Genomic DNA, 115,343 nt, shown 5'->3' with positions numbered 1-115,343 from the left:
AATTTGAAAGTCTAGAAATAATTTCGACCAAGATAAGAGAATATGGATATACTCCCGGTATATGGCTTGCACCGTTCAGTGTTGCGGAAACTTCAAAGCTTTACAACCAACACCCAGATTGGGTTGTTAAAGATTGCGATGGCAATCCTGTCGTTGCTTACGAAAATTGGAACAAGAAAATATACGCTCTTGATACAACAAATCCAGACGTTGCAGAGTGGTTAAGTAAGCTGTTTTACAAGCTAAAAAAGCTAGGATTTGACTATTTCAAAATTGACTTTCTCTTCGCTGGTGCAATTCAGGGTAAGAGGTACAAAGACGTAACTCCAGTCGAGGCTTACAGAATGGGAATGTCTATTATAAGACATGCCGTTGGTGAATCGTTTGTACTTGGATGTGGTGCTCCGTTGTTGCCAAGTGTGGGTTACGTTGATGGTATGCGTATAAGTGCAGACACAGCACCCCATTGGGATCCAAACGGACCAGATATAGGTTATCCAAATGCTTATTATGCACTTAGAAATGTACTCACAAGAGCTTTTATGAACAATGTTCTTTGGTGGAATGATCCAGATTGTTTGATGTTAAGAAAAGAAAATACACAACTTAACGATTGTCATAGAGAGCTGTATGCGTATGTATCTTTACTGCTTGATAATATGATAATTCAGAGCGATAACTTATCATTAGAAATAGACAAAAAGCTTTGGGATTTTATTTTGGAATATAGAAAGTTTGGAAAAAGGTTTTTTAAAGTGGAAGGTATATTGGATGGTGAATACAGAATAACAAGTTGTGCAATTAATGGATGTGACAAGTTAATAATTAAAGACTTGAAACAAGCAAAGTTCGATGTTTTTCTTGATAAAAAGGGAGTAGGTCTTGTTAAAAATGTTGAGAAAAGAGAAGATGGTAGAACGTTCAATTACTACACCGAAAGCAAAATAAAGTTGGAAGGTGAGGAAAAATGATGGAAAGAAGATGGAATATACTCACTAATGAATGGGTACTTGTTTCTGCGTATACACAGTCAAGACCAACGAATCCAGTAAATACTTGTCCTTTATGTCCTGGTGGTGATGAATTTTCGGATATTTATGACCTTGCATCTTTTGACAACAAATTTCCTTCTATGAAACTATCTGCCCCAGATGTGAAATCTTTAAGCGAGATCTTCAAAAAAGAAAAGTCAAATGGACAATGCGAAGTGGTAGTTTACACAATTGAGCACGACAGTGCGATGAGCCTTATGCCAGTTCATCAAATAGAAAAACTAATCAATATGTGGATCGACAGATATGTAGATTTGTCGCAGTATCCATCTATAAAGTACGTATATATCTTTGAAAATCGTGGTAGGGAAGTTGGTGCCACTTTACCACATCCACATGGTCAACTGTATGCCTTCCCGTTTTTACCAAAGAGAATAGATGTGAAAATTAATGCGCTTTCTGAGTATTTTGATAATAACGGTCGATGTGGGATTTGTGATGTAGTTGAGCAAGAGCTAAGATTAAAAGAGCGAATCATATATGAGAATGAAAGTTTTATCGCCTTAGTACCGTTTTACGCAAGGTGGCCTTACGAAGTGCATGTGTACCCAAAAAGACACGTAAGTACAATTGTCGAGTTTGAAAACGAGGAAAGACACCTCTTGGCAAAAACCCTAAAAGTTGTTACAATGAAATATGATCTGCTTTTTCAACAAGCGTTTCCGTACATGATGATGCTTTTCCAAGCACCAGTCAACGATGTAAGGTACAATCATGCATTCCATTTTCATATAGAGTTTAACCCAGTTAAGAGGGACAAAGACAAGATAAAATGGATGGCAAGTGTAGAAACAGGAACCTGGGCTTTCATAAATCCTAAGGTACCTGAAGAAGCGGCAAAGGAATTAAGAAATGTGGAGGTTGTTGTATGAACGAGAAGGTTATAGTTTATTCTCCAGGAAGAGCAAATTTAATAGGAGAGCACACTGATTACAACGATGGATTCATATTACCATTTGCAATAAAAAGGTACATCAGAATCGAAATTGAATCATCGAAAAAATTCAAGTTGTTTTCGGAACAAACTAAAAGAGGTATTGAGTTTCTACAACCGGAAAAAACAAACTCTTGGGCTGATTATGTTATAGGTATGATTGTGAAATTGAGAGAACACGGATACGAAGTAGAACCTTTCAGTTTAAAGATTGATTCTGATTTACCAATGGGAGCTGGTTTGTCAAGTTCAGCCGCTCTCGAAGTTGGAACAGGTTATGCAATTTCTCAGATCATGGGTTATGAAATACCAAGAGAAGAACTTGCAATGATTGCCCATGAATGTGAAGTTGAATTTGTAGGCGTACGATGCGGCATAATGGACCAGTATGCTGTTGCTTTGTCTAAAGAAAATCACGCATTATTCATAGACACAATGACCAGAGAATACAAATACATTCCATTTCACCTTGATAGTACGAAGTTGTATTTAATCGATTCTGGTATAAAACATGAGTTAGGTGTATCCGAGTATAATAAACGAAGGAGAGAATGCGAACTTGCACTTGAATCACTCGGAAGGAAAAGCTTTAGAGAGGTTACTCGTGAGGATATCGACAAGATATTAGATCCTGTTTTAAGAAAACGTGCATTACATGTTGTAACTGAAAATGAAAGAGTATTAAAAACTTTATCTGCTTTGGAAACTGATAATCTACCTTTGGTTGGTAAGTATCTGTACGAGTCGCATTACAGTCTAAAAGAAAATTACGAAGTTTCCTGCGAAGAAATTGACTTCATAATAAACCAGCTCGAAAATTATCCAAATGTACTTGGTGCCAGAATAGTTGGTGCAGGCTTCGGTGGTAGTGTAATAGTTCTTGCAAAGGATGATTTTAAAAGTACATTTGAAAAAGTTGCTGAAAAATACAAAATAAAATATGGTATAGTACCTAAGTTGATGGATGTTGAAACAAGTGATGGAGTGTTTAGAAAATAACAAAATCTATTTTTTGGCGTTTTAAAAGATTAAGTTAGATACAAACAGGAGGATATGAGATGTTTGAATTTTCTTATAAGCTCGCAGGAGAAATTGTCAAATATGCTAAGTTGATTACTGATGCTGGTTTTACAAAAGGTACTTGGGGAAATATAAGCTTGAGATACGATGAACTCATTTATATCACACCTTCTGGTTATCCTTACGATATTTTAAAACCCGAAGAAATAGTCGTGGTGGATTTAAATGGCGAAAAGTTTTACGGAAATTTGAACCCGTCTTCTGAATTAGCATTACATATACAAATATACAAAAGCCGTGAAGATGTACGAGCAATTATCCATACTCACCCGGTTTATTCAACGATAGTTTCTTTGATTACTAATGAAATACCTCCTTTAGTTGAAGATGGTGTAATGATACTTGGCGAGTGTTTGAAAGTCTCAGATTATGCACTACCAGGTACGTGGGAGTTAGCAAAAAATGCTACAAAAGCACTAGGGAAAAATAATTGTGTGTTTTTGCAAAATCATGGACTTGTGTGTGTAGGAGAAAACCTTCAGGAAGCATTTGTAGCCACACAAGTTGCTGAAAAAACTGCTCAAATCTACGTGGAATCGTTAAAGGCGGGAAACCCGAAAATAATACCCCAAGAACATGCCAAGCTACTTAGAGAAAAATATTTAACTTCTTACAGGCAAAAATAGTCGCAAAAAGGTTATCAAGAAACTGCCAAAAACGGTCAGCTTCAAAAGCTGACCATGTTTATTTATAATACCACTTCAAGCTAAAGAGAAAACAACTTTTCGGCATTTCTCTTCAACCACATTTTACTTTCTTTCCAATCTGGTTTGTAAAACTCAACGATTCTCCAAAAATTTTCACTGTGATTCATTTGAATAGTATGAGCTAATTCGTGAACTATTACATAATCTATTACATTAGTAGGTGCCATTATAAGTCTCCAATTTAGCGAAATAATTCCCCTGCGAGAGCAGCTTCCCCATCTACTTTTAGTATTTTTTACCACGACCTTTTTGTACAACAAACCCGTTTGTTTCGAAAGTTCTGCTGTACGTCTTGAAAGGTATTCCTCTGCCCTTTTTCTTAGGCAATATGTAATTATTTTCTTTGCATTGTTTAAATAACGCTTGTGTAATAGTATACTTTTCTCTGTGAAAACAAATGGACAACTTATCTGTTCAGAGATTCGTACGTTGATTTCTTCACCAAGATAGGAAACTTTCAAACTATTATTCAATAACCTGTCAAAAAAGATCTTTTCTTGACTCTGTAACTTTTCAAAAGATTGTTTTATCCAGTTACTACATATACGCAACACATTTATGATGTCACCTGACTTTGCATTTGGTGGTACAATCAACAACAACATTTTTTCATTGCTAACTTTAATCTTATAAGAGTTCCTCTTTTGCTTTATGACTTTCACTTTTATTTTTACATCCTCTAAACTAATCTCAAGTATTCCTTTGCTAAATTTACTCATAGATCAATTCAGTAAACTCATTGTGAGTATAATTTATTTTCTTACCAAGGATATTTTCCAAGCGTTCCTTGAGCAAAGAATGATCAGGGAGGTGTATAACGTTGAAACCAAAGAATTTAGCTGTTTTTATGTTTTCCTCTTTATCATCTATAAATAAAGACTCAAATGGATTTAGGTTGAAATTAAATATCAATGTCTGATAAATCTCTACCTCAGGTTTAATCTGTTTAACAAATCCAGATATTATCATACCGTCGAATATTTTGAAAAACTCGAATTTTTTGTACACATAATTAAAGTTTCCTCTGCTAAAGTTAGAGAGTACGTATAATTGATAACCCATTCTCTTAAGTGGCATAAGTAGTTCTACATTTTCAGAAATTGGCGTTAAAAGTTCTGGTACCTTCAAGCTCATTTTCTCTATGTATTCTTTGTACTCTGGAAACTTTTCTTTGAACATATTCCAAAGTTGTTCTTCTGTAATTTCACCTTTGTCCATAAGATTCCACTCAACCGTATCAAAAACATTTTTCCACAAAAAAATAGCTACTTCGCTACCGAATTCTTTTACCATATATTCGTATGGTCTCCAATCAATTAATACTCTACCAAGGTCGAATATTATATTCCTTATCACCATCAATATCTTCCTCCCAGTAAACTCCACAAATACTTCACCAACAATTATACCCTGTAATTAAATATATTCAACATGCATAATAAAAGATATTGTGGTATAATTAATTTACAAACGATGCAAAAGGTATGTATTTTTGGGGAGGTGTTTTGAAGGTTTGGATGAAAAGAACATAGAATTTGAGACTGGAAAAAGCTACTGCTTGGTTGTGCACAACAAAAGTTATGGTAAGCATATTTTAAAGAAGTTCATTTGTGGAGATTTGGAAAACAACTTGATTATCGAGCCTGATAGCAACATAGGCATAGACGACATCAGAGAAGTTATAGATTTTCTTGATTTCAGGTCAGCAAACGATAAAAAAACAGTTGTAATACTCGAGGCAGACAAAATGACACAAGAAGCAGCAAACGCATTTCTCAAAACTCTTGAAGAACCTCCTGAATATGGAATTATTATTCTTGTGACTTCTCGCTATGCTTCTTTACTACCAACGATAAAGAGCAGGGTTCAAAAGATAAATGTTAAATTTCCAGCTTTGTCGAATGATTTAAGTGATTTTGAGAAACATATTGTCTTTTGGAATTTTGACTACCTTGAAAGAATTAAGAACGGCGACTATGTTGTTTTAAGCGAGGATGATTTACAGAACGACGAAATAGATGAACTTAGTGCGTCGTTAACATTGAAATCGTTAGTTGATAAGTATCAAGCACTTCCTTTCGATGAGTTCTTGAAATTCACAGGGAAATTATCTAAGATAAACAATTTTAAATTTCTCAAGATATTCAGTAAAGTTATTAGCTGGTACATTTTTCAAAAGAATGACTTATCTAAAGGAGAGAAATTAAAATACTTAAAGATTTGCGATGAAATTCAAAAAAGTAAACTCGCCAATTTTAATTATCAATTAACTTACCACGTACTTCTTCTTGGACTAAGAGGTGATAACCTATGAGTTTTCAAGCAACGGTGTATGGTGTAGAATTAATGCCAATGGGTAAGATAGTCTACTATGGTGACAATGGAGAAGAATTTAAGTACGGAGATTACGCTATTGTTTTAAGCGAATTTGGAGTGGATTACGGTAAAATATTGCTTGGGCCGAAAGATATAAGTATAGACGATGTAGATTATGAGATAAAACAAATAATGCGTAGGGCAACAGAGGAAGATCTTAGGATAATTGAAGAAAATCAACAAATCGCAAAAAGTGCAAGGGAAATAACAATAGATTTGGTAAAAAAACATGGACTTCCAATGAAAATACTGCAATCTAAATATATTTTTGATAGAAGCAAGCTTGTCATTTACTTTAGTTCCAAGACACGTGTTGATTTCAGGGAACTTGTAAAAGATATAGCTAAGGAATTTAGAACGCGGATTGAACTTAGACAAGTAGGTGTAAGAGATGAGATGAAATTCATAAGAGGACTGGGACTGTGTGGATTGAAAAGTTGTTGTTCGTATTTCTTAAGAGAATTTGACAGTATAACATTGAAACATGCCAAAAGACAACAAATGATGATCAACACATCTAAGATAACAGGACCGTGTGGTAGGCTGCTGTGTTGTCTTATGTACGAACACGACTTTTACATAGAAATGTTAGAGAACATTCCAGACGAAGGGTCAACGATTTATTATGATGGCAAGATTGCTAAGGTGATAACTGTAAATGTGTTTCTTTCAAGAGTCACTCTCCAAACAGACGATGGGGAAATGGTTGCATTACCATTTTCCTATTTTAAGGGGGGAGAAAATGCAGGAAATTGGAAAGTTATTGATCATGGTCGGAGCGATGATTATTATAATGGGATTGACGATGTTTCTGATATCGAAGATGAGTGATTTAAAATGGTTGCCAGGTGATATTGTGATAAGAAAGAAGAATTTTGTACTCATTATACCTATAACATCTATGATTTTGTTAAGTGTGATCTTAACGGTGGTGCTAAACATTATCTCTAAGTTATTTAAATAAACCGGGGTGATAAGAGTGTATATAGGACTAGACCAAGGGACAACAAGTACGAGGGCTATTCTTTTTAACGAAAATTTCAGTATTATACACGAAGCCAGACGAGAATTCAGACAGATATATCCGAAGGAAGGTTGGGTGGAACATAATCCAGAAGAAATTTGGCAAACAGTGACGGAAGTAATTGAAGAGTGTAAGAGAGTTGCACAGGCGAAAGGTGGCCAGATTCGTGTCATCGGTATCACAAACCAAAGAGAAACAGTTGTAGCCTGGGATGAGAAGGAAAAAAGAATTCTTTACAACGCCATCGTATGGCAATGTAGAAGAACATCGGAAAGATCAAGTGAACTAAGGAAGGAATTTGGGAGAGCTATAAGGGAAAAAACGGGACTTGTAGTTGATCCATATTTTTCCGCAACAAAAATAGAATGGTTATTGAATAATGTTGACGATGTAAAAAAATCAGCACAAAACGGCACGTTGCGATTTGGTACAATAGATTCTTTCCTCGCATGGAAATTGACAGGTAAACATGTTACAGATGTTTCAAACGCATCAAGAACTATGCTTTTTAACATACACACACTTGATTGGGACGACGAACTTTTACAACTCTTTGGTGTTGAACGAGATTTCTTACCAGAAGTGGTTGATACTGCACAATACATTGGTGAAACACAAGACGGTATACCTGTTGCGGCTCTTGTAGGTGACCAGCAATCAGCACTTTTTGGTCAGACTGCGTTTGAGACAGGCGACGTTAAGTGTACACTCGGGACTGGTAGTTTTATCCTTATGAACACTGGGGAAAAGATTATTGAATCGCAACATAATTTACTTAGCACTGTAGGTTGGAAGATAGGTGCTGAAATTATCTATGCAATCGAAGGCAGCGTTTTTACAACTGGAACCCTGGTTAACTACCTTATAAAGAATTTAGGTTTTGCGAAGGATAGTTCAGAACTAACGGAATTGGCACTCCAAGTTGGAAACAACGGAGGAATATATTTTGTACCCGCTTTAACTGGACTTGGAGCACCTTATTGGGATCCATTTGCTCGTGGTCTCATCGTTGGTTTAACTCCAGGGACTGATAAAAGACATGTAATCTATGCTGCTTTTGAGGGAATTGCATTCTCCGTTGGACAGCTTGTTACATTGATGGAAAAAGAAAGTAAGATAAGTATTAGAACCCTGAAAGTGGATGGAGGAGTATCAAAAAATAACCTTATTATGCAAATATTATCTGATACCGTTCAAAATGTGGTTGAGAGACCAGTAAACAGGGAAACAACAGCTCTTGGGGCAGCCAGTTTGGCAGCCATTGCAATGGGATGGGTTAATAAAAGTAAGCTGAAAGAGATAAGGCAAATAGATAGAATATTTACTCCAAAGGAAAATCGCAAGGAGGAATTTGAAAGGTGGAAACAAGCAGTAAACCGTTCATTGAATTGGGGCTCTTGACCGAAGATGAAGTAGTAGGTTTAGGTGAAAAGTTGGCAAATTGCTTAAATGAAGGTGATATACTTTTGTTATCTGGAGAGATTGGTTCTGGTAAGACTACTTTCGTTAGAGGATTTGTTAAGGGACTGGGTTGCTGTTCTTCAATTGTGACAAGCCCGACATTTACTTTAATGAATGTTTATAATTGCACGAAGAAAATTTTTCACATAGATGCTTACAGATTGAATGGAATTGAAGAGGCTTTCTTTGTACTCGGAGGCGAACTTGAAAGCCGAGATGGAATATTTATAATCGAATGGGGAGAATTAATAGTGGAATTTTTTAATGATGATACGATCAATATACGATTTGAACACGTTGATGAAAAACGTCGAAGATTAACATTGATAACCTCTGAAGACCGAATAAATATCATCAGGAGGTGTATATAGTTGGCAAATAATGAAAATGTGCCTAAGAAAAAATTCTCACGGTTAGAAAAAGAGGCTAGAAAAAGTAGGGAAGAGAAGATCTCTATCCCGAATGAATTGCCTGCTATAGCAATGAGAAGTAATATGGTTATATTTCCAAATACAGTTGTACCATTTTACGTTGGTCGCGAAATATCACTTATGGCTCTTGAAGAAGCTATGGAAAAAACAAATCAACTTTTATTTGTCGTTAATCAAAAAGATCCAGCTATAGAAAATCCGACGGAAAAGGATCTTTACAAAATAGGTACAATTGTGAGAATCATACAAATTGGGAAATTGCCGGATGAAACTTTTAAGGTTCTCGTCGAAGGAATAACACGCGCAAAATGGATTAAGAATGTTGGAGAAAAGTTTTTCAAGTTTGAAATCGAGATTTTAAGAGCACGATATGGAAAGTCTAAAAGATTGATCGCCTTAATGAGAATGGTCAAAGAAGAATTACACAAATACGTTCAATACTCGCGTAAGATTCCTCCAGAAACATTAATGTTGCTTGAAGACGTAGACAATCCAGATGTGTTTGCTGATATAGCTGCTTCTTTGTGTCCTGGTTCAATTGAAGAAAAGCAAGAACTACTTGAGGTAGTGCATCCAGCTTCAAGACTTGAAAAGATTCTTGACATACTTGCTCGTGAAACTGAATTACTTGAAATTGAACAACAACTTGATCAAAAAGTTAAAGAACGAATAGAGAAAACACAAAGAGAATATTATTTAAGGGAAAAATTAAGGGTTATACGTGACGAGCTTGGTGGAGAAGAGGATGTTGAAATAAAAGAGATAAAAGAAAAAATCAGCAAAGGGAATTATCCAGACTTTGTTAGAGAGAAAGCACACGCTGAGTTAAACCGTCTTGAAAAAATGTCACCATATGCACCAGAGGCAACGGTTGTAAGAACGTACTTAGATTGGATATTGAACCTACCTTGGTATGAAAAGACAGAGGATACAGAAGATATACAATTCGCAGAGAAAGTTCTTGAAGAAGATCACTATGGTTTGGAAGAGCCAAAAAGGAGGATTCTCGAGTATCTTGCAACAAGAAAATTGTCTGATAAAGCCAAAGCACCGATAGTGTGTTTTGTAGGCCCACCAGGAGTTGGTAAAACATCGCTTGCAAGGTCTATAGCAAGAGCGATGAATAGGAAATTCGGCAGGATGTCACTCGGTGGCTTAAGAGATGAAGCAGAAATAAGGGGTCACAGGCGTACGTACGTTGGTGCATTACCGGGTAGAATAATTCAACTTGTAAGAAAATTAGGCGTTAAGAATCCTGTCATTTTGCTTGATGAAATAGATAAAATGGGGATAAGTTTTCAAGGTGATCCTGCTTCTGCTTTACTTGAGGTCTTGGATCCAGAACAAAACAAAGAATTTGTGGACCATTACATAGAATTACCTTTCGATCTGTCAGAAGTATTGTTTATTACAACTGCAAATGTTTTGTACACAATTCCACCAGCATTACGTGATAGAATGGAAGTAATTGATATATCAAGTTATACGGATGTTGAAAAGTTCCACATAGCCAAGAACTACATTATACCTAAAATAGCTTCCGAGTTTGTCGATCAAAAAGAAAAGATATTTACATTTAAAGACAACGCTATAAAAAAGATTATAAATGAGTATACTATGGAACCTGGTGTACGTGAGCTTGAGAGAGAATTGAGAAGTGTTGTAAGAAAAGCAACCTTAGAGTTTGTAAAATCTGGAAAGACTGTAGTCATTACAGCGGAAAAAGTTAGAGAATATCTTGGTGCAGGTAAGATAAAGGAAGAAGACAAAATAGAAAAACCAATGGTTGGCGTGGCTACGGGTTTGGCCTGGACACCAAATGGTGGAACAACGCTTTACATAGAGTCTTCACTAATACCAGGAAATGGTAGTTTAATAATCACCGGTCAACTCGGTGATGTTATGAAAGAATCAGTAAGAATAGCACTCAGCCTCGTAAGAAAACTGGTTGGTGATAGTTATGCTGAAAAATTTTCGAAAAATGACATACACGTACATGTGCCAGAAGGAGCTGTTCCAAAAGATGGTCCCAGTGCAGGTATAACCATAACCACTGCTTTGATATCAGTTGTAAAAGACATACCTGTAAGAAATGACGTAGCGATGACCGGTGAAATAACACTAAGAGGTAGAGTATTACCGGTTGGTGGAATAAAGGAAAAAGTCATTGCTGCATACAGGAAAGGCATATACAATGTCATATTACCAAAGAAAAATGACGCTGATCTTGAGAAGGTTCCAAAGGAAGTAAAAGAAAAAATGAATTTCATTTTTGTAGAATCCATAGAAGACGTCTTGGAGGTGGCTTTAGATGCGAAGTCCGATAAAGATAGAAAACGTCGTGCTCGAAAAAGTGATAGCCAAGACCGATGATAAGTTTCCACCTCCTTTAAAAGGGGAATTTGCGTTTGTTGGTCGTTCAAACGTTGGTAAGTCAAGTCTTCTAAATGCACTTGTTGGGAAAAAAGTTGCCTTTGTTAGTAAGAACCCCGGAAAAACAAGGACTCTAAATTATTTTTTGATAAACAACAGCTTCTATTTTGTCGATTTGCCTGGATATGGTTATGCGCGAACCTCTAAAGCAGACAGAGAAGCTTGGCGAAAGATAATCGAAAGATATTTTAACGAGCGTTCATGGAATATGAAAAGTCTTTTTACCCTCATAGATTCAAGGCATGAGCTTATGGAATTAGATGAACAATTGCTCGAATGGGTACAGATTGTTGGTTTAAAACCTGTTGTAGTACTGACAAAAGTTGATAAATTGGCATCTTCAGAAAAAACAAAACAAATAGAATATTTCAAAAAAATCCTTTCACAGTATGGTGTTGACGTTATTATTCCATGTTCTTCTAACACTAAGGAAGGATTAGACAAGATATGGAATGTTATTGTTGAAAAACTCAATAATGAAATATAAACAACGTATGGAGGTCTTGTTGGCATGATTAGAAGAGAAATAGAGAGCCTTTTAAGAAGCTTTTTGATGGAAACAGGATATGAATATGATTTTGTTGTTGAAATTCCCGAGGAGCAATTTGGTGATTTCTCAACAAACGTTGCGCTTGTTGGTTCAAGGTACTTTAAGAAGTCTCCAAGAGATGTTGCAAAGTTTTTCTCAGAAAGACTTACAGGGCATCCAATGTTTGAAGAAATTACAGTAGCAGGCCCTGGGTTCATAAATTTTAGGGTATCCAAAACTTTTTATCGAGACTTTCTTGATGCATTTTTAAGAAACCCAAAGGAGATTTGGAAGTTCAAAAATAAAGGTAAGGTGTTACTTGAATATGGTAGCGCTAATCCAACAGGTCCGTTGACAGTAGGACATGGAAGGCAAATAGTTATCGGAGACGTGCTTGGAAACATACTAAGTTATATCGGATATGATACGACTAAGGAAATGTATTTAAACGATGCTGGTAGACAAATAAAATTGTTAGCTAAATCTGTCTGGGTGCGTTATCAGCAATTGCTAGGTCACGAAGAACAAATTCCAGAAGATGGGTACCGTGGTGAGTACGTAATAGACATAGCAAAGACCGTTCTGAAAGAACATGGTGAGGAATTTGAGGGTGTTTGGAACGAAGAAGTAGAAGAGATTTTTAGAAAATACGCGCTTGAAAATATTACAAAGATGTTTGAAACAACCTTAGAAAAAATAGGTGCAAAATTCGATAATGTCTACAGTGAAAAGAGCTTAATAGACGATGGAAGTGTTAAGGAAGTTCTCGACATACTTGATAGTAAGGGATTGATCTACGAGCAAGACGGAGCTATTTGGTTCAGAGTTTCCGATTTTGTCAACGAAAGTGATAAAGTACTTGTAAAAAGTGATGGAAGCTATACGTACTTTTTGACTGACATAGCATACCATTACAAAAAATACAAACGGGGATATGATGTTGCAATTGACATATTTGGAAGTGATCATCATGGACATTTACCACGCATGGAAGCAGCAATAAAGGCATTGGAAATACCTGATGATTTTGTAATATTTGTATTACATCAGTTTGTAACATTGAAACGTGGAAACGAAGTTGTTAAAATGAGTACACGTGCTGGAGAATTTGTAACGGTGGATGAATTATTAGATGAAGTGGGCAAAGATGCAACACGCTATTTTTTTGCAATGGTAGATGTTAATACACATCTTAATTTTGATCTTGAGCTTGCCAAATCACAAACTAACGAAAATCCTGTTTATTATGTACAATACGCACACGCAAGAATATCAAGTTTATTTGAAAATGCCAGAAATAAAGGAATAAAATTCACATTATTAGACAATATCGAACTTCTGGAAAATCCGAGTGAAATGAGAATTATAAAACTCATTTCATCCTTTGATGATGTGCTTGAACGAGTTAGAGATAAGTTATCTCCACATTATCTTACAGATTACCTTGAGCAGTTATCCTCTGCCTTTCATAAGTTTTATGCAGAGTACAAGGTTGTCGATCCTGAAAACCCTGAGTTAACCAATGCAAGGCTCAATCTTGCACTCGGAGTGAAAATAGTACTTTCCGAAGGATTAAAATTACTTGGTATCAGCGCACCTGAAAAAATGTAAGAGCAAAAGGGATTAAAAAGGAAGTGTTAAAATGGAAATTCAACAACTTCTTTCAAAGTACATGCTTGAGATATCAAAGGTCACGAATGAAGAAACGCTTTACTCAGCATTCTCAGGTATATTACGAAAAGTTATAGAAATAAATGTGCTGAATGTGTTACGTTCAGAAGAAGTAATTTATTGTGAACCTTCAGGTGAGTACATTGAAAACGAACTTTTTTCTGACTATATCCATTGGGTAGAGGAGCGATTGTATCCAACTTTCTTGCCACTTGAAAATGGATACATTGGTCTAATTCCCATCTTTAAAGCACGAAAGTCACTTGCCACAATTGTTATCAAAACAAACAACGAGCCAACTGCTGAAATTATAGATTACGTTCAACTTCTTGCGTACTTATCAGGAATAACCTTAGAAAACCTTAGGTTGCTGGATTTTGTTGATAGAGCAAGGGAATATTTTGAAAGCATCATAAACCTTTCAAACGATGGAATATTGATTTTGAACAACGTAAATGAATTGGAGTTTATTAACAACAAGGCAAGGGAAACAATAGAGAAATTGCCTAAGGTTCTTGATATGATTTTAAATCATATCAATATGCAGGAGAGTTTCTTTGAAATCGAGGAAAGCAATCTTTTCTTCAGTATATCCACAAAAGAAGTGGAGCTACTTGGTGAACGAAAGATACTGGTGAATGTAAGAAACGTCACATCTGAAAAGGAAGTCCAGAAATTAAAAGAAGTTGATAAAATAAAGACAAACTTTATTGCAAATATATCTCACGAATTAAGAACACCCCTTGCAGCCATTAAAGCTTACGTTGAAACTATACTGAACATGCCAATGTCACAGGAAGAAATACAAGATTTCTTAAATATTGTTTACGGTCAATCATTGCGTCTTGAAGAGTTGCTAAACGATCTTCTTGATTTTTCACAACTTGAATCACATACGATGAAGATATTTAAAGAACCATTTAAAATATGCGAAATTATTGTTGATGCTATGACAACGGTTTCTAAGATGGCAGAAGACAAAGGCGTAGAGATAAAATATGATTGTCAAGACACCACAATTAATTGTGACAAAAGGCGTGTAGAACAAATATTTGTAAATTTGCTAACCAATGCGATAAAATTCTCAGATCCATCAAAAACGGAAAAATACGTCAACATACAGGTAAGTGATGAACTTAACAATGTGAGAATAATAGTCGAAGACAATGGTATAGGCATTCCTCCAGATAAACTTGATAAGATCTTTGAAAAATTTTACAGGGTGGATAATGAGTTAACGTATTCTGTGCCAGGAACAGGCTTGGGTCTTTCTATTGTAAAAGAAATTGTTGAATTGCATGGTGGAAAAATAGAAGTATACTCTGAACTTGGCAAATATACTAAATTTATTGTAATTCTTCCAAAAGAATAAATAAAGAGGCTGTGAAATTTATGATTAGAGAACTAATCTCTTCCATTACAGAGATTCCCACACCAGATATTGTTGTTCAACAAATTATATCTACTGCATCTAACCCGAACACGAGTGCAAAGGAACTTGAAAAGGTAATCTCAATGGACGTTGGACTCTCGACGAAAATACTAAAACTGGTTAACTCAGCATATTATGGCCTGCCAAGAAAGATAACGAAATTAAGTGAAGCAGTTGTGATAGTTGGTTTTAAAACTGTTAGAAATCTGGCGTTAAGTGTTTTTACTTATTCCGCTCTCCATTCGAAAACAACTTTTATTGATCACGACAGACTCTGGTCACATTTTATGGCAACGGCTATATTTTCAGAACAAATTGCAAAAGATGTAGGATTCATGAATCGTGAAGAAGTCTTTTTAGCTGGGATGATGCATGATGTTGGTAAACTTGCTTTGGATCTTATCCTTCCCGCTTATATATTTGAACTTGCAAACGTTAGCAAGAAAATGGAAAGACCGATGTTTATAATAGAATACGAAAATAATTTTGAAAACCATATGGAGATTGGTGAGGAATTACTACGACATTGGAAATTTCCCGAAGAATATGTTACCGTTGCAGGACTGCACGAAAAGCCGTCGCTTAATCCTAATTCACCTTATATTGAAATGATTTGTATTGTGCATTTAGCAAACGTATTTTCAAACATATTGTTACCCGAAACTTCTTTATCTTACGGTGAACCATATCTTGATCCTTTGATTTTCAACGTGCTTGGAATAAAACCGTCAAGACTTGAAACCATGTATAAAGAAATGAAACAAATTTTGTCTAAATCGAAAGATATAGTATTTGGAGGTGTTGAAGATGAAACAAGAGTACAAACTTAAGATGTTGGAGTCAGAATTGAGAAAAGTACTAGCGGAAGCTTTAATGGAAATGAAAGATCCATACATAGAACCAATAAGGTCTTTGATCACAATTTCAAGAGTAGAAGTTTCCAAGGATAAAAGATACGCCGATATTTACGTGAGTGTTTTTGGCGATGATAAGAAAAGAACAGAAATTGTTGCTTACCTTGAGGGAAAAAAAGGATATTTTAGAACATACGTGGCAAAAAATATACGAATGTACATAGCACCCGAATTGCGTTTCAAAGAAGACAAAGGTATTGAAGCAACTGTAAAAATCGGAAAATTATTAGATTCTATTAAAGAAATGGGAAAAGACACCGATAATAAATAAGGGATATTATACTCTCAAACTTGGAGGGAGTAGTATGGACAGTGTAAAAGGGATTAAAGCTGTTGGTAATGAACTTATAGTAACATCGCCGGGGAAAAAGGAAGCTGAAAGTCTCGAAAAGACAAATCAAGAAACATTCCAAAATTCCAATGTTATTCAGAATTTTAGGAAGACGGAGAAAAAAGTTGAAGAAGAAATTGACATATTTAAGGAAAACTTTGAAAAGCTGAAGAAATTATTTAGAGGAGAGGCGGAATTCAAAATAGATAGAGAAACGAACATGGTAGTTATAAAAATTAAAGACCCTGAAACAGGGGAGGTTATCAGACAGATTCCCCCGGAATTGGCCGTAAAGCTGGCTAAAAACATACAGGAACTGTTGGGGGTTCTGATGGACGAGAGGGTGTGAAAAATGGACCTTTCAGGAATTGCTAACAACATTAATTATCGTTATCAGTCACCTTCGAGAATGCAAATAGGTGGTGCAGTTAGTGGACTTGACACACAATCTATAATAGAAAAACTCATCGAAGTCGAGGCAATACCTCTAAAACGTTTGAATGATAAGTATCTTCAATACAATAACCTACAAAAGGCTTATCAAAAAGTCTCAGATAAGATTCGTGATTTTTATAATTATCTTAGTAATTTCTCCCTCCAAGCAAACCTTATACCGAAAAACGCTGTGTCTTCTTCTAATATATTAACTGCAAAGGCAAGTGCCGTTGCACAGGAAGGAACATACAATGTAGAAGTTCTCTCCCTTGCAACAAACAGCACCTTCACAGGAGAAAAGTTAGCTAAGAACTTCAACTTGTCAAGCACCATAGCGGAAATAGATACAAGGTACCCACCTGTAAATTCTACTGTGAAGATAAAAGTAGGTACAAATGAAACTACTATAAATGTTAATACAAACGATACAATAAATGATGTTGTGAATAACTTGCAAAGTGCATTTTCTTCGCTTGGTGCAAGTGTAACAGTAACGTTTGATGCAACTACAGGAAAATTGAACATAAATTCAAATAAAGCTTTTCAAATCTCCAATGTTAGTGGAAACTTTACATTCCTTTTTAGGTTAAACGATTCCTCGTTAAAACAAATAGGAGCTAATTATGTATTAGAAAGTTCAGGAAACATCGGTGCTTATTCACAATTCAAAACACTTGCAAATTTTGGAATAACAGATGATAAATCGCTGAATATAAATGGAAAAAATATAACACTTAAATCAACAGATACGTTAGCCAATGTAATTTCGAAGATAAATAATACAGTAACTGACTTAAGAGCATTTTACGAAGATAAATCAGGTAGGCTTGTGATAACGAGTAAAACGACTGGTGATAATTTGATAAATATTTCTGGAGATAGCGATTTGTTGACTGCAATCGGACTTTCGAATGGAACTTTTACAATAGGACAAACTGCTAAGGTTAACATCACAATTAACGGTTATACTGAGCTTATCGAATCAAAATCAAATACAATAAGCTACAGTGGTTTGTCACTTGAACTTTCTTCCACAGGAAGCAGTATTGTAACTGTTTCTGTTGATAAGGAAAAAATTGTTGACAAAGTTCAGGAATTTGTTGATAAGTGGAATGAACTTACGGATTTTTTGTACAAGAAGCTAACTGAAAACAAAGTTACAGGTAAAAAAGAAGATCAAATGAGTGAAGAAGAGAAGCTTCAAGGGCTTTTAAAAGGCGATTCTTTCCTGAGAAGGATATTTGATAAATTCAGAGGTTTTTTAACACAAAGCATAGATGGTAAGCTGCTTGCACAACTTGGAATAGAATCTGGAGATGCTGGAAGAGGATTCATGAATACAATGAAAGGAAAAATAACTTTAGATAAAGACAAACTAAGAAAGTTCATCGAGGATAACGGTTCAGATGCTGTTTGGAATTTCTTTGGAAAAGTAGACGGTGAAAAAGGATTAGCGCTACAATTAAAGGATTACAGCTATCAACTTACAAAATTCAATGGAGAAATCGATATTGTTGCTGGTGTATCAGGTCGGCTCGAACGTGAAAAAAGGATCTTATCAAAGCGAATGGTCACAATGATGGATTATTTGGAAAAAAAGGAACAGATGCTCTGGCAAAAATATTCGAATCTTGAAAGCGCACTTTCAAAGCTATCAGCTCAAGGAAGTTTCATGGCACAAGCTTTTTCTTCAAAGAAGTAATATTATTGCTCAGTTTGGATGATTTAAAGTATCGACAACAATCAGTTAAGAAACATTTTTCACACTTTGGAGAAACAGGTTTGCATACTTTTTTCCCAAATTCAACCATTGAACCGTTGATAGGTCCCCACAAAGATGGGGCCAAAATTTTTTTTAATTCGTCTTCGGTTTGCTCAGGTGTTTTTGTCTCTACCCAGCCAATTCTGTTGGAAATTCTGTGTACATGTGTATCAACAGCTAAAGCTTCTTTGTCAAAACTAACATAAAGGACTATATTAGCTGTCTTTCTACCTACACCTGGTAGCTTAATAAGCTCTTCAAAACTATCCGGAACCTTTCCTTTGTATTTTTGCAGCAGTATGTTTGCGACAAGTACAATCCTTTGTGCTTTTTCCTTGTATAAACCTGCTGGCTTTATTAGATCATACAAATCTTCTGGATTGGCTTTGGCTATTTCGGACATATCTTTGTATTTTTCAAAAAGTTGCTTCGCAGCAACTTCTGTGTTTTCATCCTTGCTTCTTTGACTCAAAATAGTAGCTATAAGTACTTTGAATGGATCTTTTTGTGAGTGGATTCGTGGAAATGATTTAATTATCATGATAGCTTGCTTGTTAACATCGCTACAATCAGTCTCTTTCATATCGATCTATAACCTCCATAGCATTTTTGACATCTTCATTCATTTGGTTGATTAACTCACTAATACTCGAAAATTCAATTTCTGGTCTTAAGAATTCCAAAAATTCTACCCGTATTTCCTTACCGTAAAGGTCTTTATTGAAATCGAGTATATATACTTCGTATTTTATCTTTTTTGTCTTCTCTATAGTTGGTCTATACCCGACATTCATCAATCCGAAAAACTGTTCTGGGACATAAACTTTTACAACATAAACACCAGGTTTTGGGTCCAAAAGAAAATGATTGGATCTTTTCACATTTGCAGTTGGGAACCCAAGTTTTCTACCTATTTGCTTATCTTTATAAACAGTACCATGTACTGAGTAATTTCTCCCTAAGAATTGCTTGGCCTTGCTTACATTTCCATCTTTCAGAAGTTTTCGTATATAACTACTACTAACCCTTATCCCATCGATTACAGCAGGTTCAACGATTTCAATATAGACACCTTGTTCATCACATAGTTTTTTTAAGAGTTCTGTATCACCGCTTCCATGCTTTCCAAAGCGAAAATCGTGACCAACAATTATTCCATCTATCTTGTTAGAAGTTTTAACTATGCTTTCAAAAAATTCCTGCGGTGATAAATCCTTTATCTTTGGTAACTCAAGGATTTCCGTTTCACCGTAGATAGAGAGTAATTCTATCCTGTCTTCAACAGAGGTTATTAATCCATCAAACTGACCAGCATAATATTCCATAGGGTAAAGTATCGTGTATATTTTAACTTTCTTTCCGGTTAATTCTGCCAACTGACTTAATCTTGATAAAATTTTAGCATGACCTTTGTGAACTCCATCAAATACACCGATTGTTAAGTACAATTCTTTCACTCCCTTACCATTAGTTGATTTAAGAAGAGAAACTGGAGAACCTAATATCTTCTTGTTATGATAACTTGAGCGATTTCTATGAATCTCATACTCTTATGTTTTTCTCCGATGTCAAGCTTAGTAAAATAGTAGAGTGTAAAAATTCTCAAGAAAAATGCTATTAAAAATAACACGTTGTAACCGGAGAGGACTGAAAATTGAAAATTTTTTATCAAGCTTAGCGTTTTTCCACCCGTGTAAGAGGCTATTAAAGATGCCAATCCTGCTATCGTTGCATGCATCGATATGTATATTTCACTGGGTTCGTCTATTATTTTTAAAAGTAAAGTGAAGTAAGATAAATTTATTGCACTCCAAGCTAAAGCTGCAATCATTACATCTAATAGGAGTAGAAATCTGTAGTTTCTCGGCGTCATTAAAGAATACAGCAAAGGTATAGCAAGAGCGATGGTTATACCATATCTGATCATGTTTTTATCACCAATTTTTGACGATAATTTGCCATAGAATGTGTACATAAGCATTGACAATAGGGAATTAATTATGTTCAAAATACCAAGATACGAGTAAGGAACTTTAAGATAAGATACTTCGAAATAGCTAAAAAATGGACCAGCGAACTGAATTGCGAAATTCCAAATGAATACAAAGATAAGGAAATTCAAAAACTTTCGATTTTTCAGAGATTGAAAAACCGTTGTTATACTGTAGTCAATGACTCTTGTATCTGGAATATCATGCAGATATAGAAAATAAGCGGTAAGAATAAATACAAATGAAGAAACTGAGTAGATCACTATTAAACCAATCTTTCTATCCATGTTTTGCAAAATTAATGAATACAAAATCCAAGCACTTAAACCTGCGAAGGTGGCAACCGTGTTTCGAAAGCCAAAGTAAGTGTTTCTTCTTTCTTCCGGTACAATATTTTTCATTGCAGATGTCCATAAATTTCCAACAACATTGTTCAATATGTTGAAAACTATAAATGGTATTACAACAATTATGTGAGATTTGATGTTCATAATCAACGCCAAAGGTATGATCACAAACACAGATCTTGCAATTAAAGAGGTCCAGAATATTGCGTACTTTTTGGATGGTACTAATCGATAAACCATTGGTGTAAAAAGCTGAATCATTTGTGAAGTTGATGGAAGCACAGCAACAATAGAAAGCACCACAGGATCAAAATCATAATAAAGAGCTAACGTTGAATATACGAATCCTTGTGTAGCATTAAACGCTATTGTGTAAAGTGCACCTTCTATTACAGAGAGCTTGAGAGTACGTTCCCTGGTGTTACTTTTTTCTATGATAATCACCTCCACAAGCTTGTTGGAATATTTTGTGCAATTTTATATTAACACTTTCTAGTTATTTAGTGAAGCAGTGAAAGAAAAAACAGTGCCCAAATATGGGCACATGATAAAGATCGTATGTTATTATCTTTAAAAGTTGCACTATTTAAGTCCTGTTCTTGCAATTCCTCTAACAAAATACTTTTGTGTAAAGAGGAAAATGATCACAACAGGTAATATACTGAAGGTTGCTGCTGCCATTAACATATTGTAAAGTGTTCCAACTTCTGAACTAAACGTCGATAGTCCAACAGTTAGAGTCCGGTATTTTGGGCTGTTGGTGACTATCAACACCCAAAGGAACGAATTCCAGCTACCAACGAACTTTAAAAGGGCACTTGTTATTACGACAGGCTTACTCAACGGTACAACAATTTGCCACAAGTACCTCCAATGAGAGCAGCCATCGATTTTTGCTGCGTCAAACAACTCGCTTGGCAAACTCATAAAATGTTGTCTCATCAAGAAAATTGAAAATACACTTACGACCCATGGAATTATCAGAGCATAATACGTATCTATCCATCCGAATTTTGTGATGGTAATAAAGTTAGGAACGAGCAAAACTTCACCAGGTACCATCATTGTAGCAAGAAAAACACTGAACAAAATACTTTTTCCTGGAAAATTCATCCAAGAAAAGGCATATGCCGCCATTGCTGAGATTATTACCTCAAGAATTGTCGTCACCACGGATATAAAGACCGTATTGAAATAATATCTACCAAATGGTGCAGAATTCCAAGCAAGGGCATAGTTTTGAAACACATTTTTTAAAATGTCCATCGTAGAAAAACTGACCTGAACTTTATTTATGCCATCGTCCATAAAGTATACAGGACTAACATCTTCCATCACAATTTCAATATTTTTTCCTTCTTTAACAAGTACTGCACTTACAAACTTTGGAGCATCAATTAGCTTCCATGCATATTTTGTATTCTCGTAAATCATTCTAAGGGATTGAAGTTCGAGTATATTTAGAGCGATAGTTTTAAACAATTCGTCTGAACTTTTGTATTCTTGAGAAAACGCATCCAATTTAGATTTTGCTGAAGTGTATGTAAGGTTGAATCCAACAACTGATTCCAATTTTTCCATGAATTTTTTAAAAGATACTTTTAGTTCATCCTCTACATTTAAATTATTCTCAAACCCCACGTTTACTATTGCATTGATGAGCGATTTTAAGGTTGTTAAGTCATTACTACTAATACCATGCATCTTTTGAACATTCTCATCAATTACCTTTGCAAATTCATCGAGAAGGTTATCCATACCATTTTTCGATATAATCTTTTTGATTAATTCGTGGTCTTTAAGATCTTTTGTTCTCTCAATCAATAAGTTTATCCTCTCTCGATCACTCATGGGCTTTGCCACAATATCTCTGTCAACAAAAAATTTCTGGACACTGACAAAGTAACTATAAATTTTCAAAAAGAAGTCAATTTCCTCAAAATTCTTATAAATGCTATTAGCAATCGCACTGTTGTAATTATCAGAAACTTCGTTGGAACCGCTGTAAAGCAAATTGTAATTTGTCAACAATTTGTGTATTTCTTCCAGTTCACGTATACTCAATATTAAACTTTCACCCGACTTAAATTTTTGAATTTTTGTTTTTAATTCTTGTAACTCAACAACTTTGTTATCCAAAAAGGCGATAAATTGACTTTTTTCATTTTCGTTTTGAATTCTTTCTATGCCAAAAGTTTGAATTGTATCTATTCCGTCGAGTAAAGTTTCTATAGAACTTGTAAGGCTATCTATGAAAATATCTCTCTTAAAAACTGGTGTAGAACCACTAACGTAATTTAGCAATACTTTTTCAAAGTAAAGTTCTGGATTATTTTTCTCATCATCAGTTACGAGAAACTGTGTAGGCTGTTTTATTGAGTTGATAAAATTATAGAAGTTAGTTGGATCTATCTTCGCATAGGTTTTGCCTTTCAGTCGTATGGTCAATTTGCCACGGTAAAATGGATCATCGTTTACCAAAAGGACAAGTCCATGTGTTTTCTTTGAAACAAAGGTCAAAGCTTCTCTTAAGCTCAAACCTTTAACTGAAGATGTTGTTCCTGTTGATGGTATAACTTTAACTTCTCTTTGACTTAAGAACGACTTTGTTGTCCACTTGGGAGGCCATGAATTTACTTCAGATGGAAGTTTAAAAGAAGTTACAAGCATCCAAGCAAACGGGGCAATCATAACGATTGTACCTATTAATAATAGTGTATATATAATTAATTTTCTCAACCTTTTCATTGTTTGCCCCCCTTTAGCTCACGTATTCCACAACTCTGTCGCCAACGCGATATTGTATAAACGTGAATACAAGAATAACTATAAATAACAAATAGGCAGCGGCACTTGCTATACCCATCCTTTGTTGCCTGTAAAATAGGTCAAAAACATAATAAACCATTGTCATACCACTGTTTCCGTAAGGTCCAGGTAATCCATCGTATAAGATAAAAACTTCTTGAAAGACCTTAAAAGCCCCAATAACAGAAACAATTATTAGAAAGAAAGTGGTTGGAGAAAGTAAGGGCCAAGTAATTTTTAAGAACTTTTGTAAGCTGTTTGCACCGTCTACTTCTGCTGCTTCATAATAGAATGTATCGATATTTTGTAAACCTGCTAAGAAAATCATTGCGTTGTATCCTACATTCTTCCAAATTGACACTATACTTACAGTTGGTATTGTCCACTTTGCATCTTTTAGCCACTTTACAGGTTGTAATCCTACAGTTGAGAATATATAATTGAGTAATCCCACGTCATCGTTGTATATCCATTTCCAAATTAAACCTACAGCTACGGAAGATGTTACAAATGGGATGAAGAATGCTGTTCTGAATACCGCTTTGAATTTTATTTCGTTGTTTAACAAAAGAGCTATCAAGAGTGCTAAAGTTAGACCAATGGGAACAGTAAGTATAACATAATAGGTTGTGTTTACAAGAGCTTTGAAAAACAAGTTTTTTTCAGATGCGTCCATGAAATAACTAATTATACCATACTGGATATTGTTGTAACCTGCTGGAAATTTGAACTCGAAAATTATATACGAAATAATGCCTATTGCCGCAGCAATCCACAAATGTTCATTTACAATTTTTGTATCGATTAATCTAAACTTCAGTACCAGAATTATTGAAATATAAATGATAATGTTTAAAGCGATTGCAAAATAAAGATTAATAGCCGTTCTTAAAGAAAAATACAGCATTAGTACAACAGTTGTAAAAAGAAATCCTTTTTCAAATTTCTTTTTCCTAATTATGTTTAACAAGCTAAAAATCAGTAATACAGATATCACTGCAAGCGCAATATAAACAAGACTATAAATTAGCCCAATGTGAAACGGAAATTTTACTGGATAATCGAATTTTAGAATTTCCTTATAATTCCCGAGTCCGTAGAAATATGGATTACGCATGTTTCTAAAATCCCATTTAAAAAAGCTCAATACAAACGAAAACCCTATGGGCCAGAATGTAAAAATTGACAGCACAACAAGGGCTGGGAGTAAGAACAAGTAAGCTAAGATACTCTCTTTTATCTTGTTAGCCTTTATACCTTTCATAAAAATCACCCCTGCCACTTTGAAAAGTAAAGATCATAAGATGTAGGCTGAGAGATTCTCATCTTGGATTATACTTCCAAGTTTTTGTACTACAAAATCTTTATCGATTTCTATTTTCTTCTCTTCCACTTCAGGAGCCTTGAACATAATATCTTCAAGCAATTTTTCAACCACTGTGTATAATCTTCTAGCCCCTATATTTTCCATTTTTTCATTTAATCTGTAGGCAATTTTCGCAATTTCTCGAATAGCTTCTTGCGTGAATTCAAGCTCAACCCCTTCAGTATAAAGTAATGCTTTGTATTGCTTTAGTAAGGCATTCTCTGGTTCAGTTAAAATTCTTACAAAATCATCTTCTTTAAGCGGTTCAAGCTCTACGCGAATTGGAAACCTGCCTTGTAGTTCTGGAATTAAGTCCGTTGGTTTCGACATGTGAAACGCTCCAGCACCGATGAATAGTATATAATCGGTTCTAACAGGTCCGTACCTTGTCGTTATAGTCGTGCCCTCTACTATGGGGAGTAAATCTCTTTGAACGCCTTGTCTTGACACATCAGGTCCATGACTTTGTCCACTGCTTGCAACTTTATCAAGCTCATCTATGAATATGATTCCCCTCTCTTGTGCTAAACTCAGAGCTTTTTGAATTACTTCATCCATATCTATTACCTTCTCAGATTCAATGGGTGTTAATATTCTTCTTGCCTCGGAAATTTTCATACGCCTTTTCTTCTTTTGCTTTGGTAATATGTTGCCAAGTATTTGTGAAAAATCTATGCCCATATCTTCCATGTCTGGAATTCCAACAAATCCTATTCCAGGCTGACTGATTTCAATATCGAGCTCTATTTCCATATCTTCAAGCTCGCCATCTTCCAATTTCTTGCGCAGTTCTGCCCTTTTTCTTTTTATTTCGTACTCGTCAGGTTGTTCTTGGGCTGGTTGAAAGCCAAATATGTTTGCAAAAGGCACATTTGGCTTTCTACTTGGTACAAGTGCCTCAAGAATACGTTCTTCAACAAGCTTTTTAACTTTTGGTTCAACTTCCTTTAGTTTCTCTTGTTTAACCATGTTTACAGCTATTTCTACCAAATCTCTGATCATAGAATCTACGTTCTTACCAACATAGCCAACTTCCGTGAACTTTGTTGCTTCAACCTTGAGAAATGGGGAACCTGAAATTTGTGCTAACCTTCTTGCAATTTCTGTTTTTCCAACACCGGTAGGTCCTATCAAGAGAATATTTTTAGGTACCACCTCTCTTTTCCATTCTTCAGGTAACCTTTGTCTTCTTATTCTATTTCTTATTGCAATTGCGACTGCTTTTTTCGCCTCGGTTTGCCCTATTATGTACTTGTCAAGTTCTTCGACAATCTGTCTTGGTGTTAACTCATCAAAATTGGTTAACAAGTGCAACACCTCCATTTTAGTATAGTATAAAATTTATTTTACATTTAAATCTTCATAACTTATGTTCAGTTCCTTTGCTGGTGTTACATAGGTTAATGACCATTGTCCTGTTATAACTTTTTCAAACGCTTCTTGAACGTCTTCCTCTCTCACTTGTTGAATTTTAGAGATTATTTCTTCAATACTTTTCGGTTGTACTTCGTTCGCTATGTACTGGATACAAAGTGAAGTAAGTGCCGATGTGCTCTCGGTCATTAGTTCAATAGAGCCTAGGAGCCTTTTCTTACCATAATCAAACAGCTTCTTGGTGAGTTTGAAATTTTTCAAAAGGTTAAAGAGTTCTTTTACAAGGTTTTCTGCATTTTCAGGCGAAGTCGCAGCATATATTGAAAATACACCCCAATTTCTTGATTGGATGTTTGCTGTAGAAATATCGTAAACAAGGCCCTTTTTTTCTCTAATGTGCTCAAACAAAAGCGAGCTCATACCACTTCCAAGTAGAGTATTTAATACCATAAAAGGATAGAGCATATTTTCATCAGAATACGAAACTCCTTCGTGAGAAAATAAAAAATGAATTTGCTGAGTTTCACTGAATTTGTCACAAACTATTCCATCTTTCAGCATTGATTCATGTTTTGTTGTTTTAAATCCATCGGTTAAATTCAACGATTCTAATACACTTAAGTTCTTTGGCTCAACGTAACCAGCAATTATCAGTTTAACATTGAACGGTGTGTACATTTCCGAATGAAACCGCACTATGTCATCTAAGGTTATGCTTTTCAATGTTTCCTCTTTTCCGATAATAGGTTTTGAATGAGGTCCATCTATTAAATTTTCAAAAAATTTATTGAACAGCCGTTGTTCAGGTATTTCTTGTTCTGAATAGTATTCTTGAAGGATGATCTTTCTTTCAATTTCAATGTTTCTGCTTGTGAACAGTGGTTCGAAGACCAATTCTCTTAATATATTAAACGCTGTTTTGAAAAAAGTTGATGGAACTTTGGCGTAATATACCGTATTTTCCTTATCAGTCCACGCATTCAGTATTCCACCAACTTGTTCAATCGGCAATTTGATCTGTCTTAAGTTTCTTTTTTTTGTTTTTCTGAAAACTACGTGTTCGATAAAGTGAGAAATGCCAGATAGATTTTCCGGTTCATAAACAGGACCGGTGCCTACGATAAAAGCAATTGTCACCGACCGTACACCTTGGATTTCGTAGTAATACACGTTATCAGTAATTTGTTTGATCATTGATTAATTTTCCACCTTCCTAAATTGTAGTCTCCCTGTCTCATCAATGTTTATAACTTCGACTTTTAACACATCTCCAACTTTAAATGAATTGGGCTTTGAATTTCCAAGTTTACTTGCATGAGCAAGTCCAATTTTCCCTGGCATAATCTCAACAAATACGCCGTAATTTTCAACCCTGGTAATCCGTCCTTCGAACACATCACCAATTGCAACATCCCTGAACATATTCTTTATATACTCCACTGCCCGTTGTACTTTTTCTGCGTCAACGCCGCTCACAGTTACTTTACCAGTTTCGTCATCCAAGGAAATCTCAACATCAAACATTTTAATTATGGACTTAATTACCTTACCCCCCGGGCCTATCAGTTCACCAGATCTTGTTGGATCTATGTAAAACCAATTAATCCTCGGCGCGTACGGTGAGAGGTTTTTCCTTGGTTCAGAAATAGTTTCATACAATTTTTCCAAAATAAACATCCTCGCTTCCTTTGCTTGGTAAAGTGCCTGTCTAAGTAGCTCTTCACTCACACCTGAAACCTTGCAATCCATTTGAAACGCTGTGATTCCATCCCTTGTTCCAGCAACTTTGAAGTCCATATCACCCCAATGATCTTCAAGCCCGATTATATCAGTCAGTATAACACCTTTGCCTTCTTCTAAAATAAGTCCCATTGCAACACCAGCCACATGTTTCTTAATTGGTACACCGGCATCCATCAACGCAAGTGAACCTGAGCAGACTGTTGCCATTGATGAAGAACCGTTGGATTCAAGTATTTCAGAAACTACGCGTATGACGTATGGAAATTCATCTTCAGAAGGTATAACCGCTTTAAGTGCACGTTCTGCAAGATGACCATGTCCAATTTCTCTTCTACTTGGTCCACGTAAGGGTTTAACTTCTCCTGTAGAAAATGGCGGGAAGTTATAATGAAGCATGAATCTCTTTGTTCCCTCTTCTATTAAGGTGTCAATTATCTGTTCTTCAGCAGGCGAACCTAAGGTTACGATACCCAAACTTTGCGTTTCACCTCGTGTGAAAAGCGAAGAACCGTGTGTCCTTGGCAAGAGTCCCACTTCACAACTGATAGGTCTTATCTGCTTTGGTGTTCTACCATCTGCCCTTATACCTCTTTCAATGATTATTTTTCTCATCAGTTTTTTGGATACCTCATCATACTTTTCTTTGAGAGCAATTTCGTATTCTTCCTGCTCTTCTTCCGTTATATTGTTTTCCTCAAAGAACTTTTGAGCAATACTTTCATAATACTCATCTGCCATTTCTGCTCTTTCCTGTTTACCTCTCATGAATATTCGTTTTTCAAGTTCGGTCATATCTATGTATTCAACAAATTTCTCTACAAGCTGCACATTGAAATTTGGTTGTGGTAAGGGCATTTTTGTTACATTGAATTCCTGGATTATCTCTTCCTGGAATGAAACAAGTTGTTTTATAGCATCATGTGCTACCATGAGAGCTTGCAACATCTCTTCTTCGGTAACCTCTTTTGCCTCACCTTCAACCATTGTTATGGCATCTTTTGTTCCTGCAACAACGATATCTATTTTACTTCTTTCAAGCTGTTGTGAAGTAGGAAAAACTATGAATTCCCCATCCACGTAACCAATTTGGACACCTGCGGCTACTCCATCAAATGGTATTTTGGAAATATTAAGAGCCAATGAAGCAGCTGAGATTCCAAGCACGTCAGTTGGACTGTCTGGGTCCACAGAAAGAACAGTAACAATGACTTGAACTTCGTTTCTCAAATTCTTAGGAAAGAGTGGTCTTATCGGTCTATCAATTAACCTGGAAGAAAGAATACCACTTTCAGATGGTTTGCTTTCTCTTTTTACAAAACCACCGGGTATTTTGCCAGCAGCATAAAACTTTTCCATGAATTCTACAGTAAGTGGTACAAAATCGATACCTTCAACAGTCTTATCTGAAACGTTAACAGTTGCTAATACAACACTATCACCAAACCTTGCCCATATAGAACCTGCTGATTGCTTTGCAACTTTTCCGTATTGAAATACCAGTTCCCTTCCAAATAATTTTTTTCTCCATTCTTTCATAAATACACCTCCAGATATTCAATTTCTATATTTTTGCCTATCAGAATATTGTATCACATAAAGGATAACATTTGAACATCAATTTAAAGAAGAAAAGCCAGGGTGGATATCCCCGGCGGTAATGTTTTTGTATTTTTCTATTTTATCATTCCCTGAAATCCCATGAAAGCCAAGGAAAGTAAAGAAGCGGTTATCATAGAAATCGGAAGATTTTGAAACGGTTTTGGAACATCATAAAGTTCCATACGTTCTCTTATCGTAGCAAATATTATCAAGGCAATCATAAAACCAATTCCGGCACCAAGTGAGTTGAATATTGCCTCAAGTAGATTGTATTTAGACAAGCTGTTAACTATAGCTATACCGAGTATTATACAGTTTGTGGTTATCAGTGGCAAATAAATCCCAAGTGCTTCGTAAAGATTTGGATTGTTTTTCTTAAGAAACATTTCAACAAACTGGACAAACGTTGCTATTACAAGTATGAAAACAATAGTTCTTAGAAACTCAAGTTTCAAAGCTATTAACAATAAATCAAGTAACCAGGAGATAGCTGAAGACATAACAAGCACAAAAATAACTGCAAACCCCATACCAAGAGCTGTTGATACCTTCTTTGAGACACCAAGGAACGGACATATCCCAAGAAACCTAATAAATACGTAGTTGTTAATTAACATTGCCGACAACAATATCAAAAATAACTTCATTTAGTATCACCTGGCCTTTGAATCTGCGATGATTGTTTTTTGGCTTTTTCTTCTCTTTTTATTGAGATAGCAGCAAACAATGCAGCAAGTAACCCAAGTGTAAGATAAGCACCGGGAGGTAAGATCATAACAAACATATTAAATGACTTACCCCAAATACTTATATCAAATATTGTTCCATTACCAAGAAGTTCTCTAATACTGCCAAGTACTGTCAAACTCAAAGTAAAACCGGCCCCCATTCCAAGTCCGTCGAGTAGAGAATCAACTATGCCATGTTTGGAAGCGTAAGCCTCTGCACGTCCCATTATGATACAGTTAACGACGATAAGTGGTATGAAAAGTCCGAGTGTTTTCCACAAATCATAAGTGAATGCATGCATTAGAAGGTCAACGATAGTAACAAAGGTTGCTATTACAGTTATAAAAATTGGGATTCTTATCTTTTCTGGGACAGTCTTTCTAATGGCTGAGATTACAACATTTGACATAACAAGAACAGCCGTAGCTGCAATACCCATTCCAAATCCATTCTTTGCACTTGTTGTTGTTGCAAGGGTAGGGCACATGCCAAGTACCTGAACATACGTCGGATTATCTTTTATTAGTCCTTTCGTAAATTCTGAAAGTCTTGATGACATTATTTTCCACCCCCTTGTAAGTACTTCTCGGTCAGATATTTGTACATGCTATTTATAGAATTTACAACAGCCCTCGGTGTAATAGTTGCACCGGTCATCACGTCAGAGACTTTTACTATTCCTTCTTTTTTGGAAGTATCAGGCTCAATGTTTTGCTTACCTGCATCTTTATCAACTCTTAATCCATTCTTTAAACCAGTCTCTGGTATTGGAAAGAACCTTTCTTGTACATTCTTTTCCGCTATCTTTGCACCGAGTCCAGGGGTTTCTTGTGAATATTCTATGACTTTTATCTTGTGAAGTACAATTCCGCTACTATCATGTCTAAATGCAGCTATTGTAAGCACGTTTCCACCATAGCCAACGGAACTTGCTGTAAGTATATAATACTTTATTCCACCATTGTTAAACTGGTAAACTGGTGAGATAACTCTACCAATTCCATCATTGTAAAGTTCATTACCCATTTCTGCACGTTTTGAAATTACTGAAGCTTTTATTTCCTTAGGATCAATGATTTGATTACCATTCTCATCTGTCAACAAAAACTCCATCGATTTTATCACATTTTCAAGTTCGGCTTCTGCTATTCTACTTTCTGTAAACTGGTAAACAAGTGCGAGTGCAATTCCTGCGATAAGTGTGTAAATCATCAGAGTGAGGCTTACCTTAAGGGTTTCTTTTTTCATCCATTTCGCCTCCCAAATATTACAGGTTGCGTGTATCTATCTATAAGAGGAGTAAGTGCATTCATAAGAAGTATCGACAGCGATACCCCTTCAGGATAACCACCAAAGTATCTTATTATCATTGTTATTAAACCGCAACCGACACCAAATATCGCTTGTCCTTTAAGCGTCATAGGACTCGTCACCATATCAGTCGCCATGTAAAGCGCTCCGAGCATTAAGCCACCTGCAAGTATATGGAATAATGGTGAACCGTACTTTTCTGGGTTGATTGAATTAAAAATGGAAGATATCATTAATACTGTGCCTATGTAAGTTGAAGGGATAAGAATTTTGATACGCTTTCTGAGAACAAGGTATACAAATCCAATCAAAAGCAAAATAGCACTTGTTTCGCCTATACAACCTCCAATGTTTCCATAGAAAAGGTCAGTGTAAGTTGTAGATTCCAAAACTTTACTGAAACCTTCAAGTTTCAGTATTGCAAGAGGTGTAGCACTTGTTTGGGTATCGGCAGGATACCAACCACCAAAGGAAGCCATTGGCTTGTACCATGTTGTCATAGCTGTCGGAAAAGAAACAAGTAAAAACACTCTTGCAGCAAGAGCTGGATTGAAAATATTTTGACCGAGCCCACCAAACGCATGTTTGACAATTGCTATGGCAAACACAACTCCTATGATCAAAACCCACCAAGGAGTTGCCACACTTAGATTTAGAGCCAGCAAAAGGCCAGTAACCGCAGCACTTCCGTTGGGAATAAAATTTTTGTCTTTTTTAAGTACGCGCATAATAAACAATTCCACAGCTTCTGCACTTAACATTCCGATTATAGATAATACCAACGCATACAATCCAAAGAAATACATTGCGCCAACAACTGCTGGAGCAAGCGCAATTAAGACATCAAGCATTATCTTACGTGTAGAATCATTTGTTCTAACATGTGGAGCACTTGTTGTTATCAACTTCATTTCTTACCACCTCTTAGTGTTCGGTATACTTTTTTGGCAAGTTTGATTGACTTAACATGTTCAATATTTGCTGGACATATATATGTACATGAACCACATTCAATACAATCAAGTAAACCAATCTCTGCTGCTTCATCATATTTTTTCTTTCTTGAAAGCATATCGAGTAGATACGGTTGTAGATCCATTGGACAGACATGGACACAGTAAGTGCATCTAATACAGTTCGTTGACTCCCGTTTTTGTTCTCTAATGACTGTTATGCCGTTGTTTCCCTTCAATATTGGTGTATCCAATGAAGAAACAGGAATTCCCATCATTGGACCACCCATGAGTACCTTGACTTCGTCAAAACCTTCAGAAAATCCTCCACCAAGTTCACTTATAACCCAAGAGATAGGAGCACCTATCCTCACCCACCAATTCCCGGGCCTTTTTACGCCTTCACCTGTTAATGTTAACCCTCGTTCAATCAACGGTTTTCTGTCTATAACAGCCTGCTTAATAGCCACCATGGTACTTACATTTTGAACTACCACTCCGATATCAGAAGGCAGACCTCCACTCGGAACTTCTTTGCCAATAATAGCTTTAATCAGCTGTTTTTCAGCTCCTTGTGGATATTTTGTCTTCAATCCAACAACCTTGACTTTACCACTCCATTTTTTTTCAAGAAGTTCAATACAATCCTTTTTATTACTTTCGATACCTATGTAGACATCTTTTACACCCAGTATCTTTTGAGTAATCTGTATACCTAAGAGTATTTCTTCGTTCATTTCAATCATAACTCTGTGATCTATTGTAAGGTAAGGTTCACACTCCGCACCATTTATTATTAAAGTATTAACTGGTTTTGGAGGATTTAACTTTATATGTGTTGGAAACATAGCACCGCCGAGTCCAACAACCCCAGCTTTTCTTATAATTTCAATTAATTCCTCTTTCGATGCCGAAAGATAATCTATTTTTGGTAATAATTCCCAATCGTCAGAAGCTGTCTTTTCGATTGTCACAGCTTCCACTGCCATACCATGAACGCTGCTGTTAACCTTTGAAATATTTGTCACCTTTCCAGTTACTGGTGAATGCACGTAAGCTGATATAGCGCCCTGGGGTTCGCCAATAACTTGACCGGTTTTCACCTGCTGTCCTACTTCCACAATAGGTTTAGCTGGTGAACCAGCATGTTGAAGCATAAAAACGATAACTTTTTCTGGTAATGGTGCTTCTTTTATTTCGTCACTTTGTGTAAGTTTCCTTTCAGGTGGATGAACTCCACCTTTAAAGGTAAATAACCTCATTTCCCACACCTCCCATACGGTCATACGGTATAGATAAAACCATCGATGCTAATGTATTTAGATAAAGTATATCTAAATTTTATATTGTAATAAAAATCTCACAACCGTTTTGTTGTTAAACATTTGTTAATTTTTACTTGTAATACGAATTGACATTCTCAATTCTATGATAGCAACAAGCAGACCAAAAACGAAGCCTTGTATGCTCTGATTAAAGACTGTTTAGAACAATTATGTGGGATAATATAAAAATTTATCCTCGTACCTAAAGACGAGTAAATTTCTTAAGCCCATCTTTTTATGTGATAAGTAATTTTCTAACTTATCTTTGTCAAATTGGATGAGCAGTCTTTTCGAAGGCGCTATTCTTATCAGCTTTGAAAGTTCTATGGGGATATCTTTGTAATAAGCGAAGAACTTGAGCATAGATATGTTGTACTTAGTTTTAAAAAAATTCAGTGCATTGAGGATCTTGTCTCTTTCAACGTAGTCATGTGGAACGTAATAAGCATATAAAATATCAATAGGTAAATTAGATCTTACTGCCCTTTTTTTCGATATCAACTCAAAGTTTCTTATTTTAGTGGAATTAATAAACATTTGCTCAGAAAAGAAATTTATTGATTTAGACAATTCTAAAGAGTGCTTAGAAAATAATTTGAAGCATACATTTTGAAAATTAAAGTATTGTTCTTGAGGTATAATGGAAGTTTCTACAGTGATTTTCTCAACTTTCAAAAGTTCACTAAAATTCGCTTTCCTTATGCTCAAATTAATCGATTCGAATTTCTCAAATGTTGCTATCTTGCATAACGCAGAGGTTTCAAAACTTTCATCGACAGAATGAATGTTTATAGATGATACAGAAAAAGTGCTCCCAGACACTACCAAACTTCCAAAAGAAAATCCAGCGATTCTAGTTTCTGTTATCAGATTAACCTTTCTTTGCTGAGTTTGAAGGTCCAAATGTCCACCTTTGTACTTTAGAAGACCCAACTCCATTTTTAAAGTTTCGATTATTTCTCTTGCGATTCGCATATATACTCAAGTGCCTTTTCAATTCTATCGAATGGTTCAACTATATCTATCTTATTGGCATATTCCACTATCTTATTTATTATACTTTCATCCAACTTTGCATTTTCAAAAAATGTGATCCTCAAGCTTGCATTAGTTATGTTAACAATTGCTTCGTTGTTTTCTCGTTTTTCTTGCACTACTTGAGGAAGAAAAGTTACCATTACTATGTTTTTGTCAAACATTAAAACAGGATCCTGAACTAAAAAAACATCAGGCTTATTTTCAATCTTTTGAACAAGTCCCTTTGCAATTATCTCCACGTGTAAATAGTACTCCAAGGAACTTCCGTAGATTATCTCTTGTAGCTTAGTTGGCACAACAGGTTCTGAGTACTTGAATTCAACAGGAATTCCATAGTCGTTTATAACAAGCGCGCCGCCAAGATGTTTGTTTTCTAACTTTTTGACAGTCAAATAACCTATCATACCATCACATCCAATATATGAGAGCTTTCTGCTTTAGCCTTAACCTCTTCCCTTTTTTTACTACCCTGCTGTGCTAAGTATTGTCCTTGGCTTTTTCCTTCTGTGGAGCTTTGCGCTCTTTTTCCTTCTGTTTGATTAACATTTTTTGGGGCGTTCATTTCTCTTTCAGTTCTTTTCATAACACTTTGTGCACTGTTAGCAATAGCAGCTTGTGCTGAATATTGCTGAATGCTGATCATATGTGAGTTTTCATGACTTACCCTTAAAATAATCGTTTGGTTTTGTACTCCACTTATGGGTTCAGCCACTTTCATCACCCCTTAAAAAACCTCTCAATTTTCCGAGTACCACGCTAAGTAGCTGAGAAATTCTCGACTCGGTGACTCCAAAAACTTGTGCTATTTCTTTAAGAGACAGCTCGTACTCAAACCTCATGCTAAGCAAAAGCTTCTCTTTTTCACTCAATTTATTTATCGCCTCAACTAATTGTTCATAAAGTAATGATTTCCAGGCTTTTTCTTTTACATCCTCATCACTTTTGATTTCCAATAATCCGTAAGAGTTTTCACCAGAATTAAAAAGATATTGATCCAAGTTCAAATACTGTTTTAAAGAGAGTTCATTGTAAATTTCTTTTACATGTTCTATATCAGTATCCATTATTTTCGCAAGTTCTTCAAAGGTCGGTAGCCTTTGGTTAGTCTCGTAAAAATTCACGAGTTCTTTGTCAAGCTTTTTTATATCTTGTCTTACATTCTTTGGTAAGTAATCCAGTTTTCTCAAGTAATCAAGCATCGCGCCCTTTATTCTTGCGTAAACGAACGTTTTAAAAGTTGCACCATATCGTGGATCGTATTTATCAACAGCCTGCAAAAGTGCTATCACACCCTCTTGAATTAAATCGTCTAACTCCACATTATCAGGTAAATTTATTTTTAACTCTCGAGCCATCTTAGCAATCATAGGAAGGTACTGTTTAACAATACTGTCTTTATCAACCATCAAATTTCTGTTACCTCCACTGCGTCTCCAGTCTTTACTCTTCTAATAAGTAACTTTCCACTTTCTAAATCATATTCTATGCTTCTTGCTTTATTACCTCCCGTATCCTCAGCCACCAATTTTACTCCATTTCTTTGTAAAGCTCTTTTTACCGCTTCCGTGTTTCTAACTCCTATATCCATAGCAGATTGAAACATAGAAGCACCACCAGCAATCTTTGCTTCCAATCTATTTCTCTGTGCTCCTAGTTTTAACAATTCATCAACTATAATGTCTACTCCTGTATCAGCGAATTTACCAGGAGTGTTGCTTGGTTTTCCACCACTGTCTGGTAACATCACATGAACCATTGCACCAACTTTTGCAACCGGATCTCTTACACACACACCAACACAAGAACCTAAACCAAGTGTTACAAGTATTGCTGGATTACGTTCGACTGCCCATTCACCGATGCCAATGATTACTTTTTTCTTCATTCGTCTCACATCCCTAAGGCTTTAAGTAATTTTTCAAGTGACTCGACGGAAGGAACAAGTAAAAGATACCCAATTAACTCTTCCTCAATTCCCTCTATTTTTACGAGAGTTTCGATTAACATAATATTTTCCTCACCGGCAAGTGCAAGTGGTATTGATATCTCGGATATGATAGCACTTATCATATCAACTACTAAATCGGGGGGTTCAGGATTTATGAATAGGTTTGTAAAACCAGATAACGCGGTAACATATGAGCCGCACATGATATTACCTATTTCCTTTAACATTGAACTTGTGAACTCATCTAGTTCTGTTATATCTGAGATCTCCATCCCGGTAAGAGCTTTGGATATTATCATCACCGTCTTGGGTTCGAATATCAATATTATTTCCCCTGTCATTTCTTCTTTGAGCTGCATCTTAACTGCACAAACAATCTCCTCAGGTTTTTCAAAAAGGAAAGGTATCTTAGATATTGGAATTACTTTAACCTGAGGAACTGATATATCCACTTTCTTATCAAGCATCATAGAAAGAGCAGTAGCTGCATTTCCAGTTCCTATATTTCCTACTTCTTTTATTGCATCAAGTTGTGTTTCTCCAAGTTTTTCCAACATGTTTTGCTCCTCCTTTCATTCTTTTAAACGGTTATTTAACATTTTTCATCTTCAACTCCTTTTGGAAAATAAATCGAACCAACTTGGTTTCAATACTTACTGGTAGGTCTATGAACTGAACACCATACAAGAAATTATCATCAGTAGGTTCATCTCTCCTAACAATTTTACACTTCTGCTTTTGAAGTACAAGATCTTGATCTAATTTCAAATCCACATAAATTATGTCTCCTTCATTTAAATACTTTTTTGTAACGATAAGTAATCCCCCAGCACTTATATTCTTGGTACTGAAGGTAAAAGACTCGCTATCAGGTTCTAATGATATATACAGCCTGCCCTCCAAGAACAACGGTATACGAACAAACTTCCTCCTTTCTGTTTTCCTAACAACTTCTGGATAAGGAGCCGGAATCACATATATGTTATCCATTTTAACAACGCCAAGCGACACCGTTTCAAACTCATAGATTGATGATCTATCGAACAAACTTACAGTCATGCGAACACCTTTTGGAATAGGAACAAACCTTCCCTTTAGAGAAGGAATTGAGAAAAAGACTATCCTCTTACCTGTATCTATATCAACCACATTGCTTTTATAAGTACCTTCAAGTTCTTTAACAAAAATAATAGATATACTCGCAGGTAGTCCGACTTTTATTGCTTTAGTAGCATCCAACAGTTCAACATAAGGCATTACAACTTCTCTCCTATTTGAACGTATTTTGAGCAGATCTTATTCCAGACTTGCTTAGGATCAGGTATATAAACACCATATCTGAAACTTTCCTCTTCCTCAACGTACCACATTACAATACCTTTTTCCAATCCTTCTTCTAATTTTAACTCTATTTCTTCTCTGAGCTTTGGTTTGTATTCAGATATTACTTGGCAACCGTTTTCAGATACGTCAATTATGATTGTTTTAAACTTAAAAATTTCACACGCTTCGAACGAAGCATACCTTGGTTTTGATCTTCTTTGAAGTATCCCGACCTTTTCAAATGCTGCGTAAGTGTAAACTTCCCCTTCCACGTGGGAAAGTTTACCGACAAAGGTTAAAACAATACCCTCAACTGGTATATCGATTCTCAATATATCAGGTATCGTGGTAAAGGACAAAAAAGAAACTTTGATGTTTCTTTTTTCAATACCTTTTAACTTTAAAGTTAATTCTCCCTCCTTAGTAAAGCCTCTTAGTATTGCGTTGTACAGATTTGTATTCACGTATTCTTCCAAAGTCATATTCAAACACCTCTAAGAAAATTCATAAACTTTTGCAATAAGGTTTCTCTTTCTCTTGGCGGGATCTGTTCCCTTAACAAACTCGAAGCCACACGCATAATAGAAAACGAAGGTTGTATGTTGCGATATTTTTTTACAAAGAGAGTCCGTTCGTAAATACTACGCAAGACCAAGGGATGTTCTCTCATGATAGTCACAGATGAAACTTTATTGTTAATGAATTTTTCAACAACCGCTATAAACCGCTCCATAAGTTTCGTAGCTTCTTTAACGTCTTGAACCATGTTTGCTACAATGTGTATATTATCACCTGTTACACCTTTTACACTAAGTAATTTTACCATAGTATATGTATTAACAACGGCTGTTGGTTCAATCGTAGTGAGTATAACAAAATCTTGTGCCAAGGCTAAAAATGGCATATAATCATCAGAAAAACCAGGTGGCATGTCCATAACAACCACATCGTAGTCGTCTAAAAAACTCAAAAAGTGAGTTACAAACTCTTTTAAAACAAACTCATTTGTAGTCAATATGTCACTTACATCCCCTCCAAGTGAAACTAAATCTATGTTATGTGGTGTCTTAATCAATAAATCTTCCATCGAGCATTTATGGTTTACGAAGTCTTTTATTGTGTACCTTGGAAACGCTCCGAGCAGTATATCCGCGTTTGTGAACCCAACATCAGCATCAAGTAAGAGTGTTCTTTTTCCACTCTCAACAAGAACTGCAGAAAGATTAGTTGCAACCAATGTTTTTCCGACTCCTCCTTTACCACTGACAACCGCTATTATTTGTCCAGATCTAAGATTACTGGCTTGATCTTGCATGCTTTAACACCTCGCGTGATAATAAAGTAGCTAATTCCCTACTGTTTGCTTCAAATATATCATCCGGTACACGTTGACCGTTTGTAACAAAGGCTATTGGAGCTCTTAAAACTGCTGGTACGTTAACAAAATGTCCAAAAGCAGATGTTTCGTCCATCTTAGAGAGAATAATATGAGTTGGTGAAAGTATTGAGAATTTCGATAAAATCTCTCTTACGTCTTCAGTTCTGTATTGCATGCCGAGTATTAAAAAAGTAAAATCTGGTGATATAACCTCGGTCATAGCTTTTATCTCTGCCATGTGAAGTTCGTTCTTTTGACTTCTTCCAGCTGTATCTATTAATATGACATCATAATCACTTAAAGCCTCAACTTCCAACTTTGCCTCTTTTGGTGTATAGGCCACACGTATAGGCACGTCAAGCAACATTGCATAAGTTTTTAATTGATCAACTGCTGCTATTCTGTAAGTGTCAAGTGTAATTATTCCAACTCTTTTATGTTCATTTAACTTTAGTTTTGCAGCTAGCTTAGCAAGGGTGGTGGTCTTACCAACTCCAGTTGGACCTGCAAATAACACCTTGCCTTCAAGTTCTGGAACTGACGTGTTGATGAAAGGAAGAAGCATTTCCGAAAGAATTAACCTTGTGTTCTCGTTTGAGAAATCCAACTGCTGATATTTAACCTTCGTGTACTCAATAAGCTTTTCCGAAATTTCATCATCTATGTCTTGTTTTTTAAAAGCTTTTCTTAGATCTTGCACCCACTGTGGTTCATCGCTTCTTTGAGCTGATATCATCGATTTCAACTCCACCATCATTTTTTTCAATTCAATTAATTCTTCACTACCTTGCACATTTGACTGCCTATTTTTCGAGAGAAGTTCCTGTAATTTGTAGATTTGTCCTTTATCTTCACTTTGTTGTTCTTTCTTATCAGAAACGGCCGCAGTTACCTCTATGTAAGTTTTTGCGCCTATTCCTAGAAAGCCACCCTTTTTTATCTTCTTTGTACTAAGTATGACTGCATCTTTGCCTAATTCAATACGTATCTTTTCAAACGCTTCCTTTATATCACTTACGATGTACTTTTTAACGATCATATTCTCACCACACCTTCAACTGAAAGGTTGACATCTTCTGGTATCTCTTCAAAGGCTATAACAGCTACACCAGGAATAAACCTACTTATCATCTTGGATATGTACGGACGAATTGTACCAGAGACAACAATTATTGGTAAATATCCCTTACGCATTAAATTCTCCAGTTCTGCAGATATTCTTTCAACTATCTCGCGCATTATTTGAGGATTTATACTTATGTATCTCCCTTCTTCGCTTTCTTTAATAGATTCAGTAAGATTTCTTTCAAGTTCAGTATCGAGTGCCACAGCGTGAATTTGTCCATCTTGTGCAATTAATCTTGATGCCAGCTGTCTTTTCAATCCTCTGCGAACGAACTCAGTCAAAGACTCTATATCGCGCGCTTTATCTGCGTTGTCTAATATTAACTCAAATATAAATGGTAAGTTTCGTATTGAAATACTCTCTTTAAGTAATTCTTGAAGAACCTTTTTAACTGAAGATGGTTTAACAACGCTAAAAACATCATCCACAAGCTTATCAAACTTATTCCTAAGCCCATCCACCAGGAGTTGAAATTCCCTATTTCCAAGCAATTCTGGCGCATATCTTCGAAGAATTTCAGTGATGTGAGTAGCGAAAACAGTTGGCGGATCAACAACGGTATATCCTTTTTGAATTGCTTCTTCCTTTTTCATTTCGTCTATCCAAAAAGCCTGTAAACCAAACGCAGGTTCTTTAACTTCAATTCCTGCAATTCTCTCAGTTACAAAGCCAGGATTTATAGCAAGGAGTCGATTAGGTATGAGTTCATATTTGGCTATTTGCGCACCTCTTATGAAAACAGCATACTCATTTGGCTTAAGTACAACACTGTCTCTTACTCTTATTGGTGAAAGTACAAGACCAAGTTCTTGAGCTAATTGACGTCTAATCATTGTCAGACGTTCAAGCATATCCCCGCCCTGAGATATATCAGCTAAAGGTAACAGTCCATAACCGATGTTAATCTCAACGGTATCAGATTGAATTACCTCAGAAACCTCTTCTGGAGTCGAAAGTACAGGACCAGAAGGAGTTGGTGGAACGCCAGCTGGAGCTCCTGCAGAAACAACTTGTGGTTCTTTCTCTTTACCTTTGATAAGCAAACCTACCGCAAGAAAAAGCCCACCTATCAACAAACTCGTAAAAGTTGGTAGTGGAGTTACTAAACCAAGAAAGATAACAATAATTCCAGTAAGTACAATCACACGCTTTTCACTGGAAAGTTCTCTTATGAGTTCTGCACCCAAGTTATCTTCCGCAGCGCTCCTTGAAACTAAGATTCCGGTGGCCGTTGAGACCATTAACGCCGGCAGCTGACTAACAAGCCCATCCCCTACTGTGTAAAGTAAAAAAGTTTTGGCCGCATCGACAAATCCCATCTGGTGCATCAATACACCAATAATTATACCACCAAGGCTATTGACTACTGTAATTATTATACTTGCGATAGCATCACCGCGAACAAATTTCGACGCACCGTCCATTGCTCCATAAAAATCTGCTTCTCTTCTTATCTGCTCACGCCTACGTCTTGCCTCATCTTCTGTTATTAGACCAGCGTTAAGGTCCGCATCAACGCTCATTTGTTTTCCAGGCATTGCATCAAGTGTAAAACGTGCTGCAACTTCGGCAATTCTTTCCGAACCTCGAGTTATAACTATGAATTGGATTATAACAAGTATAAGGAATACAACAATACCTACTACATAGTTTCCACCAACAACAAAATTACCAAAAGTTAATATAACTTTACCATCAAATTCTGGACCTTGCAGCAATATTGCACGAGTCGATGCAACGTTTAGCGCTAATCTAAATATAGTTATCACAAGTAAAAGCGTTGGGAAAGACGCAAGTTCCAAAGAGTTTGTAATATACATCGTTGAAAAAAGCAAAACAAGCGATACAGATATATTCAATAGCTGGAAAAAATCCAGTAGAAAATTTGGTATTGGTATAATCATTAAGAACACTATTGCAACAATTAATAACGCCACAGCTACATCGGCTCTCATGTTCTCACCTCAACATAATTGTTGATGATATCAAAAAGTCTGCTAAATGTTTAAAAACTATATTTTTGGCACTTTTTAGAGATTTTCAAAAATTCCGAAATTCATTTGAACGATTTCATCATGTACATTGTCTAAAAAGTAGAAATCGGAAGTAAGAGACAAATTTCTAAAAGACCAAAAAGTGTACGAGAATAAGTAAGAGTATCTTAACACAACTGTATGCTTATATTATAGTTCAAAGTGCTAACAATTTAACACAAAAAGTGATAAAATATTCTTAGAGAACCCCCTATCCCCCTTGAGATACACCCCCCACGGCTTTATGCGGGTCAATTTCGGCCCGCTTTTTTTATTTTCCTACACAGAATTTTGAAAAGATATTATCAATTAAATCCTCTTTAAAACTTCTGCCAGTTATTTCATCAAGTGTGATTAAACTTTCTCTCAAATCTATAGAAACTATATCCAACGGAAGACCGTTTTTCAAACCATTTATGCATTTATCCAAATGGAATTTTACTTTTTTCATGTACTCAAGTTGTCTTTTTGAAGTTATGTGAGACACTTCTCCATCTCGTATCAAAGGAGTTACCATTTGGATAATACGCTCTTCGAGCTCACGTATTCCATCTCCGGTTACCGCGCTTATCTTCACGTTGTTACCAAGTTCGACTATTTTGTTACCTACATCCACCTTATTCCAAACGTACAAAACGCGCTCGTTTTTCATTATTTTACTTATATATTCATCATCTTTCGTAAACCCAGTCGTTGCATCAAGCAAAAAGATTACAATGTCTGATTTTTCTGCTTCTTTCAAAGCCTTTTCTATACCAATTTGTTCCACCCTATCACTTGTTTGTCTAATACCGGCTGTGTCTGAGATCACAAAGTGTACACCTTTTATTTTTATCTCACCTTTGATAATATCTCTTGTTGTACCGGGTATATCTGTTACTATGGCCCTGTCTTCAACAAGTAACCTGTTTAGCAGTGTACTTTTTCCTACATTTGGTTTACCAACGATCGTCATTGTAACACCTGTTGAAAGGTGTAATCCTCTATCGGCATGCTTAAGCTTTTCGGTTAAATAATCTTTAACTTCGTTTAAATCTCTGAATATCTCGTCAACTGGTACATCTATGTCATCGCTATAGTCAATTGATACTTCTATTTTTGAAAGTATATCTATTATTCTTGTTCTCAAAGATTCTATTTCCAGAGAGAGTTTACCTTTTAAATTATCCAATGCTAACCTCAGACTTGTTTCGCTCTTAGCTTCTATTACCTGCAATATCGACTCAGCTTTTATCAAGTCAATCTTTCCATTCAGAAAGGCTCGCTTCGTGAATTCGCCATTCTCAGCCAAACGAGCTCCGAGTTTGACAAAGTTATCGATAATCCTGTCTGTTACAAGCACCCCACCATGACAATAGACCTCAACCATGTCTTCTCCAGTGTAACTTTTTGGAGATTTGAAATAAACAAATATAACTTCATCAAGAAGTTCGCCATCAACATCATACAGATTAGCTAAGTAAGTTCTTCTTTCTTTTATATTTTTTAGTACTAAATCACTTTTCAAAGTTTTTTTTAAAAACTCAAGGGATTTTTCCCCAGAGAGTCTTATAACAGCTATTGCCCCTGTGCCACGTGGACTCGATAAGGCAACTATGGTATCTCTTTCCAAAGTTTCACCTCATTGTCTTGTGGATTCTAAGGATGATTATATCATAATTTTCACCTTCTAAAAAGATGGCTCCAGCTTACACCACTGGAGCCATTACATTTGAAAATTTTTTACTCATTTAAACCATTTAGCTATTTCTTCCATTCTGAAGGATATTTCTTTTAGTTTCTGTGAACTACTGAAAATCTCTGAAAAGGTTTTCGTAAGACTGTTGAATTCGTTGTTTATTTGACTCAATTCACCTGAAGATCTTAGAATAGAATCTGAGACCTCGTTCATCAACTGTTCAATATCCTGAAATGCCTTTGTATTTTCACGAATCTGAACACCTATTTGTGCACTCAAGGAACCAACAACTTGTATTTTTTCTATAACGGTATAATAGTTCGCTGAAAATTCGTCTTTTGCTTGTCTCAGTTTTTGAAATTTCTCACCTGAACTTACGTAAAGTTTGTCGAGTTCTTGCAAATCGTTCGTATACGTATCCACTTCTTTCACAAGGTTTTTGGAAAGTGTGTTTATCTCAACGGAAAGTTTCATTACCTCATCTGCAACTACAGCGAATCCTCTACCAGCTTCCCCTGCCCTTGCAGCCTCAATTGCAGCATTCAAAGCCAAAAGATTAGTTTGGGAAGCTACATTTTGAATCTTTGTAATTGCATTTTTTATAGTTGCAAACTTTTCAATGGTTCTCTTCACTGTGTTGCTAAATTTTTCGAATACTTCGATGTTAGAATTCACAGAATCGCTCATTTCTTCAATTAATACAACATTTTTCAATATCTCAGCCTGAGTATTTTCTATATCCTTTAACAACTCAGTTAGTTGGATGGTCATTTTATTTGTGCTTTCCATAGAACTATCGAGAGTCTTTTGCAATGAAATAATTTTATTTTTTGTCTCATCTACGTTTGATACATAGCTTTGCACAAATTGCTGGAACTTATTCACGGACTTATTAAGCACTTCGTTTGTCTGTGTTATCTGATCCACTTCGTTGTTCAGCTCAAGAGAACTACGTTTCATATCATCAGCGTAGTTTTTCAAATTTTGCGATAATTTCTTAAGAGAAGAAATGACCCTTTCAAATTCACCTGTGGCATGTACATCCACACTTATAAGCTCACCATCCGCAAACCTTTCAATCATATGTGCTGAATTTAATATATCTTTTGAAATGGAATTTACAAGAGGAATGGTAATAATTATCGCAAATGCTAAGATTACCGTACCTACTAAAATATTGGATAAAACTAACCTCGTAAGTTTGAAATCCACTTTAACGTCAATTTCCGGCAATTTTATATCAGGAAGTACAAATTTTTCTGGCTCTGGTATTTCAAATTGAGACTTAACACTTTCTGTTCTAATTGCAACTTCCAACTTAGCAAGTGAAATTCCAGATATGTTGAGATCGTATTTTCTTGCCAAGTAATTATCACTTCCAACTGAAAAAGAATATTTGTCCTCCGTATGTTCTTGACTACCAACTGCTCTGGCACCAGATGCATCAACTTTGGTAGTTGCCAGTGCCTTCTGGTTTACGTATATCGTAAGCTCTGCATTTGTAAGTCTTTTTACTTCGTCTAAAAATGCTTCACCAATCTTTCCAACAGCCACTACGAATCCATTGACTGTGTTCCCCAGTTGTGGATGCATGACTGGCTGAATAGCAATTGCATATATATCTCTTTGACCATTGTAAAGAAAAACCTCAGCGTAAGCAGAAGCTGCTGACAATATTTTTTCCATTCTTTGCTTTAGTTCTTCAGCAAATTCAAAGTCTTTGTATTCGCTGATCGATAAACCAGGCGCCAATGAATAAGCGTACTCAACAAAATACCTACCGTTGGAAGGATAAAAAGGTCTTATCTTAACCTTTGGTTCATTGTTATCGATGGTCCAAAGACTAATGTAATCAAATAGCGCCCTCTCAACATAGTTGTTAAGTAAACCTCTTCTTTCAGCAACACTTAGATTTTTTTGTTCTGCTGCATTTACAACATCTTTTGACGAAGCACTAACCTTGGCTATATTTTCGATTATCGACAATCTATTTTTTATCAAATTCTCTACTATATTTTTAATCGATTCAGATTCTTTCTCAAGAGTTGAAAGGTAAACATTTTCAAAAGCCTTATCTACAGACTCTTTCTGTTTTTCAACAGAATTTTTAAGTTTTTCATTGTAACCTTCTATATGTTTTTGCAATTCATTTGAGAATCTATCAAAAAAGTCCTTAAATACGACCTTGGGATCACCAATTTGTTTTTTGACATCCTTTTCAATCTTGGTTGTTTCTGAGGCTATGTTGAAAACTGTGAAGATTATAGAAAGCGTTAATGGAATCGTTACCAGCAAAATCGACAAAATCACAAGCCTTGTTTTGATTGACATAAGCTCACCTTCTTAGATTCTTTTCACAACTTCAGCCAGGATCTTAGCTATCATTTGCCCTGTTCTGTGTGCAACTTCCAACACTTCCTCAGCTGTGAGTGGTTTTAAATCATCCGGGACCGCTCTATCGGTGATAGCCGAAATTGCAAGAACTTTTATACCAGCATGTGCTGCTACGATAACTTCTGGTACTGTTGACATTCCAACGGCGTCAGCTCCCATCCAGCGCAGCATTCTAAGCTCAGCAGGAGTTTCAAAATTCGGACCTGTCACAGCAACATAAACCCCTTCATAAATAGGAATATTTAGCTCGCTTGCAACTCGCTTTGCCGTTTCCCTTAAAGACTTATCATATGCGTTTGACATATCAGGAAACCTTGGACCCCATTCTTGTACATTTGGACCTATTAGAGGATTATCACCCATCATATTTATATGGTCAGTGATGATCATAGGCCTTCCAACTTCAAACTCAGGATTCAAACCGCCGGCTGCGTTTGTGAGGAAAAGATATTTCACACCAAGCTGTTGCATCACACGAACTCCAAATGTTACATCTCTCATATGGTAACCTTCGTAATAGTGAAATCTTCCGTTCATAAGCACAACGTTCTTATCGTTCAATTTCCCAAACACCAACTCTCCTTTGTGACCTGGTGCTGTCGAAACTGGAAATTCTGGAATGTCTTTGTACGAAATTTTAATTGGGTTTTGAACACTTTCAGCAATACCATGCAAACCAGAACCAAGTACAACACAAACTTCTGGTGTTTCTGTTATCTTACTTTTTAAGTATTCTGCAGACCTCTTAACCCTTTCCACATACAGCTTGAGATCTTCGTGAACCATAGTTTTTCCTCCTTTCCACTTTTCACACTTGGCATATGAACAATTGTTATCCTTTTCCTGATGTTATCTCTAAATTAAATTATATACCTTACATACCTTCTTAGGAAAATACTTATGATCACTGTTCCAACAAGAAGTAATGTCGATATAGCATTTATCACAGGGGAGATTCCAAACCTGACCATGGAAAATATTTGTAATGGCAAAGTTGTCGAACCTGGTCCAGCAACAAAAAATGTGATGACAAAGTCATCTATTGAGAGCGTGAAGGCCATGAAAAATGCTGCAATTACACCGGGCAAAGCCACGGGAATTATAACTTTTCTTAACGTAATAAACTTTGTTGCACCTAAATCGTACGATGCTTCTATGATGCTTTTATCAAAATCCTGTAATCTTGTGAGGATTATCATCATAGTGTAAGGAATGGAAAACGTTACATGCGCTAAGAATATAGTAAACAAACTGAGCTTTAGACGAATAGTGGTGAAAAAAATCAGTAATGAAACCCCAATTATAATATCAGGTACAACAAATGGTATATAAGTTGTCGTCCACATCAATTTTCTGAACCTTTCTGACCCAAGGTATACGGCTATAGCCCCAAGCGTTCCTATAATCACAGAAAATAGGCTTGCTGAAATACCTACCACCATGGAATTTACAAAGGTCCTCCAAATATGCTCTGAGGATGTAAATAATTGATAATACCAACGCATACTAAATCCTGTCCATTCTGGTGATTTTGAAGAGTTAAACGAAAAAACAACGAGTACAAATATAGGAATGTAAAAGAATAAAAGCGTTAGCAAAAGGACAAATTTTGAAAACTTACCTGGCTTCACGCTTTCCGCCCCCGTACATAAATATCAAAACAACAACTATTGTAATTACCAAGAGCAAAGAAGATATTGCAGCTGCTGCGGGCCAATTTTTCGCAGTTGTAAGCTGTCTTGCAATTTCGTTTCCAATGAGCCTTGATTCTTTACCACCCACAAGCTCCGGAACTGCATACGTTCCAAGGGCAGGGATGAAAACAAAAACAAATGCAGAAACAATTCCTTGTCTTATATTTGGTAGCAACACCTTAAAAAAAACTTGTCTCTTGGTGCAACCCAAATCCATTGCGGCTTCAAAGATCGGTTTTTCTAACCTTTCTATTGATGAATAAAGTGGCAAAATTGCAAACGGAAGATATGTATAAACAAGCACTAAAATAACTGAAAAGTTGTTATACATAAATCTGATGTACGTTTCAACAAAGCCAAGCTTTACTAACATCTGATTTATCAATCCGTTGTTGCCTAATATGAAAATCCATGCATATATTCTGATGAGAGAGTTAGTCCAAAATGGGATTATCACTAACAGTAGAAGTAGATTCTTCAACTTACTGTAAGCAATATAATATGAGACAGGCACAGCAATAAGTATCGAAACTAAGGCGGAAATAAGTGATACAAAAACCGTTCTAATGAAAACTGCAAAGTATGTAGTGTTCAATATATCTTTGTAACCGTTCAATGAAAAAAGCGGCTTAACTCCGCCTTGAAAATCACGGGTCAAAAAGCTGTAAGTCAAAATTACAAGAACTGGAACGAGAAAAAACACAACAAGCCAAATGAGGTAGATATAGCCATAAGATTCAAAACTTTTCAACAATCTCGATCCTTTCAATCTTGTTCTACCTCCACTATGTAGCTATCATCTGGATTCCAATACAAGAAAACTTCATCTTTCCATTGGATTATCTTTTCGTCAAGTAAGTAACTCACGTGTTGTTTGTAAACTTTCAATATGTACCCTTCATCTGTTCTTACAAAATATTTCGTTTGGTAACCCATGTATATAGTTTCATCAACCAATCCGTGAACAACGTTAGTTATAGTGTTTTCAGAAAAAGTGGGTTTTGAATGAGTTATTCTTATTTTCTCCGGGCGAAGAGTCACAAGTACATAATCTTTTTCCTTAACTGGTTTGTCACGGTAACAAATGATTTCTCCTAAGGATGGAAATTCAACAACAGCATAAGATTCGGAAAGTAGTTTGGTAACCTCACCTTTCATTAAGTTTGTTTCTCCAATGAAAGTTGCAACAAAAGAATTTGCAGGGCTTTCGTATATTTCATACGGGGTGCCGTACTGAACAATTACTCCATTGTTCATAACCGCAACATGATCTGAAACGCTGATTGCCTCGGATTGGTCATGTGTAACATATATAAAGGTTATGCCTATTTTATCGTGCAAATTATCAAGCTCTATAAGCAACTCTTGACGAAGTTTCGCATCAAGTGCGCTAATCGGTTCATCAAGTAACAACACTCTTGGTTCATTCGCAAGTGCGCGAGCTAAAGAGACTCTTTGTTTTTGACCACCGGACAACTGGGAAGGCTTCTTTTTTGAGTGTTCTTCTAATCTAACCAAACTCAAAAGCCATTCAACCTTCTCTTTGATTTCGATCTCGGAAAGCTTTTTAAGTCGAAGTGGAAAAGCAATATTCTCATAAACATTTAAATGTGGAAATAGAGCATAATTCTGAAAAATTGTATTAATTGGTCTTTTGTTGGGAGGAAGGTGCAAAATACTCCTGTTATCTAAAAGCACATCACCAGTGTCCACATCCTCAAGTCCAGCTATAATTCTCAACAAAGTAGTCTTACCACATCCGGATGGACCAAGAAGAGAAAAAAACTCGTTTTCTTTGATCTCTAAATTTATATTTTTCAGTACATGAAAATCGTCGTAGTACTTATTAACATCAACTATCGTTACGCTACTTCCTGGCAATTTTTTCACTCCTTGAAAAAATGTAAGTCGATTAATCCTTGGCTCCTCAAAGACCAAACATGTACAAAAGAACCAAGAAAAAGATAATAATAAAAACCATGGAGATTATCAAAGTAACGTATGAAAAGGAAAAAGAAGCAAAAAGATGAAAAAGGAATGTTAAAACGAAAAAGACATTAGCGTATCTTAATTTAAGAGGTAATATCTTGATGCCAATGTATATTAGAAATAAAAAACCAAGCATTATCAACACAAACTTCAAAAACTCACCCCCTAAGGCACAACTAAAGTAAAATTGTAAAATTTAACAACCGTTACGACAGATTGTTAAGTTTAAGAACTTTATTCTCAATCTATCCTTTGTTTGTTCTACAGCTGATATAGATGCATTATCAAGAGAATAATTCAAGTGATTTGGAGGAATTAAATTTAAAATCTTAGCTATAAACATTCTCAAAGAAATTGCGTGCGAAACAATTATAACATTTTTGTTTGCAAAGTGAACCATCTTTTCTTCAAAAAATTCAACCATTCTCTTTTGAACACTTTCGAGGGACTCAACACCGTTAACCGATGAAATTAAGTTATTTTGCCATTCTAAGAACTCTTGAAAACACTCTCTCTTGATTTCTTCAAAGTTTTTTCCATTCCATAAAACTATTTCACATTCTCTTAATCTTGAATCTATTAATATTTTATCAGGTTGGAAACCCATTTTGGAAGCTATTATATGTGCTGTTTGAAAAGCTCTTTTCATTGGACTCGAAAAAATAAAATCTATCTTTATGTTATTGTCTATGAAATATTTTGCGAGCCCATTTGCTTGTTCAATACCAGTGGTTGATAATTCAGTATCAACAACACCTTGCCACAACTGCCTCTCATTCCACTCTGTGCTTGCGTGTCTAACAAGATACACAAGTCCCATAAGATTCACCTCAATGTAAATTTAGCGCTGCAACATCTTATCAGCTAAGAAAGTCTGAAACATTTTTTTCAATTCGGCTATGGTCTTCAATTTCATAGCTTTACACCTAAATTCACGAGCACCTGGTATATCTTTAGTATAACCAGCGATAAACTTTCTAAACACAACTGCACCGTAATCTCCATGAATTTGATAAAGGTAGTCAAGATGCCTATTTATAGTATCCAAACGGTTTTGTATAGTTGGATTTACATCTGAGAATATCCACGGATTACCTATGCTACCACGTGCTACTATGACTCCATGCGCTTTACTTTCTAACAGGGCTTTCTCAACGTCGGTTTTAGTGTAAATGTCTCCACTAATGTACAACGGCACATAACCAGGGTTGTAAATATTCCATTTAGCTTTTCCAGAGTACATTTGTTTTGCTGTTCTACCATGAACAAATATTGCATCAACGCCTTCTTCTACTAAGATATTATATATCTTTTCAAATTCGTCTTTCTCCCAACCTAGGCGTGTTTTAACCGTGAAACGTTTCAGCACCTTTCTCATATTTCTTACAACCTGCCTAAGCCTTGTTAAATCTCTCAACAACGCACTTCCACTGCCTTTTTTAACCACTTTGTTTACAGGGCAACCAGCATTTAGGTCCACCCACAATCCCATGTTCTGAACTATACTTGCAGCCTCAGATAGCTCCATCGGGTCAGAACCGAAAAGTTGTATACCAACACGTGTATTTTCTTGTTCCTTGGGAAGATAACATTCATTTATCTTTATATTCATCAACACACTTTTTGCGCTTATCATCTCCGTAAAAGCAAACTCTGCACCATGCTCAAAACAAATCTTTCGAAATGCAAAGTCGGTTATTCCAGCCATTGGTGCAAGTCCTATTTTTCCAGGAAAAAACTCAAGCATCCTACCTTCCTCCACTTAAATTTTCTGAGAACGTTTTAACAACATCGTCAATAATACTTTCGTTTACCATACCATGTATACTCTTCCCCTGAATTATTCTTTTTCGAATATCAGACGAGGATATCTCTAAGAGTGGAAAGTTTTTCAGCTCTATTACTCTTGAATAACGATCGCCGAGTATCCTTTTACCTCTTTCGTAAAGTTCTCCGTTACGTGTACGAGGATATACTGCAAAGAATGCCATGTCGAAAATTCTTTTATATTCATACCAACTCTCTATATTTCCAAGAGCATCTTCCCCGACAAGTAGCACAATATTTTTGTAATATTTCGAAAATTCCTCAACGTTTCTAATTGCGTAATTAACGCCTTCTATGTGTTTCTCAAGATCCCAAATGAAAACATTATCGATCTTTTCAAAGCAACTAAATGACTTCTCAGTCCATTCAAAGCGCTTGTCAAAAGGTATGTTCACGTCTTTATGAGGTGGAGTTTTTGTGGGTAGCACGTAAAAATCAGCATTAAACACATCAATTGCATAAGATAGTACAATAGTATGTGCAACATGAGGTGGATTAAAAGATCCACCAAATATAACACAGGTATCACTCTTTGAAAATAAATTCAACGCCTTCAATCCAGACAATATCGCCATCTTGCGCACCAGCCTCTTTCAGCTTTTGCTCGAGTCCATTTTTTTGTAGTAGTTCAAGTATATCATCAAGCAAATATTTATTATCTTTCTTGTATTTTTCTATATACTTTTTGATATAATTACTCACAACTACAAATGCATTGGATTCTTTCTTAACAATTATATCAACAACATCAGGCAAAATTAACCTAACTGGTGCAGGTTTTACAAAATTTATATTGCTAATGTCCAGAACACCTTGTTGTAGTTTTTTGCTCTCTTTTACGACTTCCCAAATTGAATACTTGAGTTTTTCGAGACCAAACCCAGTAACAGCAGAAATTGGTATTATTGATTTTCCCGTCTTCTCAACAAAAAGCTTTATTCTTTCTTCCAACTCTTTAGATGTAAGCAGATCCACTTTATTCCCAACAACTATTTCCGTTTTTTCATAAAGTTCATTGTTAAAGTGTTGGAGTTCCTTTCTTATGTCAAAATAATCTTGTATAGGATCTCTTCCTTCACTACCTGCAATGTCTATTACGTGTACGATTAAGCTACATCTTTCAACGTGTTTTAAGAAAACATTACCTAATCCCTTACCTTCACTTGCACCTTTAATCAATCCTGGAATGTCAGCGATAACAAACGACTTGTCCGAATTATCAACAGAAACCACTCCGAGATTTGGAACAAGTGTAGTAAAATGGTAATTTGCAATCTTTGGATGTGCGTTACTTATTCTAGATATGATGGAACTCTTACCAACGTTAGGATAACCAACAAGTCCTGCATCGGCAAGTAGTTTTAGTTCTAGTAAAATGTGCCTTTCTTCTCCTTTAGCTCCATGTTCCGCAAACTTCGGTGCTCGATTTGTCGAACTTTTGAAATGTGCATTACCACGTCCTCCTTTACCACCTATGGCAACACAACAATATTTACCTGGTTCATCAAGATCTGCTATGATCTCCCTTGTATCAAAGTCTTTAACAATAGTACCAACAGGTACACGTAAAATTAAGTCTTTCCCGTTTCGACCGTTTTTCTTTTTTCCTTGTCCATGTTGTGCATTCTCCGCAAAGTATCTCTTTTTCTCAGATAGATGGTATAGAGTTGACAAAGTTGGGTCTGCTACGAGAAACACATACCCACCATCACCTCCGTCACCACCATCTGGTCCACCAAATGGCACGTATTTTTCCCTTCTAAAAGTTACAGCTCCGTTTCCTCCATCACCTGCTTTAACGTATATATCCAAAATATCGATAAACTCTAATTTCTCCATACCACTCACCTCTGTATATCAAAAGAAAAAATTCATTTAACACAAAAAAATTAAGGACCCTAAGTGGCTCAAATTCAAGGGTCCCTTGTACGAAACATATTAAACATCCTTTAAACGTCGGAACCAAACTGGAGCCAGCGGAGGGACTCGAACCCTCAACCTGCGCATTACGAATGCGTCGCTCTACCGATTGAGCTACGCTGGCAGTAAAAACTATAAGGGCACAAAACATTCTTTGAGCAATTAAAACTGTAGTTTGCATTTTAAAAAAACTGGTGGCGGCGAAGGGACTCGAACCCTTGACACGATGATTATGAATCATCTGCTCTAGCCACTGAGCTACGCCGCCACTTTCCGTTTCCTAGTAGCGGTTATGATTTTATCACATGCCTATACAACTGTCAAGAATTATTTTATGCATTAGGTACGTACCTGAGAAATCCTATAGCTTCTGCTCGCCAAATATGGTATAATAATATGCTACAAAACTCAATCCAAATATTTCCAGGGAGTGGAGAAATTATGGAAAAAGCTTTTAAAAAAGTTCTTTTCATTTTTGTATTTGCATTAACTGTTTCAAGTGTTTTCGCAAATGATTACAAGTACTCTAATTTAAGAATCTTTTACGGAAATTTACATTCACATACCTTGTTTTCCGATGGCAGAGGAACACCGGAACAAGCTTATCAACACGCTTCAAAGTACGGAGATGTACTTGCTGTAACTGATCACTGCTACTTTTTGAAGATCTCTATAGATGGTAAGTCAAAGACGTACCTAACCCAACAGGCAGCACGAAATTCTTCAATTAATGGAAAATTTGTTGGATTACAAGGTTTTGAATGGACAGCTGGATCTGGCCACATCAACGTTTATGAAACTTTAGAATATATAAGTAGAGATGAGAAAGGTGATTTAAAAGATTTTTACGAATGGATAATAAAAGCCAAGAAACTTGCACAATTTAATCATCCCGGAGTAACCTTTGGTAATTTTCAAGACTTTTGGTTTGTACCAGAAGCCGATAAGTATGTCAACCTGATAGAAATAGGAAATGGTAACTCTCCAGATAACGACACGATTTCCCAGGAAATGTACAATAATTTTATCTTAGCACTCAACAGGGGTTGGCACCTTGGTCCAACCGCCAACCAGGATAATCATAGACAGGATTGGTTAAATGCAAATGATTCAAGAACAGGAATTTTAGCAACGGAGTTAACTTACGAAGAGATAATGAATGCATTGTGGAATAGAAGAACATTCGCAAGTGAAGATAAAAACGTCAAACTTTATGTGTACGGAAATGACAGTACAATGGGAAGTATACTGTACGATGCTACGCAATTAACTTTACGAATAGTATACGAAGATATCAATGATCCTGTTGAAAAATTAGAGGTTATATCTCAGTCTGGTTCGTTTGAGATTACAGATGTTACTGGAAAAGATAAGTTTGATTTTGTGAAAGTCTTCTACGTTCCAGATGGATACGAATGGTACTTTGTGAAAGTTGTTCAAAAAGATGGTGATGAAGTAATATCTGCACCAATATGGACAGAATCAAGCTCTTCCGTAAAGGTTAACTATCTTAGGTTGGGACCAAACAAACCAAGAGTAGGTCAGGAAGTTAATTTCGTTTTTGATATTTATAATACAAACAATAAAATAGAGGAAGGTGAATTAAAAGTACTCCTAAATGGCAAGGTGATCTTGCATGAGAAGTTATTATTCAAACCTTACGATATTTTCCGAAACAAAACTGTAAACCTCGGGACTTTAACTGCTGGAAGTAAGAAGATCGAAGTTTTATTTGATGGAAAAAACATTCAGTCGTTTAATTTTGAGGTTCTTGAAAACACAGGTCTTACTATTCTAATTGACAAATTGCATGAAAATGAATTTACAGAAGAGTTCAAGAGGTTCGTTCATCTACTCGAAAATAGAGGAGACTTAGTAGTATACCCTGAAACCATGCTTGTAGATTACAACGATGTTGATGTGATAATCATACCAGGACCTTCAAAGGATGGATTAAGCTTTTTCAAAGAATTATTACCTGCAGAGATAGAATGGTTAAACAATTTTCCAAAAAAAATATACATCCTCAAGGGAAGTGATGAAGAGTATTTCAACGTTTATTTGTCACTCATAAAGTCTGCATCAGCTGTTGTTAATGTGCAAGAATTTTTCAGCATTTTCAAACTTACTGAAGTTAGAGATAACGTAATACAGCATCCGAATGTCGTTTACATTGACGTTGGACATTCGAATGATTATACAAAAGACAAACTAACACTGCTTGAGAAATACCTTATGGGTATTGGTTATCAAATAGACTATATCCAAAAGATCGAAGCTTTAAATGGAAAGTATCTTGTAATTATGAATGGTAAAGACTATTCAATCGAAGAGATCAAAAATGCAGTACTTTTTGTTAAAAATGGTGGCACATTAATAATAACATCGAAAAGCGATTATCAAAACGGTGGGAATACAGAAGATTTAAACACCTTTCTCGATTTTATGGACGCACCTGCACGGTTTAACGACGACCAAGTCGTTGACGAGATTAACAATTACGGTACAAACTTTAAAATACTTGCAAACAACGTAAGGTTTTACTCACCGTGTTCAATAGTCCCATATGGAGAGTTCACTATGCTTGTTACATCAGATACAGCAAAAAGTGTAGATTCAGATGGAAGATATGACGCTGTAAAGGTTGATAAGATAATACTCGCTGGACAGTTTAATTACGGCAATGGACGTGTTATCCTACTTGGTAAAGCAATTTTTTCAGATTACGATTTCAAATATAATGAAGAATTTATAAAAAAATTTCTGTTCAAGTGAATTGATGTTATATCTTTAACATAGATAGCGGGGGATGTACCCGCTTTATTTTTTTAATTGAATATGGTATAATTATTTTGAAATTTGGAGGTGAACATATGTTTGATAGATTTTCAGAGCGATCTGCAAAAGTGTTTGTAACTGCTCAAGAAGAGGCAAAAGATCTTGGACACTCTTATGTTGGAACGGAACACTTGCTACTTGCAATTTTGAAACTTAATGATAAGCCATTATCAGGAATACTCGAAAGATATGGCTTAACTTATGCAAGAGTCAAAAATGAAGTCATCTCGATAGTGGGACTTGGTATGCGAGGTTTTATAATGTCCCCGCAAATGACACCAAGAGCACGAAAAGTTACAGAGATAGCTTTTGAAGAAGCAAGAATGTCTGGTAGCGATAAAATAGATCCAGAACATTTACTATTGGGAATCCTTCGCGAAGGTGAAGGTATAGCTGTGCATATTTTGAAGAAATTAAACGTTAATATTCAATCGCTTAGAAAGGAAATTGCTGAGAACATATCCGATGAAGATTATTTCGAAGAAAATCAGACATTACCCTCAACTGAAGAGCCTGTAACGTCGCCCGCTGTAAGACAATTGGAAGGATTTGGAGTTGACTTAACCGCACAGGCGTTGAAAGGTGAACTTGATCCTGTGATTGGTAGGGAAAATGAAATAGATAGACTGATGCAGATATTGGTTAGAAGAAAGAAAAATAATCCCGTTTTGATAGGTGAACCTGGTGTTGGCAAGAGTGCTATCGTTGAGGGTTTAGCTCAAAAAATCGTATCAGGAGAAGTTCCTGAACCACTTAAGGGAAAAACAATATTTTCCCTTGATGTTGCAGCTATTGTGGCTGGAACGAAATACCGTGGAGAATTTGAAAAAAGAATGAAAAAGCTTCTCCAAGTGGTTAAAGGAAACAAAGATATAATACTCTTCATAGATGAGCTACATATGATCGTTGGTGCAGGGTCTGCAGAAGGTGCTGTAGATGCTGCAAATATTCTCAAACCAGCTCTTGCACGTGGAGAGTTGCATTGTATTGGCGCAACAACACCTGATGAATATAGAAAATACATAGAAAAAGATGCCGCGCTCGAACGAAGGTTTCAAAAAATATACGTCCAAGAACCAACTCCTCTAATGGCCCTTGACATATTGAGGGGATTAAAGGCAAAATATGAATCACACCACAAGGTTAGATACACAGAAAAAGCACTTGAAGCAGCTGTTTATCTTTCCCAAAGATATATCACCGATCATTTTTTACCGGATAAGGCTATAGATGTCATAGATGAAGCAGGCGCAAGAACGCGTTTGAAGCTATTTTCCATGCCAAATGAACTACAACTTTTAAAATTGCAGATTGAATCGGTCAAAAATGAGAAAGAAAACGCCGTTAACATTCAAGATTACGAAAAAGCTGCAGAATTGAAAGCAAAAGAACAGCAGCTCAGAGAAAAATTCAATGAAGAGTACAACAAATGGAGAAAGAATATTGAAACTATTGTTGCAACAGTGGATATAGCAGATATTGAAGAAGTAGTTGCCGGCTGGACAGGAATACCTCTTAAAAAGCTCGAAGAAACCGAGAAAGAAAAATTATTAAAGTTGGAAAGTGCCCTTCACGAAAGAGTAGTTGGACAAGATGAAGCTATCGGAGCAATTGCCAGAGCTATAAGGAGGGCACGAAGCGGATTGAAAGATCCGCGTCGACCTGTCGGAGTGTTTCTGTTCCTCGGTCCAACAGGTGTGGGTAAGACTGAGCTTGCGAAAGCTCTTGCAGAATACTTGTTTGGTGATGAAAAAGCATTGATTAGATTTGATATGAGTGAATACATGGAAAAGTTTTCTGTGTCACGTTTAATAGGAGCACCTCCGGGTTATGTAGGTTACGAGGAAGGCGGCACATTAACAGAAAAGGTCAGAAGAAGACCTTTCTCTGTTATTTTGTTTGATGAGATCGAAAAGGCACATCCAGATGTGTTTAATATACTTCTTCAAATAATGGATGATGGACGACTTACAGATTCGCAAGGACACGTTGTTGATTTTAGAAACACTATAATAATAATGACAAGCAACATTGGTGGTACGGAAATAGTAACATCCAAAAAGAGCTTGGGATTTGTCGACGAAACTTCACATGAGCGAGAATTTAACGAAATGAAAAACAAGGTTATAGAGGAAGTTAAGAAGGTTTTCAAACCGGAATTTATAAATCGTGTAGACGAGATAATAGTCTTCCATAAACTTACAAAACAGCATATAGAGCAAATTATAGAGATTTTACTTAAGGATATTAGGGCACGACTCTCTGAGAGAAAAATTTCGCTTGTACTCTCACCAGAAGCAAAAGATTTTCTTGTAAATGTAGGATACGATTCCGTTTATGGTGCAAGACCCCTGAAGAGAGCTATTCAAAAATATATAGAAGATCCTCTCTCTGAAGAACTGTTACGTGGAGATATAGAAGAAGATAGTGAAGTGTACGTCGTGCCAGAGGATGATAAACTCGTGTTTTTGAAGCAGAAAAAGGAAGTTCAAAAGGTTTAAGAATCCAAAAAGGTAGGGAAAAATGGCTAGAGCAAAGATAATTTACGTATGTGACAAGTGTGGTTATGAATCACCTAAGTGGTTTGGAAGATGTCCGTTATGCGGTGAATGGAATAGTGCAAAAGAACTGAGCTTAAAGGAATCTTATGCAGAAAGATCAATTAGGGAAGATAAAGCGAGGGTGGAGATGCCCCATCCTCGTTTTTTTGATGTTAGTTCTGCAATGCAATCGTCTGGGGAATTACGCATAAAGACAAACATAGAAGCTATTGATGAACTTCTGGCTGGTGGGATAGTTGCAGGTCAGGTTCTACTTCTTGGGGGAGAACCTGGAGTTGGGAAAAGTACATTAGCCCTTCAGATTTGTAACTCAGTAGCTATTAATACGGACAAGAAAGTTTATTATGTATCTGGTGAAGAAAGTATATCACAGATCGGTCTGCGTGCTAAAAGGTTAGGTATAAAGAGTAACAATCTGTTTATTACTTCTGAGACTTTAATCGAAAATGTACTGAGTGACATTGAACCAGAAAGTGCTGAACTGTTGGTAATAGACTCAATACAAACGATTAGTAGTGCAGATATTGACGCCCCGGTAGGTGGTGTAGTACAGATAAAAGCAGTGGTTGAGAAAGTTCGAATATTTTCAAAAAAATATGGAATCCCTTCTATTTTGATAGCGCACGTTACCAAAGAAGGGATAATTGCCGGTCCGAAACTTGTCGAGCATGTTGTGGATACCGTGATATATTTTGAAGGCGAAAAAACCACCGATTACAGGATCTTAAGAGTACAGAAAAACCGTTACGGACCAAGTGGAGAGCTTGCTATACTCCAAATGACACACGAAGGATTACAAGGTGTTTGCGAAGATAAGTTGCTAACTTATACACAAACTGCTGGTAATATATTCACAAGTGTTTATGAAGGCATCCGACCTTTCAACGTCCAAATCCAAGCACTTGTTTCGAGAGTGAAAGTATCTTCTGGGCGCAGAATTTCGCACGGTATCGATGTGAGAAAAGTTATCATAATATCTGCGGTTTTGTCAAAGCACTTGAATTTGCCACTTGAATTTCACGACATCTACATGAATGTATCCGGTGGTATAAGCGTATCTGATCCAGGCTGTGAGTTAGCGATTGCTGGAGCTATTTTGTCGTCTTTTTTAGATACCTTTGCTGGAAACGTTTTTATGGTTGGAGAAATAGGTCTTGACGGAAGCATTAGACCTGCGGTGAATATCTCAAAGCGAATAGAAAATGCCAAGAAACTACCAGTTAGTTTGATAGTAGCTCCGTCTTTTAACTTTTCAAAATTACACGATGAGAACGTAAAGATTGCGAGTGTGAATCACATCAAACAATTACTTAATTTAATAATCGAATTAAAGAAGGGGGAGTAACTATGCAAAAGGTCAAAATCTTGGTAGACAGCACTTCAGACTTTCCAAAAGAACTGTTAAGTACTTTGGATGTTGATATAGTACCTCTTTACGTCAACTGGCCAGATGGTACAAATGAAAAAGATGATACAAGAGATTTCGATGAGTTAAAGAGATTTTATGAAAAGTTGAAAACTGCCCCGGAACTTCCTAAAAGTTCTCAACCTTCAGTGGAAGATTGGAAAAACAAATATGAGCTGGTAAAGCAGCAAGGATATGAAGGAATACTTGTTATAACAATATCCTCTGCCATGTCAGGTACATTTAACAGTGCACTGCTTGCTGCCCGAGAAGTTGACATACCTGTAAAAGTAGTTGATTCGAAGATGGCTTCTACAGCTATATCTCCTATGGCAAGGTATGCAAGAGAATTACTGAACTTAGGGGTTGGATTAGAAAAAACAGCCGAAGAACTTGAGAAAAAGATTTCTGTAAAGGGATTCGGAGCGTTTTTCTACGTTCAGGATTTCAATTTCTTGGTCAAAGGTGGCAGAGTAAGTAGATTCGCTGGCTTTGTAGGTTCGTTGCTAAAGATTAGAGTGGGAATATACATAAACGAAGAGGGAAATATGGTTCCTTTTACAAAAACAAGAGGATTTAAAAGTATTGTGGACGAGTTACTAAAAAAAGCAGAAAATGAGGGATTTACAAAAGGCAGTGAAGTTGATATATACCTTGTTAGTTGTGATAATCTTGAAGAATTAAAGGAAATTGAAAAGATCTTGCTTGAACACTACAAAGTAAAAAATGTATATTACACACCAACAGGAAAGGTTATATCAACTCATGTAGGACCCGGTCAAGCAGGTTTTGGAATCGAGAAATATTAAAGATTGTTTGCGGGGGTATTGAAGATGTCTTCAATGGAATTTAACACGCTTGAAGAGTTTAAGAAATTTAGAGAAAGAATGAACCAGGAGATATTGAACAAGGGTACAATAAACACAAAACGATTCTGGGCACTTGACAATGCTGTGTATAAAGAAGGTGCGCTTGACAGTAAAACTAAAGAATTAATGGGACTTGTAGCATCCTTAGTCTTAAGATGTGATGATTGCATTACATATCACATGATAAGATGCGCGCAACTAAACACTTCTGACGAAGAATTCTTTGAAACGTTCGATGTAGCGCTTATCGTTGGTGGTTCCATAATAATTCCGCATCTACGAAGGGCTGTAAACACCCTACTAGAAATTCGGAGGATGCAGCTTAATGGCGAGAGTATTTCTATTTGATGGTACAGGATTGCTCTACAGAGCATATTTTGCGATAGATCAAAATCTCTCAACCACAAAAGGAGTTCCAACAAACTCCTTATACGGACTCGCAAGAATGCTGCTAAAATTCATAAAAGAAAACATTAAAATTAACGAAGACTACTGTGGATTCGTTCTTGATGTTAAAGGTGGTAGCACCTACAGAAAAGAATTGTATGATAAATACAAAATGCATAGGCCAGAAACACCAGAACCTCTTTTGAAACAAATAGAGTTGGCTGATGAACTTGTGGAAGGTTTCGGGATAAAGGTACTTAAACTACCAGGATACGAAGCTGATGATATAATAGCAACCCTCGTAACTATTTTTGAAAGGGATAGATTAAAATATAACATAGAAGAAATCAACATTATTACAAGTGATAAAGACATGCTGCAACTCGTGAATGAAAATGTTCATGTGTGGCGTATTGAAAAGGGTGTGACAGACATAAAAAAATACACTGTCTCGGAAGTTATAGAAAGATTTGGTGTTGATCCATCCCAAATCAAAGAATACTTGGCTTTAGTGGGAGATACTTCCGATAATATTCCAGGTGTACCTGGAATAGGTGAGAAGACTGCCATTAAAATACTAAAAGAATTTGGGGGAATACAGGAAGCTTTAAAAAACACTTCGAAGATACCTGAAAAACTTAGGCAAACTCTCCAGGCTTATCTTGAAGATTACGAACTCAGTAGAAAGCTGATTGAGCTTAATACAAATGTAGAAATTCCGATAGAGCCAAAGAGTCTATTGTATACAGGATTTCACGAAGGAAAACTTCTTGAGATTTTAAAAAAATTCGAGTTTTCAAGCATAATTAAAGAACTCAATCTTTCTACGAACTTACTTAAGAAAGCAGATTATAAGGTTGTCAACGATGAGAAGACTTTCAATCTGCTTATAGAGGAAATTTTAAAATCAAAAAAGATAGCCTTTGATTTGGAAACTACATCCTTAGACCCTTATAACGGTAAGATTGTGGGAATTTCGATAGCTGTTGACGAGGGTAGGGCTTTTTATGTTCCTATAGCGCACGTTGGTTCTAAGAACCTTGGTGCTGAGCAAATTAGAAAGCTTTTTGAATTGCTCTTTGATGGTACGAAAAACTTAGGTGGACATAACGTTAAGTTTGATATGAAGTTCCTTAGGAGAACTGGAATAGAAAGCTACACACCATCATTTGACACAATGATAGAAGCTTATTTGCTTAATCCAAATGAAAAAAGGTTTAACCTCGATGAACTTTCCCTAAAACTCTTAGGACATAAGATGATCTCATACGAAGATGTTGTAAAAGGTTCATTGCCACTTTTTGTAGGTGATTTCTCTTACGTACCTGTTGAAACAGCAGCTAAATATTCATGCGAAGACGCTGATATGTCTCTAAGGATTCACAATATCCTTTATCCATTGATTTATTCACACGAGATGACTGACTTGTACGAAAAAATAGAGTTACCACTGATTTGTGTACTTACAGACCTTGAGTTAAATGGTGTTTATTTTGACACAGAATATCTTTCCCTACTCTCGAAGGAGATGGACAAAAAATTAGCTGCACTATCCCAAAGAATATTCGACATAGCAGGTGAAGTTTTTAACATAAACTCTCCAAAGCAATTGGGATACATACTTTTCGAAAAGCTAAACTTGCCGACTGTGAAATCGACAACAACGGGTGCTTACTCGACAGATGTTGAAGTACTCGAGTACCTTTCTAACGAATATGAGATCGCAAAACTCTTACTTGAGTACAGAAAGATTCAGAAACTGAAAAGTACATATGTTGATGCAATTCCATCTATGGTAAATAGAACTACAGGTCGAGTACACGCTTCTTTCAATCAAACCGGTACTGCAACAGGTAGACTGAGTAGTTCTGATCCCAATCTCCAAAATCTACCTGGTAGAACAGACGAAGGTAAAGAAATTAGAATGGCTGTTAAACCGCAAAAGGATGGATGGTACATACTCGGAGCCGATTATTCACAAATCGAATTACGTGTTCTTGCACATATAACGGAAGATCCTGAGTTGATAAAAGCATTTAGAGAAAACAAAGATATACATCTTGAAACTGCTAAGAAGATATTTAACGTGAGTGAAGAATTTGTTACTGAGAATATGAGAAGGATAGGTAAAATGGTTAATTTCGCGATAGTATACGGAGTCTCACCTTACGGACTTTCTAAAAGAATAGGGTTGGATGTAAAGGACACCAAACGTATGATTGAAGCCTACTTTGAAAATTACAAAAGTGTTCAAGAGTATATATCGAGCGTAAAAGAATTTGCAAGAAGGAATGGATACGTTAAAACACTTTGGGGAAGGAAAAGAGAAATCCCACAAATCAATTCAAAAGATCAGAGTATCAGATCGGAAAGTGAGCGAATAGCTATCAATACTCCAATACAAGGTAGCGCAGCTGATATCATGAAAATTGCAATGATAAACATCCATAAGCGCCTCAAAGAAGAAAAGCTAAAAACCATTATGATCCTGCAAATTCACGATGAGCTTGTATTTGAAGTACCAGAAAATGAAATTGATAAAGTCAAGTCAATAATCAAACACGAAATGGAAAATGCAGCACAGTTAAAGGTACCTCTGGTGGTTGATATATACATTGACAAATACATGCTGTAATTTGGCTCAGTAAATAAGTATAGCCCCCGTAAATAGCAACAAAGCCGCAATCAATCTTAGACCTATTTCCTCTTTCAGCAAGAGTTTGGCAAAAATCATTGTAACAAAAACAGAAAGCATGGAAAGAGGTTCAGCAACACTCACTCCAAGATAGTCAAACGCATTAAGAAGAGCAACGTAAGAATAAGCGTTGCAAATTCCACCGAGGATGAGGTGGAATATTTTTTCTTTTACAATTTTCGTATAATCAGTGAGTCTACTTCCAGAAATCAATCCAAAAATGAATATATACGTACTTATAACAAGGTACACTCCAACCGAGTAACTAAGTGGTGAAACGTTCTGCGTGATCTTTCTATCTATTATTCTTCCAAAAGACATAAGTAAGGATGCAAAAATCATCGCTACCGCACCTTTACTCTTGAGTAAGTTTTTGTAAGATAAAAAGACACTGCTTTCTTTTTTCAAAAAGCTTACTCCGTAGATCATGAGTAAAGCACCTATGAGTTTCTTAATACTAAACGGTTCACCTAAGAAAACAGCAGATAAAATTACTAAAAAAATGGCATTCAAATTGTACAAAGGAGCAACAACGGAAGTATCCTCGTGTCCAAGTGCGTATGTATACAATGAGAAAGAAAACGAATAAATAACACCACTTAAAGCAGATTTTGTAATTACATCAATATTTATGGTTTTAAAAAACGGAAAGAACGACAGAAAAGAAAAGAAGAAAAATCCCCAAGCTGCTACGAACGTGGGTGAATCTTTTGAAATCTTGTTACCTGCGATCCTCTCGTACCCCAGCAGCAATATTCTCAGTGCCATCCATAATATTCCCATAACTGTACCTCCGTAGTATAATTTTTTATAACCATCACTTGTTAATTATAATATAACATACATCTTTGAAAAAAGAAGGAAGGGGTTGATTGGCAAAATGGTCAAATTAAAAAAAGAAGGTACCACTCTCTCGTTGTGGAAAATATTCTCTATAACTGCTAAAGTAGGAGGTGTGACAATAGGTGGAGGATACGCAATGGTACCAGTAATAAGAGAAGAATTTGTAACTAAAAATAAACTTCTTTCAGATGAAGAATTCACATCTCTTTTGGTAATAGCTCAATCTTTGCCAGGACCAATTGCTGTTAATACTTCGGCACTTGTCGGTTACAAACTTCGAAAAATTCAAGGCACGATCTCCGCAGTAGTAGGGGCTATATTCTTTCCTACATTAATCATTCTTGCCATAGCCGCCTTGGTTTCAAAGTTTTATAACATTCTTTCCCCTTTTTTAAGAGGTATGAAAATCCCTCTGTTTTCTGTACTGTTAGTATCTGTTCTTAAAATGTGGAAAAGTAACGTAAGAGAAATTGAAGATATAATTATTTTTATTATATCTTTTACTTTTGTGAGCTTTTTCAAATTGAATCCTGTATTTATTATATTACTTACCATATTTTATTCACTAATAAGAGGTTCTTTTAAAAATAGAGATAATGTAAAAGAAGGTGATCGGTAGTGATTTATTTTAAGCTATTTCTGACGTTTCTTCAAATTGGTGGTGTAAGCTTCGGTGGTGGATACAGTATTTTGAAGGTGATAAGTTATTATGTGGTAGAAACAAACAAATGGTTAAGTTTAGACGAATTTAACGAAATAGTCGCAATCTCTCAATCAACTCCTGGTCCAATAGGAATAAACGCCGCTACTTTTGTAGGATACAAATTAGGTGGAATATTTGGATCGCTGATTGCCACAACATCGGCTATATTGATTCCAATAATTCTATCTTTAAGTGTATTTTTTCTTTACTCAAGGCACAAAGAGAACAATAGTATTAAACTTATAATTTCCAAACTTAAACCCGTTATTGTTGCAATGATATGTTCCGCTGCACTTAATTTCACAAAAGATGCTTTCAGTAATCTGTTTTCAGTCGTATTCACCGTTATATCAACAGCTCTCTTATTGTATTTAAAATTAGACACCATCTTTCTTTTTTTACTTTCAGGGATATTCGGGCTCATTATTTTTAAATAAATATGGTATAATTAAAACAAGATTTAATTTCAAGATTTAATTTTTCTGGTCTCGGGGGTCAAATTTATGAACCTTAAAAACGGAGGTGACAACATGTCGAAAGAAGGTATTGAAAATGTAACGTTATACGATGATGGTGTTCATAAATTCATTTTTCTTGCCTGGGAAGAAAAAGAAGAAGAAGGTATAGTACAAACTAACCAATACATAATCGTCGATGGCAACGAGGCTATGTTACTCGATCCCGGAGGGGCCCATGTGTTTCCGAGGGTATTAGCAAATGTGTCTGAGATAGTTGAACCAAGTAAAATAAAATATATATTTTTCACACACCAAGACCCGGACGTTACATCTGGGATAACTCTATGGCTTTCAATAGCTGAGAACTCCAAGATATATATATCAGCACTTTGGACAAGATTTTTACCGCATTTTGGAATATACGACCAGCGGAGGGTAGTTCCAATACCAGATCGAGGAGAAAAGCTGAGGTTACAATCAGGAACTGAGCTTGAGTTTATTCCAACTCACTATTTACATTCAACAGGAAACTTCACCTTATACGATCCGAGGGCGAAGATACTTTTCTCAGGTGACTTGGGAGTGGCTGTTTTTCCAAAAGGACAAAGGTATGTTTTTGTAAAAGACTTTTCAGAACATGTAAAATTGATGGAATTATTCCACAAAAGATACATAACATCCAGTGTGGCTTTAAAAAAATGGCTAAGCATAGTTGAAAAAAAGGAGATAGAGATTGTTGCCCCACAACATGGAGCTATATTTAAAGGTGAAAATGTGAAAAAGCTATTTGAGTGGTTTAAGAATTTGAGATGTGGAATTGACATAATAGATGAAATTTACGGTAGGTGAGTACAATGCCGAAAATAGATAAAGAGACTCTTGAACAAATATCTTCTGCTTTTTTCGCCGAAAACCTTATGACCTCGTTTATGTCACAACTTGACGAAGCGTTGATTTCGCGAGTCGAAACGGTTAAAGCAAGCATCGAAGAACTACAAAATGTTTTTATTGAAATGCAAAATAGGTTGCAAAACATGGTTTTGCAATTCGATAAAGAAGCAAGAGAAATTACACAAAGCATTGCTCAATCCCAAAAAGTGAACGAAAGGATAGTAAACGAACTTAGAAAATCAGGAGCCGATATAAATAAAATTAACGAAATTGTTATGAACTCCGTAGAAGAAACAGCAAAAACCTTGGGAATGTTTGGTAATGTAGAAAATATGGTTGTGGAAATAACAAAAATTGCTAAGCAAACAAATTTGCTGGCTCTTAATGCTTCAATAGAAGCAGCAAGAGCTGGAGAATTTGGAAAAGGATTCGCAGTGGTGGCATCGGAGGTTCAGAAACTTGCCGGAGCGTCAAATCATGTTGCAAAGGAAATTACCATTCAAGTCAAAGAATTATCTAAATCTGTTTCCGCAGCACTTGAAAGTATAAAATTAGTTGGTGAAATATTTACAACAGTTCAAAATTCTTTCCAAGAATTGCTTAGCTTTATGCAGCAAAATGCAACATTACTGTCTCATGTTGCAAATATTTTGGAAAACACTAAGGGAGAACTCTCAAGCGAAAATGAAAATTTCTCAAAAGCAGTAAATGTTATGGAAAGTGCAACAAATAAGTTTGACACACTCTCCAGAGTTATCTCTTCAATTGTAAAGGCTCAAGTTAGACTTAAAGATCTTAAGCTTTGAAAGTGTCAAGAGGGAGTTGGGATATTTTGGTAAAGTCTGAAAAGATTCAAAAAATTATAATCCTTGCATTACTCTCAACACTCTCTACGATCATATTTTCTATTTCACAAAAGGCAATTGAATATTATTCTGCCGCTGAACTTTCTTACAAATCAGGTGATTATACCACAGCTTTAAGGAATTACGAACTGGCATTGACAACAGACCCTACTATTGAAGGTTTCGATTCGTATGTCAAATTTAAAATGGGTATATCTGCTTACATGGTTGGTAACTACGATAAAGCACGTAGTTATCTGAGTAGTTACAACACGGGATTTGTAAAAGAACTACTTTCATCTATCGATAAACGACAAGCCCAAGACGAATGGAAGAGATGGATAATGAAACACAAACCAGCTCAATCTGAAATCCCCACACAAACTTCTTACGTTACACCAAAAAGCAAACCTATAAATTTCATGCTTCCTATAATTGTCTTTTTGATTATCTTTGTTACTTTGATAGTTGCCGAAATAAGAATACTCAAAATAAGAAAACGAGTAATAGAATTACCTCTGAAGCCAGAGCAAGCTAGAGATGTCGTTTCTGTTCAACCAGTTGCACAGACTACCGAAGAACGTAAGAAGGAAGTATTAGTTGAAGCTGAGGGAGTAGAACTTATACCTGAAAATGCAAAACTCGTTGATTTTGAGACACTTTTGAGCAGTGACATCGATGTATTTAAAGAATTACTTGAAGCTTCGACAAGTACAGAAGAAATAACGGAGGTCTTAGCAAAAGAGGAACAAAAGACAGAGGATCTTGTTATCCAAAAGAATGTTGAAGAAACGATAGAAGATAGAAAGATACTCATAGAAGAAGTTCTACACGAAAGTAAACAACTTATCGATGGCTTACTACCTGAAACTAGAGCTGCTGTAGAAACTTCGGCTGACGTTTCCGTAGAATTATCTGGTTTGGAATCAAAGTTCATAGAAAAGTTAAAGGAATATGTAGAAAAGTCCATAACCGAAAGAGCTATGGGCATAGAGGAGCTTGAAAAGATCCAAAAGGATTTTTCTTATTTTGATGACTTGGAGAAGATAACTGATGAAGACTCAAGGTTATTGGTAAAGAAACTTGTATCCATTCACAGAGGTGAAAACAGTTGATGTTTTTCGTTTTGTTTCTATACATATTAGCGTATGTGTTAATACTGTATAAACCAAAAGTCTCTTCGGTTTCAACCTTATTACTTGGATCAATTTCAATGTTTTTGTTGAATCAGTTCGATTTTGAAAAGGCTGGACGTGTTATAGATTTTAATACATTATCGATACTTTTTGGTATGATGTTGATTGTTTCTGTCCTGAAAGAGAGAGGAGTTTTCACAGGTATATCGGAGTATATCATAAAAGCAAGCAAGGGAAATTTCATTACTATGCTTATTCTAATAAACATTGCCATATTTTTTCTCTCGGCATTTCTGGATAACGTGACGACAATATTGATCTTCATACCCATCCTTTTCTACATCTCCGACACACTTAATCTGGATCCAAAGATGTTATCAACAAACGCTATTCTCTTTTCAAATATAGGTGGAATGACCACTGCTATTGGTGATCCACCCAATATAGTTATATATTCTGTCTCAAAACTTCCGTTTACGTCTTTCTTCGTTAACCTTTTACCAGTTGGAACAGTCTTACTTATCACTCAGCTATTCTGGTTAAAAAAAGAGCTGAAATTGGTATCTATCAAAATACCAAATGACAACAATTATTCAATAACGAACTCTTCTTGGATTTGGTACTTATGTTTTTTCATGACCACTATTCTGACAATGGCTTTTCACGATAAATTGAATATGGAGCTTGGTACAGTTACGCTGTTGTATGCACTGATACTGCTTTTTATTGAGAACTCAGACTTTCATTCAAAAGTGCAGGAAATTGATTGGGACACCATTTTTCTCATAGTTGGTCTGTACATGTTAAATTGGAGCTTAGAATCCCTAAGTATCTTCGATAAATCAATATCATTTTTCAAAAATTTTCAACATTCAGTTCTGTTACCATTAATAATTCTATGGTTCTCGATCTTACTCAGTGGCTTTTTGGGTGCTTTACCTGTTACTCTCATTTTTGTAAACATTGTAAGAAAGTTGGCTTTTCACAATCCAAGTTCAGTACTTTACTGGGCTTTAGCACTTGGCGTAGGCATAGGTGGAAATCTCACACCTGTTGCTTCTATGTGTAATATAGTTGGTAACAATTTACTTAGAAAGTTAAAAAACGAGGAATTAAGTTTCTTAAAGTTCACACAAATTATGTTGAAACCGGTTCTTTACGGTGGTATAATCTCAACTGTGTTCATATTAATTAAATGGTATTTGCGAATTTAGTTGAATTATCGAGGTGAAGAAATCTTGAAACTAATTGTCCTTATAACATTTGGGCTTGTGCTTTATTTCGTTATAACAGGAAAGATCAACAAAACCATCGCTGCCATGGTAGGCGCACTAACCTTACTAACAATACGTGTATTCCCTGACCCTTACGAAGGTTTGCAAAAATCTATAGATATAAATACTATTCTTTTCTTGATAGGTATGATGATCTTTGTAAGAGTCATGGAAACATCTGGCATATTTCAATACATAGCAATTAAAACTGTCAAAGTTGCAGGAACAAGCTTAAAGAAATTATTTTTTGCAATGACCTTTATTGTTGCGATCGTTTCATCTTTTATAGATAACGTTACTACGATATTGATATTCGTTCCTGTAACATTTGCAATAACAGATATCCTTGAAATCGATCCACTGCCATTTGTACTTGGAGAGATATTTGCCTCAAACATTGGTGGAACTATGACACCTATTGGTGACCCACCAAACATACTTATAACATCTGCAGCCAGAATACCATTTATCGAATTTTCAAAGTATATGGTACCGGTTAACTTTCTAATCCTTTTCTTGGTAAACTTATCCTTAGTTTACATGTCGAGAGAAAACTTCAAAAAGGTTTTCTCAAAGGAATTTTTGGCTGAGTTTGATGAGAAAAGGGCTGTCACAAATAGGCGGAGATTTATTCTTTCAGGACTATTCATGGTGCTTGTCATATCATTATTCATCTTTCAAAAGCAACTTAAACTTGAGAGTTCTATCATAGGACTGATTGCAGGATTCTTTGGATTGTTGTTATTTGAACCTCAAGAAATTACACCATTTTTGGAGAAGGTTGAGTGGGAGGTCATATTCTTTTTCTTAGGATTGTTTGTTGTTACAGGCGCTATGGAACATGTTGGTCTCATGAGAGATATTGCTGATTTGCTCGTTGACATTTCTAAGGGTTCAAATGTTATTCTCTCGTCTGTAATCGTGTGGGTATCGGGCATATTGTCAGGCTTCATCGATAATATACCATTTGCGGCAACCATGATACCAGTTATAAAAGGATTACCGGCAATAAATCCTTCAGCATTTTCCAATATAACACCTTTTTGGTATGCCCTTGCGTTGGGGGCTTGTCTTGGTGGGAACTTAACACCCGTTGGAGCTTCAGCAAACGTTGTTGGATTATCTTTGCTGAAAAAATATAAAGGTGAGGAGGTTAAATTTATTCAGTTTGTTAAATTTGGATTTGTGGCAACTATCATCAGTCTTGTAGTATCAAATATTTACACACTGATTCTTTTAAAAATTCTGTAATACCAAAGTTCAATAACATAAATTATGAGTAAAGTAGAACACAACAAATCTAATTTCTATTCTAAGGAACACATAAATAGATTAGAAGAAGTACAGAAAAAATTGGCTGAAAAAGTTATCTTAACTCCCCTTGACGAATCGACAATAAATCTTATCGCAGGGGTTGATGTTAGTTACATTAATGGATTTTCAATAGGTGTGGTGGTTTTGTTAAATAATCGATTGGAGGTTTTAAAGGTTATTTCTTGCATTCAAAAAACATCTTTTCCTTACATTCCTGGTTTCCTTGCATTTCGCGAAGTACCGGTTATCTTAAGGGCATTCAAAGAACTTAGAAAGGATAACTTCATACCTGATGTAGTATTATTTGATGGTCATGGTATTGCACACCCAAGAAAACTAGGCATAGCAAGTCATGCTGGTGTTTTGCTCGACATCCCAACTATCGGAGTTGCTAAAAGTAAACTGTATGGATTTTGTGACATCCCAACACAACCAGGTGAAGCAACGTACGTTACAGACAAGAGTGGCAATATTATTGGTTATTGTTATCTATCAAAACCTAAGGTAAAACCTATTTTTATCTCTCCTGGTCATCTTTGCGATATCGAGAGCTCTCTAAGATTTGTAAAATCAGTCACAAAGCATTACAGACTCCCAGAACCTACCAGAATAGCCCATCTGTATTCTCAGAGAATAAAAAAAGAACTAAGATCAAAGATTAACATTTGATCTAACAACTAACTCTTTTTTCTTGCTTATATTAATCAAAATGAAGTAGGTTGTATTGGTGGTAATACATTTTCAGGCGTAGAAGATATAGTTGAAGATGATTCTGGTGTTACAATTGGTGAGTTAATCTGAACATTTTGGGCATTCTGAAAAATGTTAACACCTGATACAACCACAACGGATTTTTTTACGTCTTCTATCATAACATCTTCAAAAGAAAATATTATAATTTCATTTGGTTTCAATGCTTCCAAAGACCTAGCTGTTTCTACTATCTTCGATGGATCTTTTCTCATATTCATTGCCCCGATACCTATTCTCACTCTTGATAAATCACCTAAGCGATTAAACGTTGAAGTTGCGATTGACAACACATCTTTTGGATTTGAGCTGTAAGCCATAAGACAAACATAATCAATGTATCCTCCTTTTACCCAACTGACCCAGTCTTGAAACTTATATCTTAGTGCTTCACTCTGATAATTAGCAAAAACGGCAGCTGACAAATTTTTACCATACTTTTTTACTGATTGATACACTTGTCGAACGGTGAGATTTACTTGAAGTGTCCTAAACTTATCGAATGCGTCCAAAGACTCCAATAAAGTTTTGCCTTTTGAATATTCTTTGTAAAACTCCTTGTAATATTCAAGAGCAATAGGGTTATATCCAAAGTTGGAGTGTGGATATCTTATAAAATCAAGGTGTATTTCATCAACAGCATACTTTCTTGCTATTTCACTTGCCACAGAAGCTACGTAGTCTCTTACCTCTGGAATTCCTGGATCTAAAAACAAACCCTCAACGTATCCGTTTGCTCTCGTGTAACTAAGTAAACTCACACCTTCAGAATCGTAGGTTATCCATTCAGGATGTTGATTTACAACGTGTTTTGGGCTTTTCGGTCTTGAGTTAAAGGGCCAGACGTAAAACGTATTCATCCAGGCAGAAATTTTTATGTTCAATGGCTGAGCGCGCGAAATGATATAACCAAGCGGATCAAAATCATCAGGCTGAGAGTTTAATGCCTCAGAACGAGGCAAAACATCTGATTTATAGTAGGCATCCATCCTACCAACAACCTGGACATACAATCTTTGAGCACCAACTTCCGCTGCTATTTTGATCACATTATCTATTCTTTCAGGTGAAGTAATTTGATCACGAACAACCCAAATTGCAAGAGGCTGGGAAAAAGTCAAAACTGAAAACAAAAATAAAATGATAGGTATAACTTTGTTCAATACTTTTTTTCTTTCCACGCGTATCCCTCCAAAATGTTAGTTTGAAAAAAGAATATAAAAACGATTGAAAGGATAAGAAATAACTATATAAATCTCAAACCTAATTTTGATTACCGAATTTATTATAGTCTGAAACTAAACATTGTCAACAACAATTCATACCTAATTTTCAACAGGTCATAGACATTCTTACAGAACATACGTTATGTTAGCACTAAATACTTCTAGCAGTTATTCAAGTCGATGGTAAATAGTCATGTTTTAAGGATTTTTTAAGCTTGATTCGTTATCATAAATGTGAAAATCACAGATTGTACAACAACCATAAATCAGTAGGAGGTGAGATGTATGAGAAAGGTTTTAGGTGTTTTGTTTACGGTAGTACCGTTAGTTTTGTCCTTAGCAATTCAAGGTAGTTTTGCTTCTTTGAGTAATATACTCACGCTTGAAAAGTCAAGTTTTGAACTTTCTGGTCAGGTCAAAGAAGTTGTTATGGGCTTAAAAGGTAACGGTTACGTAACAGTTACCTCAGAGGGAACCGATGTAAGAATTCCTCTTTCATTTGCAAACCCTACAGCTGTTAAAGTGGGCTCATCAATTTCTGTGAAGGGCACCAAAACTACTTTCGTTGTTCCCATTTATATAGAAACCTCAGGTTACAGAATTCAGTTGAGACTAAAGCCTATAAGAGATACCCTAGAGTACGTAACGCTTAGTTTCAAAATTAAAAAGATCGAAATATCAAAGACAGATGCCACACTAATTCTTGCCGATGATAAGGGAAAAGAAATAAAGCTTCCAGCTCAAGTTATTCCAGTTTGGAGAAACCTAAAAGTAGGAGACGATTTCAAAATTACTGGTGTCAAAAGAACTTCAATCGTACCAGAAAGCATCGTTATAGATGGTGTAAAGTACAAATTTAGTCAGCAACCTTTAGATGGTTTTCAAAAAGCTATAATGTTCCAAAGTCCATTTGGAGGACACATGATACGCGGTTTTAGAAGGTTCAAATAATAATATTTATAAAGATTAGCAAGATTAAACATCCAAAGTGCCCTTTCAGGGCACTTTTGCCTATTTTAAAATATTTCTAATGGTTTTGCTATGGAAATTCTCTTTAGTATACCGTATTGATCTTTAACAAATTCATGCTTATGAAAGATTTTTATGTTAACAATTGCAACTTTTTCTGAAGGTGTGGTATAATAAATTTAGTGTTTTCGATCTTGTATTTATCCTGAACACATCCTTTTGGAGGGGGGATTTTTGTGAAGAAGTGGCTGGTAGTACTTTTTGGTATTTTTATGTTAGTTGGTATGCTCGTAGCATTTGATCCAACAACATACGTTAGTGCAACTATAGGAGAGCCCGACACACTTGACCCACACCTTGCGTATGATACGGCAAGTGGAGAAGTGCTTTATAACGTTTACGAAAACCTTATAGCCTACAAAGGTAGAAGCGTTAGCGAGTTTGAACCAAGGCTCGCGACAGAAGTTCCGACAGTTAAAAACGGTTTGATTAAAGACGGTGGTAAGACATACATATTCCCTATTAGAAAAGGTGTAAAATTCCACAATGGGAACCCACTTACACCTGAGGATGTAGAGTATTCGTTTGAAAGAGGATTGTTGTACGATCCATCTGGTGGACCGATGTGGATGTTGTGGTATGCGTTGTTTGGCACACATTCCAGGGATGAAAAGCTTGAAGAATTTGTTGGGAAACCTGTCAGCGAAATATTCGATAAAAGTGGCGAACCAAAACCAGAATACAGACAAAAAGTTATTGATTTTTACAAACAAGTTGTTGATCCTGCAATAGAGGTTCAAGGGGATAACGTTATTATCAAACTTGTTAAACCATACGCACCATTCATGAACATCATTGCTCAAAGTGCTCATTGGGCAGCAGTGCTTGACAAAGAAACTTGTATAAAACTTGGTCTTTGGGATGGAAAAGCAGAGACATGGTGGAAATACAAAGATCTTGAAAAAGAAAAATCTCCATTGTATGCTTACGCAATGGGAACAGGTCCATACAAATTCGTAGAATGGGACAGAAAACAACAGAAAGTTACACTTGTGGCAAACGAAAGTTATTGGAGAGAACCAGCAAAGATTAAAAAAGTCATCATCTGGGGTATTGATGAGTGGTCAACAAGAAAGGCAATGATTGAAAAAGGAGATGCAGACTCAATCGCTGTTGTTCTTGAATATCTTGACCAACTCAGAGGTAACAAAGATATTCAAATAATAGAAAACATACCAACACTTTCTGTTACGGTACTTGCGTTCAACTGGTCAGTTAACCCGTCAAGCAAATATATTGGTTCTGGTAAACTTGATGGAAACGGTATACCTACAGACTTTTTCAACGATATCTACGCAAGAAAAGCAGTGGCAGCAGCAGTGAATTATGATGCTTTGATTAGAGACGTTCTCAAAGGCTTTGGTAAGAGAATACCAACGGCATTACCGGAAGGTATGCTTGGATTTGATCCGTCACTTCCGCTCTACAGATTTAACATTAAAGAGGTTCAAGACAACTTGAAAAAAGCATGGAATGGGCAAGCTTGGGCAAAAGGGTTTAAATTCAGCGTAGCATATAACCAAGGTAACGTAGCAAGGCAAAGAGTTGCAGAAATGGTTAAGATGTACCTTGAAATGGCAGCACCTGGCAAGGCAAAGATAGAAGTACAACCACTCCAATGGCCAACATTCCTTGATTCAACAAAACGTGGTGAATTACCAGTATTCATACTTGGATGGCTTGCGGACTATCCAGACCCAGATAACTTCATATTCACCTATTATCACAGCAAAGGCGATTACAGTGGAAGACAAGGTGAAAACTTCAGAAAATTCGTCAGTGCTCCAAGAAAAGAACTCGGTGGAAAGAGTCTTGATGACCTCATAGAACAAGCTGCTGCCGAGACGGATCCATCCACGCGTGCAAGACTGTACCTGCAAATCCAAAAATTTGTTATAGACAATTGTATCAGTGTTCCAGTGTATCAACCAGTTGGCGTCCGTGTACAAAGAACATGGGTCAAGGGTTGGTACGACAACCCAATGAGACCAGGTAATGACTTCTATATTCTCTACAAACAACAATAATTAAAAACTAAAAAGCAAAAAGACCGCCGAAAACATCGGCGGTCTTTTTAAGTCTTTTAAATTATATTAGAAAAAAAGATTTATTTCAGTATCTTTGCCTTGGAACTTTGCTATTTCAAAGAATCAGAACATTTTCAGAGGTTATCCATCATTTTCCTTTAAATAAATTCAAAAGTACTTCTCTATCAATTATCTTATAAATTATTGTTTTATGCCTCATCGGTAAATAAGATGTTTGTTATTATGTTAAAACATTGCCTTCTTACCTTGGTATGTGTCTTTATCTTTCATCTTCTTTTCTATTATCGATACAATCTCATTCTTACTCTTACCCCAGTTTCCAAAAATCGTTCCTTTTAAAGGTGGATCTGCCACAAGTCTATGGATTACTATCTTCGGAGATAAATACTCAAGAAACGTTACCACTCGCTCAACATACGTTTCAAGTGTACAAATGTCCAACTTACCAGATTTAAACATCTCAGCGAACACCGTGCCTTCCACTATGTACAATGAATGGATCTTTACTCCATCCACGTTGAGTGCTGATAAGATCTTTGCAGTTTCAATTACGTCAAGTGTATTATCACCTGGCAAATTCAAAATTACATGAGAAACTATTTCAAAATCGTATTTTTTTATTAAACTTACTGCATATATATACTCAGCCAAAGTGTGTCCTCTGTTAACTTTCACAAGTGTATGGTAGTTTGCAGTTTGTAGTCCTACGTCAAGAGATATTGGTATCTTGTAATCCTGACTTATTTCCTTTAGTAATTCCAAGACCATTACGTTCACGCAGTCTGGTCTTGTAGCTATATCAAGCTGTACGATATCTTCTTCTATTGCCTGTGTGTATAACTCTCTAAGTGTCTCCAAAGGTGCAAATGTGTTGGTATAGTTTTGAAAATAGGCTATGAATTTATTTACACCTTTCTTTTTGTATTTTTCCCGCATCAACTTAATTTGCTCTCTGATATCTTTTCCAAAAAACGTTGTGAAACCACTACCAGTTTCATCACAAAATAAGCATCCAGGCTTTCCGTTTATTCTATTTGGACACGTAAAACCAGCGTTTATTGGTAATCTTTGGACACGCTCCTTATACTTTTTCTTTAATTCAACACTCAGTTTTCTATACCTATAACCTTCCTCGAGAAAATCGTAAATTTCTCAAGCACCTCCTTGTAATCTATAGTTGGATAATGACCATTTATATAAACAAATTTTCCATTTATCATAGTCGCATAAACTCTATCTGTGTAAGAGTGAATAAGATTATTTAAAAAATTATCAAGCGGTTGCAGTTGAGGATGTTCTTGATCTAAAATAACCAAATCAGCCGGATAATCAACGGCTATCTTGCCACCTTTCACTCGCAACGCTTCGTATCCATTTACTGTAATACTATTAAATGCAGTTATCACATTAAATTGTTCAGGGTTGAGCATTTTTTGTGACAAAATACTTACTCTCAAATCAAAAAGAACATTTTGAGAATTATTGCTCGCGGGTCCATCTGTTCCAATTGTTATTCTTATATCTTTTTCTATCATATCACTAATAGGTGCAATACCGTTGCCAAGCTTCATGTTACTCACAGTATTTATTGACGGATAAGTTCCCACAACAACATCCAAGTTTTCTTTTCTCAGCTGAGTACAATGGACAGGTATAAAATGGATCCTGTCAAAACCTATTCTTATTATTTCCTCTGGGGAATATTTATCGTATTCCCACGCATTTTCAAAAAAGTGCATTGTAACTGCCATATCGTTTGTTTTAGCTATTTCCACTATCTTTAGGAGATATTCTTTTGAACAGGAGTACGGTGCGTGTGGACCAAGACCAATGTAAATACGATTATCGTATCCGTGCCATTTTTTGTATAGTTTCAAATTTTCCTCTAACCTTCCGTTGTCATCGCCATTGTTATCAACTAATCCACGTGTAAGGAGAGCTTTCATACCAAAATCGGCAACGGCTTGTGCAACTGCATCTTCGTAAAAGTACATATCACAAAAAGCCACTGTTCCATATGAGACCATTTCTATCATGCTCATAAGACTTGAATAATACACCGCTTCTGAGGTGAGTTTTTCTTCAGAAGGTAGTATCTTTTCAAAAAGCCACTTGTTAAATGACAAATCTTCCGCAAAGCCTCTAAAAAGAGACATTGCAACGTGGGTATGTGTGTTCACAAACCCTGGTAATATCACTTTTCCCGAAAGATCTAAAACTTCTTCTCCAGAACTCGGAGCTATTGAAACATTTATATCCTTTATAATGCCATCAATTATTCTTATATCAACCTTCCTAAGTTTGTCATCTATTAGTACAAGAGCATCTTTCAGAATCATCTAGAACACTAACCTCTCAGCATCAAGCCATAAATGCTCAATATCGTAGAATTCACGTGCACTTTTGGTAAAGATATGTATAACAATATCTCCAGCGTCTATTAGTAACCAATCGTAATTGTCTCCTTTATCATAATAGATAAGCTCTTTACCATTTTCGTTGAAAAACTCAACAATCTCGTCTCTTAAACTCTTCATATGAATATTGCTATTAGCTGTACAGATAACAAAATAGTCCGTTAATAAACGTGTTTTGGACATGTCAAGAACAACAGGATCTATCGCTTCTTTTTTCTCAAGAACTTTCATTAACTTTTTCAAAATTTCACTCACGTTATTGAAAACTACCAAAAGAACAACACCTCCTTAATTCTACGCTCCACCTATTTTCAATTCTTCACTTATGTGACCATTCTTTAGAAAATCTCTAACTAGCCCTATGAGATAAAATGAACCTGTTACAAATCTTACATCAGCATCGCATTTTTCAAGAATTTCCAGTCCTTTTAATGGTTCCGGTTCTAAAACAACGTTTGAACAATATTTCTTCGCAATCTCGTAAGTTTCTTCTATCTTTTGTGCTCGCTTTGATGGAGGTTTTGTAACTATGATTTTGTCAAAGAGCGGACCAATATACTTGAGTACATTTTCTTTATCCTTATCATCAACTATTCCGAAAAGCGCAGCTCGTTTCTTCTTCGGAAAGTAAATTTCCACGTTTTCAGCAAAAGTCTGAGCTGCCTGCGGATTGTGAGAACCATCAAGAACAAATCCGTTGAATAATTCAAATCTTCCCGGAATAAACGCATTTTCCATTGCAGCAACAACGTTGCTACTATTCAATTTTTCTACTAATTCGTATGCCTTTAAAGCTACTGCAATATTGTATAATTGATGTTTCCCGTTCAGACGTACTGGTATACCTTTAATAGTGCTGTCGCCATAATAATTGTAAATATTTCTATCAAAAGAATAATCTACAACTTCTGCAGAAAAATCTTTTCCAAACTCGTAAACCCTCGCATTTTTCTGTTTGGCAATCTCATATATTACGTCCTTAGCCTCCTGGGTCATCTTCCCAATAACAACAGGGATTCCGTTTTTAATTATTCCACCTTTTTCAAAGGCGATCTGCTCTACTGTATCTCCAAGTACATTTGTGTGCTCTAAGGACACCGTTGTAATAACTGACACAACAGGGGTTATAACATTAGTTGAATCAAACCGTCCCCCAAGTCCTACCTCGACACTACCGTATTCCGCCTTTTTGACCGATGTTATGTGAAAATATGTAGCGGTCATGTATTCGAAAAAGCTTGGTGAAAACTCATCACCAAATTTATCCAGCTCCTCCGCAAAAGGCTTGACAAACTCCGCACTTTTCACAAAATCTTCAACACTTATAAGCTCGGTGTTCCAATGAAATCGCTCAAGTATTGTAGACAAATGCGGTGAATAAAAGCCAGTAACATTATGATTGTGATGATAAGTAAGGTACTCGAGAAATGTTGTCACACTACCTTTGCCATTTGAACCAGTAACATGAAAGTATTTAACTCCAATATGTGGATTTCCCATTTTAGAAAGTAATTGCTCTATCCTAAAAAGTCCAAGCTTCATTGTATTGTACGGTCTTGTGAAGTAAAGATAGTTTAACAACTGAATAAAACTCATACTTTTGCCTCCAAATCAGAAATAATCTGCTCAATTCTACCTATCTGCTCTTGGAATATTCTTCGTTTTTCTTTTGTCTCTTCAACAATATCTTCCGGAGCATTTCTTAGGAAATTTTCATCTGAAAGTTTCTTGGTGAATTTTTCCATGTCGTTTTTGAGTTTTTCAACTTTCTTTTTAAGTCTTACAACCTCATTTTCAACATCTATAAGCGTTCCAAGAGATACATATACTTCAGTATCAATCGAAACATACGCTGTAGCACTCTGTTCAGGTCTTTGATCGACAAATTGTATGCCTTCAACATTTCCAAGAAACTTGATGTATTCTTGCTCCTCTTCAGAAAGATTGCCTTTCACAAAGGTACATACCTTGGTAGATTGTGGTAAATTCAATTCTGCCCTAATATTTCTAACGCCTCTTATGATGTTCATTATCATATTGAACCTTTTTTCAGATACTTCATCAATAAAATCTTGATTAACTTTTGGCCAACTTGCAATAACTATAGATTCACCGCTTGTTGGAAGCTTTGTCCAAAGTTCTTCTGTTAAGAAAGGCATAAATGGATGAAGAAGCCTCAAACTCATATCAAGTACGTAAACAAGAATATTTTGAACAAGTCTTCTATGGCTTTTCTTAAGTTCATTTTTCACGGCTTCAATGTACCAGTCACATAACTCATCCCAGAAAAAGTTATAAATCTCTCCAGCTGCTATGTTAAAATCGTAACTGTCAAGCGACTGCGTAACCTTTTGAATAGCTTTGTGAAGTCTTGACAAAATCCATTTGTCAACTAAACTAAGTTCTTCATGATTTACATCAAGCTTTTCAAAATCATCAAGATTCATTAAAACAAACCTTGTAGCGTTCCAAATTTTATTTGCAAATTTTTTATAAGTGTCAAAAAATTTTACATCGAGTTTTAGATCTCGACCTTGAGCAGCTAATATAGCAAGTGTAAACCTCATTGGATCTGCGCCATATTCATCGATAATTTCAATGGGGTCTATACCATTGCCAAGTGATTTACTCATCTTTCGCCCGTATTTATCCCTTACAAGCTGATGGATATAAACCTCGCTGAATGGCTTTTCGTTCATAAACTCATAGCCCATCATTATCATTCGTGCCACCCAGAAGAATATAATGTCAAAACCGGTAACAAGAACATCCGTTGGGTAGTACCTCTCAAGATCAGGAGTCTTGTCTGGCCATCCCATTGTACTGAATGGCCATAGCGCCGAACTGAACCATGTGTCAAGTACGTCCTCATCTTGTTTCAAATTAACGCCTCCACATTTTTCACACTTTGTTACTTCACTTTCCGATACATTGTAATGTCCACAATCTTGACACTGCCAAACGGGGATTCTGTGTCCCCACCAAAGTTGCCTACTTATACACCAATCTCGTATCTCATACATCCAATTTAAATACACCTTTTTCCATCTTTCTGGAACAAACTTGACTTCATCTTGTTCAACAGCCTCAATTGCCCGTTTCGCTAATTGTTTCATACTGACGAACCACTGATCCATTAAACGTGGTTCTATAACAGTTTCACAACGGTAGCACCTGCCAACAGAGTGTTTGAGTTTTTCAACCTTCACAAGATAGCCTTGCAATTCCAGTTCCTCGACAATAGCCTTCCTTGCTTGCTCTGCGGTTAGACCTTTAAATTTTCCACCATTTTCATTTACCACAATGTTCTCATCGAATATATCAACAAAAGGCAAGTTATGTCTTTGTCCGATAAGATAATCATGAGGATCATGCGCAGGTGTAACCTTAAGAGCCCCTGTTCCAAATGATGGATCAACATAATTATCTGCGATTATCGGCAATTCTCTTCCTACCAGCGGTAAAATCGCAACCTTACCAACATATTTGTTGTATCTATCGTCTGATGGATGCACTGCCACAGCAGTATCACCAAGCATAGTTTCTGGTCTTGTGGTGGCAATTATGACAAAATCGTCTTCTTCTTTTATAGGATATCTTATATAATACAATGTTCCTTCCTCTTCTTGATATTCAACCTCCTCATCTGAAAGAACCGTACCACATCTGTGACACCAATTAACTATATACTTTCCCTTATAAATTAATCCCTTTTTGTAAAGCTCGACAAATACTTTTCTAACTGCCTTTGAAAGTCCTTCATCTAATGTAAATCTTTCTCTTGTCCAATCTACGGAAGCACCAATGGACATAATTTGATTTTTAATCTCTGCTCTATATTTATTTGCCCAATCCCAGACTATATCCAAGAATTCTTCCCTTGAAAAATCTCTTTTACTCTTTCCTTGGATCGACAAAAACTTTTCAACGGCCGTTTGAGTAGCGATACCTGCGTGATCTTCACCAGGAAGCCAAAGCACATCAAATCCCTGCATTCTTTTGTATCTACTTAATATATCTTGAATAGTTATATTCAACGCATGTCCCATGTGTATTCTTCCGGTTATATTTGGTGGTGGAATTACAATACAATACTTTGGACCACTACCTTTTGGCGTAAAATAACCCTTTTCAAGCCACTGCTTGTACCATTTCATTTCCATTCCTTTTGGCTCGTATCTTGTACCTATCTCCATTAACGTACACCTCCAATTTTACTTATCTCTATTTCACAATTGACTTGTATTTTTTGTGTACCGTAAGTCAACAACAGATAATGTAATGAGTCTTTTATTCTTTGTGAAATTTTTTGAGCCTCACCTTCTGAAATTCCATGTATGATTATCAAAAAGTTTTTATCATCAAGCTTAAAAACAAAATCTTTTGGAATTCTTACACTATGCTTAATAACTGACGAAACCCTTGAAAGTACAAAATTCAACGTGCTCTGGTCTGATGCAAGAAAATCAAGTTTCATGTTCAAAGCAAAAAATTCCTCAGCGCTGCTTTTAAGTTCTTCAATGACTCTTTCGGCAAATTTCTTGTTCGGTAGCCTTGTAACCGCGTCTATCCATTCACCAGTTATCAAGTGATGAATATAGCACATACACACCATCCTCCTGTTGCCATTTTAATAATTTTACCATAAACAAACTAACATGAGAATACCTTGCGTATGCAATGTAGAACCTTGCGAAAAAAGTACTATCATGGTAAAATGATAGAAAAGTTAGTTTCGCTAACTAAATGTCACTGTAACACTTAAAACATTAGAGGTGGGAATTTGACTATCGGCTTAGTGCATCTATCCATTATCTCACATTTTCTTTTAGATTTCTTAGTATCGTTTTTTAATCCAATAGGACCTTACTTGATAACTAAATTTAGTATAGAGATACGTCTTTTAACTACCTTTCTCACACTTTCAGCTGCTTTTTCGAGTTTGATGCAAATATTGTTTGGTTTTTGGTTCGACAGAGTGCGTTCTACAAAGTCATATCTTATTGCTATGTATTTTCTCGAAGCCTTTGGTATCGCATTGCTTGGCTTTTCTCCAAACTTCTGGTTTGCTTTGATAGCTATTTTGATTATTAGAATCGCGAACTCTGCTTTTCATCCCTTAGGTGCTGCTATGGCTGGTGAAAGTAGTGGAAGGTCGGTAGCAATATTTTCGATAGCTGGTACATTTGGTGCTGCTATAGGGCCTGTTTTCATATCCTTTTACGTTTCGAAGTTGGATATAGAAGCTTTGTGGCTCGTATCCATACCATTTTTGGTAATAGGTATATACATAATGAAAACAAAACTACCTTTGAAAACTGTTAAACTGAATCCAAAGTTTTCATTCAAGGAGACTTTCGTCCTAATTCCTATACTCTTTGTTGTTACCATACGAAGTTTCATCATGTCTATCGTTCATACCTACACTCCGATCTACATAACATCAATCTTGAATTATCACATTACATTATCAGGAATGCTGATAACATCCGGAATGATCGCGGGGGTACTTGCAAATTATCTTGGAGTCTTGCTTATGGAAAAAATAGGGGCGAAAAAGCAGGATCTAATAGCTTTCTTGGGGATGGCAATCTCTGTTACAACATTTTTGAGCGCAAAATCTATCTTCGCCTTATTCTTATCTTTCATAGCTTTTGATTTTTGTGGATTTTTATTGATGTCAGCCAACATTGTTCAAGCGCAAAAGATATTGCCAACAAGGAAGGCATTAGCTTCATCGGTTTCAATGGGATTTGCTTGGTCGATTGGAGATTTTATTGCTTCTGGTTACAACGCAGTATTTGGAAATAACGTAAGGCTATCTCTGGCGCTTATGATACCGATCTCATTAGCAGCCTCTGTGTATTTTGGATATATCCAAAAATTTGATAGTAAGTAACGCTATGATAAAATAAATTAGTGGAAGGTAAAGTTCAGCGAGGTGGCGAATCTATATGGAAAATATATTTACTGTTTATATTGAGCGTATGGGACACGGGGGTTATGGTTTAGGAAAACTACCAGGTGGAAAATTAATATTTGTTGAAGGTGCATACCCAAGTGAGTTAGTAGAGGTAAATGTATTTCAAGAAAAGGGTGATGTAGCTTTTGGAAGAGTCAAAAAGATAATTGAAAAAGCAAATTATAGAAGGAAAGCAAAGTGTAAATACTTTGGTATTTGCGGTGGGTGTCATTTTATGGATGTGGAGTACAACAAACAACTTGAATTCAAAAGGGAGGTTGTAAAGGATCAACTTAGAAGAATTGGAAAAATAGAAGTAGATGTTTACCCGACAATAGAAAGTGACTTGGAATTTGAATACAGAAGTAAAATGGAATTCACTTTTTCATTCAAAGAAGACAAAATTTACCTTGGACTGAAGGCAAGAAATTCAAATGAGGTGATTGGTATAGATGAATGTCCAATATCGCCTGTTTCTTTTAATAAGACTTTGCAAATAGTACCGGAAATAGTACAACTTAGTAAAGTTAAGATATACGATCCAAAAAAAAGAACTGGAACATTGAAGCACTTAGTAATGAGATATTCGCATTCGAATAATCAAACCATGGCAATCTTTGTAACGAAAACAGAAACCTTCAATGAAGCCAAAGTCATAAAGAACGCGCTATTGAACAGACTACCCCAAATAAATTCCGTAGTGCATGTGATGAACTCTTCAGATGAAATTGTCTTAAGGGGTCCATACAAAGTACTTTACGGTTCAGGAGTGCTGGAGATCGAAATGGATTATGAAAAATTCCAAGTTCCACCAACTTCATTCTTTCAAAATAACCACAATGTTACAGCTAAGATGATAGAGTACGTAACCAAAAAACTTGAGCTAAATGGAACGGAGAATGTTTTGGATCTTTACGCTGGAATTGGAACATTCACAATGCGACTCGCTATGCTAAGCAAACACGTAACTGCCGTTGAGAGTTCGCATATCTCTGCTAAAGCAGGCAGAGCAAATGCGAATATAAACAACCTAAGAAACGTAAGATACGAAGAAACTGATGTGCTGGAATTTTTGAAAAATTATGATTCTCCAGTTGATGTGATAGTATTAGATCCTCCAAGAAGTGGTGCAGGCAGGCAGGTATGCCAAGAAATCCTTAGAATACAACCCAAAAAGATTGCTTATATTTCCTGCGATCCTTCAACCCTTGCACGTGACTTATCGATTCTCAAAGAAAAATATAAGATACTATCTGTGCAACCATTTGACATGTTCCCTCAAACATTTCATGTCGAAAATGTTGCATTATTGCAACTCTAAGAAATTGAATCCGGCCCAAATGTAAACCACCTATCAAATTATTCAAACGACATTGATAATCCTTCAATGTCGTTTTTTTTCATAAGTCTATGATATAATAAGAAAGTAGAATACAATATTAATTCGTAAAAATAATTAACCAAGAAGTAAACATAGATAGTTTTGGTACTTATCATGCAATTTGAGGTGAACGAAAAATGAAAGACAGAATATATATAACTGAAGCGATTATAAAATTCAACAAACGAGGAATCATAACTCAAGTTATATACGATAGCAACAATGTTTTTGATCAAAAGGAACAAATTTTTGATGTGTTGACTGAAAAGTCAAAAGCTTCTATAAAAAAAATCATAGGTTCATTGCAAGAGAATAATTACTTCTTAGATAAACTCCTTAACTTTTACGTAGATGAATATCCAGTTGCATTTTTTTGTTCCGGTTTTTTGTGCGGAGACGAAATAGTTATGATGTTGTTCAACGACTTATCACAAACAATCGCCGAAGAGTTGATTAAGATAAGTAACGAACAAACGAATACATTTAGAAATTTGATCAAGAAATTCCAGCAATATTCAAAAGAAAAGGATGAAACTAGATTTTTGGAAGAAATAGTCAAATTGAACAACGAATTAGTGAATTATCAAAGAGAAGTAACGAAAAAATCTCTGGAGCTTGAAATGTTAAACAAAAAGTTAGAACAACTGGCTGTCACAGATTACCTTACGAAAGCGTACAATAGAAGATACTTTTTTGAGAAAATCAAAGAAGAATTTGCCAGAGCAAAGAGGTTTAAATACACAATTTCACTTGTAATGGTCGACCTTAATAATTTTAAAAAAATCAACGATACGCTTGGGCATCTAGAAGGTGATAAGATTCTCAAAGACTTTGTAAGCATTGTGAGAAGGTATACGAGAGAAGGACTTGACAACATATTTAGGTTCGGAGGGGACGAATTTCTTATTCTGTTGTTAAATTGTTCTTATGAAGAAGCGGAAAAAATACTCGTTAGAATAAGTAATGAGCTTAAAAAAATTCAGCCAATTACCGGCTTGTCCTATGGAATTGTTGCGGTAGATCCTAAGGATGCAAGGGAGGAACTTGTAGAATATTTTCTAAAACAAGCAGATGAAAAGATGTACAAAATGAAAAAAGGTTCTGAGAATAGAGAGGAGAATAGCGATGAATGATAACATAACACCTTCAGAATCTAATAAAAAAATATACTCTTACATCGTTGAGAATTTAAACTCGCTATCTGAATCAATATTACAGATTCAATTTGAAAAATCACCTGAGTTGCTAAAAACATATAATTCTTACATGAAGGAAAAGTGTCTTGAAGATATTACTTACCATCTTCAAGCATTAGCAGATGCTATCATTTCCGAGAGCCCTGTAATTTTCTCAGATTACATATCCTGGGCGTATTATTTGCTTGAGGGACTTGGTATTGACAGACAGCAACTTATATTGAATCTTCAGTGTATGGAATTTGTATTAAGGAAAGTTTTCTCTTTTGAATACGAGAATACAATTTCAAAATACATACTGGATGCTCTTGAAAGATTAACACAAGAAACATCAAAAGAACACGCAATATCTTATATAACACCAGAAAATAAGCATTGGAAATTAGCTGAGGAATATTTAAAAAATTTGCTTGATGGTAGAAGAAAAGAAGCTTCTTACTTGATACAGAACACTTTCAAAAGTGGTATTCCCGTTAAAGAAATCTACATGTTTATTTTTGAGCCTGCTTTAAAAGAAGTTGGATTATTATGGCAAACTCACAAAATAAATGTGGCTCAAGAGCATTATTTCACAGCTGTTACACAGTTAATCATGTCTCAACTTTACGAACACGTTTTTACAACTGAAAAGAACGGCTTGAGATTCGTAGGTGCGTGCGTAAACGATGAATTACACGAGATCGGTATAAGGATGGTTGCTGACGTACTTGAAAGCGAAGGTTGGGATACATACTACCTTGGAGCAAACGTTCCAGCTGACTCGGCAGTAAAATTTCTAAAAGAAAAGAAACCACACGTTTTTGGGCTAAGTTGTACACTTTCTTTTCATATACATAACGTGATTGAAACGATAGAAAGAATAAGAAAAGATGAATCAATTAGAGATGTGAAGATCATCGTAGGTGGTTATCCATTTAGTATAGATAAAGAACTTTGGAAAAAAGTTGGTGCCGATGGAATGGCAAAGAACTTGGGTGAAATTGATATAGTTTTGAAATCCTTCAACATATCGTGGGAATAGATATATATTGTAAGTTTTTGTCACCTATACTTTTGAATTCATGAGAACCGTTCTTCAAACAATTTAGACTTGATATATCTTTAAATTGTGGTAAAATTATTACAAGACAAACACAAATTGTTGGGGGTGTTTTTCATGCAAATTGTTGCAAAAATAGTAGATGATATTTACTATGTTGGAGTAAATGACAGGGACACACACCTTTTCGAAAACATCTGGCCATTGCCAAAAGGAGTTTCTTACAATTCATATCTGATAGTTGATGATAAGACAGCACTCATAGATACTGTAAAAGTGAGTAAGATGAAAGAATACATCGAAAAAATTTCCCAAATACTTAACGGTAAAAAGCTTGACTACCTTATAATAAATCATATGGAACCAGATCATAGCGGAGCAATTGCTTCAATTGTACACGCCTATCCAGACGTAAAAATAGTGGGAAACAAGAAGACATTTGAATTTGTAAAGGCGATGTACCACATAGGTGGAAATTTTTATGAAGTTAAAGAAGGTGATGAAATAGAACTTGGGAATAGAAAACTCAAGTTCTTCATGACACCTATGGTACATTGGCCAGAAACAATGATGACTTATGAACTAAAAGACAAGATTCTTTTTGCAGGTGACGCATTTGGAGGATTTGGATCACTTGACGGTGGTATATTTGATGATGAGGTAGACGTAAAGTATTTCGAGAATGAAATTAGAAGATATTATTCGAATATCGTCGGAAAATTCGGACCGATGGTGCAGAAGGCTTTACAAAAGCTTAGTTCTTTGGAGATAAAGATAGTGTGTTCGACACACGGACCTGTTTGGAGAACAAATCCTAACCACATAATTTCTGCTTACGACAGGTGGAGTAAGTACGAATATGAAGAGGGTGTTGTGATTGCATATGGAACTATGTACGGAAATACCGAAAAAATGGCAGATTATGTGGCAAGAATACTTGCTGAAGAAGGTGTGAGAAACATCAGAGTTATGAACACATCAACAACTCATGAATCGTTCATAATAAACGAAATATGGCGTTTTAAAGGAGTTATCCTGGGAACCTGCACTTACAACAACTGGATATTCCCACCTATGGAGAATTTGGTAATAAACTTATCGCATAAGGGTATTCCAAACAGGGTGTTTGGAGTCTTTGGTACATATGGTTGGAGTGGTGGTGGAGTTAAAGGAATCACAGATTACATTCAAAAAAATAAATGGACTATGGTAGGCGAGCCTGTTGAAGTAAACTTCTCTCCAAAGGATGAGGATTTTGAAAAACTTAAAAAGCTTGCAGTTGAGATGGCAAGAGCTGTAAAGGAATAATAAGGCAATAAACAAAAGCCCCGTTTTTTAAGGGGCTTTTGTTTTTTATTCTTGAGTTTATTTAAGTTTCCATCTACACTCAACCATTCATACTCTTTTTCAATTTTTTCCTGGGCTTGGATTATAAAAACTTTTCTACAAACTATTTTTGCATACTTTTCTAACCGTTTAGGTCGTCTTGTATTTTAGCTGCAGAACGAGCACAAATTTTGCTTTATTTTATTACCTAATTGTCACAATTCCATATAGAGGAATGTGCCCTTTAAGTGATTATCTGTAGATAGATTTTTGTTCTGGTACAAGGTTTGGTGGAACTTTTCCTTCAAGTGCTGCAATTACATTTAACGCTACCATTTCAGACATTTTTTCCCTTGTTTCATAGGTTGCTGAACCAATATGTGGCAATAATACAACATTATCAAGTTTCTCAAGTCCTGGAGTCAGAAATGGCTCATTTTCGTATACATCAAACCCAGCACCCGCTATTTTTCCATCACGCAGAGCATCATATAAGGCTTGTTCATCGACAACAGGTCCTCTGGCGGTGTTTATAATAATCGCATTTGGTTTCATCTTCATTATCTTTTCTTTATCCAAAAGATGATAAGTCTCCTTGGTCAATGGAGTATGAATGGATATAAAATCTGATATTTGCACAAGTTCGTCTAACGAAACGTACTTTGCATCGTACATTTTCTCTATTTCTTCCGACAATCTGTTCCTGTTATAGTAAATTATTTTCATACCAAAACCAAGTGCTCTTCTCGCAACAGCTTGACCTATTCGTCCCATACCAATTATGCCAAGAGTTTTTCCGTAAAGTTCATAACCAAGAAACAGCTTTGGTTTCCAACCAACGAATTTACCATCTCTAACAAACTTATCAGCCTGCACAATTTTCCTTGCCACAGTTAAAAGAAGTGCAAAAGCGATGTCTGCTGTTGCTTCTGTTAGAACACCCGGTGTGTGAGTAACGTATATTCCTCTTTTGATAGCCGCTTGGACATCTATGTTGTTGTATCCGACAGCATAGTTAGCTATAATTTTTGTATTTCCAAGCGATTCAATAAATTCAGCATCTATAGGGTCTCTGAGTTGTGATATTATGGCATCTGCGTCTTTACACATTTGAATCATTTCTTCTTTACTTAGAAACTCTTCCTTTTGGTAGACAAATACATCAAACTTCTCTCTGAGCATCTCTATTCCTTTTTCTGGAATTGCGTACGAAACAAAAACTTTCATTTACTCTCCCCACCACCTTATTTCTTTACCTTCAATAAAGATCTTCTCAACTTTTGCCTGCGGTGTAAACGGATCGTTGTCCCAGATTACGATATCTGCGTCTTTTCCAACATCTATAGAACCAACTCTATCATCTATACCAAGGATCTTTGCCGGATTGATAGTTAGCATCTTTAAAATATCCTCTTTTCTTGCTCCATATTTCATAGCAAGTGCTGCATGCATATTTGCAAATTCTAAATGAGTAACAGGATGATCAACCATTATAGCACACAAAACCCCTTTTTCGTTTAAAATCTTCACATTTTCATACGTCAAATCTTTTGTTTCTATTTTTGTCCTGAATCCAAAGGGACCAACAACAACAGGGACATCGTTTTCTTTTAGATAATCAGCTATCTTGTAAGCTTCTGTTCCATGCTCAATCACTATCTTAAAATTAAACTCTTTAGCTATCCTTATTGCCGTGGCTATATCTTGAGCTCTATGGGCATGTACCCTTGCCGGTATAACTCCTTTGAGTACCAACTCGCCGATCTCGAGCTTAGGATCTCTATCCAAGAATACCCCATCTTTTTCTATAGCTCTTTTCTTTTTTTCTATATAATCTTGAACCTTCATAAAATAATTCCTCATAAGTGCAGCAATACCAAGTCTTGTAGATGGCATCTTTTTCATGTCTCCGTAAACCCTTTTGGGGTTCTCGCCAGTTGCCATTTTTAAGCCTGCTGGCGATTTCAGAACGCAATAATCAACTATGTTTGATTTGAATTTCAAAATAGCACCTTGTCCACCAATCACGTTTGCACTACCTGGAACTATCATAACAGTTGTAAATCCGCCGTTTAAAGCATGTTTTATAGCAACATCGTAAGGATTAAACGCATCTATAGCTCTAACATCAGGAGTTATCGGATCTGTCATTTCGTTACCGTCTTGCGCAAATCCAATACCTTCTTCGTAAAGTCCAATATGGGAATGTGCATCGATAAAGCCAGGTAACACGTACTTTCCAGAGGCATCAACAACATCATCAACATCAATTTCAAGCCCCTTTCCAATCCTGGCAATTTTTCCATTTTCTATCAATATATCCCCCACAAATGGCTCTTGGGTAATACTAACAACAGTACCGCTTTTTATGAGAATTCTGCTCATCCTCTCACTCCTTTCATAAAGTACAAAATGGCAACTTTATTATATCACAGTTTATCAAAATAGTAAGCAAAGCGAACTAAAAAATAAAAGCAGAAAAATCACAAATAACAAAGTATATTCTTGAAAATGGTTAAATATTACCGAGAAAATATAAAAATAGTTGAATTATCAAAAATGTAACAAAAACAATTTAACCAATTTCTTTGATTTTGTGGTAAAATTCATCATAGAATTCGTAATTCAAATAGAAAGGTTGAGGAGCTGATGAGATGGGAAGTAAGGGAAGTAGATGAAACTCTTGTTGAAAAGCTATCAAATTCAATAAATGTTAGTAAACTGGTAGCTAAGTTGCTGATCCTTAGAGGGATTACTGAACCAGAACAAGCCAAGAAATTTTTGAATCCAACAAGGCAAATGCTGAGATCACCGTTTCTTTTGAAAGATATGGATAGAGCCGTGAACGTACTTTTGGACGCTCGCGATCATGGAGAAAAGGTAATTGTCCACGGTGACTATGATGTTGATGGCATAACAGGTACAGCTGTTTTATACACTTTTTTATCTGAAAACGGTTGGGATGTAGATTACTACATACCAAAGCGTGTTGATAACGGTTATGGCATCCAACCTCAATTTGTTGAGGAAATTGCGCAGAAAGGCATCAAGGTTATATTGACAGTTGACTGTGGCATAACAGCTTTCGAAGCTATAGAAAAAGCCAACTCTTTGGGAATTAAAGTAGTTGTAACAGATCACCATCAACCGAAAGAAAACCTTCCAAACGCCTCAGCTATAGTAAATCCAAAAAGATACGATGATGATTATCCGTTTAAAGAATTCGCCGGTGTTGGTGTGGCGTACAAATTGATCTCAGCACTTGCTGAGAAGCTTAATATCCCTCATTCCGTTGTAGATGAGTTGCTTGATCTTGTTGCACTCGGAACTGTAGCGGATATGGTTGAATTAAAAGATGAAAACAGATATATCGTAAAAGAGGGCTTAAGAAGATTAAACAATACAGCAAAGCTTGGGATTATAAGATTACTTCAAAAATTAGGCATTGGAATGGTAAGCTCAAGGGATATAGGTTACAGAATAGCTCCAAAATTGAATGCAGCTGGGCGACTTGATTCACCAGATGATGCGTTCAAATTAATAGTAACAAAAGACGAGGCAAATGCGACAGAATTGGTTGAAATATTGCTTGGCTACAACACGACAAGACAGGGAATAGAAGCAAAAATATATAACGAAGCAATTCAGATGATTGAATCAAATGGTTTAAGTAAGTTACCTATAATCGTTGCGTATGGTTATGGATGGCATCTGGGAGTTATAGGAATTGTAGCCACAAGATTAGTTCACTTGTATAATAAACCTGTAATGGTGATTTCTGTTGAAGATGGAATAGGAAGAGGGTCAGCAAGAAGTGTTAATGGAGTTAATATAATAGAACTCTTAGAGAAATTTAGGGATATCTTCGAAGATTTTGGTGGACATACAATGGCTCTTGGATTCAGCCTTAGGGAAGAAAAGATTCCGGAATTGTTAAAAGAAATAGAAGAAAAAATTAAGGAAGAAGATGTTAGAGTAGAGCAGATAATACCAGTGGATGAAGTAATAACCGTTGACGATATAAGTGAGGAATTTTTGCAAACCATCGAACTACTGGAACCATACGGACATGGTAATCCCGAACCTGTATTCCTGATACAAAATAGTATGGTGGAGCGCTTCAAGGTTTTTGGTGAGAATGGGTATAATATAAGACTAACTTTAAAGGGAAGCAATGGTAATAATATTGAAGGGGTAGGTTTCGGATTAAAGTTTTCTTCAAGCGAACTTTACGGAGTCCAAACACAGTTTATAAGGTTGGACGTCGTTGGAAACTTGAGATCAAGCGATTCAGGACTTCAATTGAATGTTTTGGATTTTAAGATACACCATGTAAGCGATGAGGATATAGTAGATAGGGCATTTTTACACTCTTTCACAACAAATTGGAGAACTCAAAGAGAAGAAGAATACGATCACAAGCACATTGAAGATGACATTCTGCTAAGAGTAGAAAAGATTTCGGATTTGCCGAAATTGGCAAGACCAACTCTTATACGTTTCAGCGTCCAATTCAGAAATGCATTCTTTTTCGAGCTTATGCGAAGAGGAAGAGTGCTTATAATTAACCCTTCAAGTACTGAAGCTATGCATGTTTATGAAAGTTTACAGAGACACAACATAAATGGGTTGGTACTTGTCAATTCAATCAATAGACAAGAAGGCAAACATGTTGTTACAAATGCTGTATACGCTGATAAATTCATAAATGAGGAAAATGCCTTCGACTTTGTTGTTTTAAATGAAATCCAATTCCTGAGAAATTTTGATGACAAACTTTACGAGAAAATAATCTACAAATTCGGTAAGAGGGCTTTCTTTACCACTATATTCAATTTTGAAACAAATATACCGGTCTATGAAATCGAAGGAAAAACGGATTTTTCTATAGAAGATAAAAGAAATCAACCAAAATCTCTAAACAATACAGTTTCATCCTTAGTTTATCTCTTTTCATCTCACAATTCTGTTGAGGTATTTTTCAACAATTACATCAAAAAGATGTCGGCAAGAGATACAATATTTTATTCATCCCAGCTTGCACCATTTCAAAGGTTAATCATATCCAACCTTGTCAGAAAAAGAAAAATACGACGGTTAGTTTCATCGACAAACAACGATGGACTGCCGTCGTTGTTCGGAAAAGTTGAGGTACGACTTTTTGATTTTCCTTACACGTTCAGTGAAATAATAGATGCTGTAACAGGAGATGGAAGTGTCCTGCTACAGTTGAATTATTCTACACAAGATGTCGCTAAAAGGTACGAAAATTTAAAAAAGCTCTTTCCAACTTCGGAAGAGCTTGAAAGATACATTGAAGAGCTTAACATATACCTTCCGATGAAAAAAGAAGAATTCGAATCGGTACTTTCAAACTATTGTATACCAAAGGGAGTGGTGAAAAGTGTCTACAAAGACTTGGGAGGGATTTCAGAAAACATTGTTTACCCTGTGGAATTTCAACCAAAACTAATTACAAGACTAAAGGAAAGGGAAATAGAACTGAACTATTTTGAGAAGTACACATTGCAATTAGAATCACTATCTATGAAAGAGATATACAGACTTATTGAAGAAAGATACATGCATGACACAGAACTAATCGTTTAAATGGAGGATAACCATACTATGCGTATTATAGCTGTGGATTATGGAAAGAGTAAATGTGGATATGCAATCGGGGAGTTATTTGTTTCTGAAAGTGGAACAGTTAAGAAGACGGAGATCTTAAACAAAATTTCAGATTTCGACCTTGTTGTTGTTGGTCTTCCAATTTCTATGAGTGGCAATTATTCAACGCAGTCATTCGAAACCATCCGTTTCGCTTTAAGAATTCTGGATAAGGGAAAGGAAGTTCACTTTATCGACGAAAGATTAACAACGAAGATGGCAAAAACTTACTCAAAAAAGGATGATGACAGATTCAGTGCTGAACAACTACTGTTAGAATACATACAAAATCCACATGTTGCAAAGCAACTGAAACGTTCAAAAATAGTCAACGAAGAAGATGAAAGAAATAGTATTAACGCTGATTTTGCACTTATCATAAATGTACCCTTTTCCGATTTTTTCAAAGTAAAGTTTGGCATAGCTTATACAGAAGATCCGTACATAGCTTATACAATGTTCGTGAACAACATATTCGTATATCGGGTTTTTTCCGACTTTGTTGATTCGATTAAATCTACTGAAAAAATCCCGGAATGTATCATCATAAACAAAGAAAGCAAAGAATTACTCTCTTTAGGCTTATTGGATTCGTGCCGTAAAAACACTAAAATTGCGGAATTCAACGTTGTCAAAGTTAGTTAAATGAAACTCAAACTGCGTGCTCGTAGCTCAACTGGATAGAGCGTCGGACTCCGGATCCGAAGATTGCGGGTTCAAGTCCCGCCGAGCACGCCAAGTATGTTACCAAACATCAAACATTGGAAAATCTAGCAATTCAAGTTAGCAAGTTGTTAAATTTTGAAGTTGATAAACTTTCCAAAGCCTCACAATTTTTGGTTTCCAATCAAAAACTTTCAAACTAAGATCTAAAGGGGGTCTTTTGAATGGACAAACATTTAGAAGAAGTAAAAAGTAAAATTTTCGAAAAGGAGATCGACGCTTTGATTGTGCTAAATATCGAGAATTCGAACAGGGTAACAACGCGTTATCTTTCAGGTTTCACTGGAAGTTTTTCCGCCCTTTTAATTACCCCAAAAAGGCATATCATAATAACTGATTCACGATATTGGACTCAAGTAAAGCACGAGAGTAATTTCGAGCTTGTGAAATACACACCACCAAGAACATTTTTAGAGACTGTTGCAGAGTTAATCAACACACTTGAGCTAAGAAAGATAGCAATTGAGAAAGACCGAATATCAGCAGGCTACTTCGAAACTTTGAGTTCAAAAGTCAATGCACAATTCGAAGATGTTTCAAATTTGATTCTTGATGTTAGAGCAAAAAAGAGTGAAGAAGAGATAGAAAAAATAAAAATTGCCGTTGAGATTGCTGAAAATGCTTTTAAAAGAATGCTTGAAATAGTTAAACCTGGTATGAAAGAATATGAATTATCCGCTTTCTTAGAATATCAGATGAGACTACTTGGTGCGGAAGATGTCGCTTTCGAAAGTATTGTGGCTTCAGGATATCGCGGTGCTTTGCCACATGGAAAAGCAACGGACAAGGTCATCGAAAAAGGAGAACCTGTTGTTGTAGATTGGGGCGCAAGATATCAAGGATACAATAGTGATTTAACAAGGGTATTTTGCATTGGTGAAGCCCCAGAAAAGGTCAAAGAAGTTTATAAGATAGTTTACGACGCTCAACAAAAAGCACTTGAGATAATAAAGGCTGGAATCACTGGAAAAGAAGTTGATTCAGTTGCTAGAAACCACATAAACGAACTTGGCTACGGAGAATTCTTTGGTCATGGTTTAGGACACGGAATTGGTTTAGAGGTTCACGAAAATCCAAGCCTAAGTTATCGATACGACAAACCACTCGAATCCGGGCACGTTGTGACGGTCGAACCTGGTATATATCTTGAAGGTGAGTTTGGTATAAGGATCGAAGAGGATGTCGTTGTGAGAGAAAACGGTTGTCAAATTTTAACCACTCTTACAAGAGAACTTATAATCGTTTGATATTCAGTTTAGATAAGCAAATAGAGAATAAGGTGAATTTAAAGGATGGCTAAACAAAAGAAAGACAATTTAGGACGTGAGTTATCAAAGATCAATGTAGTATCTAATTTTGGCTTTACAATAATAAGTAACATAATAGTAGGCATCATTTTAGGTTTATTTTTCGACAATATCTTTGGAACAAAAAAAATATTTTTGATAATCTTTACATTTCTCGGAACGGCGGCAGGTATTTACAACGGCATAAAATACATACTGAAAGAAGTCGAAAAATATGAGAGAGAAGAGAAGAAAAAGTAAGTATTTTTTTAGTTATCGAAATTCAAAAGCATTCCAAGAACTCAAGAAAATGGCAAAGGATGACAGCTTCCAAGAGAATAATTCACAAACAGCCCCACACTTAGATAAGATAGAGTTCTTTCTCCCATCCAAGCTCGTTTTTAACAAAGAGCTTAAAGAAGAAATTGTAAAACTGTTCTTCAAGATGTTGAGATATTTTCTGCCAATTTTAGGTGTGGAGTTTTTAATATTCTTAGTGTTAAAGTTATGGAGCGCATTACTTGGACTTTTTATGGGCTCAATAGCAGCGTTCTTAGGGTTAGTACTACTTGTCAAAAGTTACAAAAGTTATGGTATAATAACCTTAGGCACATTTAAGGTTCCAAAGGCATATGGATTAAGATATTTACTTTATGCTTCTATTTTTCTTTTGGTTGCTATTCTTTCTACAGATCCCGTGTGGGGTATAATTGGTACCTTCATAGGAATGATAAATCTCAAGATAGTGATCTTTCTTTTTTCGTGGAGGTGGTAGACTTTGGAAAGAAAAAGAATGAGCAACAAAGCTAAAATTCAGTTGATTATATTCTTGCTTGCATACTTTGTTGTTGGAATATTAAATGTGAAATTAGGAGGGCTACCACCAACTCCTGCTGAAGCATTAAAAAATGTTGCAAATAGATGGATAGTAGGACCTTCCTCTGGTCCGTGGTATACTCGCATTAATCCAATGACAATTATTATGTCATGGGTTGTCATAGGGTTAATAATTTGGTTTGCAAGATCAGTAAACAAAGACTACTCTATTGTTCCCTCCAAAAAGCAATCATTCGCTGAATCATTAATGGAATTTGTTTACGACATTGTTCAAAGTAGTATCCCAGACGAACGATATGCACGAATAACTTTTAAGCTAGCAATGACTCTCTTCATCTATATCGCTGTCTCAAATTTGATCGGTGGTTTCATACCTGGAATCTCTGTAGATGTTTCAAAGACAATTTTGGAAAACGGAGAAGTAGTAAGAAACGTTAAGTTTATTTTGTTCAGTGACACATGGTTTCCACCAACTGCCGATCTTAACACTAATTTAACATACGCAGTTATGGTATTTATAATAAGCCAGTACTTTGGAATTAAAGTGAAGGGGATTAAAGCGTGGTTGAAAGGGTTTCTTGAACCAGTTCCTATTTTGTTACCTATGAATATTATCGGCGAGCTTGCAAAACCAGTTTCGCATTCGTTACGTTTGTTTGGAAATATAACAGGTGGTGGGATACTTGTCTTAACATTAAGCTACTTTGTTAAATACATGTTCTTACCACCATTTTTGTGGGGATACTTTGGTATATTCTCTGGTTTAATTCAGGCATTTGTCTTTTCTACACTTACAATTGCGTACATTTCTTCTCAGGTAGCATGAATAAAACATTATCACTTAAGGGGAGGTATAAACTATGGATCAAGAAAGCGTAAAAATTCTTGCGGATGCTATTGTAACAGCAGGTAAAGCCATTGGAGCAGGACTTTGCATGGGACTTGGTGCCATTGGTCCCGGTGTTGGTGAAGGTCATGTTGGTGGGCACGCGATGGATGCAATTGCAAGACAACCAGAACTTACAAACGTTATAGTTACAAGGATGTTGTTGGCAGACGCAATAGCCGAAACAACAGGTATATACTCGCTTCTAATAACGTTCCTTATACTTTTCGCTCTGTGAGGCGATTTTCATGGATTTTTTCGAAATTAATTTAACTGCTGTAATGCAGTTAATGAGTTTTGGTTTCCTTCTTTGGATGCTGAATAAACTTTTGTATAAACCCTTTTTTTCTATGATGGAAAAGAGGCGTGAGAAAATAGAAAATGAACTATCCGAAGCAGAAAAAATTAGAAAACAAGCAGATGAAATGAGGAAACAAGCGGAAGAGGAACTAAAAAGTGCAAGAACAAAGGCTGATCAAATTATCTCTTCAGCCAATTCAGAAGCTGATAAAATAATCCAGCAGGCAAAACTAAAAGCGCAAAAAGAAGCAGAAAAAATACTGGAAAATGCTCAGCTTGAAATAGAAAGGCAAAAACAGGAAGTATTATCACAAATTCAAACTATTGCCACAGAACTTGCCATAAATTTGGCAATGAAGGTGCTCAAAGGTACTCTTGATGAAAAGGCGAAACGTGAATACCTTACAAAAGTCATAAAGGAGTATGAAAAATGATTTACTCTTCGCTGGCAAGTAAATATGCGGTAGCACTTTACAATGTTTCAAAGAGAAACGGTAAGACGGAAAAATACAAAAACCTATTACAAAACCTTGCAGATATCTACGAACCACTGTCTACTTATTTGAACAACCAAGCATTGAAGCCTGAGAGGCGTGTCCAAGTAATTTTGGAAGTAATGGGTACGTTAGGTATTGAAGTTGATGAAGTATTTCAAAAATTTATGTATATTCTTATTGCCAACAAAAGAATTAAGTACATTAAGCAAATAGTTTCATTTTTTGAATACACAATCCTTGATGAGAGCGGATTAATACCTGTGAATCTTACATCTGCCACCTCTTTATCTGCAGAAGAAGAAGCATTATTGTCAGAGTTCGTAAATAAATATACTGGGAGAAAGCCTGTGTTTAAGGTAAACATAGATGAAGAACTTTTAGCTGGTGTAATCATAGAATTTGCAGGCAAGACTTTTGATGTGAGTTTAAAAGGAAGGTTAAACAACATAGCTAGAAACGTGCTTATTAAAAGAAAGGGGTGATACCTTGAGATTAAACCCTGGAGAAATAGTAAGAGTACTTGAGAGCAAAATTTCGGATTATAAGGAAGAAATAAGACTTGAAGATACCGGAAAGGTAATTCAAGTTGGGGATGGTATAGCAAGAGTATATGGCTTAAACAACGTCATGGCAAATGAAATGGTGGAGTTTGTTGAGACAAACACAAAAGGTCTTGCATTTAATTTGGAAGAAGATAATGTAGGCATAATAATACTTGGTGAGTACAAAGATATAAAAGAAGGACATACGGTTAGAAGATTGAATAAGATTATGGAAGTTCCCGTTGGTGAAGCACTTTTGGGACGCGTGGTTAACCCACTTGGTGAGCCTATCGATGGATTTGGTCCCATTGATTCTAAGCAAACAAGGCCTGTAGAATTCAAAGCACCTGGAGTAATTTATCGAAAGCCGGTTGACACACCTTTACAAACGGGTCTAAAGGTTATAGACTCTCTTATTCCCATTGGACGTGGGCAAAGAGAATTAATAATAGGTGATAGACAAACCGGAAAGAGTGCAATTGCTATAGATACAATTATAAATCAAAAAGGAAAAGGTGTTTTTTGTATTTACGTTGCAATAGGACAAAAAGCTTCGGCAATTGCAAGAATCGTTGAGAAATTGCGCCAAACCGGTGCAATGGAGTACACTACCGTGGTTGTTGCATCGTCTTCGGATCCAGCAACTTTGCAATATTTGGCTCCATACGCAGGTTGTGCTATGGGTGAATATTTCATGTTTAATGGAAAAGATGCACTTGTTGTATACGACGATCTATCAAAGCACGCTGTTGCCTATAGGCAGATTTCATTGCTTCTGAGAAGACCACCAGGAAGAGAAGCATACCCTGGTGATGTATTTTATCTTCATTCAAGACTTCTTGAAAGGGCAGCACGATTGAATGAAAATTACGGTGGTGGCTCGTTAACCGCACTACCAATAATAGAAACGCAGGCAAATGACATTTCCGCATACATTCCAACGAATGTTATTTCTATTACTGATGGACAAATTTATCTTGAACCTGGATTATTTTACGCCGGTCAAAGACCCGCTGTTAATATAGGACTTTCAGTATCGCGTGTTGGAGGTGCTGCTCAAATAAAAGCCATGAAACAAGTAGCGGGGTCTTTGAAACTTGATCTTGCCCAGTATCAAGAACTTGAAACATTTGCTCAATTTGCCACAGAACTTGATCCAACAACACAAGCTCAAATAACCCGAGGTCAAAGGCTGATGGAGCTTATGAAACAACCTCAATATAGTCCTATGGAAGTTGAAGAACAAATAGTGGTTCTATTTGCGGGTGTTAATGGTTATCTTGATGATTTATCGTTAAATTTGGTGAAACCGTTTGAAGAAGGATTACTCAAGTTTTTCAAAGACAAATATTCTGACATTCTTGAAGAAATAAGAGTTGGTAAACAGTTGACAAAAGAATTGGAGGCAAAGCTGCACGGAGTGATAAAGGAGTTTAAAGAAGAGTTTCTTAAAACATACGGGAAGTGATAGTGCATGAGTCGTGGCAAGTTACTGCAGATCAAAAGAAGGATAAATGCAACACAGTCCTTAAAAAAAATCACAAAAGCTATGGAAATGGTTTCAACTGCTCAAATCAAAAAAGTCGAAAAAAGGCTTCAGATGGCACGCGAATTTTTAAACGAAACCAGGAATATTGTTGAAAAAGTTCATTTTGACGTAAAGCATCCGTTTATCACTGGAGAGGGTAAAAGCGCGATAGTTGTAATTGGGACTGACATGGGTTTGTGCGGTTCTTTTCCTTCCGAATTATCAAAAAAAGCTTCAAGTTTGATAAAGAAGGAAAGCTTCGATTATATTTATCTAATTGGTGCAAAAATTGTTCCAGTTTTCAGAAAGAACGAAAAGGTTGCAAGGATATATGAACATTCCTACGATACACCAACTTTCGAATTTACTCAAACGGTTGTAAATGATCTCGTTTCAAACAATATATCTTCAGTAAAGGTAGTGTACGGGAGATTCAAAAATAAACTTGCTCAGGTACCTGATGTTTTTCAACTTGTACCATTTGTAAGAAGTGAGTCAAATCTTCAAGGAGATAGATATGAGTTTGAGCCACTCGAAGACGAATTTCAAATAAGGCTTATAGAATTTTATGCAGCAAGTGTTTTGTTCTCTCTTGCGTTTGAAACAAAAATCAGCGAACTTTACGCTCGACAAAACGCCATGCGCAATGCAACAGAAAATGCTGAAGAGGTTGTTAGGCTACTTACAATTGAATACAACAAGGCAAGACAAGCTTCTATAACACAAGAGCTTATTGAAATAGTTACTGGTGCAGATGCGCTTAAAGAAGAATAATACTTATACGTGGATTTTTAATACCACGGTTAAAGGGAGTGAGATAAGTGTCTAAAAAGTCCATCGGAAAGATTGTAAGAATAATAGGTCCTGTCGTAGACGTTAAATTTTCTGAAGGCGAGTTACCTGATATATACGATGCGCTCGTTGTAATAAACCCTCAGACTGGAAAAAAACTTGTTCTTGAAGTTGAGCAACTGATAGGTGATAACACAGTCAGAACTGTTGCCATGGATAGCACGGATGGACTTGTTCGAGGAATGGAAGTTGAGAATACCGGTGAACCTATTAAGGCTCCTGTTGGACGTGGCGTGCTTGGTAGAATGATAAATGTTATAGGTGAACCTATAGACGAAAGAGACGAACTTAAGGAAGTAGAATACTGGGCTATACATAGACCAGCACCATCAATGGCAGAGCAAAAGACAGAAATAGAAATTCTCGAAACAGGTCTTAAAGTTATAGACTTACTCGCACCATTTCCAAAAGGTGGAAAAATAGGGTTCTTTGGTGGAGCTGGTGTGGGTAAGACTGTACTTGTCATGGAGATGATAAGAAACATAGCAATTGAACATAAAGGGTTTTCAATGTTTGCAGGTGTTGGTGAGCGAACAAGGGAAGGAAACGATTTGTACCTTGAAATGCAAGAAGCAGGTGTTTTAGACAACACAGTGCTTGTTTTTGGTCAGATGAACGAGCCTCCTGGAGCAAGATTTAGAGTTGCACTTACTGCCTTAACAATCGCAGAGTATTTCCGCGATGTTGAAGGTAGAGATGTGTTACTATTCATAGACAACATATTCCGATTTGTTCAAGCAGGTAGTGAAGTGTCCGCATTGCTTGGAAGAATGCCGTCAGCGGTTGGTTATCAACCAACATTATCAACGGACATGGGTGAATTGCAAGAAAGAATAACTTCGACAAAACGCGGATCAATTACTTCAGTTCAAGCAATTTACGTACCGGCAGACGACATAACGGACCCTGCACCAGCAACAACATTTACACATCTCGATGCAACTATAGTCCTTTCAAGGCAGCTTGCTGCACTAGGTTTATATCCAGCGGTTGATCCTCTTGATTCTACATCAAAGATACTCGATCCAAACATAGTCGGAAAAGAGCATTACGAAGTAGCAAGGGGTGTCCAAGAAGTACTACAAAGGTATAAAGACCTACAAGACATAATAGCTATATTGGGTATGGAAGAACTTTCAGAAGAAGACAAACTAATAGTCCAAAGAGCAAGAAAAATACAAAGGTTTCTCACACAGCCAACCCACGTCGCAGAACGATTCACAGGTATGCCAGGAGTTTACGTCCCAGTGAAAGAAACTATACGCGGTTTTAGAGAAATACTTGAAGGAAGATACGATGATTTACCAGAAGCAGCATTTTACATGGTTGGAACAATTGACGAAGCTGTGGAAAAAGCTAAGAAACTCACTCAAGCTGCAATTATATGATATAATATGTATATTGGGTAGTGGGAAGTTCTCACTACCCGTTAGTTTACATAAAGTAAAACTTCCAAGAAGATATAGTATAAAAAAACACCATCGGGAGTGTGTTTAAGATGAAAATAAAAATAGTAACACCTTATAAAATAATACAATTTAGTAACGCAAGGTTACTTGTTTTTAAAACAGTTGAAGGTGAAATGGGAATACTTGATAAAAGGGCACCAATTATAGCCAAGCTCTCTGTAACTGATGTAAGGATAAAGACAGATGAGGGCGAAGAAAAGTACAAAGTTGTAGACGGCTTTATACATTGTGATGGCAATAGCAACGTTGTTATCTTAACAGAAGAAGTTGGAAAACCCGAAGAATTTGACCCACATAAGTATCTTGGTGATGTTGAAAAATTACACCAATGAGTTTAGTTAGCACTCACATTAGGGGTGAAGGATATTGAAGAACGCTATAGTTATCGATAGCACCACAAAACTTAGAAATGATTTTTTGAATGAAATCTCCGATAAGGTTGATGTCAGAATTGTTCCCGTACGTGTCTATATAAACAACGAGGAGTTTGAAGATTCCGATGAGTTATCTGAACGTATAGTTGAAGCGATAAAGAACAAGGAAAAAGTTGAGACTTCCCTACCAAATATAAGTACTGTTGAAAGTGTATTTGAAGAACTTTCGAAGAAATATGACCGTGTATACGTTTTGTCCGTTTCTTCGCTACTAAGTGGGACATACAGTCTTTTTAGCACAATAGCAAGCAAATACGAGAATATATTGGTATTCGACTCAAAAACTGTAAGCATTCAGAATACTTATATATTTGAAAGAATGGTTTTAGATATTTTAGATGGCAAGAATCTAGAAGAGGATGATATAATATCATATAGAGATGACTCATTATTCTTAATATCGGTCTTCAATTTAGAACAGTTACACAAAAGTGGACGAATTGGTAAGGTAGTATCACTCATAGGTCAAATGATACATATTAAACCTATCTTAACAATTGCACGAACAGGTGAAGTTGAACTTGTAGATAAGACTCTAAGCAAGAAAAAAATCCTGGACGTACTTAACAAAAGAATTGGTGATTTTATTGAAAAATCTAAAAATGATAACAACACAAAGTATATTCTCTATGCAGCTGTAGGACTTGAGGAATACAAAGATTATGTGTACGAAGTTTCCAAAAATTATAATTTGAAACCTAAATTTTTGGATGTTGGGCCGGCAATTACAGCTCATGTGGGATTAGATGCTTTTGGAGTAGTCGTTGGAAAGTTGTAATTCTTTTTAATACAGCAGAGGTGAGAGTAAATATATGAAAAATATTTACGTCTTTGACAGTTCGGCTGACTTTCAGGAAGGTTTTGATTTTGGTGTTCCAACGGATATAATTCCGCTGAGGGTATATGTAGACGAAAAGGAATACATTGATAAATTAACTATCACAAATGAGGAATTTTACACAAAATGTTTGAATGGTTCAAAAGTATCCACTTCGCAACCCAATGTTGAATTGATAACAGAGAAATTAATTAAACACTCAAGAAATTACGAAAATGTCTATGTGGTTACAATATCAGAAAAATTAAGCGGTACGCATGAGTCAATAAAAACTATAGTTCAAAACAACAAGTTGAAAAATGTCACCGTGCTCGATTCCAAAAGTGGTAGTGTAAAAACTACTTATATTCTTTACAGAGTTATCCAAGCTGCCGAGAATGGACTCAAAGTAACGCAAGAATTGGTAGATAAATTTGTGAAAGAGAGCCTTTTGATTTTTACCGTAACATCTTTAGAATATCTTGAAAAGGGTGGGCGTATAGGAAAGGCTAAAGCACTCTTAGGAAAGCTACTGCGAATAAAACCTATATTGTCCACCGATGAGGAAGGTTACACAGTTTCCCTTGAAACTTCGAGGACAATAGAAGGATGCATTGAAAAAATGCGAGATTTGGCTTTAAATTTCTCGAAGAGTATAGATAATCCCATAACTATAGGCGGTTACGGCACAGTTTCAATGAAACCTCACTTAGATAAGCTGCTCAATGGATTCAAAGTGCATTCTATCGCACGCATAGGACCGGCAATAGCCGCTCATGTGGGACCAGAGGTGTTTGGTTTAGTGATAGGAAGGGGGTTTTAGTTGATGATAAAAGATTATTTAAACACCATAGTTGATGAAGCATCTTCAAAAGATTTTATTATTTTTGAATCTTTGTTATTCTCCATTGGTTTTGTGCTTTCCATTATATCGAACGCTTTCTTCTTTATTGATCATGTTGCTGTGAAGGTTTTTATAGGTATTGCAAACACTGCTTTTTTCATAGGAGTGATAGGCTTATCAATAGTAATAAGCAAATGGTTCAAAGGAGTAGATGATAAACTTTACGCACTGTCAAACCTTTACATAACTTTTATGATAATATTTGCATTCACAGGATACTTTGTGCCATTTTTGTTCTTAGTGACAACTGCTCTTTTGGTTTCTTTATTCCTAACTACAAAAAGATTTATTCTTTCAGAAGAAAAATTGATGATTGGAAAATTGGTAACCTACTTTCTCATCACTTTGTCTTTCTATACTATGGAGCTTGTGACTGAGCTTAACGAAGAAATCACTCGGAGGTGATTTTATGGAAGTCAGAACATTTTCTAAAGGTTTTGAACTAACAGATGCCATGGTAAGTTATTTGGAAGAAAAACTTGAGAAAGTCAAGAGAGCGCTTGGAACGTTTTCAAATCGGACGGATATAAACATCGAGGCACGGTTTGATAAGGATGGTCCATACTACGCGTTACTTCTCAAAACTCACATAAATGGTAAGGACATTGTTGTTCAAGAAAAAGCTAACGATGTTTACGGTGTAATGGATAGTGCAGTGGATAGTTTTGAAAAGTCGATCAAAAAAGAAAGAGAATTTTACAAATCTTACCACAAATCAAATGTAAAAAGCGCAGTAGAAGTGTTGGCAGAAGAATTAAAGCCAAGATATGAGTTAGAGGAAGAAGAGGACAAAATTGATAGTGTAAAAAGAATATTCTTGGCGAATGTTTCTTTAGAAGAAGCCTTAGCACAAATGGAAGTAATGAACCACGCCTTCTTTGTTTTCAGAAACGTGGATACTGGCGAAATTAACATGCTTTATAGGAAAAATGGCAAGTACGGACTTATTGAGTTTCAAGATTAAAAAAATACTCAAAATACTTCACTTACATAGTTCAAGTGCCCCAATGGGGGCACTTGACTTTTTTTTTGTAAGGATATATCATTAAATTGGTAATCGTGAAAATTATAACATAATCTTCGATTTGGATATGTAGTTCAAGAGAGGTTAAGAACATGGACAAAGAAGAAGTCAACAGTAAGTATGTTATTAGCGTATGTTTTGGAAGTTCATGTCATCTAAAAGGTGCTTTCGCGATTGCTGAGAGAATCAAAAAATTTCTAAAAGAACATAACTTAGAAAATAAATTTGAGCTAAGAGGTGCTCTGTGCATGGGACAGTGCACAAATAGTGTGAATATTACAATAAGTGGTGAAACTGTTTCTAATTTAAGCACCGACAAGTTGGAGGAACTTGATTTTGTACTTACTAAACTAATTTTGAACAAAGGTGATAATTATGACATCAAGTAGATATATATTGTCAAACGAAGCAAATTGTAAGTACTGTTATAAATGTCTGAGAAATTGTCCTGTTAAGGCTATCAGTTTCAAAGATAACTACTCTTACGTAATAGAAGAAGAATGTGTTATCTGTGGGACGTGTGTGAATATTTGTCCTCAAAAGGCAAAGAACTATAGAAAAGATCTTGAAAGGTTCAAAATACTTTTGAATAAGCCATTTGTTGTATCTGTGGCACCTTCATTTTTCGGCAATTTTTCAAATCCCTTCAAAATCTTAGGTGCCATTAAAACTTTGGGAGCTGTGCACATATCTGAAACAGCTGTTGGTGCTGAGTTTGTTACTCAGGAATACAAGAAAATTTATGATAATTCTAATAAAGTTTTCATAACAACTTCTTGTCCAGTTGTTACAAAGCTTGTGGAAGTTTATTTTCCAAAATTTGTTCAAAATTTATTTCCCGTTGTATCACCTGCAATTGCCCACGCAAAGTTTTTAAATTACCTTTTTGGAGATATTCCAAAAATTTTTATAGGTCCTTGCATAGCTAAAAAAGAGGAACTTGATGATTTTTACGATGCAGTCCTAACATTTGAAGAACTGAATTATCTTATAAAAACCTTGCCCATGGATATTACCAACTGTCAAGAAAAAGTACCTGATCCACCGTATCCACAACGAACAAGGAGATATCCTATATCAGGCGGTATCTTATTTTCGGCAAGTGAAGATGTTTTCAGACATGTGGTCCTGGAGGGAACAAGAAACATTATGGAATTTCTTGAGAAGTTTGAACCTGTAGATCATGAAAAGATAATAGTGGAAGCCTCAGCATGTATAGGCGGGTGTTTGAATGGTCCCACTTCTGATAACAGTGTGAGTTTATTAGAAAAGCGCAGAAGGCTTGAGCGAGCAACACAAATAATGCACAATCTAGAACCGAAAAGAAATCTGAACGCAGCAATCTACAATTTGGTTTTGAAAAAGCATTTCACACAAAAGTATAACGAACCTCAAGTTCCAGCTGATGAAGTAGAAAAAATACTGATATCTATGGGGAAAACTTCTGTGGATAAAGAACTTAACTGTACAGGATGTGGCTATGAAACTTGCCGTGACAAGGCAAAGGCAGTTTACCTCGGTAAAGCAGAAAAGGAAATGTGCTTCGCGTACTTGATAGAAAAAGTATCATCAGTCTCAAACAAGGTAGTTGATGAATCACCAAATGCTATAGTTATATTTAAAGATGACAAAATATTGTACATAAACGCTTCTGCAAAGGAATTGTTCAGATATTACTCAAATGATACGATACTTCAAATATCTGAACGAATTTACAACGAACCGGAACGCGTACAAGAGTTGTACATAAACGGTAAGAAGATGTATTTCTATCCAAAGACATTTCAATTACCAGATGAAAGTGGAAATGTTGTTTTGTTTGTCGATATTACTGAGATGGTGATACAAAGAGAAAGAATGGATAATCTGAAAAGAAGAACAATAGAGAAAATAGAAGAAGTATTGAACAACCAGATGAAACTCGCTCAAGATATTGCTAGTTTGCTTGGTGAGTCAATAGCACAGACAAAGTCACATTTCTTAGAATTTAAAAAACATATGGGGGAAGATAATGCTGACGTGTGATATACATTATGCACAGAAAAATAAAACTGGTGAAGAAGTGTGCGGTGACACAGTGAAATTCAAAAAGAGTGAGCTTAAAACGGTTATAAGTGTTTCCGATGGACTTGGAAGCGGGATAAAGGCAAGCATTCTTTCAACACTAACTGCCTCAATGTCAACAACTATGGTTTTCAATAACGTACCGATAGACGAAGTTTTTAGATCTATACTTTCGACGCTACCAATTTGCAAAGTACGTGGGATTAGCTATGCAACCTTGGCTACATGTGAAATTGATCACAGTTCTGGAATTTGCAATATATACGAGTACGATTTTCCGGTGGTATTAGTTTATAGAAACGACGATGCACTGGAAACTGACAAAGAATTGTCTGAGATAGAAGGAAGAAAGGTTTATAAATCTTCTTTTGTAGTCCAACCTGGTGATGTGATATTCCTGATGACTGATGGAATAACGCAAGCCGGCATGGGTACAAAACGTTACCCATTTGGATTTGGTATTGAAAACGTAAGAATTGAGTTGAAAAACTTGATAAAGCACAAAGTGGATCTTTCAAGTGTAGTAGAACACTTAGTCAGGTTGGCTGAAGCCCTTGACAAAGGAACAAAAGGGGATGATGCAACTGCCTGTGCAATTAAGGTAAGGGAAAGACGAAATCTAACGATAATGGTAGGACCTCCGGAAAGAAAGGAACATGATGAAATAGTAGTTAGAAAACTTATAGAATCCGAAGGAAAGAAAGTCATATGTGGCGGTACTACCAGTCAGATAGCTGAAAAAGTACTCGGTCGAAAGGTGGAAATAGATTTCTCAAGCATCTCCCAGATTTCCCCTCCGATTGGGTATATGGAAGGTGTAGATTTAATCACAGAAGGTATAATCACACTCACACAAGTCTTCAGATATTATGAGTCCCAGACAACAGAGGTAGGCATAGGTGCACAAAAACTTGTTGACATGTTTGAAGAATCTGATATAATCACATTTCTTGTGGGTAGAGCTATCAACCCAGCCCATCAAAATCCTCTGTTTTCTCACGATATATCGCTTAAATTCAGACTCATTCACGATATAGGCTCGATATTGCAAAAGAAAGGAAAGATAGTTAACATTGAGTATTATTAAGGTATTGACCAATATTCTTATTTAGGTACAAACATTTTGCAATATAGTCAACGTAACGGAGTGCTCTTAGCACTTCGTTTTTTATTGTCAAATTCTTCCTATAGCAATGTTCAATAACCATGGTATAATGATTTGATAGATCCATACAAGAGGGAGTGACTATTCGATGTTTGGAGAATACATCCAAAAAATAGATGAAGAAATGAGTAGACTCTGTGCAGAACTCATAAGTCTTACTCCAAACGAAATAAAACCTGCAGTTGTTGAATTTCAAAAATTTGTATTAAGACCAGGCAAAAGAATTCGCCCACTGCTTTTACTTTTATCTTATACTGGTTATAATGGCGAACGTATAGATGACGCTTTTTTACTTGCATGCCTGGTCGAATTAATGCATTCGTTTTTGTTAATTCACGATGATATAATAGACAAATCTGACTTAAGAAGAGGTGAACCCACACTACACAAAGTTTACGAGAAGCTTTACGACTCACCAAAACTTGGTACTGACGTAGCAATCGTTATAGGAGATATAGTAGCTTTTTTTGTGTTCGGAATGATTTCAAAACTCGGTCTTAAAGAAGCGACGCTGAAAAGACTAATAAGCGATTTTTCAAAATGTTACATTAACACTGGTTTTGGACAATTACTCGATGTTTTGAGCGCAAATAGAATAAGTGTATATGGATTATCGACAAACATTCCCGAAAAAATAAGTGAATTAAAAACTGCGTATTACACTTTTGTGTATCCCATGTTATTTGGTTACCTTCTGACAGAAAAGGAAGACAACAGCGAGTTAGAAAAAATAATTACAACCGGAAAACTCGCTGGTATAGCGTTTCAATACAAAGACGATATAATAGGTGTATTTGGTGGAGATGCAAAGACTCTAAACGACTTATCTGAAGGAAAATTTACACTTTTGGTTAAGAGAACATATGAATTACTCAGTGATGACAAAAAAGAAATCTTCAAAGAAAAAATATCAAAACCAAACAAGTCCTTGGAAGATTTAGAGTTTTTGAAAAATCTAATCGTGACATCTAAAGCTGTTGAGAGTGTCAAAGAATGTATAAATCAACTAAAGGAAGAAAGCATAAAAACTTTGGACCTACTGAGTATAAAACAACCTGAAAAGGGATATTTGAAAGAATTGTTTTCAAAGGCTCTTGAAATTCCAAAAATTGAGTTCTAAAATCGTTAGATAAAAAGTATGGGACCTAAATACCACATAAGTTAGAATCCCAAGAGGTGAAAATATGGCAGATTTTCCGCTGCAATACAAGAACCCATCCGCATCTGTAAAGTTAAAAACTAAGAGGGGTTATCCGAGGTTGGGAGCCACACCTGATGAAACAGGTGTTAACTTTGCAATCTTTTCAAGAAATGCCACAAGTGTTACACTCGAGCTATTTCAAAATTACTACGATCTAACACCTTCGCACATTTTTGAACTTGACCCTGTGAAGAATAGAACAGGTGATATATGGCATATATACGTTTATGGTGTAGGACATGGTCAATATTATGGATGGAGGGTAGATGGTCCTTATGATCCGATAAATGGTAAGCGGTTTAATAAAAATAAACTTTTGATAGACCCTTATGCAAAAGCAATCACGACGTTCTTTGACTGGAATGATGATGCAGTGTATGGATATGACAGGAGATCACCATTACAAGATCTTTCATTTTCTACACTTGATTCTGCAGTCAGTATGGTGCGTTCAATAGTGATCGATGATTCAAAATACGATTGGGAAGATGACAAGCAGCTGCATATTCCATGGAATGAAACAATTATCTACGAGATGCATGTCAGATTATTTACCATAAGTCCAACATCAAATGTAAAATTTCCAGGTACATTCTTAGGTATAATAGAAAAACTTGATCATCTAAAAGAACTGGGTGTTACAACAATAGAATTAATGCCAATTTTTGAGTTTAACCTCAATTCTAACCCAAATGTTAACCCGATAACAGGTGAGCGTCTCAAAGACGTATGGGGGTACAATCCTCTCAACTTTTTTTCCGTCACAGGTAATTACTCGGTAGGTCTTAAACTAGGTGAACAAGTGTTTCTTTTTAAAGATTTTGTGAAAGAACTACACAAAAATGGATTTGAAGTAATATTAGATGTTGTTTACAATCACACAGGTGAAGGAGGGGAAAAAGGTCCCACTCTATGTTTCAAAGGTATTGACAATGAAATATATTACATGCTCGATCCAAAAAACAAGCGCTACTATTTAAATTACTCTGGTTGTGGAAATACACTTAACTGTAATCACCCAGTTGTTAAAGAAATGATCATTGATAGTTTGAGATATTGGGCAACAGAAATGCATGTTGATGGATTCAGATTTGACCTTGCATCCATACTTGGACGTACTCCTGATGGACGTTGGATTGGTGACCTATCATTACTAAAAGACATCGCTGAAGATCCAATAGTTGGGAAATTAAAATTAATAGCTGAAGGTTGGGATGCTGCAGGTGGATATCATCTTGGATTATTCCCTGAAGGCTGGGCAGAGTGGAATGGAAAATACAGAGACTGCATTAGAAGATTCGTTAGAGGTGATAATGGAATAATACAAGAACTGATGTTTAGAATATCTGGAAGTCCAGATTTGTATGCAAATAGAAAACCACACGCAAGTATAAATTTTATAACTTGTCACGATGGTTTCACAATGAGAGATCTCGTGTCTTACAACCAGAAACACAACGAAGCAAACGGTGAAAACAACAAAGATGGTAGCGATGAAAATTTTAGCTACAACTACGGAGTTGAAGGAGATACAGATGATCCAAATATTTTGAAAATCAGAAAGCAGCAGATAAAAAATTTCTTTACAATTCTGATGGTATCTCACGGCACACCAATGATACTCATGGGTGATGAAATGTTTAGAACTCAGAAAGGCAATAACAACGCGTACTGTATAGACGATGAAACAACCTGGGTTGATTGGAAGTTGAAAGAGGAACACAGGGATCTATTTGAATTTGTAAAGAAAATAATAAATTTCAGAAAAGAACATCCTGCTTTAAAACGAGAGCATTTTTTTGAAAAGCAAGATAAATTCGGTAATAAAATAACGGATATAACTTGGCATGGCATAAATCCATTTGAACCAGACACAGGGTACTTCTCGCACTCAATCGCGTTCATGATATCAGGATTCCATCCAATAAGCGGGGTACAATTCGACAATGATATTTATGTTATACTAAATCAATGGAAAGAGCCTTTAAGGTTTATACTACCCCCACTATACGCAAAAAGTTGGTACAGAGTAGTTGATACTTCTGTGGACTATCCAAACGATTTCTTGCAAGATCCAGAACCTGT

107 protein-coding genes and 3 tRNA genes (2 of these 110 cut by a window edge) are annotated in these 115,343 nt (G+C 36.0%); 61 read left to right on the top strand and 49 right to left on the bottom strand.

The window, feature by feature from the left end:
• The 4 genes in view from N2Z58_01625 to N2Z58_01610 are tightly spaced (at most 59 nt apart) and all read left to right on the top strand, a layout consistent with a single transcriptional unit that may run on beyond the window.
• On the top strand, window positions 1-971 hold the 3' portion of the coding sequence (locus N2Z58_01625; GenBank protein ID MCX7653370.1) for an alpha-galactosidase. The gene continues 715 nt to the left of window position 1, outside the view; only the last 971 of its 1,686 coding nucleotides appear in the window; its start codon lies beyond the left edge, outside the window; it ends in the stop codon at window positions 969-971.
• The gene (gene galT / locus N2Z58_01620) at window positions 968-1,924 is read left to right on the top strand and encodes a galactose-1-phosphate uridylyltransferase (protein ID MCX7653369.1); all 957 of its coding nucleotides are present in this window, start codon (window positions 968-970) and stop codon (window positions 1,922-1,924) included. The genes N2Z58_01625 and galT overlap by 4 nt, the downstream gene beginning before the upstream one ends.
• Window positions 1,921-2,985 carry a galactokinase gene (locus tag N2Z58_01615; protein MCX7653368.1) on the top strand — a complete coding sequence of 355 codons (1,065 nt, stop codon included), beginning with the start codon at window positions 1,921-1,923 and terminating at the stop codon, window positions 2,983-2,985. The genes galT and N2Z58_01615 overlap by 4 nt, the downstream gene beginning before the upstream one ends.
• Window positions 2,986-3,044: 59 nt before the next feature.
• On the top strand, window positions 3,045-3,692 hold the full coding sequence (locus tag N2Z58_01610) for a class II aldolase/adducin family protein (protein MCX7653367.1): 648 nt from the start codon (window positions 3,045-3,047) through the stop codon (window positions 3,690-3,692).
• Window positions 3,693-3,772: 80 nt separating this feature from the next.
• Here N2Z58_01610 and N2Z58_01605 read toward each other — a convergent pair whose 3' ends face one another.
• Window positions 3,773-4,492, bottom strand: coding sequence for a M48 family metallopeptidase (locus N2Z58_01605; protein ID MCX7653366.1), 720 nt, complete (start codon window positions 4,490-4,492; stop codon window positions 3,773-3,775).
• A complete protein-coding gene (locus N2Z58_01600) occupies window positions 4,485-5,129 on the bottom strand; it encodes an HAD family phosphatase (protein MCX7653365.1) in 645 nt (214 codons plus the stop codon). Before N2Z58_01600 ends, N2Z58_01605 begins: the two co-directional genes overlap by 8 nt.
• A gap of 157 nt (window positions 5,130-5,286) precedes the next feature.
• Here N2Z58_01600 and N2Z58_01595 point away from each other — a divergent pair, with 157 nt between their 5' ends.
• Genes N2Z58_01595 through fliD form a run of 13 tightly spaced genes read left to right on the top strand, consistent with a single transcriptional unit; the run spans window position 5,287 to window position 18,512 of the window.
• A complete protein-coding gene (locus tag N2Z58_01595; protein MCX7653364.1) occupies window positions 5,287-6,087 on the top strand; it encodes a hypothetical protein in 801 nt (266 codons plus the stop codon).
• The gene (locus N2Z58_01590) at window positions 6,084-6,980 is read left to right on the top strand and encodes a stage 0 sporulation family protein (protein ID MCX7653363.1); all 897 of its coding nucleotides are present in this window, start codon (window positions 6,084-6,086) and stop codon (window positions 6,978-6,980) included. The genes N2Z58_01595 and N2Z58_01590 overlap by 4 nt, the downstream gene beginning before the upstream one ends.
• Window positions 6,955-7,113: a DUF2905 domain-containing protein gene (locus N2Z58_01585; GenBank protein ID MCX7653362.1), complete on the top strand. Its 159-nt coding sequence runs from the start codon at window positions 6,955-6,957 to the stop codon at window positions 7,111-7,113. The genes N2Z58_01590 and N2Z58_01585 overlap by 26 nt, the downstream gene beginning before the upstream one ends.
• Window positions 7,114-7,128: 15 nt before the next feature.
• Window positions 7,129-8,574, top strand: coding sequence for a glycerol kinase GlpK (gene glpK / locus N2Z58_01580; protein MCX7653361.1), 1,446 nt, complete (start codon window positions 7,129-7,131; stop codon window positions 8,572-8,574).
• Window positions 8,532-9,005, top strand: a complete 474-nt coding sequence (gene tsaE / locus N2Z58_01575; protein MCX7653360.1) for a tRNA (adenosine(37)-N6)-threonylcarbamoyltransferase complex ATPase subunit type 1 TsaE — start codon at window positions 8,532-8,534, stop codon at window positions 9,003-9,005. Before glpK ends, tsaE begins: the two co-directional genes overlap by 43 nt.
• Window positions 9,006-11,438 (top strand): endopeptidase La, encoded by a 2,433-nt coding sequence (lon, locus tag N2Z58_01570; protein ID MCX7653359.1) that lies wholly within the window; start codon window positions 9,006-9,008, stop codon window positions 11,436-11,438.
• Window positions 11,377-11,985: a ribosome biogenesis GTP-binding protein YihA/YsxC gene (yihA, locus tag N2Z58_01565; protein ID MCX7653358.1), complete on the top strand. Its 609-nt coding sequence runs from the start codon at window positions 11,377-11,379 to the stop codon at window positions 11,983-11,985. Before lon ends, yihA begins: the two co-directional genes overlap by 62 nt.
• A 24-nt stretch (window positions 11,986-12,009) precedes the next feature.
• Window positions 12,010-13,638, top strand: coding sequence for an arginine--tRNA ligase (argS, locus tag N2Z58_01560; GenBank protein ID MCX7653357.1), 1,629 nt, complete (start codon window positions 12,010-12,012; stop codon window positions 13,636-13,638).
• A gap of 31 nt (window positions 13,639-13,669) precedes the next feature.
• Window positions 13,670-15,070 (top strand): HAMP domain-containing histidine kinase, encoded by a 1,401-nt coding sequence (locus tag N2Z58_01555; GenBank protein MCX7653356.1) that lies wholly within the window; start codon window positions 13,670-13,672, stop codon window positions 15,068-15,070.
• A gap of 20 nt (window positions 15,071-15,090) precedes the next feature.
• Window positions 15,091-15,960: an HDOD domain-containing protein gene (locus N2Z58_01550; protein ID MCX7653355.1), complete on the top strand. Its 870-nt coding sequence runs from the start codon at window positions 15,091-15,093 to the stop codon at window positions 15,958-15,960.
• Entirely contained in the window at window positions 15,938-16,315 is a 378-nt protein-coding gene (rbfA, locus tag N2Z58_01545; protein MCX7653354.1) for a 30S ribosome-binding factor RbfA, read from the top strand. The genes N2Z58_01550 and rbfA overlap by 23 nt, the downstream gene beginning before the upstream one ends.
• Before the next feature lie 34 nt (window positions 16,316-16,349).
• Window positions 16,350-16,724: a flagellar protein FlaG gene (locus tag N2Z58_01540; GenBank protein MCX7653353.1), complete on the top strand. Its 375-nt coding sequence runs from the start codon at window positions 16,350-16,352 to the stop codon at window positions 16,722-16,724.
• 3 nt (window positions 16,725-16,727) lie between these two features.
• Window positions 16,728-18,512 carry a flagellar filament capping protein FliD gene (fliD, locus tag N2Z58_01535; GenBank protein MCX7653352.1) on the top strand — a complete coding sequence of 595 codons (1,785 nt, stop codon included), beginning with the start codon at window positions 16,728-16,730 and terminating at the stop codon, window positions 18,510-18,512.
• Here the strand turns inward: fliD and nth are convergent.
• The 37 genes from nth to N2Z58_01350 form a co-directional block, all read right to left on the bottom strand.
• Window positions 18,481-19,155, bottom strand: a complete 675-nt coding sequence (nth, locus tag N2Z58_01530; GenBank protein MCX7653351.1) for an endonuclease III — start codon at window positions 19,153-19,155, stop codon at window positions 18,481-18,483. The genes fliD and nth overlap by 32 nt on opposite strands.
• Complete coding sequence (locus N2Z58_01525; GenBank protein ID MCX7653350.1) at window positions 19,142-20,029, bottom strand: bifunctional riboflavin kinase/FAD synthetase; 888 nt, start codon at window positions 20,027-20,029, stop codon at window positions 19,142-19,144. Before N2Z58_01525 ends, nth begins: the two co-directional genes overlap by 14 nt.
• Window positions 20,030-20,070: 41 nt before the next feature.
• A complete protein-coding gene (locus N2Z58_01520) occupies window positions 20,071-21,354 on the bottom strand; it encodes an MFS transporter (GenBank protein MCX7653349.1) in 1,284 nt (427 codons plus the stop codon).
• A 138-nt stretch (window positions 21,355-21,492) separates the two neighbouring features.
• Window positions 21,493-23,658: an ABC transporter permease subunit gene (locus N2Z58_01515; GenBank protein ID MCX7653348.1), complete on the bottom strand. Its 2,166-nt coding sequence runs from the start codon at window positions 23,656-23,658 to the stop codon at window positions 21,493-21,495.
• 13 nt (window positions 23,659-23,671) lie between these two features.
• Window positions 23,672-24,982: a sugar ABC transporter permease gene (locus N2Z58_01510; GenBank protein MCX7653347.1), complete on the bottom strand. Its 1,311-nt coding sequence runs from the start codon at window positions 24,980-24,982 to the stop codon at window positions 23,672-23,674.
• A gap of 33 nt (window positions 24,983-25,015) precedes the next feature.
• Window positions 25,016-26,407, bottom strand: coding sequence for an ATP-dependent protease ATPase subunit HslU (gene hslU / locus N2Z58_01505; protein MCX7653346.1), 1,392 nt, complete (start codon window positions 26,405-26,407; stop codon window positions 25,016-25,018).
• Window positions 26,408-26,425: 18 nt separating this feature from the next.
• Window positions 26,426-27,652, bottom strand: a complete 1,227-nt coding sequence (locus N2Z58_01500) for an insulinase family protein (protein MCX7653345.1) — start codon at window positions 27,650-27,652, stop codon at window positions 26,426-26,428.
• 3 nt (window positions 27,653-27,655) lie between these two features.
• Window positions 27,656-29,737 (bottom strand): polyribonucleotide nucleotidyltransferase, encoded by a 2,082-nt coding sequence (locus N2Z58_01495; GenBank protein ID MCX7653344.1) that lies wholly within the window; start codon window positions 29,735-29,737, stop codon window positions 27,656-27,658.
• 137 nt (window positions 29,738-29,874) lie between these two features.
• Window positions 29,875-30,447 carry an RnfABCDGE type electron transport complex subunit A gene (locus tag N2Z58_01490; protein MCX7653343.1) on the bottom strand — a complete coding sequence of 191 codons (573 nt, stop codon included), beginning with the start codon at window positions 30,445-30,447 and terminating at the stop codon, window positions 29,875-29,877.
• Entirely contained in the window at window positions 30,444-31,088 is a 645-nt protein-coding gene (locus N2Z58_01485; GenBank protein ID MCX7653342.1) for an electron transport complex subunit E, read from the bottom strand. Before N2Z58_01485 ends, N2Z58_01490 begins: the two co-directional genes overlap by 4 nt.
• Complete coding sequence (locus N2Z58_01480) at window positions 31,088-31,777, bottom strand: RnfABCDGE type electron transport complex subunit G (GenBank protein MCX7653341.1); 690 nt, start codon at window positions 31,775-31,777, stop codon at window positions 31,088-31,090. The genes N2Z58_01485 and N2Z58_01480 overlap by 1 nt, the downstream gene beginning before the upstream one ends.
• Window positions 31,774-32,751: an RnfABCDGE type electron transport complex subunit D gene (locus tag N2Z58_01475; GenBank protein ID MCX7653340.1), complete on the bottom strand. Its 978-nt coding sequence runs from the start codon at window positions 32,749-32,751 to the stop codon at window positions 31,774-31,776. Before N2Z58_01475 ends, N2Z58_01480 begins: the two co-directional genes overlap by 4 nt.
• Entirely contained in the window at window positions 32,748-34,055 is a 1,308-nt protein-coding gene (gene rsxC, locus N2Z58_01470) for an electron transport complex subunit RsxC (GenBank protein MCX7653339.1), read from the bottom strand. Before rsxC ends, N2Z58_01475 begins: the two co-directional genes overlap by 4 nt.
• Before the next feature lie 231 nt (window positions 34,056-34,286).
• Complete coding sequence (locus tag N2Z58_01465) at window positions 34,287-35,093, bottom strand: hypothetical protein (GenBank protein MCX7653338.1); 807 nt, start codon at window positions 35,091-35,093, stop codon at window positions 34,287-34,289.
• A complete protein-coding gene (locus N2Z58_01460; protein ID MCX7653337.1) occupies window positions 35,072-35,560 on the bottom strand; it encodes a hypothetical protein in 489 nt (162 codons plus the stop codon). The genes N2Z58_01465 and N2Z58_01460 overlap by 22 nt, the downstream gene beginning before the upstream one ends.
• Window positions 35,557-35,868 carry a hypothetical protein gene (locus N2Z58_01455; protein MCX7653336.1) on the bottom strand — a complete coding sequence of 104 codons (312 nt, stop codon included), beginning with the start codon at window positions 35,866-35,868 and terminating at the stop codon, window positions 35,557-35,559. Before N2Z58_01455 ends, N2Z58_01460 begins: the two co-directional genes overlap by 4 nt.
• Entirely contained in the window at window positions 35,861-36,562 is a 702-nt protein-coding gene (locus N2Z58_01450; GenBank protein ID MCX7653335.1) for a FliA/WhiG family RNA polymerase sigma factor, read from the bottom strand. The genes N2Z58_01455 and N2Z58_01450 overlap by 8 nt, the downstream gene beginning before the upstream one ends.
• Window positions 36,562-37,041, bottom strand: a complete 480-nt coding sequence (cheD, locus tag N2Z58_01445) for a chemoreceptor glutamine deamidase/glutamate methylesterase CheD (protein MCX7653334.1) — start codon at window positions 37,039-37,041, stop codon at window positions 36,562-36,564. Before cheD ends, N2Z58_01450 begins: the two co-directional genes overlap by 1 nt.
• A gap of 5 nt (window positions 37,042-37,046) precedes the next feature.
• On the bottom strand, window positions 37,047-37,661 hold the full coding sequence (gene cheC / locus N2Z58_01440) for a CheY-P phosphatase CheC (GenBank protein MCX7653333.1): 615 nt from the start codon (window positions 37,659-37,661) through the stop codon (window positions 37,047-37,049).
• A gap of 31 nt (window positions 37,662-37,692) precedes the next feature.
• Window positions 37,693-38,361 carry a PilZ domain-containing protein gene (locus N2Z58_01435; protein MCX7653332.1) on the bottom strand — a complete coding sequence of 223 codons (669 nt, stop codon included), beginning with the start codon at window positions 38,359-38,361 and terminating at the stop codon, window positions 37,693-37,695.
• Window positions 38,361-38,909, bottom strand: coding sequence for a PilZ domain-containing protein (locus tag N2Z58_01430; GenBank protein ID MCX7653331.1), 549 nt, complete (start codon window positions 38,907-38,909; stop codon window positions 38,361-38,363). Before N2Z58_01430 ends, N2Z58_01435 begins: the two co-directional genes overlap by 1 nt.
• 2 nt (window positions 38,910-38,911) lie before the next feature.
• Window positions 38,912-39,742 carry a P-loop NTPase gene (locus tag N2Z58_01425; GenBank protein ID MCX7653330.1) on the bottom strand — a complete coding sequence of 277 codons (831 nt, stop codon included), beginning with the start codon at window positions 39,740-39,742 and terminating at the stop codon, window positions 38,912-38,914.
• Window positions 39,723-40,844 carry a flagellar biosynthesis protein FlhF gene (gene flhF / locus N2Z58_01420; protein ID MCX7653329.1) on the bottom strand — a complete coding sequence of 374 codons (1,122 nt, stop codon included), beginning with the start codon at window positions 40,842-40,844 and terminating at the stop codon, window positions 39,723-39,725. The genes N2Z58_01425 and flhF overlap by 20 nt, the downstream gene beginning before the upstream one ends.
• Window positions 40,841-42,886 (bottom strand): flagellar biosynthesis protein FlhA, encoded by a 2,046-nt coding sequence (gene flhA, locus N2Z58_01415; protein ID MCX7653328.1) that lies wholly within the window; start codon window positions 42,884-42,886, stop codon window positions 40,841-40,843. Before flhA ends, flhF begins: the two co-directional genes overlap by 4 nt.
• Before the next feature lie 349 nt (window positions 42,887-43,235).
• The gene (mnmE, locus tag N2Z58_01410) at window positions 43,236-44,576 is read right to left on the bottom strand and encodes a tRNA uridine-5-carboxymethylaminomethyl(34) synthesis GTPase MnmE (protein MCX7653327.1); all 1,341 of its coding nucleotides are present in this window, start codon (window positions 44,574-44,576) and stop codon (window positions 43,236-43,238) included.
• A 114-nt stretch (window positions 44,577-44,690) separates the two neighbouring features.
• A complete protein-coding gene (locus N2Z58_01405; protein ID MCX7653326.1) occupies window positions 44,691-46,973 on the bottom strand; it encodes a methyl-accepting chemotaxis protein in 2,283 nt (760 codons plus the stop codon).
• Window positions 46,974-46,985: 12 nt separating this feature from the next.
• On the bottom strand, window positions 46,986-47,822 hold the full coding sequence (locus tag N2Z58_01400) for a purine-nucleoside phosphorylase (GenBank protein MCX7653325.1): 837 nt from the start codon (window positions 47,820-47,822) through the stop codon (window positions 46,986-46,988).
• A gap of 74 nt (window positions 47,823-47,896) precedes the next feature.
• On the bottom strand, window positions 47,897-48,667 hold the full coding sequence (locus N2Z58_01395; protein MCX7653324.1) for an ABC transporter permease: 771 nt from the start codon (window positions 48,665-48,667) through the stop codon (window positions 47,897-47,899).
• A complete protein-coding gene (locus N2Z58_01390; GenBank protein ID MCX7653323.1) occupies window positions 48,654-49,499 on the bottom strand; it encodes an ABC transporter permease in 846 nt (281 codons plus the stop codon). Before N2Z58_01390 ends, N2Z58_01395 begins: the two co-directional genes overlap by 14 nt.
• Complete coding sequence (locus N2Z58_01385) at window positions 49,496-50,611, bottom strand: ABC transporter ATP-binding protein (protein MCX7653322.1); 1,116 nt, start codon at window positions 50,609-50,611, stop codon at window positions 49,496-49,498. The genes N2Z58_01390 and N2Z58_01385 overlap by 4 nt, the downstream gene beginning before the upstream one ends.
• A gap of 46 nt (window positions 50,612-50,657) precedes the next feature.
• Window positions 50,658-50,873 (bottom strand): hypothetical protein, encoded by a 216-nt coding sequence (locus tag N2Z58_01380; protein ID MCX7653321.1) that lies wholly within the window; start codon window positions 50,871-50,873, stop codon window positions 50,658-50,660.
• Window positions 50,874-50,915: 42 nt separating this feature from the next.
• Entirely contained in the window at window positions 50,916-51,539 is a 624-nt protein-coding gene (locus N2Z58_01375) for a histidine phosphatase family protein (GenBank protein ID MCX7653320.1), read from the bottom strand.
• A gap of 21 nt (window positions 51,540-51,560) precedes the next feature.
• Entirely contained in the window at window positions 51,561-52,466 is a 906-nt protein-coding gene (locus tag N2Z58_01370) for a tRNA-dihydrouridine synthase family protein (GenBank protein MCX7653319.1), read from the bottom strand.
• Window position 52,467: 1 nt separating this feature from the next.
• The gene (locus N2Z58_01365; GenBank protein MCX7653318.1) at window positions 52,468-53,121 is read right to left on the bottom strand and encodes a nicotinate-nicotinamide nucleotide adenylyltransferase; all 654 of its coding nucleotides are present in this window, start codon (window positions 53,119-53,121) and stop codon (window positions 52,468-52,470) included.
• Entirely contained in the window at window positions 53,072-54,385 is a 1,314-nt protein-coding gene (gene obgE / locus N2Z58_01360) for a GTPase ObgE (protein MCX7653317.1), read from the bottom strand. The genes N2Z58_01365 and obgE overlap by 50 nt, the downstream gene beginning before the upstream one ends.
• 129 nt (window positions 54,386-54,514) lie before the next feature.
• A tRNA-Thr gene (locus N2Z58_01355) sits at window positions 54,515-54,590 on the bottom strand.
• 68 nt (window positions 54,591-54,658) lie between these two features.
• A tRNA-Met gene (locus N2Z58_01350) sits at window positions 54,659-54,734 on the bottom strand.
• Window positions 54,735-54,907: 173 nt separating this feature from the next.
• Here N2Z58_01350 and N2Z58_01345 point away from each other — a divergent pair.
• From N2Z58_01345 to polA, 6 genes are all read left to right on the top strand, one after another.
• A complete protein-coding gene (locus tag N2Z58_01345) occupies window positions 54,908-57,241 on the top strand; it encodes a CehA/McbA family metallohydrolase (protein MCX7653316.1) in 2,334 nt (777 codons plus the stop codon).
• A 98-nt stretch (window positions 57,242-57,339) separates the two neighbouring features.
• On the top strand, window positions 57,340-59,805 hold the full coding sequence (locus N2Z58_01340; GenBank protein ID MCX7653315.1) for an ATP-dependent Clp protease ATP-binding subunit: 2,466 nt from the start codon (window positions 57,340-57,342) through the stop codon (window positions 59,803-59,805).
• Between the two features lie 22 nt (window positions 59,806-59,827).
• Complete coding sequence (gene radA / locus N2Z58_01335; GenBank protein MCX7653314.1) at window positions 59,828-61,210, top strand: DNA repair protein RadA; 1,383 nt, start codon at window positions 59,828-59,830, stop codon at window positions 61,208-61,210.
• Window positions 61,211-61,212: 2 nt separating this feature from the next.
• Window positions 61,213-62,079: a DegV family protein gene (locus tag N2Z58_01330; GenBank protein ID MCX7653313.1), complete on the top strand. Its 867-nt coding sequence runs from the start codon at window positions 61,213-61,215 to the stop codon at window positions 62,077-62,079.
• 24 nt (window positions 62,080-62,103) lie between these two features.
• Complete coding sequence (locus N2Z58_01325; protein ID MCX7653312.1) at window positions 62,104-62,487, top strand: carboxymuconolactone decarboxylase family protein; 384 nt, start codon at window positions 62,104-62,106, stop codon at window positions 62,485-62,487.
• Window positions 62,465-65,161, top strand: a complete 2,697-nt coding sequence (gene polA, locus N2Z58_01320) for a DNA polymerase I (protein MCX7653311.1) — start codon at window positions 62,465-62,467, stop codon at window positions 65,159-65,161. The genes N2Z58_01325 and polA overlap by 23 nt, the downstream gene beginning before the upstream one ends.
• Before the next feature lie 6 nt (window positions 65,162-65,167).
• Here the strand turns inward: polA and N2Z58_01315 are convergent, their stop codons facing one another.
• A complete protein-coding gene (locus N2Z58_01315) occupies window positions 65,168-66,004 on the bottom strand; it encodes a DMT family transporter (protein ID MCX7653310.1) in 837 nt (278 codons plus the stop codon).
• 97 nt (window positions 66,005-66,101) lie between these two features.
• Here N2Z58_01315 and N2Z58_01310 point away from each other — a divergent pair, with 97 nt between their 5' ends.
• The 8 genes from N2Z58_01310 (at window position 66,102) to N2Z58_01275 (ending at window position 73,354) form a co-directional block, all read left to right on the top strand.
• Window positions 66,102-66,683, top strand: coding sequence for a chromate transporter (locus N2Z58_01310; protein ID MCX7653309.1), 582 nt, complete (start codon window positions 66,102-66,104; stop codon window positions 66,681-66,683).
• On the top strand, window positions 66,683-67,204 hold the full coding sequence (locus N2Z58_01305) for a chromate transporter (GenBank protein MCX7653308.1): 522 nt from the start codon (window positions 66,683-66,685) through the stop codon (window positions 67,202-67,204). Before N2Z58_01310 ends, N2Z58_01305 begins: the two co-directional genes overlap by 1 nt.
• A 66-nt stretch (window positions 67,205-67,270) precedes the next feature.
• On the top strand, window positions 67,271-68,074 hold the full coding sequence (locus N2Z58_01300; GenBank protein MCX7653307.1) for an FprA family A-type flavoprotein: 804 nt from the start codon (window positions 67,271-67,273) through the stop codon (window positions 68,072-68,074).
• 5 nt (window positions 68,075-68,079) lie between these two features.
• Window positions 68,080-68,922 carry a methyl-accepting chemotaxis protein gene (locus tag N2Z58_01295; protein MCX7653306.1) on the top strand — a complete coding sequence of 281 codons (843 nt, stop codon included), beginning with the start codon at window positions 68,080-68,082 and terminating at the stop codon, window positions 68,920-68,922.
• 26 nt (window positions 68,923-68,948) lie between these two features.
• Window positions 68,949-70,076, top strand: a complete 1,128-nt coding sequence (locus N2Z58_01290) for a hypothetical protein (protein ID MCX7653305.1) — start codon at window positions 68,949-68,951, stop codon at window positions 70,074-70,076.
• The gene (locus N2Z58_01285; protein MCX7653304.1) at window positions 70,076-71,311 is read left to right on the top strand and encodes an SLC13 family permease; all 1,236 of its coding nucleotides are present in this window, start codon (window positions 70,076-70,078) and stop codon (window positions 71,309-71,311) included. The genes N2Z58_01290 and N2Z58_01285 overlap by 1 nt, the downstream gene beginning before the upstream one ends.
• A gap of 24 nt (window positions 71,312-71,335) precedes the next feature.
• Window positions 71,336-72,622, top strand: coding sequence for an ArsB/NhaD family transporter (locus N2Z58_01280; GenBank protein ID MCX7653303.1), 1,287 nt, complete (start codon window positions 71,336-71,338; stop codon window positions 72,620-72,622).
• Window positions 72,623-72,646: 24 nt separating this feature from the next.
• Window positions 72,647-73,354, top strand: a complete 708-nt coding sequence (locus tag N2Z58_01275; protein MCX7653302.1) for an endonuclease V — start codon at window positions 72,647-72,649, stop codon at window positions 73,352-73,354.
• 35 nt (window positions 73,355-73,389) lie between these two features.
• Here N2Z58_01275 and N2Z58_01270 read toward each other — a convergent pair whose 3' ends face one another.
• Window positions 73,390-74,616 carry a family 10 glycosylhydrolase gene (locus N2Z58_01270; protein MCX7653301.1) on the bottom strand — a complete coding sequence of 409 codons (1,227 nt, stop codon included), beginning with the start codon at window positions 74,614-74,616 and terminating at the stop codon, window positions 73,390-73,392.
• 330 nt (window positions 74,617-74,946) lie between these two features.
• Between N2Z58_01270 and N2Z58_01265 the strand changes: the two genes are divergently transcribed.
• Together N2Z58_01265 and N2Z58_01260 are read left to right on the top strand one after the other, a co-directional pair.
• Complete coding sequence (locus tag N2Z58_01265) at window positions 74,947-75,612, top strand: hypothetical protein (GenBank protein MCX7653300.1); 666 nt, start codon at window positions 74,947-74,949, stop codon at window positions 75,610-75,612.
• A 254-nt stretch (window positions 75,613-75,866) separates the two neighbouring features.
• Window positions 75,867-77,717 carry an ABC transporter substrate-binding protein gene (locus tag N2Z58_01260; protein ID MCX7653299.1) on the top strand — a complete coding sequence of 617 codons (1,851 nt, stop codon included), beginning with the start codon at window positions 75,867-75,869 and terminating at the stop codon, window positions 77,715-77,717.
• Between the two features lie 246 nt (window positions 77,718-77,963).
• Here N2Z58_01260 and N2Z58_01255 read toward each other — a convergent pair whose 3' ends face one another.
• From N2Z58_01255 to N2Z58_01230, 6 genes are all read right to left on the bottom strand, one after another.
• Window positions 77,964-78,848: a TIGR01212 family radical SAM protein gene (locus N2Z58_01255; protein ID MCX7653298.1), complete on the bottom strand. Its 885-nt coding sequence runs from the start codon at window positions 78,846-78,848 to the stop codon at window positions 77,964-77,966.
• Window positions 78,845-80,077, bottom strand: a complete 1,233-nt coding sequence (locus N2Z58_01250) for an amidohydrolase (protein MCX7653297.1) — start codon at window positions 80,075-80,077, stop codon at window positions 78,845-78,847. Before N2Z58_01250 ends, N2Z58_01255 begins: the two co-directional genes overlap by 4 nt.
• The gene (rsfS, locus tag N2Z58_01245) at window positions 80,078-80,386 is read right to left on the bottom strand and encodes a ribosome silencing factor (protein ID MCX7653296.1); all 309 of its coding nucleotides are present in this window, start codon (window positions 80,384-80,386) and stop codon (window positions 80,078-80,080) included.
• Window positions 80,387-80,449: 63 nt separating this feature from the next.
• Complete coding sequence (locus tag N2Z58_01240) at window positions 80,450-81,751, bottom strand: bifunctional folylpolyglutamate synthase/dihydrofolate synthase (GenBank protein ID MCX7653295.1); 1,302 nt, start codon at window positions 81,749-81,751, stop codon at window positions 80,450-80,452.
• The gene (locus N2Z58_01235; GenBank protein MCX7653294.1) at window positions 81,748-84,351 is read right to left on the bottom strand and encodes a valine--tRNA ligase; all 2,604 of its coding nucleotides are present in this window, start codon (window positions 84,349-84,351) and stop codon (window positions 81,748-81,750) included. The genes N2Z58_01240 and N2Z58_01235 overlap by 4 nt, the downstream gene beginning before the upstream one ends.
• Window positions 84,351-84,761 carry a diguanylate cyclase gene (locus tag N2Z58_01230; GenBank protein MCX7653293.1) on the bottom strand — a complete coding sequence of 137 codons (411 nt, stop codon included), beginning with the start codon at window positions 84,759-84,761 and terminating at the stop codon, window positions 84,351-84,353. The genes N2Z58_01235 and N2Z58_01230 overlap by 1 nt, the downstream gene beginning before the upstream one ends.
• Before the next feature lie 177 nt (window positions 84,762-84,938).
• On the opposite strand from N2Z58_01230, the gene N2Z58_01225 reads away from it, so the two are divergent.
• The 5 genes from N2Z58_01225 (at window position 84,939) to N2Z58_01205 (ending at window position 91,041) form a co-directional block, all read left to right on the top strand.
• A complete protein-coding gene (locus N2Z58_01225) occupies window positions 84,939-86,054 on the top strand; it encodes an MFS transporter (protein MCX7653292.1) in 1,116 nt (371 codons plus the stop codon).
• A gap of 55 nt (window positions 86,055-86,109) precedes the next feature.
• On the top strand, window positions 86,110-87,438 hold the full coding sequence (gene rlmD, locus N2Z58_01220; GenBank protein MCX7653291.1) for a 23S rRNA (uracil(1939)-C(5))-methyltransferase RlmD: 1,329 nt from the start codon (window positions 86,110-86,112) through the stop codon (window positions 87,436-87,438).
• 197 nt (window positions 87,439-87,635) lie between these two features.
• A complete protein-coding gene (locus N2Z58_01215; protein MCX7653290.1) occupies window positions 87,636-88,631 on the top strand; it encodes a GGDEF domain-containing protein in 996 nt (331 codons plus the stop codon).
• Entirely contained in the window at window positions 88,624-89,715 is a 1,092-nt protein-coding gene (locus tag N2Z58_01210) for a cobalamin-dependent protein (protein ID MCX7653289.1), read from the top strand. The genes N2Z58_01215 and N2Z58_01210 overlap by 8 nt, the downstream gene beginning before the upstream one ends.
• Before the next feature lie 135 nt (window positions 89,716-89,850).
• Window positions 89,851-91,041, top strand: a complete 1,191-nt coding sequence (locus N2Z58_01205; GenBank protein MCX7653288.1) for an FprA family A-type flavoprotein — start codon at window positions 89,851-89,853, stop codon at window positions 91,039-91,041.
• Window positions 91,042-91,311: 270 nt separating this feature from the next.
• Here the strand turns inward: N2Z58_01205 and N2Z58_01200 are convergent, their stop codons facing one another.
• Both N2Z58_01200 and N2Z58_01195 read right to left on the bottom strand, forming a co-directional pair.
• Entirely contained in the window at window positions 91,312-92,286 is a 975-nt protein-coding gene (locus N2Z58_01200) for a D-glycerate dehydrogenase (GenBank protein ID MCX7653287.1), read from the bottom strand.
• The gene (locus N2Z58_01195; GenBank protein ID MCX7653286.1) at window positions 92,287-93,444 is read right to left on the bottom strand and encodes an amidohydrolase; all 1,158 of its coding nucleotides are present in this window, start codon (window positions 93,442-93,444) and stop codon (window positions 92,287-92,289) included.
• A gap of 264 nt (window positions 93,445-93,708) precedes the next feature.
• On the opposite strand from N2Z58_01195, the gene recJ reads away from it, so the two are divergent.
• From recJ to glgX, 23 genes are all read left to right on the top strand, one after another.
• On the top strand, window positions 93,709-96,669 hold the full coding sequence (recJ, locus tag N2Z58_01190; GenBank protein ID MCX7653285.1) for a single-stranded-DNA-specific exonuclease RecJ: 2,961 nt from the start codon (window positions 93,709-93,711) through the stop codon (window positions 96,667-96,669).
• An 18-nt stretch (window positions 96,670-96,687) separates the two neighbouring features.
• The gene (ruvX, locus tag N2Z58_01185; protein MCX7653284.1) at window positions 96,688-97,374 is read left to right on the top strand and encodes a Holliday junction resolvase RuvX; all 687 of its coding nucleotides are present in this window, start codon (window positions 96,688-96,690) and stop codon (window positions 97,372-97,374) included.
• Between the two features lie 16 nt (window positions 97,375-97,390).
• Window positions 97,391-97,467 (top strand) — tRNA-Arg (locus N2Z58_01180).
• 149 nt (window positions 97,468-97,616) lie between these two features.
• On the top strand, window positions 97,617-98,699 hold the full coding sequence (locus N2Z58_01175) for a Xaa-Pro peptidase family protein (protein MCX7653283.1): 1,083 nt from the start codon (window positions 97,617-97,619) through the stop codon (window positions 98,697-98,699).
• Between the two features lie 45 nt (window positions 98,700-98,744).
• A complete protein-coding gene (locus tag N2Z58_01170; GenBank protein ID MCX7653282.1) occupies window positions 98,745-98,999 on the top strand; it encodes an AtpZ/AtpI family protein in 255 nt (84 codons plus the stop codon).
• The gene (locus tag N2Z58_01165; protein MCX7653281.1) at window positions 98,974-99,513 is read left to right on the top strand and encodes a hypothetical protein; all 540 of its coding nucleotides are present in this window, start codon (window positions 98,974-98,976) and stop codon (window positions 99,511-99,513) included. Before N2Z58_01170 ends, N2Z58_01165 begins: the two co-directional genes overlap by 26 nt.
• An 18-nt stretch (window positions 99,514-99,531) precedes the next feature.
• Window positions 99,532-100,401: a F0F1 ATP synthase subunit A gene (gene atpB / locus N2Z58_01160; GenBank protein ID MCX7653280.1), complete on the top strand. Its 870-nt coding sequence runs from the start codon at window positions 99,532-99,534 to the stop codon at window positions 100,399-100,401.
• 34 nt (window positions 100,402-100,435) lie between these two features.
• Window positions 100,436-100,699: a F0F1 ATP synthase subunit C gene (locus N2Z58_01155; GenBank protein MCX7653279.1), complete on the top strand. Its 264-nt coding sequence runs from the start codon at window positions 100,436-100,438 to the stop codon at window positions 100,697-100,699.
• Window positions 100,700-100,709: 10 nt separating this feature from the next.
• Entirely contained in the window at window positions 100,710-101,195 is a 486-nt protein-coding gene (gene atpF, locus N2Z58_01150) for a F0F1 ATP synthase subunit B (protein ID MCX7653278.1), read from the top strand.
• Window positions 101,192-101,740 (top strand): F0F1 ATP synthase subunit delta, encoded by a 549-nt coding sequence (locus N2Z58_01145; protein ID MCX7653277.1) that lies wholly within the window; start codon window positions 101,192-101,194, stop codon window positions 101,738-101,740. Before atpF ends, N2Z58_01145 begins: the two co-directional genes overlap by 4 nt.
• Window positions 101,741-101,744: 4 nt before the next feature.
• Window positions 101,745-103,268 (top strand): F0F1 ATP synthase subunit alpha, encoded by a 1,524-nt coding sequence (gene atpA / locus N2Z58_01140; protein MCX7653276.1) that lies wholly within the window; start codon window positions 101,745-101,747, stop codon window positions 103,266-103,268.
• 6 nt (window positions 103,269-103,274) lie between these two features.
• Window positions 103,275-104,102, top strand: a complete 828-nt coding sequence (gene atpG, locus N2Z58_01135) for an ATP synthase F1 subunit gamma (protein MCX7653275.1) — start codon at window positions 103,275-103,277, stop codon at window positions 104,100-104,102.
• A gap of 47 nt (window positions 104,103-104,149) precedes the next feature.
• On the top strand, window positions 104,150-105,568 hold the full coding sequence (atpD, locus tag N2Z58_01130) for a F0F1 ATP synthase subunit beta (protein MCX7653274.1): 1,419 nt from the start codon (window positions 104,150-104,152) through the stop codon (window positions 105,566-105,568).
• 110 nt (window positions 105,569-105,678) lie between these two features.
• Window positions 105,679-105,981, top strand: a complete 303-nt coding sequence (locus N2Z58_01125) for a F0F1 ATP synthase subunit epsilon (protein MCX7653273.1) — start codon at window positions 105,679-105,681, stop codon at window positions 105,979-105,981.
• Between the two features lie 34 nt (window positions 105,982-106,015).
• Window positions 106,016-106,861, top strand: coding sequence for a DegV family EDD domain-containing protein (locus tag N2Z58_01120; GenBank protein ID MCX7653272.1), 846 nt, complete (start codon window positions 106,016-106,018; stop codon window positions 106,859-106,861).
• A 34-nt stretch (window positions 106,862-106,895) separates the two neighbouring features.
• Complete coding sequence (locus tag N2Z58_01115) at window positions 106,896-107,723, top strand: DegV family protein (protein MCX7653271.1); 828 nt, start codon at window positions 106,896-106,898, stop codon at window positions 107,721-107,723.
• A 3-nt stretch (window positions 107,724-107,726) separates the two neighbouring features.
• Entirely contained in the window at window positions 107,727-108,209 is a 483-nt protein-coding gene (locus N2Z58_01110; GenBank protein MCX7653270.1) for a hypothetical protein, read from the top strand.
• A gap of 4 nt (window positions 108,210-108,213) precedes the next feature.
• Window positions 108,214-108,768 carry an HPF/RaiA family ribosome-associated protein gene (locus tag N2Z58_01105; GenBank protein MCX7653269.1) on the top strand — a complete coding sequence of 185 codons (555 nt, stop codon included), beginning with the start codon at window positions 108,214-108,216 and terminating at the stop codon, window positions 108,766-108,768.
• Between the two features lie 152 nt (window positions 108,769-108,920).
• On the top strand, window positions 108,921-109,217 hold the full coding sequence (locus tag N2Z58_01100) for an NAD(P)H-dependent oxidoreductase subunit E (GenBank protein ID MCX7653268.1): 297 nt from the start codon (window positions 108,921-108,923) through the stop codon (window positions 109,215-109,217).
• Window positions 109,204-110,853: a 4Fe-4S binding protein gene (locus N2Z58_01095; GenBank protein ID MCX7653267.1), complete on the top strand. Its 1,650-nt coding sequence runs from the start codon at window positions 109,204-109,206 to the stop codon at window positions 110,851-110,853. Before N2Z58_01100 ends, N2Z58_01095 begins: the two co-directional genes overlap by 14 nt.
• Window positions 110,840-111,979 (top strand): serine/threonine-protein phosphatase, encoded by a 1,140-nt coding sequence (locus N2Z58_01090; protein MCX7653266.1) that lies wholly within the window; start codon window positions 110,840-110,842, stop codon window positions 111,977-111,979. Before N2Z58_01095 ends, N2Z58_01090 begins: the two co-directional genes overlap by 14 nt.
• A 166-nt stretch (window positions 111,980-112,145) precedes the next feature.
• Window positions 112,146-113,177, top strand: a complete 1,032-nt coding sequence (locus N2Z58_01085) for a polyprenyl synthetase family protein (GenBank protein ID MCX7653265.1) — start codon at window positions 112,146-112,148, stop codon at window positions 113,175-113,177.
• Window positions 113,178-113,241: 64 nt separating this feature from the next.
• Window positions 113,242-115,343 carry the 5' portion of a glycogen debranching protein GlgX gene (gene glgX, locus N2Z58_01080; protein ID MCX7653264.1) on the top strand. It continues 55 nt past the right edge of the window, so the window shows 2,102 of its 2,157 coding nt (coding positions 1-2,102); it begins with the start codon at window positions 113,242-113,244; the stop codon falls past the right edge of the window.

The organism is Fervidobacterium sp. (genome assembly GCA_026419195.1).
Classification (GTDB): Bacteria; Thermotogota; Thermotogae; order Thermotogales; family Fervidobacteriaceae; genus Fervidobacterium.
This window is presented reverse-complemented; position numbering and strand designations above follow the sequence as displayed.

Coding starts and splice junctions, on each gene's coding strand:
- galT (MCX7653369.1), top strand. CDS start 968: ATGATGGAAAGAAGATGGAATATACTCACTAATGAATGGGTACTTGTT.
- N2Z58_01615 (MCX7653368.1), top strand. CDS start 1,921: ATGAACGAGAAGGTTATAGTTTATTCTCCAGGAAGAGCAAATTTAATA.
- N2Z58_01610 (MCX7653367.1), top strand. CDS start 3,045: ATGTTTGAATTTTCTTATAAGCTCGCAGGAGAAATTGTCAAATATGCT.
- N2Z58_01605 (MCX7653366.1), bottom strand. CDS start 4,492: ATGAGTAAATTTAGCAAAGGAATACTTGAGATTAGTTTAGAGGATGTA.
- N2Z58_01590 (MCX7653363.1), top strand. CDS start 6,084: ATGAGTTTTCAAGCAACGGTGTATGGTGTAGAATTAATGCCAATGGGT.
- N2Z58_01585 (MCX7653362.1), top strand. CDS start 6,955: ATGTTTCTGATATCGAAGATGAGTGATTTAAAATGGTTGCCAGGTGAT.
- yihA (MCX7653358.1), top strand. CDS start 11,377: ATGCGAAGTCCGATAAAGATAGAAAACGTCGTGCTCGAAAAAGTGATA.
- argS (MCX7653357.1), top strand. CDS start 12,010: ATGATTAGAAGAGAAATAGAGAGCCTTTTAAGAAGCTTTTTGATGGAA.
- N2Z58_01555 (MCX7653356.1), top strand. CDS start 13,670: ATGGAAATTCAACAACTTCTTTCAAAGTACATGCTTGAGATATCAAAG.
- N2Z58_01550 (MCX7653355.1), top strand. CDS start 15,091: ATGATTAGAGAACTAATCTCTTCCATTACAGAGATTCCCACACCAGAT.
- rbfA (MCX7653354.1), top strand. CDS start 15,938: ATGAAACAAGAGTACAAACTTAAGATGTTGGAGTCAGAATTGAGAAAA.
- N2Z58_01540 (MCX7653353.1), top strand. CDS start 16,350: ATGGACAGTGTAAAAGGGATTAAAGCTGTTGGTAATGAACTTATAGTA.
- fliD (MCX7653352.1), top strand. CDS start 16,728: ATGGACCTTTCAGGAATTGCTAACAACATTAATTATCGTTATCAGTCA.
- nth (MCX7653351.1), bottom strand. CDS start 19,155: ATGAAAGAGACTGATTGTAGCGATGTTAACAAGCAAGCTATCATGATA.
- N2Z58_01515 (MCX7653348.1), bottom strand. CDS start 23,658: ATGAAAAGGTTGAGAAAATTAATTATATATACACTATTATTAATAGGT.
- N2Z58_01510 (MCX7653347.1), bottom strand. CDS start 24,982: ATGAAAGGTATAAAGGCTAACAAGATAAAAGAGAGTATCTTAGCTTAC.
- hslU (MCX7653346.1), bottom strand. CDS start 26,407: ATGGAGGTGTTGCACTTGTTAACCAATTTTGATGAGTTAACACCAAGA.
- N2Z58_01500 (MCX7653345.1), bottom strand. CDS start 27,652: ATGATCAAACAAATTACTGATAACGTGTATTACTACGAAATCCAAGGT.
- N2Z58_01495 (MCX7653344.1), bottom strand. CDS start 29,737: ATGAAAGAATGGAGAAAAAAATTATTTGGAAGGGAACTGGTATTTCAA.
- N2Z58_01490 (MCX7653343.1), bottom strand. CDS start 30,447: ATGAAGTTATTTTTGATATTGTTGTCGGCAATGTTAATTAACAACTAC.
- N2Z58_01485 (MCX7653342.1), bottom strand. CDS start 31,088: ATGTCATCAAGACTTTCAGAATTTACGAAAGGACTAATAAAAGATAAT.
- N2Z58_01480 (MCX7653341.1), bottom strand. CDS start 31,777: ATGAAAAAAGAAACCCTTAAGGTAAGCCTCACTCTGATGATTTACACA.
- N2Z58_01475 (MCX7653340.1), bottom strand. CDS start 32,751: ATGAAGTTGATAACAACAAGTGCTCCACATGTTAGAACAAATGATTCT.
- rsxC (MCX7653339.1), bottom strand. CDS start 34,055: ATGAGGTTATTTACCTTTAAAGGTGGAGTTCATCCACCTGAAAGGAAA.
- N2Z58_01465 (MCX7653338.1), bottom strand. CDS start 35,093: ATGCGAATCGCAAGAGAAATAATCGAAACTTTAAAAATGGAGTTGGGT.
- N2Z58_01460 (MCX7653337.1), bottom strand. CDS start 35,560: ATGATAGGTTATTTGACTGTCAAAAAGTTAGAAAACAAACATCTTGGC.
- N2Z58_01450 (MCX7653335.1), bottom strand. CDS start 36,562: ATGGTTGATAAAGACAGTATTGTTAAACAGTACCTTCCTATGATTGCT.
- cheD (MCX7653334.1), bottom strand. CDS start 37,041: ATGAAGAAAAAAGTAATCATTGGCATCGGTGAATGGGCAGTCGAACGT.
- cheC (MCX7653333.1), bottom strand. CDS start 37,661: ATGTTGGAAAAACTTGGAGAAACACAACTTGATGCAATAAAAGAAGTA.
- N2Z58_01435 (MCX7653332.1), bottom strand. CDS start 38,361: ATGCCTTATGTTGAACTGTTGGATGCTACTAAAGCAATAAAAGTCGGA.
- N2Z58_01430 (MCX7653331.1), bottom strand. CDS start 38,909: ATGACTTTGGAAGAATACGTGAATACAAATCTGTACAACGCAATACTA.
- N2Z58_01425 (MCX7653330.1), bottom strand. CDS start 39,742: ATGCAAGATCAAGCCAGTAATCTTAGATCTGGACAAATAATAGCGGTT.
- flhF (MCX7653329.1), bottom strand. CDS start 40,844: ATGATCGTTAAAAAGTACATCGTAAGTGATATAAAGGAAGCGTTTGAA.
- flhA (MCX7653328.1), bottom strand. CDS start 42,886: ATGAGAGCCGATGTAGCTGTGGCGTTATTAATTGTTGCAATAGTGTTC.
- N2Z58_01405 (MCX7653326.1), bottom strand. CDS start 46,973: ATGTCAATCAAAACAAGGCTTGTGATTTTGTCGATTTTGCTGGTAACG.
- N2Z58_01400 (MCX7653325.1), bottom strand. CDS start 47,822: ATGGTTCACGAAGATCTCAAGCTGTATGTGGAAAGGGTTAAGAGGTCT.
- N2Z58_01375 (MCX7653320.1), bottom strand. CDS start 51,539: ATGGGACTTGTGTATCTTGTTAGACACGCAAGCACAGAGTGGAATGAG.
- N2Z58_01370 (MCX7653319.1), bottom strand. CDS start 52,466: ATGCTTGAGTTTTTTCCTGGAAAAATAGGACTTGCACCAATGGCTGGA.
- N2Z58_01365 (MCX7653318.1), bottom strand. CDS start 53,121: ATGGCGATATTGTCTGGATTGAAGGCGTTGAATTTATTTTCAAAGAGT.
- obgE (MCX7653317.1), bottom strand. CDS start 54,385: ATGGAGAAATTAGAGTTTATCGATATTTTGGATATATACGTTAAAGCA.
- N2Z58_01345 (MCX7653316.1), top strand. CDS start 54,908: ATGGAAAAAGCTTTTAAAAAAGTTCTTTTCATTTTTGTATTTGCATTA.
- N2Z58_01340 (MCX7653315.1), top strand. CDS start 57,340: ATGTTTGATAGATTTTCAGAGCGATCTGCAAAAGTGTTTGTAACTGCT.
- radA (MCX7653314.1), top strand. CDS start 59,828: ATGGCTAGAGCAAAGATAATTTACGTATGTGACAAGTGTGGTTATGAA.
- N2Z58_01330 (MCX7653313.1), top strand. CDS start 61,213: ATGCAAAAGGTCAAAATCTTGGTAGACAGCACTTCAGACTTTCCAAAA.
- N2Z58_01325 (MCX7653312.1), top strand. CDS start 62,104: ATGTCTTCAATGGAATTTAACACGCTTGAAGAGTTTAAGAAATTTAGA.
- polA (MCX7653311.1), top strand. CDS start 62,465: ATGGCGAGAGTATTTCTATTTGATGGTACAGGATTGCTCTACAGAGCA.
- N2Z58_01315 (MCX7653310.1), bottom strand. CDS start 66,004: ATGGGAATATTATGGATGGCACTGAGAATATTGCTGCTGGGGTACGAG.
- N2Z58_01310 (MCX7653309.1), top strand. CDS start 66,102: ATGGTCAAATTAAAAAAAGAAGGTACCACTCTCTCGTTGTGGAAAATA.
- N2Z58_01300 (MCX7653307.1), top strand. CDS start 67,271: ATGAACCTTAAAAACGGAGGTGACAACATGTCGAAAGAAGGTATTGAA.
- N2Z58_01295 (MCX7653306.1), top strand. CDS start 68,080: ATGCCGAAAATAGATAAAGAGACTCTTGAACAAATATCTTCTGCTTTT.
- N2Z58_01285 (MCX7653304.1), top strand. CDS start 70,076: ATGTTTTTCGTTTTGTTTCTATACATATTAGCGTATGTGTTAATACTG.
- N2Z58_01275 (MCX7653302.1), top strand. CDS start 72,647: ATGAGTAAAGTAGAACACAACAAATCTAATTTCTATTCTAAGGAACAC.
- N2Z58_01265 (MCX7653300.1), top strand. CDS start 74,947: ATGAGAAAGGTTTTAGGTGTTTTGTTTACGGTAGTACCGTTAGTTTTG.
- N2Z58_01250 (MCX7653297.1), bottom strand. CDS start 80,077: ATGATTCTGAAAGATGCTCTTGTACTAATAGATGACAAACTTAGGAAG.
- rsfS (MCX7653296.1), bottom strand. CDS start 80,386: ATGAAAGTTCTTGAGAAAAAAGAAGCGATAGATCCTGTTGTTCTTGAC.
- N2Z58_01240 (MCX7653295.1), bottom strand. CDS start 81,751: ATGAGTTTTATTCAGTTGTTAAACTATCTTTACTTCACAAGACCGTAC.
- N2Z58_01235 (MCX7653294.1), bottom strand. CDS start 84,351: ATGGAGATAGGTACAAGATACGAGCCAAAAGGAATGGAAATGAAATGG.
- N2Z58_01230 (MCX7653293.1), bottom strand. CDS start 84,761: ATGTGCTATATTCATCACTTGATAACTGGTGAATGGATAGACGCGGTT.
- rlmD (MCX7653291.1), top strand. CDS start 86,110: ATGGAAAATATATTTACTGTTTATATTGAGCGTATGGGACACGGGGGT.
- N2Z58_01215 (MCX7653290.1), top strand. CDS start 87,636: ATGAAAGACAGAATATATATAACTGAAGCGATTATAAAATTCAACAAA.
- N2Z58_01210 (MCX7653289.1), top strand. CDS start 88,624: ATGAATGATAACATAACACCTTCAGAATCTAATAAAAAAATATACTCT.
- N2Z58_01205 (MCX7653288.1), top strand. CDS start 89,851: ATGCAAATTGTTGCAAAAATAGTAGATGATATTTACTATGTTGGAGTA.
- N2Z58_01200 (MCX7653287.1), bottom strand. CDS start 92,286: ATGAAAGTTTTTGTTTCGTACGCAATTCCAGAAAAAGGAATAGAGATG.
- N2Z58_01195 (MCX7653286.1), bottom strand. CDS start 93,444: ATGAGCAGAATTCTCATAAAAAGCGGTACTGTTGTTAGTATTACCCAA.
- recJ (MCX7653285.1), top strand. CDS start 93,709: ATGAGATGGGAAGTAAGGGAAGTAGATGAAACTCTTGTTGAAAAGCTA.
- ruvX (MCX7653284.1), top strand. CDS start 96,688: ATGCGTATTATAGCTGTGGATTATGGAAAGAGTAAATGTGGATATGCA.
- N2Z58_01175 (MCX7653283.1), top strand. CDS start 97,617: ATGGACAAACATTTAGAAGAAGTAAAAAGTAAAATTTTCGAAAAGGAG.
- N2Z58_01170 (MCX7653282.1), top strand. CDS start 98,745: ATGGCTAAACAAAAGAAAGACAATTTAGGACGTGAGTTATCAAAGATC.
- N2Z58_01165 (MCX7653281.1), top strand. CDS start 98,974: ATGAGAGAGAAGAGAAGAAAAAGTAAGTATTTTTTTAGTTATCGAAAT.
- atpB (MCX7653280.1), top strand. CDS start 99,532: ATGAGCAACAAAGCTAAAATTCAGTTGATTATATTCTTGCTTGCATAC.
- N2Z58_01155 (MCX7653279.1), top strand. CDS start 100,436: ATGGATCAAGAAAGCGTAAAAATTCTTGCGGATGCTATTGTAACAGCA.
- atpF (MCX7653278.1), top strand. CDS start 100,710: ATGGATTTTTTCGAAATTAATTTAACTGCTGTAATGCAGTTAATGAGT.
- N2Z58_01145 (MCX7653277.1), top strand. CDS start 101,192: ATGATTTACTCTTCGCTGGCAAGTAAATATGCGGTAGCACTTTACAAT.
- atpG (MCX7653275.1), top strand. CDS start 103,275: ATGAGTCGTGGCAAGTTACTGCAGATCAAAAGAAGGATAAATGCAACA.
- N2Z58_01125 (MCX7653273.1), top strand. CDS start 105,679: ATGAAAATAAAAATAGTAACACCTTATAAAATAATACAATTTAGTAAC.
- N2Z58_01115 (MCX7653271.1), top strand. CDS start 106,896: ATGAAAAATATTTACGTCTTTGACAGTTCGGCTGACTTTCAGGAAGGT.
- N2Z58_01110 (MCX7653270.1), top strand. CDS start 107,727: ATGATAAAAGATTATTTAAACACCATAGTTGATGAAGCATCTTCAAAA.
- N2Z58_01105 (MCX7653269.1), top strand. CDS start 108,214: ATGGAAGTCAGAACATTTTCTAAAGGTTTTGAACTAACAGATGCCATG.
- N2Z58_01100 (MCX7653268.1), top strand. CDS start 108,921: ATGGACAAAGAAGAAGTCAACAGTAAGTATGTTATTAGCGTATGTTTT.
- N2Z58_01095 (MCX7653267.1), top strand. CDS start 109,204: ATGACATCAAGTAGATATATATTGTCAAACGAAGCAAATTGTAAGTAC.
- N2Z58_01090 (MCX7653266.1), top strand. CDS start 110,840: ATGCTGACGTGTGATATACATTATGCACAGAAAAATAAAACTGGTGAA.
- N2Z58_01085 (MCX7653265.1), top strand. CDS start 112,146: ATGTTTGGAGAATACATCCAAAAAATAGATGAAGAAATGAGTAGACTC.